Source organism: Anabaena sp. FACHB-1237, from assembly GCF_014696225.1.
GTDB lineage: Bacteria > Cyanobacteriota > Cyanobacteriia > Cyanobacteriales > Nostocaceae > FACHB-1237.
The window spans coordinates 1-115,343 of the sequence record NZ_JACJPV010000002.1 but is presented as its reverse complement, the minus strand read 5'-3'; the positions used below and the strand labels follow the sequence as shown (position 1 = coordinate 115,343).

Sequence of the window (115,343 nt, the reverse complement as noted above, 5' to 3'; positions counted from 1 at the left end):
GTAGTCGAAAAGTCATGTATTCAAAAGTCAAAATTCTTTATTAGACATCTCCAGTCATGGATGTAGGGATTTTGGATCCAAAATCTCTACATCCGTAAATCCTGAATTTAATTTTTCTCCACAGGAATATCCGATAATTGCAATTTTAAATTCTGAGCCGGATAATCAGTTAGAGCTAAAGATATTTGTTTAACATCATCCAGTAACGCTGTAGGAATACTAATTGTACCTTTGAATACAGAACTATTAGCAGGTAATTCTGCGGGTAATCCTTCTGTAATCGCGCTTAATGTTCTACCTTTATCGTCTGTAATATCTAAAAAACTATATAAAAATCTTACAGAGTCCTTGCCTTTATTTTGCATATTAACTTTAAGTAATAAATCACCAGAAGAATACTTCACAGATTGTACCGACATGGTGACACCTTCGCTTTCAGCAGTCACGGGAAATCCAGGTTCTAGCTTTTCTTGCTCAGTTTCTTGGAGTTTTGCGGTAGATTTAGGTTTGTTGACTTCAACTTCTTGTTCTTCTTCTACTTTTTCTATTTTATTACCAGTATTTTTGTTATTTATTCTTGATTTTACAGATTTAATAATATCTTCCTCTTTTAAGAAAGTGGGATTAGCTTGTTTGCTATCATTGTCTTTATTATTGTGTTGTGGGTTAGAACGTCCATCAGGTGTTGTTACTCCTTTAAGAGCTAAACTACCTAATTGAAATCCTAAAATACCACTGGCAGAACCTGCTCCGAGCATGAGTGTGAGTAAAATTATGGTAAGTAGTACAGTGGAGTTGATTTTCATAAGTTGGCTATGATGGAAATTATCTCTCAAGTGTAATATATCGTTGAGTAAGTGGCCAGTCCTTGTCTGAAAGACGATATCAGATACCTGCTGAAAATTCAATGTGTGTAACTCTAAACCGTTGTATGTATTAGACATCTCCAGAGAATAATCTAAAAACTAAAAACGTTCCATAAAACTTCTCTACAAGGGTTCTAGAAAACGCATATTTAATTTTTACCAGATGTCTATTTAGTCCAAAAATGCGGCGTTGCTGAATTGGGGTATGATATTTATTTCGCGCATCAGCAAAGCGAATCACTTGCGTTAGACGCAAAGTTTCAAATTTGGAATCTCTCAATTTCATACCTGAGTTCACCAAGGCTAAAAATCCAAGCAAGATGCTTGCACTACTATAATTTTTGTGGTTTGTGGTTTTACAAAAAGCCAAAAAATTGCAGTCCTTCGTCAATTCCTGCGGCACATTTACCTGTGGCTAAATAACGATTTACACTGTGATTATTATGATGCCATGCTAATAATTCTTTAGTGGCATTACCCACTATAATACCCTTTTCTTTTCTCCCCGCAAATAACGCTATATCATTACCAGAATCTCCACAAGCTACGGTTTTCTCTACTGCAATTTCTAGTGTTTCTCTTACAAATGTCATCGCCATACCTTTATTAGCATTGCGTGGTAAAATATCTAAATCTTTACTACCACTATAAATAACTTGAATATCTAATTGTGCTGCTTGTAATTGTTGTTCTAATTCTGGTACTATGGTAGTTGCTAATTTTTCTTTCAGATAATAACTGAGTTTAAAATCTCCTTGTTCACTGTTTGGTTGCGGTTCTAATTCGGGAAAAGATTTAGCGATTTTTTCTACTATATCTCTATGCCAATTAGGTGATAATTTTTTAGACCAATTTTGATTAATATGATTATTAGTATATATTTCTGTACCTACTGCACAAACTAAAATATCTGGTTCAGGGAGTTGTTTTTCCTCTTTTAATTCTTTATATAAAAAGAGCGATCGCCCCGTAGAATATATTATCTTTGTACCATATTTTTGACGATGTTCTACTAATCTTTCCATGAGTTTGACCATTGCTGCGTCATCACCAACTAAGGTATTATCTAAATCTGTAATAAAAAGGAACTGTTGCACAATATACTCCTGATATCAGTAACTTACTAATACATTTTACATTAAATCAGGACTTACGCAACTGGAACATTGGTAGGGTGTGGTTCGACAAGCTCACCAACCACGTCAGACAGTATAAATCATGTAAATAAGCTGTTGTGCCTTTAACTTGAATAATTAATACAAGCAAGATGCTTGTGCTACTGTAACTTCAGGTTTTTTAATTATACAGTGAGTGCTGCACATTAGCTTAGAAGTAATGCGAGACTGGAGATTCTGTCTACCATCGTTATATATATAGGATGCGTGAGGTAAAACTGTAACGCACTCTACAAGTCCTGATATCTGATTAGTAAAAGCTATAATACTACCAACCTAAACTAGTTGGTTGTTGATATATCTTTTTCAATGTATTTACATCTCGTACAGAAATAGACACTGGTTGACGAATTTGAGAAAAATATAAAACGTCCTTGGGTGATAAACTATGTCCCCAAATACCTAAAGTGTGGCCTATTTCATGACGTGCTGCTGATATTATATATTCTCCTGTTTGTGTGGGACTTAATAAAATAGTAAATTTGGGTAATAATATATTATTCTCTTGATATATTTGATAAGTGGTTAATGCTGAACGCGCACGGGTAATTTTACCTTTTTTATCAATCTCTAAAGGTGGTGTTTTTCGCAAAATGATAATATTAGCAAGTTCAGAATTTTCTACTATTTCTAATGGTAAATAAGCTTCCCAGTCTTGCACTGCTTGGGTAACACTATTTACCCAATTTTTATCTGGTTTATTTTGTTTATCTATAAATACTTTTACTGGAAATTTTGACCAAATTAAATATCCATATTTAGTAGGTTTAATTTGATCAAAATAGTCATCTTGGTTATTATTTTGCCATTTTTCTAAGGTTAATGGTAAGGGATGTATTTGTAATTTTGGTTGTTCTGCTTTGGTGGGAAAATGGTTGCAAATAATCAAAGTTACGGTACTTATAATTAATATTATAAATGTTAAAAATTGCTGTTTAATTTTATTTTTATTAAGCATTATTGTTGTATTTTTTTAATTTAAAATAGGTTGGGTTTCACTTCGTTCTACCCAACCTATTGTTAATGTTACCTATTTAGGCAACCAATTGGCACTTAACACTACTGTTAAACTGAGAAATAAAACTACTAATGCCCATGTAATTCTGTTTAAGGTATTTTCTGCACTTTTTGTACTGCTAAAAAGTTGTGCTTGTCCACCTATAGCACCTATACCATCACCTTTAGGACTGTGTAATAATACTAAAACGATTAAACCCAGGGCTGAAAATGCCCAAATGCCTTGTACTATGCTAGTAATTGTCATATCAAGAATGTTGTTTATTGGTATTTTGAGAGTATGGAAAGAAAACAGCTAACTATAAAAAGTTAACTGTTGACTTAATTCTAAGCTGTTGTGCCTTTAACTTGAATAATTAATACAAGCAAGATGCTTGTGCTACTGTAACTTCAGGTTTTTTAATTATACAGTGAGTGCTGCACATTAGCTTATCAGGTCTTACGTAACTGACATTGGTAGACATTGGTAGGGTGCGTCAGACTGTATGCCCGCAAATAAACAGATTGTTGATATCTGACGCACCTGACAACCATCTATTTTACAAACCTACTGACGCTGGTGTGCGAGAAAGTTGTAAATCATATTGGGCTTTTTCGATGAGCGATCGCCCAGTCATTTCCACTGGTTGGGGGATCTGTAAAATATTGAGAATGGTAGGTGCAATGTCGGCCAATTTACCATCATTCCGCAAAGTTACCTCTGCCCCATAACCAGGAATTTTGCGTTTTTCCCCTTCTACTAAAATCAAGGGTACAGGATTTGTGGTATGGGCTGTCCAAGGTTGACCATTTTCATCTAACATATATTCAGCATTGCCATGATCCGCAGTAATTAATACTGTACCGCCTGCTTTACCAATGGCATCCACAAGGCGGCCTAAACATTGATCTACTACTTCAATAGCTTTTATAGCTGCATCCATTTGTCCTGTATGCCCGACCATATCTGGGTTAGCATAGTTCATGACAATAAGAGAATATATACCCTTTTGAATAGCAGCGATCGCCACATCTGTAACAACACTTGCTGACATTGCTGGAGCTTGATCATAAGTTGCTACCATAGGACTATTGATCAACTGTCGCTCCTCTCCCTCGCAAGGTTCTTCCATTCCTCCGTTAAAGAAATAAGTGACATGAGCGTATTTTTCCGTTTCCGCAGTTCGTAATTGTTTTAAGCCTTGATTAGCAATTACTTCACCCAAAATATTGGTTAAGTTTTGCGGTTTAAAGGCTACAGATACGGGTATCTCTGGATCGTACTGAGTAAACGTCACGAAGGACAGAGGTTTAATCTGCTGACGTTTAAAACCATCAAAATTAGCACTGACAAAAGCCTGAGTTAATTGTCTAGCGCGATCGGGGCGGAAATTAAAGAATATGACCCCATCTCCAGGTTCAACAGCGCCAGGGGCTATTCTGACAGGGACTATAAACTCATCGTTTATACCTTCAGAATATGAAGCTGCTAACACCTCCAACGCTGTCAAGCCATTACCCGCGCCATCTTGAGTCATCACATCATAAGTACGCTGAACACGATCCCAACGGTGATCCCGATCCATGCCATAATAACGACCGCTTATAGTGACTATTTGTCCTATGCCTACGCGATCAATATAATCTTGCAATTGTTTGATTGGTTTCATACCATCCGTTGGTGGCGTATCTCGACCATCCATAATAGCATGAATACACACTTGAGAAATTCGCTGTTCCTTAGCTAAGTCAAGTAGTCCAAATAGATGGGTAATATGGGAATGTACCCCCCCATCAGAACAAAGCCCTACTAGGTGCAACTTGCCATTAGATGCACGAACTTCTTGGCAAATCTTGACAAGCGCTGGGTTTTGTGCTATGGAACCATCTTCAACAGCATCAGAGATGCGTACCAGTTCTTGGGGTACGACTCTACCAGCACCAATGTTCAAATGACCAACTTCAGAATTGCCCATTTGACCATCTGGCAACCCTACGGCTTTTCCTGATGTGCGGATGAGGGTGTGGGGATAGACCGCCCATAAACTGTCCATAATGGGAGTTTTAGCAGCAGCGATCGCATTTCCTCGCTGTTCCTCGCAGTAGCCCCATCCATCTAAAATGACTAGCACCACAGGAGCTACAGGTGCTTTGGTCATAGTAAAATTGCCCTTTACTTTTTGTAATAACCGAATTTTACCACTGCTGATGGTTAGTTGAATAAATTTAGTTAGGAGGTGATTTTAACTGCCGAAACACCACAAGCCACAGTGCAAAATTCTAGTTTAAATAATCCTGGTTGTGAGGTTTTTTCACAATAGTTCAGATCCCGGACTTCTTCAAGAAGTCCGGGATCTTTATTATATTGTATAATCTAATTTACAGTAAGGAACTTGAATAATAATTTATGAAAACTACAATATATAGATTAGCTTATAAAGCTAGTTTAGCATTCTTATTAGTAAGCAGAATTACCACAAGTAGTCAAAGCGTATTTGCGCAATTAATACCTGATAATACATTAGGTACAGAAAGTTCTAATATTAGTAACAATGGATTAAAGGATACAGTAACAGGTGGTGCTACTAGAGGTACTAATTTATTTCATAGCTTTGAACAATTTAATGTAGATGTTGGTAAAAGTGTTTACTTTGCTAACCCCGTGAATATTGAAAATATCTTAACTCGTGTTACAGGTGGAAATGTTTCTAATATTTTTGGAAAATTAGGAGTAGAAGGAAATGCAAATTTATTTTTAATTAATCCCAATGGGATATATTTTGGTAATGGTGCAAGTTTAGATATTAAAGGTTCATTTACAGCTAGTACCGCATCAGGAATAAAATTTGCAGATAATACAGTTTTTTCAGCAACAAATAGCAGTCAACCACCTTTGTTAACAATATCTATACCTGTGGGTTTGCAATGGGGAAATAATCAAAATGGTAATATTAATAATGCAGGTAATTTAACCACAGGAAAAGACTTAACATTATCAGGAGGAAATATAACAATACAAGAAGGAACTTTACAAACAGGAGGAAACTTAACATTAGCAAGTCAGGAAAAAGTTACTATTAATGATAGTATTACTAAACCTGTAATGATCCAATCAGCAGGAGATGTTACTATACAAGGTAATCAAAGTGTGCAAATTAACGCTTCTAATCATTCTGATAGTAATATTACAGCTAATAGAGATATTATCTTTAGATCACCTGTGAGATTATTAAGTAATGCCAATTATACAGTAGGCGGTTATTTTACTACAGAAGATTTAAACCAGAATGTGATAGATTTTCTGATACCTCATAATAATGTGATTAAAGTTAATGGAGATATTAATTTAGCAGATTATACAGGGTCATCTTTGTATGTATTGGCAAGTGGAAAAGTAACTTTAGGTAATGTGACTATTAATAATTCAGACAATAAACCAATAACTCAAATTATTGCTGATGGTAATGGGGGAAGTCAAACAGTTACAATGAATAGTAAGAATGATGTAGGAATTTTAGATGTAAGAGGAGGAATAGATGTTAATAAATTACCGAATATTTTGGAAAATAGTCCGACTTTACCATCAGGAGTGATGGCTACATTTAGTAATCTGACTAATGCAGATATTAACAGTAGTAATATTACTAATAACGGCGGAAATGTTTTATTAACAAATCAGTATAAATTGAATCCTCAGTTACCATCAGCTAATATTACAGTCGGTAATATTAATAGTTCTAATACAGGAAAAAATGGTGGTGCGATCGCCCTCAATGCCAACAATGGTAATATCACTACTCAAAACCTTAACTCCTTCTCTTATTCATTTTCCAGCCTGGGGGGAAATGGGGGAAATATTGCCTTAAATGCCAAAAATATTACCACTACCATGCTCATCTCAGCTTCTAATAATGGTAATGGCGGCGCAATCAATATTAATGCGGTTGATAATATCAAGGTTGGAACTATATATTCTGAAGCGGCTGGAATTGGCAATGGTGGCAATATAACTCTGATCAGTAACAATGGTAGTATTGACACTAGCGACGGAGTAGTGACATCACAAATCATAAATAATTCTGGAGGCAGTGGGAATGGTGGATCGATCTCCTTTTCTGCTAAAAATGATATTACAACCGGGACATTAAACTCAGGTGCAGAAACAGGTAATAGTGGATCTATTCAGTTAAACAGCACTGGTGGCAATATTAATATTAATAATATTTTATACTCTGATTCTCAACAAGGAAATGGGGGAAATATTGCCTTAAATGCCAAAAATATTACCACTACCATGCTCATCTCAGCTTCTAATAATGGTAATGGCGGCGCAATCAATATTAATGCGGTTGATAATATCAAGGTTGGAACTATATATTCTGAAGCGGCTGGAATTGGCAATGGTGGCAATATAACTCTGATCAGTAACAATGGTAGTATTGACACTAGCGACGGAGTAGTGACATCACAAATCATAAATAATTCTGGAGGCAGTGGGAATGGTGGATCGATCTCCTTTTCTGCTAAAAATGATATTACAACCGGGACATTAAACTCAGGTGCAGAAACAGGTAATAGTGGATCTATTCAGTTAAACAGCACTGGTGGCAATATTAATATTAATAATATTTTATACTCTGATTCTCAACAAGGAAATGGGGGAAATATTGCCTTAAATGCCAGTAATGGCAATATATCTACAGAAAGTCTATACTCCTACTCATATTCAGGAAATGGCAACAGTGGAAATATTCAATTCAACAGTGACAATGGTACAGTTGTTGCCACAAATAGCAGCATGGACAGCAGTAACTATGGTGGTGGAATAGGTAAAGCAGGAGATGTTAATATATTCGCTAAGTCTATATCATTTAATAATTCCTCAATTGATGCTTATACTTTAGGACAAGGAAATGGAGGCAATATTGATATCAAAACTGGATCAATGTCCTTGGGTAATGGTAGTTATATTTCTTCCTTGAGTTTTGGACAAGGAAATGGGGGAAATATATCTGTGCAAGCCACAGATGGGGTTTTAATGAGCGATTATAGTTATATTTCCACTTCTTTGTATGATGGTCAATTTAACATGATTGATGGCACTAGAAAGGCAGGCGATATTTACATCAAAGCCAAATCTCTATTTATCAGAAATTTCTCTGATTTAAACAGTAGTGTCTATTCATTAGGAGATGCTGGACAGATTAAATTAGAAATAGATGACTCTATAACACTACAAAATAACAGTGCAATTCTCAATTATGTATATGGGACAGCTAATGGCAATGGAAATAACATTAATATCAAAGCTCGTAATCTCTCTTTAACAAATGGCTCTCAAATTATGGCTATTGCTGTGGGAAATGGCAATGCTGGTAATATCAACATTGATACAGCTGAGTCTGTTAATATATCTGGAATCGCTTTATTAGAAGATGTTGTTGGCAATAGAATACAGCAAGGATCATCTAGTGGCTTATTTTCTAGTACCAGAAACATGGGACGCAAAGGTGGAAACATCGCAATTAACACAGGGATCTTTCAAATCTTGGATGGTGGTGTTTTAGATACCCGGACAGAAAACGGTAATCCTGGAGGAAATATCACAATTAATGCTAATTCTGTTGAGGTGACTAATGGCGGACAATTTCTAGCGAATACCTCTAGTAGTGGACAAGCAGGTAATATTACAGTGAATACAACCAACCTGTTAGTATCAGGTAGTGATTCAACTTACAATTCTCGTTTTTCTAGCATTGGTAATCAGCTAGATCCTTTTGGTAAAAAAATAGTACCTAATGTGAGCGGTACCAGTGGGTTTTTCACCAATACCAGTTCTTTAGGCAATAGTGGCAATATAAATATTGCTGTAAATGGAAATATATTCATTGAAAATGGTGGAGAACTATCTGCCAGCACTACTGCACAAGGAAAAGCCGGTAATATAAACCTCAATACTAATAATTTTAAATTAGAAAATGGTGGCTCAATTTATGCTTTTACTAATGGCAGTGGTCAAGGAGGTACTATTAATATTAATGCCAATAATTCGGTTCATTTAGGTAGAGGATCACAGAATCTTGCTCCCGTAATTTCTGTAGAAACTAGCGGTGCAGGAAAAGCTGGAGATATTATGATTAATACACCTAATTTTAATCTTTCTGAAGCCGCCCGCATTACGGCTACTGCTACTCAAAATGCTAGTAACACAGATCAAGGTGGTAGTATTACTTTAAACATATCTCAAATGAATTTGGCGGGGGTATTGGAAATTTTTGCTGAAACAAAAGGAAAAGCACCAGCAGGAACTTTAAAACTCAATCCATACAGCAATCAGAATACATTAAACCTCAATCTATATCCAGGTTCAATTATTTCTGGATCAACTTTAGGAAGTGGTAATGGAGGGGATTTTCAAATTAGTGCACCAGAAACTATTAATATTACTGGAAAAGGTAAATTAGCAGTAGAAAGTACAGGAAGTGGTAATGCAGGAAATATTTTCATTACTACCCAAAACTTAAATATTAATGATGGTGTAAAAATCTCTGCTTCCACTACAGGAAATGGTCAAGGTGGCAATATTAATATTAGTGCTAACAATTTAACAGTCAATAATGGTGGACAATTATTAACTACTACATCAGGTAATGCTAAAGCTGGCAATATCATCATCAAAGTAAGAGATAATATTACCTTAGATGGCATAAATACGGGACTATTTGCTACTACTGAAAAGGGTTCAATAGGTAATGGTGGTAGCATTGATATTGACCCAGAAATATTTATGATTAGAAATGGTGCAGGAATTGGCGTAAATAGTCAAGGAAATGGAAAAGGTGGTAATATTACACTACAAGCAGGTACATTAATATTAGATAATAAAGCCTTTATTACAGCAGAAACCATTAATAATGAAGGAGGAGAAATTACCCTAAATATTAATGATTTATTCTGGTTAAGAAATAATAGTAATATTACAGCTACCGCAGGTACAGCAGGAGCAGGAGGAAATGGTGGTAATATTAATATTAATGTGCCATTTATGATCAGTTTTGCTAGTGAAAATAATGATATTACAGCGAATGCTTTTAAAGGAAATGGCGGAAAGATAAATATTACAACTAACACAATCTTTGGGTTAAAGTTTCAGCCTCAACAAACAGATTTGAGTGATATTACGGCATCTTCTGAATTTGGATTAAGTGGACAGGTTACTATTAATCGTTTAGATGTTGATCCATCTAAAGGTTTATTAGCTTTACCCAGTAATTTTGTTGATGCTAGTAGTCAACTTGCTCAAGGTTGTAGTAGTAATAGTAAAGTAGCACGTCAAGAAAGTAGATTTAATATTATTGGTAAAGGAGGTTTACCATCTCATCCTGATGATTTATTTACTGGTAATTCTCCTGTAGTAGACTTAGTGGATATTCAAACCACAAAAACTAGTCAAGAGACGATTAAATCTGTGGTTATTGATCAAAATAATCAAAAAGTGAATCTGAAAAATCGAGTTATTCAGCAAGCACAGGGATGGATATTTACTAATGATGGTAAGGTGATTTTAACTGCCGAAACACCACAAGCCACAGTGCAAAATTCTAGTTTAAATAATCCTGGTTGTGAGGTTTTTTCACAATAGTTCATAAGCTGTTGTGCCTTTAACTTGAATAATTAATACAAGCAAGATGCTTGTGCTACTGTAACTTCAGGTTTTTTAATTATACAGTGAGTTACAGTGAGTGCTGCACATTAGCTTAGTTCAGATCCCGGACTTCTTGAAGAAGTCCGGGATCTTTATTGTAAAAAGATCATTAATTAACTTAAAACCCAATTAACTAATGTTCGTACACCAAAACCTGTAGCACCAGCATTGTTATAACTATTTTCCTTATCTGCCCACACGGGTCCAGCTACGTCCAAATGCGCCCAAGGTGTATTTTTGACAAACTGCTTCAGGAATAAAGCCGCAGTGATTGAACCTCCCCCACGTGGTCCAGTATTTTTCATGTCAGCAATACCAGACTTTAACCCTTCAAAATACTTTTCTTCCATTGGTAAACGCCAAATTTTCTCGCCCGCAGTTTCCGCAGATGTTTGTAATTGATGGGCTATATTGTCATCGGGTGTAAATAAACCCGCAATATCATCGCCCAAAGCAACTATACAAGCACCTGTGAGAGTTGCTAAATCAACGATCGCATCTACTCCCAATTTATCAGCATAAACTAAAGCATCTGCTAAGGTTAAGCGTCCCTCAGCATCGGTATTATTCACTTCGATAGTTTTGCCATTAGATGCGGTTAAGATATCTCCTGGGTGCATTGCCTTACCGCTAATCATGTTTTCAGTAACGGCTGAGATAAAATGAACTTCCACGTCTGGTTTTAATTGGCCAATGGCTTTAGCCGTACCTAAAATTGCTGCTGCGCCACCCATATCCATTTTCATTGTTTCAATACCACTACCTACACCTTTAATATTCAAACCACCAGAGTCAAAAGTTAAACCTTTGCCAATAATAGCCAGTTTGCGTTTTGGTGTAGTGCTAGGTTTATAGGTAAGATGAATAAACTTAGGTGGTAATTCTGATGCCTGGGCAACACCTAAAAATGCTCCCATGCCGAGTTTTTCGCAGTCTTCCCGTTCTAAAATTTGCAGTTCTAAACCATATTCTTGGGCAATGGTTTGGGCTGTTTCGGCCATAGTGATGGGTGTGACACTATTTGCTGGTGCTGCTACTAATTCCCTGGCTAAATTTACTCCTGACACAATTTGATTAGCGCGGATAATGGCCGCTTCTTGTCCAGCTAAACCTAATAATTCTATAGTTTCAATTTGAGGAGTTTTATTTTCTACTTCTGATTTAAAACGATTATCTTGGAACAATGCTAATAATATACCTTCTGCTAATGCTTGGGCAGTTGAGGCGGGATCATTATTGTAAGTTGGTACACTAATAGCGAGGGTTTTAGTCCTTTGCTTTTTGGCATTTCTGGCTACTGTAGCAGCTACACCACGTAAAGTATCTAGTTTTAGTGTCTCTACTTTACCTAAACCGACTAAGATCACTTTACGGACATTATTACCACTAGGTAGTCTGCTAAAGATGGTACTGTTAGCTTTACCTTTAAATTCTTCTTCTGTAATGAGTTCTGTTAAAATACCGCCCCATTGTTGATCTAAAGCAGCCAAATCTCCAGTTAATTGTACTGCATCTTCAAATAAACCAATGGCTAAAGTATCACCGGTCCAGGTTGATATTGTTGTATTACTAGTTTGAATTGTCATTTGTGTAATGTTCTGTAAACCTTCCTTACTTTGTACTAGTATTGCGTAAATTTTCAGGATTATGAGGAATTAAGGGAAGAAATTTTATGATAGGTAATTGGTGATGGGTGATTGCTAATGGGGTAAAATCTAATTTATACTCCGCATTTGACACCCTATCACCTGCTATTTTTTAATAATCTTTTTTTCTACCCCCGCCACCTCGTCGGTCATCTTCTCGTGGTTTCGCTTTGTTCACTTTTAGCTGACGACCCATCCATTCAGCACCGTCTAATTCTGTAATAGCAGCATCTTCTTGTGCATCTTCCATCATTTCTACAAAAGCAAAACCGCGCATTCTGCCAGTTTCACGGTCTGTAGGTAATACAACTCTTTTTACCTCTCCATAGTCAGCAAACACGGCTTTTAAGTCAGCTTCAGTGGCACGGTAAGAGAGATTTCCAACGTAAATAGTCATGTCAGTCACGTAATTTTCTATACAAGGCATTTACTTCAGATATCAAAAGATTTTTAGTAATATTATTTGGTAATACTACTAGATAGATTTGATGTGAAGGTTACTGAATTTGTGAGCTACAGGGTAAGTATATAATTCACTTAATTCAGCCTGTCTTCATTCTGAAGATTGATATAGTTGTAAAAAATACAGATAAATATCTTTTACTTTGAAAGTTTTACCTTTACTGGGGAAACTATAACCCCATTTATCCCACATAATAAAGCATTAGGGACTGCTTTGATTGTTTCTTGCTGTTTATCTTCCTTAAGTTGAGACAGAAGGAAAGAGATAATAGGCAATACTGTTAATATGATAACTGATTGTGAATTTTTTCAAAGTATGGTATCTTACAATCTTTTATTAACTGTTTTTATATATTGTGCAATTAATAACCAGTAAATGTTATAGGTGGTGTGGGGAGTTGGGGGTTGGGGACAGGGAGTTGCGTAAGTCCTGAGAAAATTTGAGAAAATTACTGTAACTAGAAAATTCTTTAAATTCTTTAGTTTACTTTAGTAAACTTGAGCTATGAGCCTGGAAATGAATTTCCAGGCGGGTGTGTCAGCCAAACAAATAAGCCATATATTCAAACCTACTGACTCCTTGATCTCCTAGTAGTCATTATTTTCTGGGTTCTTAGATTTATTTTTGGCTTTGTTTGCACTGCGTTTGAGTGCGGAAAGTCTGGCTTCGTATCGAGAACGTTGCCTTTTACTGGGGGTGTTGTCTACTAATGTCTTTAATGCACTAGCTAAACTTTTATAGGCGTTGGGAAGACTATAACCAAATCTTGTGGCTAGGGCGATCGCTTTTTCGTCAGCATCTATTAATTCTCTGAGTTGCTTTTCGCCGTTATTTTTTTGGTATAGTCTCCAACCTGATACTCCACATAAGGCTAATGCTAATACTAATAGTAATCCGTCCTGTACCCACAGTTCACCTACTGCACCTCCTAAACCTATGGCTAAGGCGGCCATTTCCCAACCGTCTTTGGGGATGGTATCGTTTTGGATGCGGCCTACTTCGTGCCAAAACAAGAGATTTCGCTGATCCATAGCCAGCGCATCCCATTTAATTAAATCAATTTGTATTTCTACCTGATCCTTACCAATTTCTTCAGATCGTATCAAGGCTGGATTAACTTCTGTTGTGCCTTCAACTGTCACCCAACTTTGTAATTCTGGTGGTAATAAGCTCTTTAAGCGTCGTAATTCACTCATTTCTGCTTTGGCGGAGGAAGCTGCATAAGATGTCATAAAAATCCAACCCTACAAAATTTTAGTATATAGTGACCCTTCACAACTTCATGAAGCAGAAGTTGAGCAATTTATTTTCGGGAATTTTCTTAACTTAGAACTCGTGAGAAGAACTACCTCGTTTTTTTCTGGCTTCCATAGCTTTTTCTAGCAGTTCTAGTAAGCCTGGTGCTTGTTCTTGGATACTCAATAATAATCTTTCTCCTAAGTCTAGGTTTCCTGGATCTTGTCCAGTTTCCATGACTTCTTGTAAACGTGGTAGAGCGATATTGTCTACAATTTGCACTAACCCACTTAAACAACGATTAAATTGTCGTTCTGTGAGTGTAGAGTCTTCCAAAGGAAACTCAATGATAGCGCGGATTTCGCCGTCGGAGGGATCATATTCCCATTGTAACATTTTGGTTTCCCAGGAAATAGCCAACATGGTTTGCAAGATGGCCTCTTTATGGGGATGATCTTTGACTTCTCCAAGGACTTGGGGGGCAAATAGGCGGAAAAATTTGCCGTCTTCATCTAATTGCACTACTATGAGGAAGTCTTCTAGGTTTTGCGCCTCCACTCCTGTAATAATGCGTTCTTCCTCTTCGTCAACGCGATATTCCCAACCAAGGTTATCTAGGTATTTAGCTATTTGTTTCAGATGTACTGCCATAAAAGCCTCATAAAGAATAGTGAAGAGGCTGTCACCAAATTTATTGTAACTTGCTGGGGCATTTACGGAATTGGTTTATCCTCCAAAGCCTAGACAAAAGCCTAGAATTTATCAAGATTTTACAACTTTATCAAGTAGGATGTGTCAAATGTTAAAATTCTGTGGTTAATGTTTGGGAAATTTACCTTGATTGTGAGTGATTGTGTTTGATTTACCATGATAATATGTAAAGTTTTTTTAAGAAAGTTGTTATAGCCTGGATCTGTCATAGATATTCATTTGTAGTTAACACTAAGTTGCTAGTTACAAATAATTAGGTTTATTCCTAGACTAGATATCCCTTTACCCTGGGTTCACAAAGGTTGTAAACCAATCAAAGTCCCCTTTTTAAGGGGGATTTAAGCGGATAAAAAGGTTTATAGTTATAACTAGTAACTTGGGGTTAATTGATGTGTTCATGGTTATTTCTATTTCATGTACTCGTTCAATGATACTGGCTAAAAATATATCATTTTGGGGATGTTGAGGATGAATCAATATGTATCTAAACTAGTCTGTGTGTTGGTACTGACTCCCTTAGCTTTAATATTGGCTGCTTGTGGTGCTAATTCTCATAATACTAGTAAACCTGTCACTCGTGATCTTTGGTCGAGAATTAAAGCTAGTAAACAATTAGTTTGTGGTATTAGTGGGGAATTACCAGGTTTTAGCTTTGTCGGTACTGATGGAGAATATAGTGGTATTGATGTAGATGTTTGTCGCGCTATAGCAGCAGGTATTTTTGATAACCCTAATGCGGTGGAATATCGTACTCTCAATTCTAAGGAAAGATTTACAGCTTTGCAAACTGGGGAGGTGGATATTCTCAGTCGTAATACTAGTTGGACTTTTGGCCGTGCTACGGCACAGGGTATGGATTTTGCACCAGTTATTTTTTATGATGGTCAAGGTTTAATGGTGCGGAAAAATAGCGGTATTCAGTCTCTTCAAGATTTAAAGGATAAGGCTATTTGTGTGCAAACTGGAACTACTACTGAACAAAATTTAGCTGATCAAATGCGAAAACGCAATATTCCTTATAAATCTGTGGTTTTTGAAGATGTAAATGTTACCTTTGCAACTTATAGTGAAGGACGTTGTGATGCTATTACTACAGATCGCTCTGCTTTGGTTTCTCGACGTTCTACTTTAGCAAAACCTGATGATCATATTATTTTAAATGATGTGCTTTCTTCTGAACCTCTGGCACCAGCGATCGCTAAAGGTGATACTCGTTGGAGTGATATTGTAAAATGGACTGTTTATACTCTAATTAAGGCTGAGGAATTAGGTATTAATTCCCAAAATGTTGCCCAATTAAAAAATAGTTCTGATCCAGAAATTAAACGTTTTTTAGGAGTAGAAGGAAGTTTAGGCGTTGGTTTAGGTTTAACTAATGATTTTGCTTTTAATATTATTAAGCACGTGGGTAATTATGGGGAAATATATGAGCGAAATTTGGGAAAAAAGAGTAGTTTTAATTTACCACGGGGACAAAATCAATTATGGAATGAGAATGGCTTGCTTTATGCTCCTCCTTTTCGATAATTGTAAGTTGTATTTATCATTGTGTGTATCATGAATAATTCTCAAGTTCCATTATGGCGTAGTCAACGCTTTTGGCAAAATTTTACTCAAGTAATTGTGGCTTTTTTGGTAGTTGCTATTTTCGTCATAGTTGTGATGAATATCAACCGGAATTTACAACAGTTAGGAATTAATTTCGGTTTTGATTTTTTACAACAACAAGCATCTTTTGATATTGGGGAAAAGATAGTTAATTATAAGCCCACAGATTCTTATTTGTTAGCTTTGTGGGTAGGGTTACTCAATTCTTTACGTATTGCAATTTTAGGAATTTTGTTCACTTCAATTATTGGTTTAACTGCGGGAATTACCAGATTATCAAATAATTGGTTAGTAAGGAATATCAGTTTATTATATGTAGAGATTTTCAGAAATACACCATTATTACTACAGTTGTTATTTTGGTATTTTGCGGTATTTTTGAGTTTTCCCAAAGCTGCAAATAAAATCAGTATTTTGGGTTTAATAAACTTGAGTAAAAGTGGAATAGAATTACCTTTTTTTACCTTAACTCCAGAATTTTCTACATTATTATTAGGGTTGACATTTTACACTGGAGCGTTTATTGCCGAAATTGTCAGAGGAGGAATTGAATCTGTAGCAAAGGGTCAATGGGAGGCTGCGCGATCGCTTGGCTTAAACCCTACTTTAACCATGAGATTTGTAATTTTACCCCAAGCATTAAGGGTAATTATTCCACCTTTAACTAGTCAGTATTTGAACTTAACAAAAAACTCCAGTTTAGCGATCGCTGTAGGATATCCAGATATTTATTTTGTGGCTTCTACCACATTTAACCAAACAGGAAAAGCGGTAGAAGTGATGATCTTAATTATGCTGACATATCTAACATTAAGTTTAACAATCTCATTAATAATGAACCAATTTAACAATGCTGTGCAAATTAAAGAAAGATAACTATAAGATCCCCGACTTCTTTGAGAAGTCGGGGATCTGGAGCAACTATTTACTTACAAAATAAAACTATGAATGAAAAAATTAATTGGTTAAGAACAAATCTGTTTAACAACTGGTACAATAGTCTATTATCAATTCTGTCAATAATATTGATTTTGTGGATATTTCAAGGATTTGCTAATTGGTTAATTACCCTATCAAAATGGGAAGTAATACAAGTTAATTTACATTTATTTTTAGTAGGAAGATTTCCCAAAAGTTTATATTGGCGTATTTGGCTTATTTTAGCCATAACCACAACTTTAACCAGTATGACAATGGGGATATTCAAACAACAACAAACATTCACAAAACGTGATTTTAGTATTGCTGCTTTTTGTGGAATTATTGTGTTATTAATTCTGCCATTACAGACAATTAATAAAATTCGGTTATTTGCTATCACAATTGCATCACTGGGAGGACTTTTCACAGGGAGAAAATTCTCTAATAAAATCAAACCTTGGATATCATTGATATGGTTATTATCCTTCCCGATAATTCTTTGGTTAATTGGAGGAGGTTTAGGTTTAAAACCCATTTCTACAAACTTCTGGAATGGTTTATTGCTAACATTATTAATGGCTATAGTCAGTATTGTACTTTCTTTTCCATTAGGAGTGTTACTGGCCTTAGGAAGAACTAGTACATTACCGATAATTCACTGGTTTTCAGTTTTATATATTGAAATTGTGCGAGGATTGCCATTAATTGGTATTCTATTTTTAGCCCAAGTTATGTTACCCTTATTCTTGCCGGAAAATTTACGGTTGGATCGTTTAGTTAGAGGTATTGCAGGGTTAACATTATTTAGTGCAGCGTATATGGCTGAAAATGTCAGAGGAGGTTTACAGTCAATTCCTAAAGGACAAATAGAAGCAGGCAAAGCATTAGGTTTAAATACTCCTTATGTGATATTATTAATTGTGTTACCCCAAGCATTAAAAGCTGTAATTCCAGCTATTGTGGGGCAATTTATCGGGTTATTTAAAGATACTTCATTACTGTCATTAGTGGGGTTAGTGGAATTAACAGGAATGGCCAGATCAATATTAGCACAACCGCAATTTTTAGGTAGATATGCAGAAGTTTATTTATTTATTGGAGTGGTTTATTGGGTATTTTGTTATGTAATGGCTATTACTGCTAGAAAATTAGAAAACCTAAACAACTAGATCAACAACTAGATCCCCGACTTCTTAAAGAAGTCGGGGATCTGAAGAACAAGGAGTAAAAAAAATGAGTATAACAACATCAAATTCTGAATCAATAATTATTGCCCAAGATGTACATAAATGGTATGGTAAATTTCATGTTCTCAAAGGTGTAAGTTTATCAGTAGCTAGGGGAGAAGTTGTAGTTTTAATGGGACCTTCTGGTTCAGGAAAATCAACTTTTATTAGAACATTTAACGCTTTAGAAGAATATCAACAGGGAAGTATTACTATTGATGGAATTAACCTAACTCATGATTTAAAAAATATTGAGGCCATTCGTCAAGAAGTGGGAATGGTATTTCAACAATTTAATTTATTTCCCCATTTAACAGTGTTAGAAAATATTACTTTAGCACCTATATGGGTGAGAAAAATATCTAAAAGTAAAGCTGAAGAAACAGCCATTCAATTATTAGAAAGAGTGGGAATTTTAGCCCAAGCGCAAAAATATCCAGGCCAGTTATCTGGAGGACAACAACAACGGGTCGCTATTGCCCGTGCTTTAGCTATGCAGCCGAAAATAATGTTATTTGATGAACCTACATCAGCATTAGATCCGGAAATGGTACGTGAAGTTTTAGATGTGATGCGAACCCTTGCTAATGATGGGATGACGATGGTAGTTGTGACTCATGAGGTGGGATTTGCGCGGGAAGTGGCTGATCGTGTTATTTTTATGGATAGTGGTGTAATTGTGGAAACTGCGACTCCTGATGGCTTTTTTAATAATCCCCAGGAAGAAAGAACTAAGAGGTTTTTATCGCAAATTATTTAAATATAGCAGCTATTAGCTTTTGGGAATCAGCCTTAGTCTATAGATATATAACAGCGAACTTTTGTATCGCGGGGATCTTACCCTAAGTGTGCTGTATATCTTTTAGATACCACATTTTTAGATCCCACATTTTGCACCCGTAACTGTCACGGAATTTTAAGTGTACCAATATCGTATATTCCCTTGGCATCAGATGGAATTGCAAATGGAATCACCATTGGAGGATTGGTAAATAAGCGGATTTCATAGCGTCCTGGTTTTAATCCCAAAGTAGCAAACTTACCTGCTCGATTGGTGAATATAGTAACTGGCTGCCAATTACGATCGCCCACAGAAACAATCTGTGCTGATTGTAAAGAAATTGGTTGGCCATCACTGTTCAATAATACTCCTCGTAAGAAAACTGTGGCATCTGTTCCCACTCGCACTAATGTACCACTGCTATAAGTGGGTAAAATTTTGATGGTACGATCGCCTAAATCTATTCCCACAGGTAAATTTGGCGCATCAATGATCACAGTGGAAGTATTATAAGGACTTAAATTTGGCACTACACCAAATCCTAAATTATCAATGCGGGTGGTATAGCCACCGGAACTAGGATTAATACCGATTTCTTGACCTCTCAAGCTATCTTTGGGAATCACTAAAGCGAAACTATTGTTAAGAGGACGTGACCAGCCAAAATGACCATCGGCAAATACCAAAGCAGTACCAAAACTGAGTTTAGTTGTATTAGCGATCGCCTGATCTCTATTCAGACCAAAAACTGTATCATGGGCTAAATTCCAAGTGAAGCGATAGCCAGTATAAGATGACCTTCCAGACAAATTATAACTTAGGTCATTTTGGTTGACACCCAGGGAAACTTGTGGTGCGCCAATGGTTTGCAATGGGGTATAATTCCAATTTAGGCGATTGGTAAGCTTGCCTTTATTATTAAAATCGGATGATGCTTGAATTGATTGACGACTTTGGGGTAAATTCAAAGAAAAATTAATATAAGCGCGTTGTTCATCAATACCATTTCTATCATGACTTTGAGTGAGATTTAAACTTAAATTTAAGCCATTGCGGAAACTTCTGGAAAGCACTAAATTGAATCTGTAAGCATTAGGAACGTCTCGCCCAAATTCATATCTCATGATCAGATTTCCTTTCATGTTCCAGAATAATTGTTGGCTATAATTAGCCGTAATATCATAAACAACAGCATTGCGCGGATTATCTTCTCCTACTCTAATAAAATTCCGGCCTTTGGATTCTACAGTTAATCGAAAAGAACGTTGAGATGGATTATTTGCGCCAATTTGTAAGTATTCATAACGCAACTTACCAGCATAATCAATTCCTAATTCCTGATCGTGACTGAAGGCGATATCCCAGCCAAAGTTACCATAATTGGTGGCGAAAATTCCTTGTAAACCAGCAAGTTGTTGTTGTAAATCTGCTTGTAAATAACTGCCTAAAGTGAACTGATTAGTTATACCTAAACGATGGGATAAAGTCAAAATTGGTTGAGTAAAATTGTATGTGCGATCGCCTGAACTATCAGCAGAAGGGACACCCAAACTATAGGCAAATTGCTGTACTCCAGGTGCTAATAAATCCCCTGCTACCGGGTTAGAAAAATTCAATTTTTGCACCCTACCCACATCATCTTTAATCACTAACTCTACATCATTAGTACCCCCGTTCAAAGGCAAATCCCGAATATCTTGTCGTCCTGCTGGTAACTGTAAAGTCCGTTGTAATGTACCATTAACTAATATATCAACTCTCGAATCAGTTTCTAAGAAAAACTCAAATTGGCTAATAGGTCGAGTAACTATATAAGGTTGTAAACTAAAGTTTTTAGCCACTGAAATTCCCAGTTGAGGTTTACTATTTTGATACCCTGTAATGGGAAGAGCAAGGTCGCCCAGTACGTAACGCAAAGCTTGTTTTGGTGCATCCCGGACTACTCGCAAATCTCCCCTAATCAAAGCAGGTTTTCTTGCTTCTGTAAAATTGCCGCGCCCCTCAAACACCCAGTTTTTATAATTCCATGCACCATCTACAGCTAAACGTAAAGGTTGCAGTCCTATATTTCTCTGTCCTGAACCAGACCAAATATAATCTTTATCGGCGCGAAAATTGACATAGCCGCTAAAAGTGCTCGGATCCAAGGCTTTTTCACTATCAGGGGGTAATCTGCCAGTATTCAAATTAGCCACATTGGTGCGACGTTGAGCAGGTGGAACTTGAATCTGTAGTTCTAATTTAGAGCGATCAAAAGTTGCTTGTAAGCCATTTTGTAGCAAAACTTCTAGGCTTAAATTACCTTGAGTATCAACCGCACTTGTGAGTTTTGCCTGGGTATCTGGACGAATAACTTTTTCTGTTTCTGCCAACAAAGGTGCTGCTTGAATACGAACGACAGGACTATTTTCCAAAGTCAGTAGTACCTGTCCTCTTTGTTGTCCATCAATAAAAAAGGGAACGATGACCCTCTGGTTTTCCTCACGGGGTTTCTTAAAAATTTCCTCAAATGTCGGGTCTTGATTTTGCTTTTCGGGAGGTAAACTGGGCGACGGAGAAGGTGAATCTTGCCCTAAACTGGGTGAAGAATTAAAGAGAATTGAACTGCAAGAAAAAAACAGGAATAATTGTAAATTATGTGGCTTTAATTTTAGTTTCATTCATGAGATAAATTTGTTTTTTAAGAGGATGTCTGAGAACTATTTTCTCAAATGCCAAAAGCCTTGATCTCTAACCCTCCTACCTCTCCCTAACCCTCTCCTAAGAAGAGAGGGAAGTAGGGACTTCAAAGCCTCTCTACCTGCAAAGCAGAGGTTTGGAGAGGGATTTATTTATACATTTAATGACCTTTCATACATCCTCTTCTGTTTCTGGCAATATCAAATTCGTAATTATTGAACATCTTTAAATGTAAATGTTCCTGTGACTTTGCCCACAGGTAATTGTTTAGGCCAAGGAATAGAAAACCGTCGCTGATTTCCTGCCAAAATCACCCCATTATTAACACCTTGTAAGTGTTCTGGTTTGAGAGTAAGTTGAGTGCCTTTTTCGCTAGTTAGGTTTAAATTTAATTCTGATAAAACTGCCCGGCGAGTACCCTGATTATCAAAGGTAATTACTAACAGATCATTTCCTTCTTTTCCTTTTTCGTGAGTAATGCCATTAAGTAGAACTTTAGACTGTGCATTTTTGGGGCGAATATAGACTGATCCCATATAACGAAACATTACTTTGATTCCCCCTGTTGTTGTTTCTAGTTGTGATTGTTTGGGATCTTTTAAGTTAACTGCTAACTGTTCAGCCACAAGACGATAAGTTAGTTCTTTTTCAGGGTTAGGATTACCTAACCAAGTAACGCGAACTGATTGTACACCTTGAGGTGGTAGGATTATTTGGGATGGATAAATTAAAAAATCACCATCAGCTTTTTCAGTGGTTTCTTGACCATCTATACTGATTTTTCGCTCTACCATTGAAACTTCAACGGCAATTTTTTCTGAGGTATCATTAATAATTTTATAAGACTGGGTAGCGCCTACTCCTGCTGGTTCAAATACCCTAGAAATTGGGTCTAACTTAAAGGCTAGTGCTGGTGAAATCCCACTTAATATTACAAAGAAAATAAAATTAAAAAAATGTCGAACTGAGAGTTTCATGATTTAATTGTTATCAAATAAAGTTAGTTTAATAAAACTGCTATAAGTTCCAGGGTATTGCATAAAAGCAGGGATATATGTAGCCGTCAGGGTTATGGTAAGCTGTTGTGCCTTTAACTTGAATAATTAATACAAGCAAGATGCTTGTGCTACTGTAACTTCAGGTTTTTTAATTTTTTTTAATTATACAGTGAGTGCTGCACATTAGCTTATCACTATAGTTTCAGTGTTTTGGTGTAGAATGATTAGTTATTTGAAACTGGTAGCTAATATAGCTAATTTTAGTCTATCGCGATACAAGAATCTATTGATTAACCGACCATAGGGGTAATAGTAATTCATCAATTACCCCTACTACCCTCAACCTAAAACTGCTATATAGATAAATTCTTAATTGTCAGCCACTGTCAGGGTTATGGTATCATTGTAGTTTCCCTGTTTTGGTATAGACAAGTTATTAAGCCTAAGGTATAAATCTAACTGCTTCTCACCTGTTTCAGAATTAAAACCCGTTGTTTTACTAATTGACACATCTTCTTCTAAGGTTTTAAAAGATCCGGAATCAGGCGTAGTAGAATCATCCGTTATTTGAATACCGTAGTTAATATAGTCATTAACATCGTTTAACAAAGTGCCGTTGTACAGTGATTTTACAGTTATTCTTACACCGGCAGGACTGTTAGTTGTAATTTTAAGGTCAGCAATTTTGACAATCTGTTCACCCGTTTGACTCAAAGGTAAATTAGAAGCATCAGAAGTTGGTGTTGCATTAATACTGATGATTGTGGCAACTGTGCCACCAATCTGAATATGGGTGTTGTCTGTGTCAGCAAAGGCTGCTGATTGAAAACCAATGGTAGTAAGGGGACTAAGGATTAAGCCGGAAGCAATTAAAAAACCACGTAAAGACATATTGGAGATTCCTAAATTAGTGAATAAGTAAATTTCTAGGTGATAGATAAATTATTAATTATCAACCACTGTCAGGGTGATGGTATCACTTTAGTTTCCCTGGTTTGGTAAGCTGTTGTGCCTTTAACTTGAATAATTAATACAAGCAAGATGCTTGTGCTACTGTAACTTAGTTTCCCTGGTTTGGTAAGCTGTTGTGCCTTTAACTTGAATAATTAATACAAGCAAGATGCTTGTGCTACTGTAACTTCAGGTTTCTTAATTATACAGTGAGTGCTGCACATTAGCTTATAAATGAGTTATTAAACTGAATGTGTAAATCTAAAGCCTTTTCACCCATATTATCAAAACCCGTTGTTTCACTCTTACTGAGAGAGTCTGAGGTATAAAAAGCAAGGCCTACTGATTGAAAACCAATGGTAGTAAGGGGACTAAGGATTCAGCCGGAAGCAATTAAAAAAGGATGTAAAGACATATAGTATGAAGTCCTGATTGGAAGATTGACAAACAGCGAGTTAATTTGTGACTTACGCAAGATTGGACTAAAAACTTTATTCTTGTGTAGGGGTAATTCACGAATTACCCCTAGCAAATATCTTTTTAACCTCCTTAAAAACGTTAGAAATCAATCAAGTTCTGCCTTTTTCATGGTGATATAGGGGTATAAAAAAGGCTTAGAATTATAACTAGTAAGTTGGGTTACTAGTTTCGTTATGTTTTGGGTAATTTTTTTACTCTTATTTATACTATTTATCACTTAATAAAGATTAACAATAGAAATAATACTGAATTATTTGTGTGTTTGTTTGCATCATTAGTATACTAGGGTGTATCAGTACACAAGACTTATCCAAAATAGGACTTATGTAAGTGTCGTAGTTAAGTTGTTGTGCTTTTAACTTGAATAATTAATACAAGCAAGATGCTTGTGCTACTGTAACTTCTGGTTTTTTTAATTAAGTTGTTGTGCTTTTAACTTGAATAATTAATACAAGCAAGATGCTTGTGCTACTGTAACTTCTGGTTTTTTAATTAAGTTGTTGTGCTTTTAACTTCAATAATTAATACAAGCAAGATGCTTGTGCTACTGTAACTTCTGGTTTTTTAATTAAGTTGTTGTGTCTTTAACTTGAATAATTAATACAAGCAAGATGCTTGTGCTACTGTAACTTCTGGTTTTTTAATTAAGTTGTTGTGCTTTTAACTTGAATAATTAATACAAGCAAGATGCTTGTGCTACTGTAACTTCTGGTTTTTTTAATTAAGTTGTTGTGTCTTTAACTTGAATAATTAATACAAGCAAGATGCTTGTGCTACTGTAACTTCTGGTTTTTTAATTATACAGTGGGTGCTGCACATTAGCTTACTAAAAAATCTGTTGAGTGGGTGCGTTAGATATCAACGGTTGGTTATTTATATAATTTATAATATCTGATGTGGTTGGTGAGCTTGTGGAACCACACCTTACCAATATGCTAGTTGCGTAAGTCTTGCAAAATACAAAGCGTTATAAATTTTCATGGAAAAGGGGTCTTCTATTAAGGTGTAAGAATAAACCATGTAAATAATTATCAGTTAGCAATCAAGAAAAAATGACTACTCTATATTTAACTGAACATGGAACTATTGTCCGTTATTGTAATGAGTCTTTAATAGTTGCTAAAGAACAGAAAACTGAAACCTGTCGCTTAGAAGATATTTCTTTAATTATTATTCTCCCTGGAGTACAGTTAACTGATGTTGCCATTTCTAAACTCTTAGATAAAGGTATAGAAACTATCTTTTTGCGCCAAGATGGACAGTTTCGCGGGAGGTTACAAAGTCAATTTCACGGTAATATTGCCATAAAATTAGCACAATATCGTACAGTGGAAACTACTTTCGGTATGGCTTTAGCACAAAAAATGATACTGGGTAAAATTCGGAATCAACGAGTAGTATTACAACGGCGTAACCGCGCCACTAATGGTAAAATTACGGAATTGGCAGAAGCTATAGATTTGATTAATTCCTATTGTTCCCGTTTGTTACATATCACAAACCCATTTAATCGTGATGAGTTGATGGGAATTGAGGGAATATGCGCACGTAATTATTATCAGGCTTTACGCCATTATTTTCCCCAAGAGTGGAATTTTCAAGGGCGCAACCGCAGACCACCTTTAGATCCCATAAACGCTTTGTTAAGTTGGGGATATGGTGTATTGTTAGCTAGAGTATTTTCTGCTACAGTACAAGCAGGTTTAGATCCCTATTTAGGATTTTTTCATGCTACGGAATCTTACAGACCTAATTTAGTATTAGATTTAATGGAGGAATTTCGGCCGATAGTGGTTGATCATGCGGTAATTTCTATGATTCAATCAGAGATAGTAGGTAAGGAAGATTTTCAACCATCTCCAGATGGGGAGGGAATTTGGTTAGGCTTACTTGCGAAAAAACTGTTGTTGGGGGAGTTGGAACGAAGGTTAAGAACGGCGTTTTTATATCCGCCACAAAATAGAAAGTTAATGTTGAGTCAGATATTAGTGGAACAAGCAAGATGGTTGGGAAGATGTTTGATACATTCTCAGTTAGACTATGAGGCGTTTGTAATTAAATAGTTGATTTGTCTGAATGAAGATACTCAGGATGTGAGGATTTTGAGGATTAATATGCATTATCAATTATTAATTATCAATTATCAATTATCAATTATCAATTATTAATTATCAATTATCAATTTTTAACCCTATTCCACCAGATACAAAATCAGCAACGGTGCGATTTGATAAATCATTATTAGCCATAGCTTGTAACATGGATAATGGTAAAGTTAAATGATCTGCACCAGCTTGAATAGACGCGGCTGCTTCCTCCGGTGATTTAATACTAGCTGCTAAAATTTGTACATCGCTACCTTGGAGAATATTGGCTATATCTCTGACTAATGCGATACCATCACCTAATAATCTTGTAGCACGATTAACATAGGCTATGGCAATTTTTGCTCCTGCTTCCTTGGCAACTGCGGCCTGTGCGGAACTATAAATAGCAGTGACAGAACAGGTAATTTGTGGAGAAAGTGCGGCTACGACTTCAAAACCTAGTGGTGTGGCTGGAATTTTTAGTATAGTCTGAGAACCAATAATTTCCGAGGCTTTGATACCTTCACGTATCATACTTTGTTTATCGGTAGCTTGGAGTTGATAATATACTGGTCCTGATGTTAAGGATACTAAGGTTTTTAGGGTAGTTTCTGGAGGTGTATTCGCTTGTGCTAATAAGGTAGGATTGGTGGTGATACCTTTTACCCATCCCCATTGTTTGACTATTTCGGCTTCGGATGCGATCGCTGAATCTAAATAAAGTGCCATATTCAATAACTGCTAATTCTCAATTATCTATTATCCATTGTTTTATGCCAAAATTGTGGTTGCTTTGCTATGACATACGCGATGATAAACGCCGCGCTAAATTGGTTAAGTTATTAGAACAGCGTTGTCAAAGAGTACAGTATTCTGTTTTTGAATGTCCTTTAGATGACAAGGATTTGAATTATCTTTTAGAAAAGCGTTGGTTGCCAGTTTTAAAGTTAAGTGAAGATAATTTGCGTATTTATCCCCTGGATGAAACCGCTAAGAAAAATACTAAGGTTTTTGGTGGGGAACCTCCCTATGAACCTCCTGATTATCTGATCTTGTAATGACTTTTTGTAACGAACTTTTGTAAACTTTTCGTTACTTTTTCTGCTGCTATTTGGAAGGGTATTTTTACTCCAAATACTCTCTATATCAGCATTTAGGGGACTGTTACAGATTGTAAGTAATTAAACTAAGTTCGGCGCAGGCAGTTAAAACTATTTAAATTTATTAATCTTTTGTAATTTTGAGAAAATTTTGGTTTTAGGGGTTGACTTCTTGGAGTTTTTGTTTTATATTATGTTTATTAGCTGAAAACGGCACTCAGAACCTTGAAAATTGAATACTTATTAAAAATATCACACTTTTGTTTCCGTGGCTCGGTGCAAATGCACTCTGAAAGCCAGTTGTGATAGCAGGTCAGTAGGTATAGGGTCTTTGATCACCTTTTCCCCGCAAGGGGATGGAAACTATCCTCTCTCATCCAAATAGTAAAAATCTGAAAGGTCTTTGATCACCTTTTCCCCGCAAGGGGATGGAAACACCTCCCTTTGTATCCTAGCCATTAGTTCTTCCGCATGACGGTCTTTGATCACCTTTTCCCCGCAAGGGGATGGAAACGCTACATACCCTTCAGAGCGGTAATGCTTCTCTGGTAGGTCTTTGATCACCTTTTCCCCGCAAGGGGATGGAAACAGGGTGGTTTTAAACTGGAGGGATTTTAGCCCTCCTTGTCTTTGATCACCTTTTCCCCGCAAGGGGATGGAAACGACATAATACAAGGCTCCTTACAGCCGTTGGTTCACAGTCTTTGATCACCTTTTCCCCGCAAGGGGATGGAAACGTCTGTAACAAGGGTCTGTAACACTCAACAAATTCCACGCAGGTCTTTGATCACCTTTTCCCCGCAAGGGGATGGAAACTTCACCAGACTTTATTTCTTCTAGAAGACCATCAAAGCGTCTTTGATCACCTTTTCCCCGCAAGGGGATGGAAACTCCGCTTGACGGAGCTTTTGTTTAGCTTCCGTTAAAGTCTTTGATCACCTTTTCCCCGCAAGGGGATGGAAACCTAACTTAGCGACCCAGGAGTCAGCATCAGGATTACAGGTCTTTGATCACCTTTTCCCCGCAAGGGGATGGAAACATAAGTTTGCTCCTGTAATAAATAATCCACCCACTTCTGTCTTTGATCACCTTTTCCCCGCAAGGGGATGGAAACTGTACCCAGCGGGCACGTTAGGTATCTTCCGACCTTTGGTGCGTCTTTGATCACCTTTTCCCCGCAAGGGGATGGAAACCCTGCTCCCATGATCCCTTGACAATTTACTTGATGAGTCTTTGATCACCTTTTCCCCGCAAGGGGATGGAAACACACCATCTTTTGTTTCAAAGATAGATGCTGCTTTGTACGCAGTCTTTGATCACCTTTTCCCCGCAAGGGGATGGAAACACATAAATATCCTTCCATCCAATTTCAGGCGAAAGTGTCTGTCTTTGATCACCTTTTCCCCGCAAGGGGATGGAAACGACTTGATGTGTAACAAGCCGGCGTAGTTGAAGACGACGTCTTTGATCACCTTTTCCCCGCAAGGGGATGGAAACTATTAAATCAGGGGCAGATTCCTCTGAATTAGGCTGTATGTCTTTGATCACCTTTTCCCCGCAAGGGGATGGAAACTTGCCTGCTTGGTGCAGACCTCCACAGCTTTTTCCGCGTGTCTTTGATCACCTTTTCCCCGCAAGGGGATGGAAACATTGTGTCACTGCTACGCTGTATCATCGGGTAGTAGAGTCTTTGATCACCTTTTCCCCGCAAGGGGATGGAAACAAGGTTTCTAATAGCAGCTTAGTCTTGTTTATGTCTTTGATCACCTTTTCCCCGCAAGGGGATGGAAACTCCCCTTCTCCCAAACTAGGAGGTATCAAACAGCAAGAGTCTTTGATCACCTTTTCCCCGCAAGGGGATGGAAACTTGTATCTTAAAGCTGCTAAGGTAACAGCACTTACGTCTTTGATCACCTTTTCCCCGCAAGGGGATGGAAACTTTTCTGCGGCTGTTTCCAGCCATTTCCATTGTTCTTTGCCGCGTCTTTGATCACCTTTTCCCCGCAAGGGGATGGAAACGGGTCCATCCCTTACGTCGCAAAATATTTTTACCTTGGTCTTTGATCACCTTTTCCCCGCAAGGGGATGGAAACTTGAGGAATCGTCCTCATCCATAAACAACCATAAAGGTCTTTGATCACCTTTTCCCCGCAAGGGGATGGAAACAACATCAGATAGGTAGGTATCAGCTAACTGTCGCTCCCGTCTTTGATCACCTTTTCCCCGCAAGGGGATGGAAACCTTCCGCTAGAGTGGGGGATAGATTTTGCTTAATAGGTCTTTGATCACCTTTTCCCCGCAAGGGGATGGAAACCTTCTGGAAAATCAACAGAACTCAATTCTACAATCTGTCTTTGATCACCTTTTCCCCGCAAGGGGATGGAAACTTGGGTAATAACTGGAGACCTGACTCATCGTCAATTGGTCTTTGATCACCTTTTCCCCGCAAGGGGATGGAAACTCTACAAATGACCGCACTCCTTTTTTGATAGCTTCCAGGTCTTTGATCACCTTTTCCCCGCAAGGGGATGGAAACACATAGAGATACCTTAACATCTGTACTTGTTGTGCTTATAGTGTGGAAAAACTAGAACTATGCAGACGTATCAACCCTGATACTATCCTGAGACTGGACAAAAATCGTCAATAATGATATGTGTGATATTATATTTGTAAAATCTGCGAATCAGATCCCCAAATTCTCTAAGAAGTCCGGGATATTGTTGTGGATATTGTAGTTCATCACCAAAATCCATTACAATAAACAAATAGAAACCATTAGAAAATGCTACAGTGAACTTCTTTTATCCAGCAACACCACAAATATTACATTGGTTAGCAGCCGGACAACTAGGCAACCGGTTACATCGTTCCGTGCGATTATGGGTAATACTGACCAAATTGTATGGAGAAGAAAACTGGATAGAAGAACTTCCGAGAAACTTTACCTACTCCCAATTGCGCGATCGCTTATTCAAATATAATCATCCTAAAATCGAAACTCTGACCATCCCCGACATAAACGCGCAATGTCCAGATAAAACCTGTATCTGTCATCAAACCACTGGACAAATATTCCCCATCACTCCACAATGGCAAGAAGAAATCATTAAACTTACAGGTATCACAGAGGAATATTTACAAGATTTGTTAAAACAACCTCCCTTTGCAACAGTTCATCGTTCCTTGCGAGATGACTTAAAACAACTTGCCCGTTTAGGATGGTTAGAAGTACCCCATAAAGGACAATATCAAGGTATATCAAAAAGCAAACTACCACAATTAAACCTTCCCACAGTCACACAACCGAGTTTTATCCAAATATCCCTAGCACAAACCTGGGAAATAATACACACATTAGAATCAATTGCCTTCATCAAACCCAACCTAGACATAATTGTACAAAACCTGTGGGAACAAATGTTTCATACATCCCCCACAGAAACATCGCAACAACCTGAAAAACGGATATTTATTCATCTTGACTATATTCTTTCCGATGAAAAACAGGATGAAGTGGACAACTATCAAGAACAAATAGAACAAATTTGGCGTAACCCTAGTTTGGGTGTGCTACGTTTTAAAGTGAACATACCCAGAACAGAAACCAAAGCAGAAGTAATAGTATATCCAGTTTGTATTCATTATTCCAGACGTGCAAAATACCTGAGTGCCTATGGTAGAGATCCTGATGGTAATATAGGGTGGCATAATTACCGCCTGGATCGCATTACATCGAAAAAGTTACAAATCTTATCTTGGGGAGATCCCGCAATTCCTCCAGAATTACAAAAAATGTGGTATAATGGTCAACTTCCCACACCTGGTCAAGTAGAAGCGGAATTAGAAACAGCATGGGGTTTTAATTTTTACCTGGAACGGGAATTGTTAATCATGCGCTTTCCTAAGCATTTTGCTCGCTGGTACGTAGATAATACTCGTCGTCATCAATCTTTTCAACCTATTCACTACACAAATATAACTAAGTTAATTACCGAACATATTCCCAAAACCCAACAACAGCAAATATTAGAGATTCTCAAGCAAAAGTCACCATCTGATGCTTATTATACAGCGTGGATACGTACAGAAGATATAAACGTTTTAATGAGATTAAGAGAATGGCGACCCAAAGGGGAAGTAATAGCACCATTATCAATTCGGGAAAAATTGAAACAAGAGTGTTTAGAAGAGTTAGGTAATTATGAATTGAATCAAAGTAGGTGATGTGGCTTGTTAATGATCAAACCCTTGTAACACAGGCATCTTGCCTGTTCATAGTAACACAGGCATCTTGCCTGTTCATAGTAACCCAGGCATCTTGCTGTGTTCATAAGCTGTTGTGCTTTTAACTTGAATAATTAATACAAGCAAGATGCTTGTGCTACTGTAACTTCAGGTTTTTTAATTATACAGTGAGTGCTGCACATTAGCTTATTAATCAATATTTGCATGAATCTATGACCATTAACCTAGCCAATATTAACTTATCTCACTGGCAAAACTTCACCCAAGAAATAAAGCAAAATATTGAGAACTTACAACATAACCTACAAAATACAACCACAGAAACAATAGATAAAAGTAAAGTATTTTTAGAAAATAAATGGCATATTAGTGAAACCATAGCTAATGATATACTTTCCACGATGATCACAAGTATGACTCACACATTTAATAACTTGTTATCAAACCATCCGCATATTGGCCAAATAGTTCACATTGTCACCTGGGGAATAAATCATCCTGTGCGGGGTATGATAATTTTATTATTAGTAATTGCCATCATTTTTAGCATTATTAAGGCAATTATGAGAGTAATAGAAACAGCTAGTTGGTCTATTTTAAAAGTACCATTTATCCTGTTGAAAGGTTCTATTTTAGGAAGTTTTAAACTTTGGAAAAAAACTCGTGCAGTGCAACAAACCAAAGAACAAAGGTTATTAGAAATTAATCGTAGGTTAGGAGAATTACACACAGAACAACAGCAACTGTTAGCAGAAGCATCGCAACTAATTTCTGGTTTACATACATCAGATAACCGAATTATTTAAACTTGTTAGTTAATTTGTTAGTTAATCTCAAAAAAAACTGAAATTATTTGGGCTTCAAACAAAGATCCCGGACTTCTTCAAGAAGTCCGGGATCTGATTTTTCAGTGGGTTACATTTTATCCTAACCTGCGTTTAATTTCTTCCCCTAATTCTTGTAAAGTAACCTCTATTTGTTCACCGGTTTGTAAGTCTTTTAAAGATGATTTTCCTAACACAACTTCATCAGCACCAATAATTACACAAAATCTAATACCCTGTTTATCTGCTGCTTGAAATTGCTTTCCTAAAGGACGTTTTTCAAAATTAGTCACTACCTTAATTCCTGCTTGTCTTAATTGTTGAGAAACTTGCAAATAAACCGGAATTAAATCTTCTTGCATATTTACCACTACCACTTGAGTGGGGGTAGGAGATAAAGTATTTAAAATACCTGCTTTTAACAACCGACTAATTAACCGAGTTAAACCAATAGAGATACCCACCCCAGGCATTTTTTCCCCTAAAAACACTCCCACTAATTCCTCATATCTACCACCAGAACAAATACTTCCCAATGCTTCATGGCCTATTAAACTAGTTTCATAAACCGTACCTGTATAATAATTTAAACCTCTAGCAATGGATAAATCAATACAAAAACGATTTTCAGGAACTTGTAAATTTTTCACTCCATTAATTACGGTTTTTAATTCAGTTACTCCTAAATTAAATTGTTCTGCATTAGTTAAATTACTGCCTAAAAACTCCAATTTTCCTAATACATCATCTACAGAACCATCAATTTTGATAAACTCAATAATTTTCTCAGTTTGTGCTGCTGTAATACCTTCCTTTTCTAATTGTTCTTTAACCTTAACTTCGCCAATTTTCTCCAAATTATCAATAATAGTAATACAGGTTTTAATATTTTCATCAGCAACCCCCACAGACTGAAAAAAACCTGTGAGAATTTTCCGATTATTAATGCGAATAACAAAATCACCAATATTAATCTTATCAAAAATTTCCGTGATAATTGCTGGCATTTGGGCATCATAAAGTAAACTTAATTTTTCCCTACCAACCACATCAATATCACATTGTCTAAACTGACGAAAACGGCCATCTTTTGCCCTTTCTCCGCGAAATACCATATCCATTTGATAACGGGCAAAGGGAAACTGTAATTCATTCAAATGACGGGCAATATAAGCCGCTAAAGGTACAGTTTGATCAAATTTTAAAGCCCTAGCTTCTGAACCAGTTTCTCCTGATTTATCTTTTTCTAATTGACGATTTGGGGGTAAAATTGGCTCAATACCATAAATAATATTATCACCTTGATTACCCTTAGCTTGTAATACTTCTAACCTTTCTACTGCGGGAGTTTCAATAGGAGTAAAACCATAACTTTCAAAAACTTGCCGAATAATATCTAATAAATATACTTCTAAGCGTTTTTCACTAGGGAGAAATTCAGGAAAACCGCTAGGAGTGGAAAAATTAATTTTGTTACTTTTGTCAATTTTATTCATGGAAATACCTTATGAAATGGAGAATTAAGTACAAACTTAAGTACGGACTTAATTACAGACTATAGCAATCCTAGCATAAAGATTCGTGACTTTTTTTGTCATCTTGTAAATAAATTTGTCAATAAAGTATGAGGAAATATAAGCAGTTAGAGATTTCAGTTTAATCTTATTATTGATAATTAAGCTGTTGTGCCCTACAATTGGAAGATTAATACGGTGCGTCAGATTTGATAAATTCTGGAAATAAACAGATTATATCTGACGCACCCTACAACAGATTTGTGGTGTGATACTTGCGTAAGTTCTATATAGTAAACTACATTAAATTTGGGCTTTGCTGAATTAGGATATGAAATTTAGAAATTACAAAAATGGAAATTACAAAAATGAAGCTCTTATTCTCTGTACCTCTGCGCCTCTGCGTGAAACAAAATCATACCTTGAATCAGCAACAAATAAATTTGATTCTTATTCTCCATCATTAAACCACCAAGAATTACGAGTAGAATTAGTTTTCATCAAAAAAGTTTTCTTCCTGAGAAATTTTTTTAATGCTGCAGGACCACTACGAGAACCTCCCATACCAGAAAAATTAAAAGGCGTTTTTTCTCCTTCATAAATTATAGAGGATAATCCGGCATCATTAATACTAATAACACCAGCATTAATTTCTTGGGCAACTTCTATAGCTGACTCTAAAGACTCTGCAAATACAGATGCACTTAGTCCATAAATGGAATCATTAGCTAATTCTATAGCTTCATCAATTTTATTAAAAGACATCACTGGCATAATTGGACCAAATGTTTCTTCTGTCATAATTTTCATGGTATGATTAACTTCAGTAATTACCGTAGGCCGACACCACCAACCTCCGCCAATTTCTTCCACTTTACCTCCACAATGAATTATTGCACCTTTGGAAATCGCATCTTGTAAATGTTCATTAATAATTGCTGCTTGTTTTTCAGAAATAATCGGACCAATTTGCCCACTTTCTGGAGTAGGATAAGCTAATTGTAAATGATGAGCTTTAGCAATTAATTGATGATAAAATTCTGAAAATATGGCATCAGCTACATAAATTCTCTCAATAGAATTACAAGACTGTCCAGTATTGAAAACTGCACTCCATAAAATTGCTGAAGTTGCTAAATTTATATCTGCTGATTCTAACACAATAGCCGGATCTTTTCCACCTAATTCTAAATAGGCAGGAATAAAGTTTTGTGCTGCTATTTCTGTTACTAGTCTTCCGGTATCTAAACTACCAGTAAAACAAATTAAATCCACATCTTCTATTAAATTTGTTCCCGTTTGTCCAGATCCCTCCACAAAAGTTAATACCTCTTTTAATTGGGGAATATTATTTACAGTATTCATTAATGGGGCAACAAATCTAGGGGTAACTTCACTAGGTTTAACTATTACCGCACAACCAGCTAATAAAGCAGGAATTACATCCATTGTAGATAATAATAAAGGAGAATTTGCAGGACTAATCACACCAACTAGTTGATAGGGAACGGCAGTTTGTTGTAAAGCAATAAATGGAATTGTGGTATTTTTTGCTGTATCTTGTAGTAAGGAAGGAGCAAGATTACACCATCTATCAATATTACTAATTAATGAATCTATTTCTCCTGCTGATGTTGATAAATTGCCAGTATCGCTAACTAATGCTTCTGTAATTTGTTCTCTTTCTAATAATATACTTTGTTTCCAATTTTTTAAAACAGAAATTCTTTCATCAACCTCTAATTTTTGCCAATTAATTTGTCCTCTTCTCAGTCTTTGACACTGTTGAAATAGTAATTTTGGAGGAGGAGGAACAATTACATAATCAAATTTTCCCGTGCGAGGGTTACGAACTTCAATCGGTTTAGTCATTGTTGATTTTCCTAATTTTTATGAACTAGATAATATAAGTACAATGAATAATTAAAAGAGTTTATCTCAGGTAGAGACACACAAGGTACACAGAGTAAAAGTTTCAGTGATGGAATTTGAAAATTTTTCTAAAAAATCACCAAGATAATAACATTTTTAGCACTAGATGAGGTAATACTAAAAATAGTATCCTATTTTTACTTATATGTCTCTGAGTCACAAATTACGCGAGTTACTCACTGGTCCTGAAATTATCATTATTCCTGGTGTTTATGACTGTTTGAGTGCAAAATTAGCCGAAAATGCAGGTTTTTCTGTGGCTGCTACTAGTGGTTTCGGTATTGCTGCTTCTACCTTGGGTTTACCTGACTATGGTTTTCTTACTGCCACGGAAATGTTTTATACTGTTGGCAGAATAGCTCAGTCAATTAATATACCTTTAATTGCCGATTGTGATACGGGTTATGGTAATGTTTTAAATGTGATGCGAACTGTTAAGAATGCGGTACAATTGGATTTAGCGGGTATTATTTTAGAAGATCAGGAATGGCCGAAGAAATGCGGACATTTTGAAGGTAAGCGAGTAATTTCTCTGAATGAACACGCTGCTAAAATTCGCGCTGCTGTAAAAGCTCGTGGCAATAGTGGTCTAGTGATTATCGCTCGCACTGATGCCCGCGCACCTCTGGGTTTAGAGGAAGCTATTACAAGAGGAAAGGCTTATATTGAAGCTGGAGCAGATATGTTATTTATAGAAGCTCCCCAATCTGTAGCAGAGTTAGAAACTATAGCTAGTAATTTTCCAGACGTACCACTAGTAGCTAATATCGTGGAAGGTGGTAAAACTCCCCATATTTCTCCTTCTCAATTACAAAAAATGGGTTTTAAAATAGTCTTTTTTCCTCTCACTGCTTTAATGGCTGTAACTCAAGTGATGAGTAATTGTTTCCATCATTTAAAAACACAAGAAAATACGGAAAATTTGCCTGGTTTGATGAGTTTTCAAGATTTTCAAGAGTTGATGAATGTACCAAAATTTTTAGCACTGGAACAAGAATCCATCTGATATTTAGCGCGTGAGTATATGATGATATAAATACTTGTTAAGTATTGTATCAAACGATAAATGCTATTATGCTATAATAACAGCGATCGCTATTGATAAATCTCACAAAGATAGAAACTATGAAGATAAATTCACATACTTTGTTAGCATTAGTACCCTTAATAACAGTTATGAACTTTAGTGAAATAGGAATCATTAAAACTAATGCACAAAAAATACCAGAGATTACACCTGTAAAAATTTCTCAGTCTACGAGTTTAACTCAATTTCGGCAAGAAGCACTTCAAGAACATAATCTTGTGAGTCTATGTTGTTTGTAACTATAATCCTCCTGGTAACTATACTGGCCAATTTGTCCAAAATGTACTACCACTTCGCAGATAATAAGCTGTTGTACTTTTAATTTGGAGGTGTTGCTGATTAAGGGTATGATGAAAGTTTGACGCTGAGACACTCCAGGTACACAAGAGTAAGATTTTCATTTTTGTAACTTTTCCATTTCATACTCTAATTCAGCAAGGCCAACTTGGATAATAGATGCAAGCAAGATGCTTTCGCTACAGTAATTTTGATGCAAGCAAGATGCTTGCGCTACAGTAATTTTGATGCAAGCAAGATGCTTGCGCTACAGTAATTTTGATGCAAGCAAGATGCTTTCGCTACAGTAATTTTGATGCAAGCAAGATGCTTGCGCTACAGTAATTTTGATGCAAGCAAGATGCTTTCGCTACAGTAATTTTGATGCAAGCAAGATGCTTGCGCTACAGTAATTTTAGGTTTTTCGGTTATACAGTTTAGCTGCACATCAGCTTATTAACTAAGAATAAATAGTATAATATTAGTTACTAGTAGAGCTTTAGCATAAATAATTTGAGCTAAAGCTCTACTAGGAAACGGAAAATATTCCTTGGCAAAATTCCTCCTAGCCATTACTCTGATATTGTAGTAGTGTTGTCAATTATAGCGATCGCCCATACTTCAAAACTTCTGCCACGTTCTCCCAAAATTTTTTCTGGCAAACATTCCTAATCTCACATTTTGCAGTTAAAATAGTATATCTGTTCTATTCAAATTTTCCAGATCACATTGTAAAAACCCTTATAAGTAGAGGCAGGAATGGCTACAAAAGAAGATAGCAAACAAACCGACGGCAAACAAAAAGCCTTAAATATTGTTTTAAACCAAATTGAACGCACATTTGGCAAAGGCGCGATTATGCGTCTTGGTGATGCTACCCGCATGAAGGTAGAAACCATTTCTACAGGTGCGCTTACTTTAGATTTAGCTTTAGGTGGTGGTTTACCTAAAGGCAGAGTAATAGAAATATACGGACCTGAAAGTTCAGGTAAAACAACTGTTGCCCTCCATGCCATTTCTGAGGTACAAAGACAAGGTGGTATTGCCGCCTTCGTAGATGCTGAACACGCCTTAGACCCCACTTATGCCGCCGCTTTGGGTGTGGATATTGAAAACCTGTTAGTATCCCAACCGGATACAGGAGAATCTGCTTTAGAAATCGTAGATCAACTTGTACGTTCTGCTGCTGTGGACATTGTGGTAATTGACTCTGTAGCAGCATTAGTACCACGTGCAGAAATTGAGGGGGATATGGGCGATGTCCATGTAGGCCTACAAGCGCGGTTAATGAGTCAAGCACTACGGAAAATTACTGGTAATATTGGTAAATCAGGATGTACAGTGATCTTTATTAACCAATTGCGACAAAAAATAGGCGTTACCTACGGTAGTCCAGAAACTACTACAGGTGGTAACGCTTTAAAATTCTATGCTTCTGTACGGTTAGATATTCGCAGAATTCAAACTTTGAAAAAAGGTACAGATGAATTTGGCAACCGCGTTAAAGTGAAAGTTGCTAAAAACAAAGTAGCACCACCTTTTAGAGTTGCAGAATTTGATATTATCTTTGGTAAGGGAGTTTCTACATTAGGATGTTTAGTAGATATCGCTGAAGAAACAGGAGTATTATTAAGAAAAGGAGCTTGGTATAGTTATAATGGTGACAACATTTCTCAAGGTAGAGATAACGCAATTAAATATTTAGACGAAAATCGAGAATTTGCTAAGAAAATTGAAGAACAGGTTAAAGTGAAATTAGATCAAGGTGCAATAGTTTCCGCTAATTCTGTGACTAAATCTCATGATGACGAAGAAGATGAAGATGTAGAATTGGAAGAAGATTAAACTTAAAATGTAGGGGTTTAGCAGTGCTAAACCCCTACAAAATTCAGCAGTCAGCGTATCAGCTAATATTGATTTTTATTAATTTGTAATTGGTAATTCAATAACTAATTACAAATTAACTCAAGAAATTAACGCTGATATTTTGATGGCTAAATATTTGTGTTCCACATAGTATAAAGAGTAAAGAGTGAGAAATATTATGGTAACAGTACCAGTTCGTAATTTAACTTTAGAGGAATTTTTAAAATTACCAGAAACTAAACCCGCAAGTGAATATATTAACGGAGAAATAATTCAAAAAGCTATGCCACAAGGTAAACATAGTACAATGCAAGGTGAATTTGTGACTACTATTAATAGTACAGTCAAACCTCAAAAGATCGCTCGTGCTTTTCCTGAATTACGCTGTACATTTGGTGGACGTTCGATAGTTCCAGATGTCGCTGTTTTTTCATGGAATAGAATACCTGTAGATGAACAAGGTAATATTGCTAATGTGTTTAATACCTATCCAGACTGGACTATAGAAATACTTTGTCATGAACAAAGTACAACTAGACCTACTAAAAATATTTTACATTGTTTAAATCATGGTACTAGTTTAGGATGGTTAATTGATCCTGAAGAATACAATGTTTTTATTTATCCTTCACATCAACAAACTATGTTTTTAGAAAACCCAGAGGATATTTTACCTGTTCCTAATTTAGTGGGTAATTTGCATTTAACCCTGGGCGAATTATTTAACTGGTTAAAATTATAAGTTTTTATAATAAGTTTTTATCTATTTTATTGTAAATTTAGCAATTACTAATTACCAAATAATGAATTTACCAAATACAATTACCTTTTCCCGACTGTTAGGAATACCTTTTTTATTGTATGGATTATATAATCCCACAATACAAGCAAAATGGATATGTTTAATAATATTTTTAATTGCAGCTTTAACAGACTGGTTAGATGGATATTTAGCCAGAAAATTGAATCAAATTACAGACTTAGGTAAATTTCTTGATCCTTTAGTAGATAAATTATTGGTATTAGCACCATTATTGGTATTAGTGGAAATAGGGAAAATTCCCGCTTGGGGAGTATTTATCATTTTAGCACGGGAGTTAGCGATCGCTGGTTGGCGAGTTAATCAAACCACCATCACAGGTGCAAACATTTGGGGTAAATTAAAAACCATTAGTCAAATTATCGCCATATCTTTACTGATTGTACCATTATCGGGAATTTGGACAACTGCGGCGGTCATTGCTTTTTGGATATCTGTGATTTTAACGATTGTTTCTGGTATTATTTATCTTATTCCTGTAAAAACAAGTATCGAGTAATTGCCGTTAATTAACCCTTTTCCAATCTATAATTTAACTTGGTTTTCACTCTTTAACCTCAATGCCATAATTAGCAAATAGTTCAGAAATAAATATATCTAGCGCTTTAGCTAGTTTCTCTATGTTCTCTAGTGAAGGGTTGCGTTTTCCCCTTTCAATACTGGAGATATAAGTACGATGAATTTCCGCCTTTTCTGCTAATTCTTCTTGTGAAAAATCCAGTTCGCGCCGTCTTCGTCTTATAGCTTTTCCAAAGCGTTGGTTAATATCTAAGTTATTTTTTTGCTCCACAAGATGAGATTTTGTCTGATTGTAGACAATAAATCTACATACAATAAGTCAATTTATGTAGATTATAAGTAACAAACACTGTGAATTATACAATCCTGCAATTTTTCTCTGATGTAAATAACTACTGATATCAGTTAGTATAAAAATATTACTAAAAATATTACTAAAAATATTACTAAATTATCATCCTTTTAACTTAGCTTCAAATTTGATGTTACATATCTGACAATGTTATTCATCCAGTCTCATGAAGAAATGATATCGGCGCTGACGATCGCAAAAAAGGTTGTATACTATCACAAATAATGATTTAAAATTGCAAAAAAAAGAGGAATTTAACAATGTTGGAATTATTGGGTTCAGGTTTGCTTTCCCTTTGCTTGGAAATGGCTGGGGTAAATCTTAAACCACTGGCAACTTTAAATACTTTAGCTTGGCAGAATAATCCTAGTTTGGTGATTTTACCCGATCCTAATCCTACTGGTGCTTTAAAAACTCAGGAATATTTACAACATTTAGTCACTTCTAAATTAATTGACCAAAATTTTATCCCATATCAAGGCATTTGGTTACAGTCTGGTCCAATGTTAATGGCTAATCATCAGGGTAATGTACCTTTACCTGCTGCTTCTTTAACTAAGGTGGCTACGTCTTTAGCTGCTTTAAAAACTTGGGGTCCAAGTTATCAATTTGATACTTTGATCAGTACCAATGGTTCTATTTCTAATGGTGTAGTTTATGGTGATTTAATTATTACTGCTAATGGTGATCCGATGTTTGTTTCAGAAGAAGCGATCGCTGTTGGTAATACTTTAAATAAAATGGGTATTAAGGAAGTTAAGGGTAATTTGGTCATTACTGGACTGTTTGCCATGAATTTTCAACGTCATCCTTTATTAGCTGGACAATTATTTAAACAAATATTAAATCGTCAAACTTGGAATCGTTCTATTACTTTTCAATATTCTAGTTTACCTAAAGGAACTGGTAAGCCGCAAATAATTATTAATGGCAATATTAAGGTAGAATATCAACCCAAAACTGGACAAACTATTTTAGTGCGTCATCGTTCTTTACCTTTACAACAAATTATTAAGGAAATGAATGTTTATAGTAATAATGATATTGCCGAAATGTTAGCAGAATCTTTAGGAGGTACAGAAGTGGTTCGTTCTGTAGCAGCAAAAACCGCTAATGTTTCTCCATCGGAAATTCTCTTAATTAATGGTTCAGGTTTAGGTAAGGAAAATAAAATTTCTCCTCGTGCTGTTGCTGCTATGTTCATCGCTTTACAACGAGAAGCTAATTTTAATAATCTTACTTTGGCTGATCTATTTCCTACTTCTGGTTTTGATAATCGTGGTACAATTCATTCTCGGAAAATGCCCACAGCAACGGTTATGAAAACAGGTACTTTAAATGAAGTCAGTGCTTTAGCTGGAGTTGTTCCTACACGCGATCGCGGTTTGGTTTGGTTTACTATTATTAATCGTGGTTCTAATATTTCGGCTTTTAGGAATGAACAAGATAAGTTTTTACAAACTTTAGAAAAAACCCTACAAGTATCTCAAGATATTCCCGCTTCTTTAACTCCCCATGTAGGTAAAAATTATGTACCACAATTGGGTGCTGCTAATCGTAATGAGATTATTTATGGGGGGTAAAAGGAGATCGAGGAGTCAGAATAAAGAATTTTCTCCCTGTTACCGATCACCAATTACCGATCACTTAATATCATTAGGAATAATTTCTGTAATTACTCTATTTCCTGAATTGCCACCTTTAACTGTAATATCTTCTGTTTGCAAATTACCAATGGCTGTTTGACCTTGAAAATTTAACTCAGGGTCATTTTGCTGATAAAATACATTTCCCTGGGCTTCTACGAGTTTTTTATCTAAATACCACGTTAATTTATTGGACTTTAAGGACTGTTTACGTTCTCCAATTGCTTGCACATCTCCTGTGATATCAACAATTTTATCAGCAATTTTCATTGTTCCTTGATTACCTGTAACTGTCACTTTTTCCACATTATGTACAACTTTAATTGCGGCATTACTTTGGACAGTTTGCTGGGGAATATTCCATGTTAATGAATTACTATTAACCTGCATGGAAGGATCTATTAAATTTAATTGTGCTTGGGGTTTAAGAGTAACAATTTGGGTTTTTAAGTTTATTTCTGCACCATTACCTTGACCATTGCCATTAAGTTTATTATTTTGATAACTTTCTATTTTAATTAAGCGATCGCCAATTAATTTATCTTGTTTTACTTGCCAAATTAAATGTTCAGTTTGTACTTTTAATTGTGGTTCTTTAGATGATGTAGCAATTACTCCTCCTAATAATTCTACCTTTTCTTCACGAGTTTTTGCCCTAGCTTCTTTGGCCACCGCTTGTAAATTTTTACGATTTCCTCTTAATTGATTTCTGATAATTAATAAATCCTCCTCTGGTCGCCATTCTAATTCATTACCCATTAACACTATCCCATTACGAGAATCAGTAGCGATAATTTCTCCTTTAAGAAACAGTTGCTTGCCATCTTGCAAAATATCCGCCTGATCTGCTTTAATGTAATAAACTATCTTCCCGTCCTGATAAAGTTGTCCCTGGGGATTTTTAGCTTCTCCTATTTTTTTATCTGTGGTATATTTTGCCTCCTTTGCTTGTACTTTCCAAAGTGGTTTACCCACTTGATCAAATTGTTCTAAAGCCACACCAAAAAAAGTGACTTTAGTATCTGTGTTTTCACTAGGTGTAACTTGAGGATTTGATTTAGTAGAAGATGGATTTCCGCAAGAAAATAACCCCATAATTAAGAACAATATTAAAGGCAGGTAACACCAAATTCTTAGCGAGGTTAAATGTACATTATCAACTAAAAAATGTTGACTTTTTAAGTTTTTCTTGAAGTTTTTCCTGCCTAATAAATATTGTATAATTTTTTGCATTATTCTATTTCTAAATGGGAATCACTATCTCTAGGATCATCTAAAAAACCCATGCTAGATAGGGGACGATAGGGATAACCAGGCCGAGGAGTTTTTTGAATATCTTCCTTGATAGCTTCTAAATCAATATAGCGATCGCTCACATTAATTAAACTATCGCTAGTCATAGATCGCAAACTGACTACCTCTACTCTCACACCTCGATAACTCACGGAATTAACAGCATAAGCTAAATCCCCATCACCACTGACTAAAACTGCGGTATCATAGGAATCTACTAAAGCCATCATATCCACAGCTATTTCCACATCTAGGTTAGCTTTTTTTGAACCATCTGGTAATTGTACCAAATCCTTAGCAATCACACGATAACCATTACGTCGCATCCACAATAAAAATCCCTGTTGTTTTTCATTGGTTCTATCTACCCCAGTATAGAAAAACGCCCGTAATAGTCTTGAACCTCCTGTTAAACGACATAACAATTTAGTGTAATCTATTTCAATTCCTAATTGTAATGCCGCATAAAACAGGTTTGAACCATCAATAAAAATTGCCACTCGACCCCGATTTTCCAACACTTGTTCTGGGGTAAAGATTGAGTCATTTTCTAAATTATTTAACATCGTTGTCATACCTTGTGTTGTTATCCTTCTTGTGATAGTAGTTTCTAACTTTTAGTTATTTGTTAGAATTGGATAAGTTAATTATTGACGGGTAAAATAGGAGAAAAAAGGTAATGGGAAACAAAATCAAAAATTTATTTTGTTCATCTATTAGCTTTCAGTAATCAGCTTTCAGCTATTAGTTAATAGCCAATATTAAGAATTACAATTATTTACAAATGTTATTTACATAAGTTGTTTGGAAAAATCAAAATCCTTGCTATTGACATTGATTAACTAATCAGTAAACTGACTGCTGATAGCTATTTTGTTATCTCTATCCTCTTAAAAATAGGTTTGGGAGATCCTAATTGCTGTTGATCGGATAATATTCCCCATTGACTATGGATATTAAAAGATGCTATAATGGAGCTTACCTTTTGATCATTAAAATCAATTTCCCAACCTAATTGTTGATAGATATCACTACTAATTTTGGGAATTATGGGAGACAAAAGATAAGCTGCTAATCGCACAGACTCTAAAACCGTATATAATACCGCTTCTACTTCCTGTTGCTTTCCTTGTTTATATAATGTCCAAGGTGCTTGTTCATCAATAAATTTATTACTAGCTTGTACTAGAGATAAAGTTTGTTGACAAACTTCATTAAAAGCTAAGTCTGTATAACATCGGGCAACTTTTTCTCCTAAATTTAAACCTATTGTTTTTAAAGGGTTATCTCCAGAAATTACTGAAGCAGTTAAAGAGGGAACTTTACCAGCACAGTATTTTTTCACCATGTTTAAAGTCCGATTTAATAAATTCCCTAAGTCATTTGCTAAATCTGCATTTAAAACATTAATGAACCTACTTTCATTAAAATCTCCATCTTTCCCAAACTCAATTTCCTTAAGGAAGTAATAACGAACTGCATCACTCCCATAACTTTGTACTAAACTTATAGGATCAAGTGTATTACCCAAGGTTTTACCCATTTTTTGCCCATTTTTGGTTAAAAAACCATGGCCAAATACCTTTTCTGGTAATGGTAGCCCTGCGGACATTAACATTGCTGGCCAATATACGGCATGAAAGCGTAAAATATCTTTACCAATTAGATGTAAATTAATCGGCCACCATTTTGGTAACGCATTAGCTAAATTTGCTTCTGCATCAGCTTCTAGTAATGCTGTAACATAGCCTAATAAAGCATCAAACCACACATATAATGTATGTTGAGAGTCCACAGGTACAGGAAAACCCCAATCCAGATTTACCCGGGAGATGGAAAAGTCTTGTAGGCCTTGATGGACAAAATTTAAAACTTCGTTACGACGGCTGACTGGTTGGATAAAATCAGGATGGGATTGATAAAATTCTTCTAATTGACTTTGATATTTAGATAAAGCAAAAAAGTAATTTTGCTCATCTCGCCATTCCACTTGTTTGCTAGTGTGTATAGGACAATATTTATCCGGCAATAAATCTCGTTCTTCTTTAAACTCTTCACAACTGACACAGTACCAACCCTGTTGTTGTCCTTGGTAAATGTCTCCTTTTTCCCACACTCGCTGAAAAAATTCTTTGACTATTTCATGATGACGTGGTGCTGTAGTGCGACTAAAGCGATCATATTGAATATCCAGTAATTTCCACAAGTCGAGAAAACTGGGGACTATTCCATCACAAAATTCTTGAGGATGTTTACCTAAACTTGCTGCGGATCTTTCAATTTTTTGACCATGTTCATCGGTTCCTGTAATTAGTAGTACCTCTTTTCCTAATAAGCGTTGAAATCGAGCGATCGCATCTGCTGCTATAGTTGTGTAAGCACTACCAATATGGGGAACGTCGTTAACATAGTACAGTGGTGTTGTGAGTACAAAAGTGTTTTGTGTTTTAGATACTAGATTCATAGATTATAAAAAAGGAATTATTAATCAGTTTTTTCAGTTTATTTTTTTGGTGAAAACCATGCAATTATATAGCACGGCTGTGTTTCTTTTCAAATCACGGCTTAATTCTAGCAAATTTCTTACCTCCTGGTTTCTCTTGTAATAACTAGAAATAGTAGACGATTTTTGTCAAATGTGAAGAATTAATAAATTAGCAGTCAGCAGTCAGCAATGAGAAGGTTTAAAAATGAGTATGATCAGATATTTACCTTAGCTGTAACTCAAGCTGACCAATAATTACTAATTACTAAATGGCAAAAGTCACTAAAAAGTAACTAAAAAGTAACTATGATTACTTTCTGTTAAATCAAGCTATTGCTAGGCTAATGACCTTTTTACCTGAAGATATTTCACTTGATAGTAAAGAAATGTAAAATTTATATCAAGATAAACTAAGATATTTTCAGATTTGTCAAGTAATATTAATTTATGATTTGAGATTCAACTTGATAGAACTGGAGATACCTGACTTTTAAGATCAATTCCTTACTAGATCAAAAAAATAAGTTAATCATCTTATTTGTCACGTTCTCAGAGAGGATTTTACGCTTTCTTATGCTTATATATGATGAATACAAATTAAAGTAAATTCTGTAATTTTGGTTTCAAAGTGTAAGTTTTTTATCTGGAAAAGATCATAATATCTTTTAATTAACCCTTACAAAAAGCTAATAAATAAGAGTTAGTTGTAGGGTGCGTCAGATATGAACAATTTGGTTATTTACATGATTTATACTGTCTGACGCACCCTACCAAGGCCTCAATGGGAATGATAGCGCAGCATAGTGTAAGCTATATTCTGTGTATCTCATAGCAAAAGTATTAGCCGTGAAATTTATTTCATGGCGGGTGGGGAACCTAAACAAATAAGTCGTGTTTAGAAATTGACACACTTGATCAGTACTAAACGCGTACAGGGAGTCAGAATAAACAATTTTCTCGCCAATCCCTGTTCCCTGGATCTACACAGCTTCTGATCTCGACATGATTCTGATCGCAGTTTCCACTTCTTTCCGATTTATTTCTAACCAATGAATCATATAATCTGGTAATTCTTCCTTACTTCTAGTTTCCACATCAATACAAGCGTGTCTAGTGATAGCTTTAGCCACTAAAATATCATTAATTTTCAATTCATAACTAATTTCAAACTTACCTACTCCTATTTTTTGTGGTGCTAAACTTACTATTAAATGATCACCACAATACATCGGACGGAAAAAATCTACACTACTATGAACAATAGGAAAAGCAATAGATGGGTTGGCAAAAAAAGACTTTAAATTAATATTAACCTCTGCTAAAGATGCTTCATAACTTTCATGACAAATTTTCAAAACGTTTGCAAAATAAACAACTCCTGCCGCATCTGTATCTTGAAAATGGATAGTGCGATGATAATTAAAAGACATGATCTTAATTTAATAAGTTATCTTTGTAATTCTAGATCATCTTGCCAATATTTTCATGCCATATAGAACAAGATACCCGACTTCTTTAAGAACTCTAGGATCTGATTTTTAGAACCCACACAAAAACAAGCTAGATGTTTTAAAATGAACAAACTACCATTAAACTAAAGATAGACGATTAAATTTATGAGTTTTGATTACGATCTGTTTGTAATTGGTGCGGGTTCTGGCGGTTTAGCAGCATCTAAACGCGCTGCTAGTTATGGCGCGAAAGTGGCGATCGCCGAAAATGACTTAGTAGGGGGTACTTGTGTAATTCGCGGTTGTGTACCCAAAAAACTGATGGTTTACGGTTCACATTTTCCTGCCCAATTTCAAGAAGCTGCCGGTTATGGTTGGACTGTGGGAGATGTAAAATTTGACTGGGAACATTTCATCACGTCCATAGATAAGGAAGTTAATAGACTGTCAAAACTACACATATCTTTCTTAGAAAAAGCGGGAGTGGAATTAATTTCTGGACGTGGTACGCTTTTAGACAATCATACTATAGAAGTTAATGGTAAACAATATACCAGCGATAAGATTTTAATAGCTGTGGGTGGTCGTCCTATTAAACCGGAAACACCGGGAATAGAACACGCTATTACTTCTGATGGTATGTTTCATCTGCAAAGTAAACCAAAACATATTGCTATTATTGGTTCTGGTTACATTGGTACAGAATTTGCTTGTATCATGAAAGGTTTAGGTTCTCAAGTGACACAAATTATCAGAAAAGACCACATCTTAAAAGGTTTTGATGAAGATATTTACACCACTGTTGAACAAGGAATGATTGAGCACGGTATTAATATTTGCAAAAATACTGTAGTAACTGCGGTGGAAAAATTGCCAGAGGGCTTGAAAATTAGTTTATCTGGTGATCCAGAACCCATTATAGCTGATACTTTATTGGTAGCTACGGGACGGATTCCTAATGTTGATAGTTTAGGTTTAGATAAAGCAGGAGTGGAAGTAACCAGTCCATTAAATGCTATCAAGGTAAATGAATACAGTCAAACTAGCCAAGCTAACATTTTTGCGGTGGGAGATGTGACTGATAGAATGAATTTAACACCTGTTGCTATTGGTGAAGGACGCGCATTTGCTGATAGTGAATTTGGTAATAACGTCCGTAAATTCAGTCATGAAGATATTGCTACTGCTGTATTTTCCCAACCAGAAGCAGCTACCGTAGGTCTTACAGAAGCGGCAGCACGGGAAAAATATGGTGATAGTATTAAAGTCTTCCGTACTAATTTCCGTCCTATGTATTATACCTTGGCGGGTAAGCAGGAAAAAACTATGATGAAATTAATCGTAGATACTAACACCGATAAGATTTTAGGTGCTCACATGGTGGGAGATAGTGCAGCAGAGATTATTCAAGGTGTGGCTATTGCGGTGAAAATGGGTGCAACTAAAGCGGATTTTGATGCGACTGTGGGTATTCATCCTTCTGCGGCGGAGGAGTTTGTGACAATGAGATAATTATTTATTGTTATGAATTAGTATTTGGTAGGGGTTTAGCAGCTACGCAACATACAGCAGTTTCCGTTATGATGAGGTACAGATGTTAATGATAAAACCCTTGTAAAACAGGCATATTGCTGTGTTCATAGTGTACCTCATGTAGATGGAATGTGCTGTAAGTTTCAACTTAACGTAAAAACCATAGCCCGACTGGGAATGAATTCCTTTGTCTAATAGCAAAAGTCATCGGAAGATGACTAAATAACCTCAAGATTGTTTCAATTGTTTAGTTTACTTTAGTAAACTTTGCCTATTAGCGTGGAAATTCATTTCTAGGCGGGACTGTCGACTAAACAGTAATTTATCTCAGCTTTTATCACAGGAATGAATAGGAATTAAGCTAATGTGCAGCACTCACTGTATAATTAAAAAACCTGAAGTTACAGTAGCACAAGCATCTTGCTTGTATTAATTATTCAAGTTAAAGGCACAACAGCTTACTACAGTACAAAAAACCTTGAATATACAGCAGATTACAGGTAAATGAGGTACAGATATTAATGATAATGATTCTTGTACTACCATTCCTACTCGCTATTGGTGTACACTATTTAGACGAAATTTGCTGTAATTATCGGGATAAATATGTAATAAATTACCTGTATCTTTTCTCAATTCCTCAAGATAACTTTTTAAAGATCCTATACTATTTTCTTCTGTAGTTAAAAAACTTGAAAAAGCAACTTTTAAAACTGCATCACAAATATTTACAGGAACAATATTAGTTTTCACATATTCAAATCCAAACGCCTCAATATTTTTTAAAATCAATTGTTCTAAACACCATACTTTACCCTCAAGAGGTTCAATAACACCAGTAAAACCAGAATTAATTAACGCTTTTAAACAGCGTTTATCACCTGTTAATAAATAACTATTATCACCCTGTTGATTAAGATAACAAACATGACTAATTAAAATTGCTTCTCCCTGATCAATAGTATTTTTTTTATCATTACTATTTTTGCTATAATTTACTAGTCTAGTATAAATCTCTATATCAATAGCATCACAATTACTTTCTGAAAGAGTTGCATAGTTTCGAGTAAATTTTAAAGCTTTTTCCACATTATATTTATCATAATCATTATTAGCTTTATTTCCTCTTTTCCGAGTAATTTTACTAGAAAATTTATATTGAAAACTATCTAGTATTTTTACTTGATTTACTTCAACATCAAAAGTTTTAAAAGTATCATCAAAAAGGTTACAAGTAGATAATTTAAGAATAATATCATTATCTAAACAGTAAAATGAACCCTGCAAAATTAAACTCCTAATTAAACTTCTAAGTTAAACCCCTAATACTTTCTCTAAATACTCATAGCTTTCATCATTAAACTTATCCCAGTCTAATCTATCAGCTAAATATTCATTAATAATCTGCCAACTATTGATATTACTATCTAATTGTAATTTATTTAAAGCAGCACTTACTAAAGGAAAATATTTTTTATTATGCCATCCATAGTTAAGAATTAATGCTTCAGCTTCAATTTCTGGATATTGAGGAATAATATTATTAATCACATAAGCACTAAAATTTTCAGCATCTTTAAATTTTCTATTTCCTAAACAATTATCACAATTACCTAATAATAATTGAGTAGCAAATTTATCAGCCTGACATTCATCATCATCATAGCAATCAGATTCAATTGTTTCATCAATTAACATACCTTCTTTTAAATGTCCTAATGCTAAATGACCTAATTCGTGTGCTAAGTCAAAAGCTAATCTAGCACAGTGTTTATGTTTTGAACTAAGAATAATTACAGGACGAGAAAATTGCCATTGAATTAACCCTGCAAACTTCTTGGTATTGTCAGGAAAATGATGAAAATGAGCAATAACAATTCCTTGACTCCAACAATATTCTAGTAAAGATATTAAATTAACTGTTGTATGACTTGTTAAAATTTCTCTTCTAATTTGATGAACATTGACAGGTAAAGGTGTAAAATAAACCTCTGTACCTAATGCAATTAGTTCAGCTACTCGACTAGCCAAAGCTTGAGCGATATAAGGATGATCTTTATTTTGGTTATTATGCTGTTTAAACTTAGTAGGAGGAGGAGAATTAAACCTAATTTCTTCTTCAGCAATCAACAACGATTTCAAGTCAAGATTAAGGTTATTGGCAATGTAACCAGCACCTTCTAATACAGCTAGGGGTTGATCATTAAGTTCATCATTCCACCAACTTGGTAAACCGTTTTTTCTTACATAGTCTTGGTTTAAACCTAAATGGGAGATTTTAGCATAGAGGGAAGACATGGTAAGAGTTGTTGTCATTGCCTTATCCTCCTGATTACATTACAAACAACAAAGCTTTTATTCAGGTAAACATATTTACTTAATCCAATTTTACCATAGAATCATTCTATATCCCCAACTTCTTACAAAAATTGAATCAAATGGTACAGGGTGCATTACAGCCCAAGCCATAACACACCCTCATCAGTAATAATCAGTTATAAGTGGTAATTAGAACATACCCATACCGCCCATACCACCCATACCCATACCACCCATACCCATACCGCCCATACCGCCCATACCGCCCATACCGGCATCAGGTGCGGGAGCTTTCTTTTCGGGCTTTTCGGCAATAATAGCTTCAGTGGTTAACACCATACCAGCAATAGAAGCAGCATTTTGTAAAGCTGAACGCACTACCTTCGCGGGATCAATAATACCTGCGGCAATAAGATCCTCAAACTTTCCTGTGGCTGCGTTATAACCAATATTACCTTGACTTTCTCCCACTTTAGACACAATTACAGAACCTTCTGCACCTGCGTTATCTGCTATTTGGCGTAAAGGTGCTTCTAATGCTTTTTGGACAATATCTGCACCGATCCGTTCTTCTCCCTTGAGGGTGTTTTTAATCTCTTCTACCTTAGCCGCTAGTTTGATTAAAGTTGTTGCACCACCAGGAACTATACCTTCTTCCACAGCAGCTTTAGTAGCATTTAGCGCGTCCTCAATTCTTAATTTACGCTCCTTGAGTTCAGTTTCTGTCGCAGCACCAACTTTAATTACTGCCACACCACCTGCTAACTTAGCAATACGTTCTTGTAGTTTTTCTTTATCGTAGTCTGAATCAGTGGCTTGTAATTGCTTGCGAATTTGGGCAATACGTTGTTGAACTTCGGGTTTGCCAGAACTACCAGCTACAATTGTGGTATTTTCTTTGTCAATGGTGATTTTTTGGGCTGTTCCCAACATTTCTAAGGTAGCAGTGTCTAGGTTTAAACCAATTTCTTCATCAATTAGTTGTCCATCTGTCAAAATAGCAATGTCTTCTAACATTGCTTTACGACGTTCACCAAAACCAGGAGCTTTGATAGCTGCTACGGCTAATACTCCACGCGCTTTGTTAACTACTAAAGTTGCTAAAGCATCACCTTCGAGATCTTCGGCAATTATCAATAAAGGCTGACCTAAACGAGCAACTTTTTCTAAGACGGGTACTAACTCTTGAATGGCACTAATTTTTTTGTTAACGATGAGGATGCGAGCATTTTCAAATTCTACTGTCATCCGATCATTATTGGTGATGAAGTAAGGAGAAATGTAACCACGATCAATTTGCATCCCTTCCACTACTTCTAATTCAGTTGTGAGAGATTTTGATTCATCTACGGTAATAACACCATCTTTGGTAACTTTTTCCATAGCTTCGGCCAACATATTGCCAACTTCTATGTCATTACCAGCAGATACTGTAGCAACTTGAGCGATCGCTGCACCTTCTACTGGTTTAGCTAATTTCGCAATTTCTGCTACCAAAAATTCTACGGTTTTGTCAATTCCCCGTTTCACAGCAATAGGGTTACTACCTGCTGCCACATTTTTTAATCCTTCCTTGACCAAAGCCTGTGCTAAAACTGTAGCAGTAGTAGTACCATCACCAGCTACATCTTTGGTTTTGGATGCCACTTCCTGAATTAGTCTAGCCCCAGTATTTTCCAAAGGATCTTCTAATTCAATTTCTTTAGCCACCGTGATCCCATCATTAACAATTTGGGGAATACCAAACTTTTTCTCTAACAGAACATTACGTCCTTTAGGTCCTAAAGTAATCTTTACTGCGTCCGCTAAAGCGTTAATGCCTTTCTCTAAGGAACGGCGTGAATCTTCATCAAAGGCAATTATTTTGCTCATATTTGCTCTCTCTCTGATTTACATTACATAATTTAGCACTCACTAGCCAAGAGTGCTAAGAGTATTTCCAATATAAGATTAGCAAATAGAATGTCAAATTTATTAAGATTACACTTGAGACTTATGTTTTTTCAATTCAAACAATTCAAAATTCATCATGGTGGTGGGAGATGAACTTAGAAAACTCCCTTAAGTCCCTTGGTATCGCTGATCCTGGCGGTACGGGCTGGTTAGCGGTAGTATTTACATTTTTTCTAGCGTGGGTTGTCACTTGGCGCTTAATTCCCACCATTCGCAAATTCGCGTTAAAAGTGGGATGGGCTGATCAACCTAACGCTCGGAGACTGAACAAAGAACCTTTACCTAATGCTGGAGGTTTAGCCATTTATGCCGGAGTTATTGCCGCTATGGTTTTTGCTTGTCTCCTGCGTCCTATTGAAATTCAAAGTGTTTTAGCTCAAGTCTTAGCTATTTTACTTGGCGGTTCAATATTGGTTTTAGTAGGTTTTATTGATGATCAATTTGGTCTACCTCCTTCTGTAAGATTATGTAGTCAGGTAACAACTGCTTTATTGTTAGTAGGCAGTGGTATTAGTATTAAATTTGTCTTTGGCACACCTATAGATTCTTTTTTATCTATGGCCATAACGGTATTATGGGTAGTAGGTATTACCAATGCTATTAATTTGATGGATGGCATGGATGGGTTAGCAGGTGGGATCAGTTTCATTACTGCTATTAGTTTATTGGGAGTATCTGCCCAATTTGATAACCGTGCTGCTGCTACCTTAGTATTAGCTGCTTTAGGAGGGGCTGCATTAGGGTTTTTGCGCCATAATTTTCACCCTTCACGTATTATTATGGGTGATGCTGGTGCATACTTTTTAGGATACGTTTTAGCAGCTACTAGTATTTTAGGTAAATTACAACAAAATACTGTTTACTCGCTTATACCTACCGTTTTATTTCTGCTTTTACCAGTATTAGATACCACTCAAGTATTTATTCGTCGTTTGCTGGCAGGTAAAAACCCATTGAGTACACCAGGAAAAGACCATTTGCATCATCGTTTATTGGCTTGGGGTTTTTCTCAACGTCGTGCGGCTTTTACATTATGGTTTATTACTTTGATTTGTAATCTTTTAGCAATGAAAGTTCAAGGTATGACATTTTCTGTGATGTTGGGATCTGCCAGTAGTATTATTTTACTGTTGGGCTTTACGGTATGGCATAAACATAGGACTCATAAAGCGGAAGTCAGCAGTTAAGATATCCAGGAGTCAGGATATCCAGGAGTCAGAACAAAGAGCAAAGAATAAAGCATTTGCACTCTGTACCCAACTCCCAACTCCCGACTCCCTACATCACCATCCCCCCATCTACATTAAAAACTTGTCCGGTAATATAAGATGCTGCTGGATCGGCTGCTAGAAAGCGCACCATGCCCGCTATTTCTTCTGGCCGACCAAAACGCCCCAAGGGAATAAATTGTAATATGCCCTCGGCTTTTATATCGCTGGTCATGTCTGTAGTAATAAAACCTGGTGCAACAGCATTCACTGTTATTCCCCGTGATGATAGTTCCTTGGCTACGGTTTTGGTAAAACCTATTACCCCTGCTTTGGCTGCACTGTAGTTTGCTTGTCCTGGGTTGCCCATCTGTCCTGCTACAGAGGCTATATTGATGATTCTCCCAGATTTTTGTTTCAACATGATTTTACTGACGGCTTTTGTACATAAAAATACACCTGTTAAGTTTAGGTCTATTACTGCTTGCCATTCTTCTAATTTCATTCTCAACAATAATGTGTCACGAGTGATACCAGCATTATTAACTAATATATCAATCCGTTTAAACTTATCCATTGTTCCACTAATCAATGTATCTACTTGATCCGGTTGAGAAACATCTGCTTGAATAGCGATCGCTTCTCCACCATTTTCTGTAATATTAGCTACTACTTGATCTGCGGATGTACTGGAACTGGCATAGTTAACCACTACTTTTGCCCCTTGTTCAGCAAGTTGTAGGGCGATCGCTCTACCAATACCTCTGGATGCTCCGGTGACAATTGCTACTTGATCTTTTAATAAACTCATGGAATTTTTCTCACTCTAAAACTGGTGTAGATGTAGATCCCCGACTTCTTGAAGAAGTCGGGTTATCTCTCAAATATAAAATAATATAAAGTTACACGAGTTTTAAATTTTAAGAACTACCATAACAATAAACCGTAAAAAACAGGGGTTTAACCTATGACAGTCAAAAAACAATTTAACAGCTTTGAAGAAATGCTATCTGGTGCCGATGTACCAGTATTAGTAGATTTTTATGCAGAATGGTGTGGTCCTTGTCAAATGATGACTCCCATTTTAGAACAGGTGAATTTACAATTGAAAGACCGTTTACGCATTGTTAAAATTGACACAGAAAAATACTCTCAATTAGCTAGTCAGTATGAAATTACAGCTTTACCAACTTTAGTATTATTTAAAAAAGGTGAACCTGTAGATAAAATTGAAGGTGTGATGCAAGCACCACAATTAATTCAACATCTCCAAAAATTTTTGTAAATATAGGACCTACGCAAGTGTCACAGCAAAAATCTGTTATGGGGAGCGTCAGATATTAAGAATCTGTTTATTGACATGATTTATGCTATCTGAAGTACCTGACTAATGTGTCAGTTGCGTAAGTCCTGAAATATTAGAAAATAGGAAATATGGAATAGACAATTATAAATTACAAATTGCAAGCGACAACTGACAAATTACAGGAGTATGTGTTAAGATGAAAGGCAAGAAAGTTTTATTAACAGGTGGAACTGGTGGATTAGGTTTAGGAGTAACACCTGTGGTTGTTGCACAAGGTGCAGATGTAACTATTCCTTACCGTCAACCTCAAGATGTGGAAAAGTTAAAAGGAATTATTGTACCTGCTGATTTTGCTAGAATACATTTTGTTCCTGCTAATTTAGAAGATGAAAAATCAGTGGAAGAATTAATTAGCAGTATGGGAAAAGTAGATATACTAATTCATTTAGTCGGTGGTTTTGATATGGGAAAAACTCATGAATATAGTTTTGAAAGTTGGCAAAAACAATTTAACTTAAACTTAAATACTACTTTTTTAACTTGTAAATATAGTCTGAGAAAAATGTTAGAAGATGGCTATGGTAGAATTATCACTATTGGATCTCGTGCTGGTCTTGAACCCTCAGGAAATTTAGCCGCTTATTCCGCAGCTAAAGCTGGTGTTATTGCTTTAACAAAAGCGATCGCTAATGAAACTAAAGGCAGAAATATCACTGCTAATACTATTATTCCTAGCATCATTGATACTCCCACTAACCGACAAGGAATGGGATCAGAAAACGCTGATAAATGGGTAAAACCTGAGTCTATCGGCCAAGTTATTTGTTTTTTAGTTTCTGACGCTGGTAAGGATATTAGTGGTGCGGTAGTTCCGGTCTATGGCAATGCTTAAAATGTTTAAATAGTATTACAAAAATAAATTGAGATCCCCGACTTCTTTAAGAAGTTAGGGATCTGAGTAATGCAAGACTTAAGCAACTGGTACATTGGTAGGGTGTGGTTCCACAAGCTCACCAACCACGTCAGACAGTATAAATTATAAATCATGTAAATAACCAAATTGTTGATATCTGATGCACCTTACAACAGATTTTTTAGTGTGACATTTGCGTAAGTCCTATAATACAGCAGTTTCCGTTATTATGAGGTACAGATGTTAATGATAAAACCCTTGTAACACAGGCATCTTGCTATGTTCATAGTGTACCTAATGTAGATGGAATGTCCTGTAGTTGTTAGTATTAATTTAGCATTAAGATGATCAAATATGACAATTTAAAAGAAAAATTAAGGTAAACTTAAGAAATATTCAATCAGTAATAAACACAAAAATCAAAAAAATTCTACAATTAGCAATTGTCTGAATATGGAAAAAAACACCGAAATACAATTAAATTCTGATCAAGAAATTACCAAATTAATTGATCAAGTCATGGCATCATCTCTTAATGATGAACAATATCAAAAAAAAATGCAGCGTCGCAAAGAAATACAAGATAAACGCATCGCTGCTGCTATACCAGAAAAAGGTTTAATTATTGTGAATACTGGTAACGGCAAAGGTAAAACCACTGCTGCATTAGGAATGGTATTAAGATCATTAGGACATGGTTATAAAGTTGCTATTATACAATTTATTAAAGGTGCATGGGAACCTTCAGAAAAACTGGCTTTTAGTCATTGGCAAGATCAAATAGAATTTCACGCTATGGGAGAAGGTTTTACTTGGGAAACTCAAGACAGAGATCGAGATTTAGATAAAGCCGCGATCGCTTGGGCAAAATCTTTAGAATATATTCAAAATCCAGATTTTAAACTTGTGCTACTAGATGAAATTAATATTGCTTTAAAATTGGGTTATTTACAAATAGAAGACGTATTATCAGGTTTAGAGAAAAAAACACTAGATCAACATATTATTTTAACAGGAAGAGGCGCACCACCAGCATTAATTGAAAAAGCAGATTTAGTTACAGAAATGACTTTAGTTAAGCATCCTTTTCGGGATCAAGGAGTAAAAGCACAAGCAGGAATTGAATATTAATGTAGGGTGCGTGAGCTTGATTAAATCAAGCAAATAGACTAATCTTCACTATCTGACGCACCCTACCAATATGATTAGTTATATAATGTTAAACTAGCCAAAATCAGGCTAAGATGCAAAATAGACTAAAAATCTTTCTTAATGATTATGCCTTCAGCAATTACTTCTGAACCTCACGCAATGGAAAATACTAAACAAGGATTACCAGTAACGATTATTACAGGTTTTCTTGGCAGTGGTAAAACTACTTTACTTAATCATATTCTCACCAATCAACAAGGTGTGAAAACTGCTGTTTTAGTTAATGAGTTTGGGGAAATTGGTATTGATAATGAATTGGTTGTGTCCACTGAAGATAATATGGTGGAACTTAGCAATGGTTGTATTTGTTGCACCATTAATAATGATTTAGTTGATGCAGTTTATCAAGTTTTAGATAGGGAAGAAAAACTAGATTACTTAGTAGTAGAAACTACAGGTTTAGCAGATCCTTTACCTGTAGCTATGACATTTTTAGGATCGGAATTGAGAGATCTAACTCGATTGGATTCAATTATTACTGTGGTTGATGCTGCCAATTATAGCCTAGATTTATTCAATTCCCAAGCTGCTTTAAGTCAAATTACTTATGGTGATGTGATTCTTCTCAATAAAACTGATTTAGTGACTGAACCAACTTTACAGGAATTAGAAAAAAAGATTAATACTGTTAAAGAAGGTGCCAGAATTATTAGAACTAAAAATTCTCAAGTTCCCCTGGCTTTAATTCTTAGTGTGGGTTTGTTTGAATCTGATAAGTATTTTGATACTGAATCAGAAGAACATCATGATCATGATCATGATCATGATCATTCTCATTGTGAACATGATCACCATGAGCACGATCATTCTACCTGTGGACATGATCACCATGAACATCATCATCATCATCATTCGGATCATTTAGAAAATGATGGTTTTATGTCTATTTCTTTTCAAAGTGATAAGCCTTTATCCATTCGGAAATTTCAATATTTCTTAGATAACCAACTCCCTACAAATGTGTTTCGTGCTAAGGGTATTATGTGGTTTGAGGAAAGTCCTAAACGTCATATTTTCCACCTTTGTGGCAAAAGATTTACTATTGATGATGATGAATGGAAAGGCCAGAAAAAAAATCAATTGGTATTAATTGGACAAAATTTGGATGAGGAAATTTTACTTCAACAAATAGAAAGCTGTCTTTGTATTCATTCTCCCGCTAAAGGTAAAGGCTTCGGTAAATAGACCAGTTATTAACCAACAGTAAATATAGTTTTTCTGTTGGTTTTCACAGTTTTTTGGTACTAAAGCACAACTCCTTATTAAGTAACTAATAATATGCGGGTAATTGTACAAAGAGTCAGGTCTTCTCAGGTGATTGTTGATGGCGAAATTGTTGGTAAAATTAATCAAGGTTTAAATTTACTCGTTGCTATTGCCGATTATGATACAGACAAAGAAGTTAATTGGATGGTTAAAAAATGTTTGGAATTACGATTATTTCCTGATGTGGAAACTGGTAAACTTTGGCAAAAATCTATTCAAGAAGTTAGGGGCGAATTATTAGTAATTAGTCAGTTTACTCTTTATGGAGATTGTCGTAAAGGCCGTCGTCCATCTTTTGATAGATCCGCATCCCCTACATTAGCTATAGATTTATATCATTCTTTTGTAAATAAGTTACGAGATAGTGGTTTAAAGGTGGAAACGGGTGAGTTTGGGGCAATGATGACCGTGGAAATTGTCAATGATGGTCCTGTAACTTTAATTTTAGAACAAGATGCTGTTATCTAAAGGAGTAATTTTTGCTGATTTTTGTTCAATAAATACCATATCTGTTCTATGATGAGAGGATATTAGATAAACTTCACAAAATTTAACATCGGTTCATCATGGCAAAAATCCAATTTGCAAGGAATATAGACGAAGAAGTAGTTCCTGAGGTGCGACTCACTAAAGCACGTAGTGGTAATAGTTCTACTGCTACTTTTGTTTTTACAAATCCTCGAATTTTAGATCAGACGGGTAATGACGATATTACAGGTATGTATTTAATAGATGACGAGGGGGAGATTGTCATTAAAGAAGTAAAGGCAATATTTATCAATGGTAAACCAGAAAGATTAGAAGCTGTTTATGTGATGAATTCTCAAGAAGAATGGGATCGTTTTATGCGCTTTATGGAAAGATATGCTGATGAAAATGGTTTAGGATTTAGTAAGTCTTAGTTATTATCCCTCAGTACTATTTGTCGGAGGGTGTGTCAGATTTAATATTGCTATTTGACGCACCCTACACAAGAGTATAGAATATAATATATCAATTGAATTAATTTGCCCCAGTAATAGCTTTATTCAGTTGAGCTAAATCATACAATCCTGATACAAATTCTGGTTCATTTTCCAGGACTTTTCTACTGGCAAATTGATGGGGACGAAGGTAAAATTTAACTTGATTAAATGCTTCCGCTTGTTCAACATTTAAGTCAGCTAAGGTTTTATCTTCTTGAAGACTACTCTTTTTAGTATGATTTAAAGGTACTCCCATAGATTTCCAATAGAGTAAATTCTGGACAATTTCTTTAACAGTCATGGGAAACAGAAATGATAAGGATAAGTTTACTCCTGGAGGAGAAACTACACCATGTAACCAATTAGTAGGTAAATAAAATATTTCTCCTTCCTGAATCTCAAAATCATAGTATTCCAAATCATCAAAACTAGGATCACTCAAATTTAGTTTAGTTAAATCACTTTGAAATACAGATTCTAATAATTCTTTGCTTTGAAAATGAGAAGCTATCCACCATCTTTTTTTTCCTGATAACTGGATAAAAAAGTTGCATAACCCATGATCTGCATGAATGAAGGTATTAGTATTACCTTGACTATACCAGATATTACCATTAACTATAGTTGACAAATTAGATAGATTGAATTTGCCAAAAATTCCTTTTCTTAAACTTAAAAAGATGATTAATTTTTGTATCAGAGAATAATCTACAAGTTTTTCTTGAAAAAATTCTGTGCTAAAAAAGAATTGTATGATATTTTCTAATTGGTAATTATACCTTTCTTGTCTAAATCCAATAGGACTAAGAATTTTATCTTTTGTGAAAAAAAATAGAGATGTTGAATACATTTTACTAGCACGAGAATCTTCTCCTCTGGAGTATTGTATAACATCATTGAGGTTGTTTAAATCATTATTTGTCCTAAAAATTGACTGTTTATAGTTTTCTTCAAAATCTACAATGATTTTTTTTAATTCCTCAGCCCTTAATTTATTTTCTTGATTTAAACTATATATGATTGGCTTTTGAAAGTTCTCTGTTACTTGTTTAAGACTGCTGTAATTACAATCTTTAACTCTTTTAATTTCTAAACACTTTGCCATATTTAACTTTCCTTGATTTAATGGTTAATATTCAACACAGTAATATTACTTGTTTAGTTTTTGACTTGAATATTTGTGATTAAGATCACTATGCACTCTAGCATAAAACCTGAAGATTGTCTAATAATTTGCTCATATAAGTACAGAATATGGTTTTAATGTCAAAAAAAATACTGAACATTTCTGTTGTCAAGAAATATAATTAATGTGATTATCTTAGTGGCAAATAAAGACAGTAATCTTTACTATTGACAAAATTCTATAGTTATGTTATTTAGTAATAGTAATTTTATATACAAATAAACTGAGTAGTATAACTTAATCTTTTCGGGTAATTTATACATTATTCTCAGGAAGTTGATAAATTTATTGGTAGAGAGGATAAATGACTACTACTCTAGTAAACCCAGTTAAAATTGATACTTTAGTCGGAGTACTGCAACAACAGGCATTATATAAACCAGATGTTACAGCTTATACGTACTTAGAAAATGGAGAAACAGAAACAGATAGTTTAACTTATCAGGAGTTAGATAAAAAAGCACGGGCGATCGCTGCCCATTTACAGTCATTTTTGTCACCTGAAGATAGGGTATTATTACTATACCCATCGGGTTTGGACTTTATTACAGCTTTTTTTGGTTGTTTGTATGCGGGTATGATAGCTATCCCCGCGTACCCACCTAGACGAAACCAGAATACGTCTAGGTTAGAGTCAATTATTATTGATGCTCAAGCAAAAGCAGTATTAACAACATCAGACTTATTAGAAAACATCAAATCAAGACTGAGTGAAAATCCAGACTTTGCAGAATTGGAGTGTTTATCTACAGATGATATTGATAGCGATAGATATGTAAAATGGCAAAAACCCGCCATTAATGGTGATACTCTGGCTTTTTTACAATATACATCAGGTTCAACAGGTAAACCAAAGGGCGTAATGGTGACACATCGCAACCTGTTATATAACGAGGAAATGATTAAGGTAACATTTCAGCACAGCGAAAAAACGGTTTTCGTGGGTTGGTTGCCTCTATTTCATGATATGGGATTAATAGGAAACGTATTACAACCCATATATTTAGGTATTCCTTGTTACTTGATGTCCCCAGTGGATTTTATTCAAAAACCCTATCGCTGGTTACAAGCAATATCTCGTTACAAAGCAACTACTTCTGGTGGTCCTAACTTTGCCTATGATTTATGTATTAAAAAAATCACACCAGAACAAATTGCCAGTTTAGATTTAAGTAGTTGGCAAGTAGCATTTAATGGTGCAGAACCTGTGCGGTATCAGACCTTAAAACAGTTTAGTGATACCTTTGCATCCTGTGGTTTTCGTCCTGAAACCTTTTATCCATGCTATGGTATGGCAGAAACTACACTATTAGTATCTGGAGGTGTACCCGCAGAATTACCAGTTATTTGCAGTATTGATGAAACAGCTTTAGAAGAAAATCGGGTAGTTGTTAGCACTGAGGAGAATAGTAAAAAAATTGTCGGTTGTGGTAAAACATCCTTAGAGCAGAAAATTATCATTGTTAATCCTGATACCTTTACTGAATGTTTACCAGAGGAAGTGGGGGAAATTTGGGTTGCGGGTGATAATGTAGCTATAGGCTATTGGCAAAGACCAGAACAGACTAAAACGGATTTTAATGCGTATCTAGCTGATTTTAAAACAGGTGCTTTTCTGCGGACAGGGGACTTAGGATTTTTGCAAAATGGAGAATTATTTGTTACCGGACGGATGAAAGATGTTATTATCATTCGCGGGCAAAATCATTATCCGCAAGATATTGAATTTACCGTGGAAAATAGTCATCCAGCGTTAAAACCTGCTTCTGGTGCGGCTTTTACGGTGGAAGTCAATGGTTTAGACAGATTAGTTATTGTTCAGGAGGTAGAACGGACTTATATACGCAAACTAGATGTTAAAGAAGTTATAGGTAATATTTCTCAAGCTGTAACTGCTGAACACGGGCTACAAGTGTATAAAACTATCTTAGTGAAAACTGGTAGTATTCCCAAAACTTCTAGTGGAAAAATTCAACGTTATGCTTGCAAAAACGGCTTTTTAAATAATACTTTAAACGTGATTGGAGATGAATAAAATTTCTAATCAGTTCTGATAAATTTTTCAAATTAAATTGAGAAAAAATCAACTCAAAACCACAAAAATAACAATAGAGATATAGAAAAATGACTGTTATCCAGAATGCAAAAAAATTACCAAGTATATCAGAAGTTGAAGAATGGATAGTTAAGTATATAGCTGAACTATTAGAAATTGAAGAGGATGAAGTTGATACCACAATACCCTTTGATCGTTATGGTTTAGATTCTTCAGTATCCGTTGGTTTAATGGGAGATTTGGCAACTTGGTTAGAACGGGATCTTGAACCTACATTAATGTATGATTATCCCAATATTGATACTCTTGTTAACTACATTAATGTAGAAATTTTGTCCCCAAATAGTCTTTAGTTTTTAGTTTTGTTTGCATTGGTCAATATTTTAATAAATTTCTAGGAGGAAAAAATGGTAACTACGACAGCAACAACAAATACAGATGATATTAACCTATTAGAAGAAAAAGGGAAAAAACATAACCAAATAATTCAAAAAACCTATCAAAATAATACTGATTCTGATTACACCGAAAAAATAGCATCTTTAACAAAGAAATTTAATTATGCTGACAACAGCAATTATTATTGGGGTAAACCGGAACTTTCAGTATTTTATGGTACACCAATATACGAGTATGCTTCTGATAGTCAAAAACTAGCTCTTAACCATTTATATTGGGTAACACAATATACTCAAACTGCCGCCACTGAAGCTAATACAATACTTTATAATCAAATAACTACTGGGGTTTTGACTAAAGTGGGAGGTTATCAAACTCTCTGTCAAGAATTGGATTTAGAAACTTATCAAGAAAGATTTCATATCAATGCTTTTCAACAAATAGGTTATAAAACCAAGATAAGTTTACTAGGTAAAAAGTTTTTAGGTAATCCACTGTATAAAAACCATCAGCAAGAAATTAACTCTGATAACAAGCTATTTAATTTACAAAACTGGCTGAATAAATTAGGATTCTCTAAGACCCAAGAATCATTTTCAGACTCCTTACTACGTTCAATTGTGAGGTTGATGAATGGAAATAATGTCAAGTATTATTCTTCTTACTTGGAAGAAAAATATAGTGAAAATATTCCCATTACTAGGGGAGGTTTAGTCGCTTACGCTGCTTCTCAATCTTTTATCAAATTTCTGACTTTGAATTGGGGAACTTCTCCTTTTTTAGCCAGTCAATATTATGCGTTAAGAATGATAGGAAATATGTCCTTGAAAGCTTATGAATATAGTTATTATAAGCTGTTTAAGCATCTGGAAAAAAACAATGAATTTATCCCTGATCCTACAGCTGTATCCTACTATCATTTATTAGATGAATCTTTCCATACAACTATGTCCCAAACAATCTCTCAAGATTTATATAAAGATTTGCCCAAACCTACAGAATATGAAAAACTTATAGCGAATATAGTGATATATTTGGCACAAAAGAACATTGTTGGAGGATTTTCCGCAGCATTACCCCATGTTTTTCGCAATGATGTTTCTGCTATGTCCACCTTTTATCGTTTCTTAACTTCTCCAGTATTTAATATGTCAAAAGAAGATGCTTTAAACTGGATGGAAAGAAGTCTATGTAATGAGAATGAAGGGATTCATCTAAACTTTAAACATCATCAAGATATGATACCAGCTATGTGCCGATTTGTTGAGCCGATGGATTTTCTATGGCCAGTTAATCGTGAGATGAAAATTATGTCTAAGAATAGTTCAATAGAGAAAGTTCTTCACAGTAATACTGCTGCTTTTCAAAACTTTTCACAATCTTTAATTTAGGGAATATTTGAAAGTGTTTCCTTAATTAATCCCTAGATACTGAACATTGTACGCCCTCTTGGAACTACAATGTTTCTGTCAATATTTATTTGTAACATTAGTTATCTCATAGGACTTAAATTGTGGAATCCATAGCAATTATCGGTATAGGTTGTCGTTTCCCTGGTGCTGAAAATCCTCAACAATTTTGGCAACTTTTATCCAATGGGATTAATGCTATTTCGGAAGTTCCTCCAGAACGTTGGAATGTTGATCAATTTTACAGTCCTGAACCTGGTACTCCAGGAAAAATGAGTAGTCGTTATGGTGGTTTTTTAGACAATGTAGATCAGTTTGATGCGGGTTTTTTCGGTATTTCTCAGGAGGAAGCAGAGCGCATTGATCCGCAACAAAGGTTAGTTTTGGAGGTTGCTTGGGAAGCATTAGAAAATGCTGGTATTGCTCCTCACAATATTACTGATACGCAAACAGGTGTAATGATTGGTATTGGTAATTATGACTATGGGATGTTACAGTTTCAGGATATTGATAGTATTAATGCTCACAATGGTGCAGGTAGTACATTAAGTATTGCAGCGAATCGGTTATCATACTTATTAAACTTAAAAGGTCCAAGTTTAGTAGTTGAAACAGCCTGTTCTTCTTCTTTAGTAGCTATACATTTGGCTTGTAAAAGTCTGGTGACAAAGGAATGCGATTTGTGTATAGTAGGGGCAGTTAGTTTGATGTTATCGCCTGTACCTAGTGTGATTTGGTCACAGGCGGGAGTAATATCTGCTGATGGACGTTGCAAAACTTTTGATGCTAGTGCGGATGGGTATGTGAGAGGGGAAGGTTGCGGGGTTGTAATTTTAAAAAGATTGACTGATGCAATTAAAGATAATGATAATATTCAAGCAGTAATTCGCGGTACGGCAATTAATCAAGATGGTTTAAGTAACGGATTGACATCACCCAATGGACCATCACAGCAAGAGGTAATTCGTCAGGCTTTGAAAAATGCTAATGTTGAACCTGCACAAATTAGTTATGTGGAAGTTCATGGTACAGGAACATCTTTAGGGGATACTATAGAATTTAAGGCTTTAAAAAATGTTTTGATGGAGTCGAGAAAACCAGATGAAAAATGTTTTTTAGGAGCGGTAAAAACGAATATTGGCCATTTAGAACTTGCTTCAGGAATGGCAAGTTTATTAAAGGTTATTGTATCATTACAACATCAACAAATTCCGCCACATTTGCATTTACAAAAGTTAAACCCTTATATTTCTTTAGATAAAACTTGTTTTGCAATTCCCACAAAGTTAGAAAACTGGGATAATTTTACAGGTTCACGGTTAGCTGGTATTAGTACCTTCGGCATTGGGGGAACTAATGCCCATATAATAGTAGAAGAAGCGAATTATCAACAACTTAGCCAAAAAAAATTATCAGCATATCTGTTAACAATTTCTGCTAAGACTGAAACAGCTTTACGGGAATTAGCAAAACGTTATGAGAAGTTTATTTTAGAAGATGAGGAAATAGATTTAGGAGATATATGTTATACTGCTCATTTTGGGCGATCGCATTTTGATCATAGGTTAGCAATTATAGGAACATCTCATCAAGATTTTCACCAACAATTAAATAATTTTTTAACCAATAAACCAGGAAATTATTTAGCAGGTAAACTCACAGGAAAGAAAAAACGTAAAGCTGCGGTAATTACCAGCGAGGAGCATCTGCAAATTTTACAAGAATTACAACAATATTATATCGAAGGATTAACCATAGATTGGCAGGATTTTTATTCAAGTTTTCATCAAAATAGTAACTACAATAAAGTCATTTTACCTAATTATCCTTGGCAGCGATCGCCCTATTGGTTTAAAAAATCTAATATTTCCACAAATACTGAAAAAAGTCAACAATATTCAGCCCCAAAAGCAACCCTAAACCCTCAAAAAACGAGTCATAAAAAAGCTGATGAACTCATTAGTTGGTTAAGAGACTATGCTAGTAAAAGAATCAATTCCCGTCTCATAGATGAACGTCGTAGTATACCTCCTTACATAATATTAGACTTTGGTAACAAAGGACTTTTAGGAATGCAAGTCCCCGAAGAATATGGCGGTTTAGAACTAAATTATTATGATACATTTCGGGTATTTGAACAACTAGCGGCTATAGATATGACATTAGCTGCTTTTGTCGGAGTGCATTATGTTTTAGGAACTCGGCCAATATTAAATTATGCTAATGAAAAAACCAAATCATATATATTACCATTAATAGCACAAGGTCGAGAATTAATCTCATTTGCTATCACAGAACCAGGTGCTGGTTCAAACCCCAGGGCAATTTCTACCACAGCAAAACCCACTAAAAATGGTTGGGTATTAAATGGACAAAAAGAGTGGATAGGAACAGGTTCTTGGTCAGGCTTTATTAACGTTTTCGCGCAAATGTTAGATGAAAATAACCACCCTATTGGTATTAGTAGTTTTGTCATTTCTCAAAATAGTCCAGGTTTAGAACAAGGACCAGAAGCATTAACTATGGGAATGCGAGGAATGGTACAAAATAGTATTTATTTTCATGATGTTCCTGTTACCCAAGAACAATTATTAGGGAAAATTGGTTTTGGAATGGATGTTGCACAGGATGCGATGTTTGTCGGCCGTTTAGGTTTAGGGGCAATTAGTTTAGGAGGCATGAAAAGATGCGCTCAATTAATGTTAAGATATAGTAGCCGTCGTCATGTTTCCACGGGTAGGTTATTGGATAACCCTATCACATTAGTAAAATTGAGTGATTTAACGGCTGCAATTACTACATTAGAAACCTTAGTTTTCAAAATTGCCAAACTTTTAGATATTCAATTTCCTGTGCCTGAAGCAGCTTATATAGCTTGTAAAACCTCTGGTCCTGAATTTTTATGGCAAGCCGCAGACCAACTGGTACAATTATTAGGAGGAAGGGGTTATATTGAAAGTAACATTGCACCGCAAATTTTACGAGATGCAAGGTTATTACGCATTTTTGAAGGACCAACGGAAACTTTAAATATGTTTCTGGGTTCAAGGGTAATGAATAATTTTGCAGAGTTGGATAAGTTCCTCTGTGATGGTTTAGAAAGTCCTGAAACTTCCCAGGAATTAGAATATATCGTTAGCAAAATTAAAAAACATTTTAGTAGAAAAAATACATCTTTTAATGATCAGCAAACCGCGTTAAAATATGCCCATATTAGAACAGGAGAAATTGTCACTTGGGGAATATTATTAGCAGCAGTAGAATCAGCTTATGCTAATAGTAATACAGAAACATTAAAAAGGGCATTTAATTGGGCAAAATTACAATTTGAACAAAAAGCCCAACAAATTTTACATGGTATTCCTGGAGAATTAATAGTTAGTAATTCTGCAAGTATTACCCAACAAATATCAGATTATATAGCCACAATTGGTGATATTGAACAAACTCTAGCAGGAGAAAATCATCAACTGGATAAATTCTTAAAACAGGAATTTATTCAAGATAACCAAATATCCATAACTCCAATAGTTGAGGAAGTAAAACAACCATTAATAGTCATTAATTCTATTAAGTCAGAAACATCTGCATCTATTGAAAATTGGATTGAAAATTGGTTAGTTAAGAAGTTAAAAATAGATGCGGATACGATAGATATTGATACATCTTTTGCTGATTATGGCATAGATTCAGTGACAGCAGTGGAATTAGCCCAAGATTTAGAAGAATGGTTACAATCTAGTTTAAAATCTAGTTTGGAAGTAACTATACTCTGGAATTTTCCCACAATTAGATCCTTAGCTAATTACTTAAATAAGGAAATTGGTAATGATCTACCAATAACAACTAAAATGGAGGATGAAAGAGTATTACCAATTCCTAAATTATCTCAACCTGAAAATGATGAAAGTAAACATCATGAAAATATTGATGATGCTATTGCTTCTGAATTAGCAGCATTAGAAAAATTATTAACCAATTTTTAACTTTAAAAAACTATGCTTAACAATAATCTACAAAATACCACAGACTCACAAAGAATACTCAAAGCACTCCAACAAGCACGCACTCAAGTAGAAAACGCAGAACGTCAAAAAAGCGAACCGATAGCAATTGTCGGCATGGGTTTCCGCTTTCCTGGAGGTGCTAAAGATGCTGATTCATTTTGGCATTTATTAGAAAATGGTATAGACGCAATTACGGAAATTCCTCCGCAACGTTGGGATGTGGACGCTTATTATGATCCTAACCCGGACGCACCGGGAAAGATGTACACTCGTTATGGTGGGTTTATAGATGCAGTAGAGCAATTTGACCCGCAATTTTTCGGTATTGCTCCCCGTGAAGCAATGGAAATGGATCCTCAACAGCGTTTATTATTGGAAGTTACTTGGGAAGCGATAGAAAATGCCGGGTTTTCTGCTGATAAACTCAAAGGTACTTCCACTGGGGTATTTATTGGGATGAGTGCGGATGATTATGCACATCTTTGTATTAATTTTGATACTTTAGAACAGGTAGATGCTTATACTGGATTTGGCAATGCTCGCAGTATTGGGGTGGGTAGGTTAGCTTATACCTTGGGACTACAGGGAGTAACGGTACAATTAGATACATCTTGTTCATCTTCACTTCTGGGTATTCACTTGGCTTGTCAAAGTTTGAGATCCCGTGAATGTAACCTAGCACTAGCAGGAGGCGTAAATTTGATGTTGTCTCCTATTGGTACTATTTTATTCTCTAAAAGTAAGGCTTTATCTCCTGATGGACGTTGTAAAACTTTTGATGCATCTGCGGATGGTTATGCGAGGGGAGAAGGTTGTGGGATAGTAGTTTTAAAAAGATTATCAGATGCGATCGCTGACAATGATCATATTCTGGCAGTTATTCGCGGAAGTGCAGCTAACCATGATGGTAAAAGCAATGGATTAACAGCACCTAACGGTTCAGCACAGGAAGCTGTAATTAGACAAGCGGTGATAAATGCCAAATTAAAACCGGAACAAATTCAATATGTAGAAGCTCATGGTACAGGAACACCATTAGGAGATCCCATAGAAGTATCTGCATTAGGACGGGTATTGGGAGAAAATCGTCACAACGAAACACCTTTAATCGTTGGTTCTTTAAAAACAAATTTTGGACATTTGGAAGCAGCAGTGGGAGTAGCGAGTTTAATTAAAGTTGTATTGGCGATGCAGCATGAACAAATTCCACCCCATTTACATTTTAAAACACCTAACCCTTATATAGCTTGGGATAAATTAGCTGTAAAAGTTCCCACTGAATTAACACCTTGGCCAGAAAAAGATGGACAAAAGTTGGCGGGTATTAGTTGTTTTGGGATGAGTGGAACTAATGTACATTTAATTTTAGAATCAGCACCATCTGTTGAAAAGTATATTAATTCAGAAATTTCCCAAACATCTGGACATCTTTTAGCACTGTCAGGAAAAACAGAACAGGCTTTACAGGATGTAGCCAAAAGATATATTCAGTTGTTGGAGAAACAGCCAGAAATATCTGTGAGTAAGTTATGTTTTACAGCAAATAGTGGGCGATCGCATTTTGATCACCGTTTAGCTATAATTACAGAATCTTGTAAAAATCTTCATCAACAATTACAGAATTTTTTAGATAAAAACACAGATACAAATATAGTATCCAATCAACTTACCAGTAAAAAAGCCCCCAAAATATCGTACTTATGTAGTGGACAAGGATCACAATACATAGGAATGGGTAGAGAACTATATAATACAGAACCAATATTCAAACAAAACCTAGATAAATGCAGAGAGATACTTTTTGAGTATATAGAAACAGACATAATCGAAATAATCCACACAGAAAACGACCTATTAGACCAAACAGCATACACCCAACCAGCCCTATTTGCCATAGAATATAGCCTATATAAAACCTGGGAACACTACGGCATCAAACCAGATATAGTATTAGGACATAGTATAGGAGAATATCCTGCTGCTTGTATAGCAGGAATATTCAGCCTAGAGGACGGGTTAAAACTCATAGCACATCGTGGAAAACTCATGCAAAAGCTACCAAAAAATGGCAAAATGGTAGCAGTACAAACCACAGCCGAAAAAATAGAACCATTAATTAATCAACATTCAGAACAAGAAATAGCCATAGCTGCATACAACGGAACAAATAGCATAGTAATATCAGGAAATAGCACCATAGTAGATAAAATAGTCAAACAACTAGAAAAACAAAACATTAAAACCAAACAATTACAAGTATCACACGCATTTCATTCACCATTAATGCAACCAATACTTGACGAGTACCGTCAAATAGCAAATCAAGTAAATTACAACAGTCCCAAAATACCCATCATCTCCAACCTCACAGGAGAAATAGCAGAAAACAACATTACCACAGCTGAATATTGGGTAAACCACATCATCAAACCAGTAAAATTTGCCCAAAGTATTCAAACCCTACAAAAACTAGGATATACAACCCACCTAGAAATAGGACCAAAACCAGTATTACTAGGAATGGCCAGTCAAATTATAGAAGATAATAACGACAACCATACATGGCTACCATCATTAAGACCAGGAACAACAGAAAGAAAACAAATATTACAGAATTTAGCATCCTTATATACTCAAGGGGCAGATATAAAATGGGAAAACATATACTCACAACCGCAGCATAAGATCCAACTACCAACTTACCCCTTCCAAAGACAATCCTATTGGGTAGAAACCAAAACCAACAAAACAAACATCAACACAACCAACAAAAACCAGCATCCCCTACTAGGAAACCAACTCAACCTCCCCTTCAGCAGTCAAACAAGATACGAAAACCAACTTACAACCAATAACCCTCCCCATCAAGAACATCATCGCATCTTCAACATCAACATCCTCGCCGCAGCATCCCATGTTTCTCTCACCTTACAAGCAGTAAAACACACATTTAAAACCACAAAATGTACCTTAGAACAGGTATTTTTCCAAAAACCATTAATTATTGCTGAAGACAAACATAAAACCATCCAAATAATCATAGAACCAGAAAACAACCATCAACACAAATTTCAAATTATCAGTCCAGAAACCACAAACCACTGGATACAACACGTCAACGGAAAAATTACCCTAGACAACAGCAAACAAATAGAAAAAATAGACAAACAACAAATTATCAACATCCAAAAAAGATGTGCACAACAAATTAAAGGAAAAGAACACTATCAACAATTTACTGACGCAGGATATACATTAGGAACAGCATTCCAATGGATAGAAACAGCATGGAGTAATACCCAAGAAGCATTAGGAAAACTATCATTACCAGAATTACCAGATAGTCCCCAACAATATCAATTATATCCTGGATTAATAGACTCCTGCTTTCAAGTATTAGGAATGTGTCAAGCCACATCCAACCAAAAAGATAAACTAGACAAAGACAACTATATATATATACCCTTCCACATCGAAAAATTCAGCTTTTATCAAACACCAAACCTCACAAACAATTATGAAATATGGTGTCATGCAGAAATAATTAACTCAGCACAAGAAAATAACGAAAATAGTAGCATTAGTGGAAATATCACCATCTTTGATAACCAAGGAGAAATAATTGCTAAAATAACCAACTTCCAAGCAAGAAAAGCATCTAAAGAAGCACTGAAAACGATTTTACAAGGAACTCTCAGAGATTGGTATTATCAAATAGAATGGCAAAAATCGGATGTTGTTAATAAAAGACAACTGTCAGAAAAACAAACATTACTCATATTTGCATCAGCAAATAAAGCAGATAAAGAAATTATCACAGCTTTAGAAAATGCTGGATATCATACCATCATAATTCAGCCAGGAACAAAATACAAAAAAGTAGATAGTCAACATTATCAAATAGCTGTGAATAAACCAGAAGAATATGGAAAAGTTTTCACAGAAATAACAGCTAATAATACCATTAATGACATTATTCATTTATGGAGTTTAAACACCAAAATATCAGATGTAATAACATCTCAAGAAATGACTTGTGGTACGGTATTAAACTTACTGCAAACCTTGATAAAAATAGGAAATAAGAAAAAACAACCTCAATTATATTTGGTGACAGAAAATGCCCAGAAAATAGGGGATGAGAAAATAGAAATACAGGTACAACAAGCACCATTATGGAATTTAGGCAAAGTTATTGCTTTAGAACATCCAGAATATCAATGTCGTTGTGTAGATATCACATCAGAAATGACAGCAGTAGAGAAGGGTAATGTATTATTGGAAGTATTGTTATCTAATGATAAGGAAAATTTAATTGCTTATCGTCAAAATGAACGTTATGTGATGAGGTTAACTACGGCTAAGTTAGCAGAAAATACCAAGACAATAAAAATAAATGCAGAAGGAAGTTATTTAATTACGGGTGGCTTAGGTGCGTTAGGGTTAGAAATAGCGCGATGGTTAGTTAGTAAGGGTGCCAGAAATATAGTTTTGATGGGTAGAAATGCACCTCAAGCCAAAGCACAAAGGGTAATTACTGAATTGGAAGGGTCTGGAGTTAATGTGTCTGTGTATTTAGGAGATGTGGGAATACGGGAAGATGTGGAAAATGTGATAAACCAGATAGAAACAGATGTGCCTTTACGGGGTGTGATTCATGCTGCTGGGGTATTGGATGATGGAATGTTGTCTGATATGAGTTGGGATAGGTTTAGTAAGGTATTGCAGCCAAAAGTGGATGGAACATGGTATTTACATGATTGTACACGGCATTTAGATGTAGAGTTGTTTGTGTGTTTTTCGTCTATAGCGTCGTTGTTGGGTTCTGCGGGTCAAGGAAATTATGCGGTTGCGAATGGTTTTATGGATGCTTTGATGAGTTATCGTGAGAGTCAGGGTTTACCGGGTTTAAGTGTTAGTTGGGGACCTTGGGCAGAAGGTGGTATGGCTGCTAGTTTAGGGGAACAGTATTTAACTCGTTTACAAGCTCAAGGTCTTGCTTCTATTCCTGTGAATTTGGGATTTAGGGCTTTAGATGAGCTTATGAATACTAATCATCATCAAATAGGCGTTTTCTCTCTTGACTGGGAAAGGTTTTCCCAACAATTATCTCCAGATGCGACAATGGGATTATTAGATAATTTTATATCTGCTATATCTTCCCAAAATGTAGTAGAATCTCAGCAATCTTCTTTATTTATCAAAAAATTGGAGGACGCGCCTATTCGTGCCAGAAAAGATTTACTATTGTCTCATATTCGTGGTCATATCGCCAAAATTTTAGGAATGAAGATACCAGAACAAATAAGTTTAAGAGAACGACTATTTGATTTAGGTATTGATTCACTTATGGCGGTAGAATTAAAAAATATCCTTCAATCTAGTTTAGGCTGTTCTGTGCGTTCTACAATGTTATTTGACTATCCTACTTTAGAAGCGTTGGTTAATTATTTAATTGAGGATGTATTAGAAATTGATTTTTATGAAACTGTCATAGAAGAAATTTCTGAAGTTCCAGCAACAGATGATTTAGATGATATGACAGATGATGAATTGGCCATGTTATTATCATCAAAGTTGACGAGTTTCAATAATTAGCTTTCAGCTAAAAAACAACAATAATATAACAATTTAAAACAAGTTAAGTATAAAATATGAAAAACCAAAATAACCCAAACATTGACTACAGAAACTTAATGCAAAATGCGATTAAACAAATAGACATTTTGCAGGAAAAATTAGATAGATTAGAAAATGAGAAAAAAGAACCCATAGCAATTATTGGGATGGGATGTCGTCTACCAGGAAATGCAAATTCTCCTGATGCTTTTTGGCAACTATTAGAAAAGGGAATAGATGGAATTTCTCCTGTACCTAACCATAGATGGAATAATGAAGATTATTATCATGATGATGTGAATAAAGCTGGTAAAATAATCACTCGTGATGGTGGTTTTATTAACCATCCTGTAGATAAATTTGACACCGACTTTTTTAGTATTTCTCCGAGAGAAGCCCAAAGCTTAGACCCCCAACAAAGATTATTATTAGAAGTATGTTGGGAAGCATTAGAAAATAGCCATCAAGTATCCCAAAAATTATTTAATAGTTTAACTGGCGTATTTATTGGTATTAGTAGTAGTGATTATTCTCAAAGATTTATTGGAACTGATAATATAGATGCTTATTTTGGAACTGGTAATGCTTTTAGTGCTGCCGTAGGCAGACTATCATATTTCTTAGGATTAACAGGACCTAGTTTAGCAGTAGATACCGCTTGTTCATCCTCTCTAGTTGCTGTACATATTGCTTGTCAAAGTTTAAGGTTAAAAGAATGTAATTTAGCCTTGGCTGGTGGTGTAAATTTAATGTTAACACCAGATGTCACCATTACCTTCTCTCAAGCAGGAATGTTAGCACCAGATGGACGTTGTAAAACATTTGATGCTAGTGCAAATGGTTATGTTAGAGGAGAAGGTTGTGGAGTTATTATCTTAAAAAGATTGTCAGATGCGATCGCTGACAATGATAATATTTTAGCAGTAATTCGTGGTAGTGCTGTCAACCAAGATGGACCAAGTGGGGGTTTAACAGTACCCAATGGACCATCCCAAGAAGCAGTTATTCATCAAGCATTAAATAATGGTAATCTCAAACCAGCAGATATTAGTTATATAGAAGCCCATGGTACAGGAACATCATTAGGAGATCCTATAGAAATTGGTGCTTTAGGTGCAGTTTTTGCCAAAAATCATAATTCTGAAAACCCCTTAATTGTTGGTTCAGCAAAAACCAATATTGGACATTTAGAAGCTGCTGCGGGTATTGCAGGTTTAATAAAACTTGTCTTGCAATTACAACATCAAAAAATCGCTCCCCATCTACATTTTACCACACCAAATCCTTACATCAATTGGTCAGATTTACCTGTAGTTATTCCCACAAAATTAACCCCTTGGGAAGTAACGGAAAAATCCCGTATTGGTGCTGTAAGTTCTTTCGGTTTTAGTGGTACAAATTCCCATATTATCGTGGAAGAATATCCCCAAATTAAGCAAGTAGTAAATACTGAAAATCGGGAAAATACTTTAACATTATCTGCAAAAACAGAAGATGCTTTAAAAGAATTAGTCAAGAGTTATCATGACTATTTAATAAGTAATTCTCAGTTAAATATTACCGATATTTGTTATACATCTAATGTGGGAAGATCTCATTTTCAATATAGACTAGGAATAGTAACATCTGACAAACAAGAATTAATTAGTCAACTGGAAAATATTGATCATCTTAATATTGGATATTCTCGCAAAACCCCCAAAATATCGTACTTATGTAGTGGACAAGGATCACAATACATAGGAATGGGTAGAGAACTATATAATACAGAACCAATATTCAAACAAAACCTAGATAAATGCAGAGAGATACTTTTTGAGTATATAGAAACAGACATAATCGAAATAATCCACACAGAAAACGACCTATTAGACCAAACAGCATACACCCAACCAGCCCTATTTGCCATAGAATATAGCCTATATAAAACCTGGGAACACTACGGCATCAAACCAGATATAGTATTAGGACATAGCATAGGAGAATATCCTGCTGCTTGTATAGCAGGAATATTCAGCCTAGAGGACGGGTTAAAACTCATAGCACATCGTGGAAAACTCATGCAAAAGCTACCAAAAAATGGCAAAATGGTAGCAGTACAAACCACAGCCGAAAAAATAGAACCATTAATTAATCAACATTCAGAACAAGAAATAGCCATAGCTGCATACAACGGAACAAATAGCATAGTAATATCAGGAAATAGCACCATAGTAGATAAAATAGTCAAACAACTAGAAAAACAAAACATTAAAACCAAACAATTACAAGTATCACACGCATTTCATTCACCATTAATGCAACCAATACTTGACGAGTACCGTCAAATAGCAAATCAAGTAAATTACAACAGTCCCAAAATACCCATCATCTCCAACCTCACAGGAGAAATAGCAGAAAACAACATTACCACAGCTGAATATTGGGTAAACCACATCATCAAACCAGTAAAATTTGCCCAAAGTATTCAAACCCTACAAAAACTAGGATATACAACCCACCTAGAAATAGGACCAAAACCAGTATTACTAGGAATGGCCAGTCAAATTATAGAAGATAATAACGACAACCATACATGGCTACCATCATTAAGACCAGGAACAACAGAAAGAAAACAAATATTACAGAATTTAGCATCCTTATATACTCAAGGGGCAGATATAAAATGGGAAAACATATACTCACAACCGCAGCATAAGATCCAACTACCAACTTACCCCTTCCAAAGACAATCCTATTGGGTAGAATCAGCAAATATCACGTTAATATCTAAACCAAAAATTGCTGGTAAGATTCATCCCTTATTGGGGCAAAAAATGCAATTACCAGGATCATCACAAATTAGATTTGAGTCTAAAATAACTAAAGATTGTCCTGTATATTTGAATGATCATCGCATCTATGGTTCAGTAGTATTTCTAGGTGCTGGATATTTAGAAATGGCCTTAGCAGCAGGTAAAGAAATCTTCAAAACCACTGATTTAGTATTAGAAGAAGTGAGTTTTATAAGTGCTTTAATTCTCCCAGAAAAAGGCGAGACTACCTTACATTTTGTTTTCAATATGTCAGGAAATAAAGATGATAAAATAGCTAATTGGGAAATTTATAGTTTTACCACAGAAACAGAAGAAAATCCTTGGAAAATTCACGCCAAAGGTAAAATTAAACCAGCATCAAAACAATTATCAACTGTTAAAATTAATGATTTATTAGCAGAATTTGAAAATGAAGGTACTCAAGAATTTTACAATCAAATAATTGATTTAGCTTATGGTCCATTATTAAGAAATATGGAACAAGTTTGGCAGTCTTCAGGAAAAACATTAAGTAAAATTAACTTACAACCAGCAATAGCAAAGGAAACAAAAGATTATATCATACATCCAGCATTGCTAGATAGTTGTTTCCAAACAATGTTTACTTTATTTAGTGAAGTAAAAGTTAGTTATGATGCTCCCTATATTCCCATAGGTTGTCAAAGTTTTCAACTGTATCAACAACCAGAAAATCAATTATGGACCTATGCACAACTTCATCCTATTGATACTCCTAACCCCCAAACTTTATCCACAGATGTTTACCTTTATAATTTAGATGGTAAATTAGTAGCATTTATTAAAGGACTACAAGGCAAGAAAACCACATCAAAAGCGTTATTTGGTAGTCAAAAAACAACCTTAACAAATTTACTCTATGATATAGAATGGAGAGAGAAAGTAAGATTTGGTAAACATATTTCTAGTCCTTTATTATCAGTAATAGATATTAACAAAAAAATAGATAATACCAAATATTTAACCGCACGTAATGAACTAAATAATTATCGGGAAGTTCATGAAAAATTAGAACAATTAAGTTTAGATTATGTAATTCAAGCATTATTAGAAATTGGTTGGAATTACAAAATTGGTGATACTTTTACTAGTAGTTCTGCTAACCATAAATTTGGTGTGATACCTCTTTACGAACGACTATTACATAGAATGTTGCAAATATTAGCTGAAGCAGGAATTATTAAAGAACTGAAAACTAAATGGCAAATTATTAAAGATTTACCCATAGTTACACCAGAAAAACAACAGAAAAACCTCCTCTCCAAATTTCCCCAAGCAACAGCAGAATTAACATTATTACATCGTTGTGCTTCTCAACTTAGTGGGGTATTAATAGGAAAAATTGACCCTGTAGAACTAGTATTTCCCCAAGGAGATTTAACTGTAGCTACCCAATTATATCAAAATTCACCAGTTGCCCAAGTCATGAATAAATTAGTGGCTGAAACTATCACTATTAGTTTACAAAATATTCCTTCAGATAGAGGTATTAAACTATTAGAAATTGGTGCGGGTACAGGAGGAACTACTAGTTATATTCTCCCCCATCTTAACAGTGAAAAAACTGAATATGTATTTAGTGATATTGGTTCTTTATTTACTAGTAAAGCACAGGCAAAATTTGCAGATTATCCCTTTATTAGTTATAAAACATTAGACATTGAAAAAGATCCAATTTCTCAAGGTTTTCAACCCCATAGTTTTGATATTATCATCGCAGCTAATGTTATTCATGCCACTCAATCTATTGCCGAAACTTTAACCAATGTACAAAAATTATTAGTACCAGGAGGAATGTTAGTTTTATTAGAAGTAACCACTCGTCAAAGATGGTTAGATTTAATCTTTGGCTTATTAGATGGTTGGTGGAGATTTACAGATACAGATTTACGTGCAGATTATCCTTTATTAAGTCCATCTCAATGGCAAAATTTATTGAATAAAACTCAATTTAAACAAGTAGTAAATCTTCCTCAAGGTGAAAATTTACCCATTGCATTATCTCAACAATCTGTAATTATTGCTAATTCAGATATCACTATTAAATCTACATCTGCTAGAAATTGGTTAATTTTAGCTGATGATGATGGAGTAGGGGAAAAATTAGCCGAAGAATTATCTCAACAAGGAGAAACTTGCTATCTAGCTTTTGCTGGTAGTAAATATCAAAAACATCAATTAAATGGTAAGAATAAGTTTCATAAATTTACCATTAACCCCAGAAACCCCGATGATTTTGCTGAGTTAATTAATACAGTAACTACTTCAGGAAATTTATATGGTGTGGTGCAATGTTGGAGTTTAAATAATGGCAATGATGCAATTAGTAGCGCGGAATTAGCAAATTTAACTGCCCTTGGTTGCGGAAGTACATTATTTTTAGTCCAAGCAATAGTTAATAGTAGTAAATTATCTAGCACTCCTCGCTTATGGTTAGTCACGCAGGGAGTACAACCAGCACCTACTAGAAACCCCATAGTTTCTGGAGTATCTCAATCTGCATTATGGGGGATGGGAAAAGTAATTTCCTTAGAACATCCTGAGTTAAAATGTGTGAGAATTGATTTAGATCCTCATGCCAAAATTACAGAAAAAGCTGCTAGTTTAGCCTTAGAAATTTGGTCAGAAGATACTGAAGATCAGATTGCTTTAAGATATGATCAAGATCATAGCGATCGCTATGTTGCTAGATTAATCCGTAGTCCCCAAACTCACACAGAAACAGCTATCACTTGCGATGAAAATGGCACATATTTAATTACTGGAGGTTGGGGGGGTTTAGGTTTATTAGTTGCCCGTTGGTTAATCGAAAAAGGCGCGAAAAATTTAGTATTAGTTGGTAGAAATAAACCTCAAGAAACTGCCCAGATTCAAATACGTGAATTAGAACAAGCTGGGGCTAAAATTACTCTGTCTCAAGGTGATGTTACTGATTTTACATCTATGGAAAAAGTGATCACGAATATTGAGAAAAATCTCCCCCCATTAAAAGGTGTTATTCATTCAGTAGGAGTCTTAGCAGATGGCATTTTAAGACAACAAAAATGGGCAAACTTTGAGACAGTAATGTACCCCAAAGTTCAAGGATCATGGCATTTGCATAAATTGACTCAGAACCAGCCTTTAGACTTTTTTGTTCTGTTTTCCTCTGTAGCGTCATTACTAGGCTCTCCTGGTCAATCTAACCACTCCTCTGCCAACGCTTTCTTAGATGGTTTAGCCCATTATCGTCGCCAAATGGGATTACCTGGATTAAGTATTAATTTAAGTGCCGTTTCGCAAATTGGTTCAGCAGCAGAAATTAAAGCAGATGTCTCAGTACAGAAAAAAGGTGTAGACTCCATTAACCCACAACAAGTATTAGATGCAATGGAATTATTAATGAGTAATTCTAGCGTACAAACTGGAGTTGTACCTATTGAATGGTCAACCGCATTACTACAATATAATAATTCACCATTTTTGGCAGATTGGCAACAGGAAAAACAGGAAATATCAACATCAAAATCGGAGTTTTTACAAGAATTATTAGCTGCCATTCCTAGTGAGCGCAAGTCCATGTTAGAATCTCATGTTAGCGCCATAGTAGGTCAAGTTTTAGGTTTTAAATCTTCGCGTAAAATCGGTTTAGATGAAGGATTTTTTGAATTAGGAATGGATTCCTTGACTTCTGTAGATTTAAGAAATAAATTACAATCTAGTTTAGGCTGTTCTATTCCCATGACGGGAGCATTTGATTATCCCACAATTAACGATATGGTTAATTATTTAATCACGGATGCTTTAAATATAGATTTTGTAGAAACTCAAGAGGGGGAAACATCAACTATTACCAATTCAACAATTATCCAAGATAAAAATGAAGATTTAGATAGCTTATCAGAAGATGAAATTGCTTTACTGTTAGCAGCAGAATTAAATAATTAGCAATTAGAAAAAAGCGATTATAAATCGCATCTACACTTTTATCCACCAAATTACATCTAAAAAACCATGAATCAACCAAAATTAGATAACACGGCATTAATGAAAAAGGCTTTAGTAGAATTACGCGAAACTAAAGCCAAATTACAATTATTAGAAAAAGCCAAAAATGAACCTATTGCTATTATTGGGATGGGTTGTAGATTTCCTGGCGCTGATAACCCCGATGCTTTTTGGCAACTTTTAAAAAATGGTATTGATGCTATTACAGAAATTCCTCAAGATAGATGGAATGTTGATGATTATTATGATGCAAATAAAGAAGTCCCCGGTAAAATTTACACCCGTTATGGTGGTTTTGTAGATAAACTAAAAGAATTTGAACCTAGTTTTTTTTCGATATCTCCTAAAGAAGCTAAAGCATTAGATCCTCAACATCGCTTACTTTTAGAAATTACTTGGGAAGCATTAGAAAACGCCGCAATTAATCCCCAACAACTAGCTAAAACTCAAACAGGTGTATTTATAGGAATTGCTAGTAATGATTACTCTCAACTTTTATTAAATCAAGATACTAGCGAAATAAATTCCCATTTTGGTACAGGAAATTCTCATAGTAGTGCTGTGGGAAGAATCTCTTATATTTTAGGTTTACAAGGTCCTAGTTTAGCGGTAGATACTGCTTGTTCTTCTTCTTTAGTTACGGTACACCTAGCTTGTTTAAGTTTGCGAAATGGTGAAAGTGATATTGCGTTAGCTGGGGGAGTAAATCGCATTATTACACCAGAAGTAACAGTGAATTTCGCCAAAGCTAAAATGCTTGCTCCCGATGGAAGATGTAAAACATTCGATAATAGCGCTGATGGTTTTGTGAGAAGTGAAGGTTGCGGAATTATTGTTCTTAAAAGACTCTCTGATGCTATTAGAAATAATGACAATATTCTCGCAGTAATTCGCGGAAGTGCAGTCAACCAAGATGGTCATACCAGTGGTTTAACAGTTCCCAGTGGACCATCTCAACAAGCCGTAATTCGTAAAGCATTAGAAAGTGGTGGAATTAGTCCCGAAAATGTTAGTTATATCGAAGCACATGGTACGGGAACTGCTTTAGGTGATCCCATTGAAGTTAATTCTTTAGGTACGGTTTTTGGTAAAAGTCACACTTTAGAAAATCCTCTAAAATTGGGTTCAGTAAAAAGTAATATTGGCCATTTAGAAGCTGGTGCGGGAATTGCTGGTTTAATTAAAGTTGTTTTACAATTAAAACATCAACAAATTGCCCCTTCTTTACATTTTCATAATCCTAGTTCTTTCATTAATTGGCAGAATTTACCAGTGCAAGTTAATACTAAATTTGTTCCTTGGGAAATTAATCCAGATGTGCAAAAAACCCGCGTTGCTGGTGTTAGTTCCTTTAGTTTTAGTGGTACAAATGCCCATATAATTTTAGAAGAATTTACTCCAGAAACTCCAGCGCAAAATTCTATTCAACGTCCTTTTCATGTATTCACAATTTCTGCAAAAACTGAAAATTCTTTACAAGATTTAATTACCAGTTACCAAAATCATTTATTAGCAAATCCTCAATTAAACCTAGCAGATATTTGTTTTACTGCTAATACTGGACGGGCTCATTTTAATCATAGAATATCCATAGTTGCTGATAGTAATGATGACTTAATTACTAAATTAAAACAGTTAGAAAATAATCGAGAAATTGAAACACCGAATATTTTTTATGATCAAATTCCTACCAATGGTACTACTCCTAAAATAGCATTTTTATTTACTGGCCAAGGTTCCCAATATGTGGGGATGGCTAAACAATTATATGAAACAAATGCTGTTTTTCGTGAATCTTTGGAACAATGCAAAGAGATATTAAAACAGTATTTAGAAATACCTTTGTTAGATATTATCTATTCTCCATCCTCAACCACAAATAACTTAATTGATGAAACAGTATATACTCAACCTGCGTTATTTGCCATTGAATATTCTTTAGCACAATTATGGAAGTCCTGGGGTATTAAACCCGATGTGGTTATGGGTCATAGTGTGGGAGAATATGTAGCAGCTTGTATAGCAGGTATTTTCAGTTTGGAAGATGGTTTAAAATTAATTGCCCATCGCGGAAAGTTAATGCAAAATTTACCACCAACAGGTGAAATGGTATCATTAATGGCAGCAGAAAATCAAATTAAACCACTTTTAGCAAAGTATGATGATCAAGTGAGTATTGCGGCTTTTAATGCTCCTGAAAGTGTAGTAATTTCTGGTGATAATGCTGCTATTTATGATATTTGTGAAACTTTAACAAAACAAGGAATTAAAAGCACTAAATTACAAGTTTCCCATGCTTTCCATTCTCCTTTAATGCAGCCTATTTTAAATGATTTTAGAAAAATAGCTGCGGAGATTACTTATCATAAAGCTAAAATTCCTGTTATTTCTAATGTCACAGGAAAACGCGCTGATGATAATATTACCAATGCTGAATATTGGGTAAATCATATCATTGCCCCAGTGAGATTTTGTCAAAGTATGCAAAGTCTTTTTAATGAGGAATATGAGGTATTTTTAGAAATAGGTGCTAAACCAATTTTATTAGGTTTAGGAAAGCAATGTTTACCTGCTTCTTTACCCGAAAATTATGGTTTATGGTTGCCTTCTTTACGTCCTCAAAATGCAGATTGGCAACAATTATTACAAAGTCTTAGTAAGTTATATCTACAAGGCGTTACTATTGACTGGTTAGGTTTTGATGCTGGTTATTCTCGTTGTAAGTTGGAATTACCAACTTATGCTTTTTATAGAAAATCTTTTTGGGTAGATATCGCTGAGAAAAAACCACAAATACCATTAATATCTACTACAAATGGTAATGGTATGAAATCTAATCATCCTGTACAACCATTAGTTACTGCCAATAATACCACCAATACACCAGTAAATATACCAGTCAATACACCACAAGTAACACCTAAAGTAAATAGAAAGATTCCTGAGAATTTATTACAGCAACAATTAGCTATTATGTCTCAACAGTTAGAAACTTTGAGAATTAATAGGTTGAGAAATAAAGGACAACAACCAATTCAACAAACAATAAATCCTCCTATTCCAAAAGTTCCAAAAGTAGAAATCCCTAATTTAATTGCCTATTATAAACCTAAAAATGCGGCAAAATTGAGGTTATTCTGTTTTCATGAATTGGGAGGTTCTGCTTATGTATTCCGTGACTGGTCAGATAATTTACCCCTAGAAATTGAAGTAATTCCCATTGAATTACCAGGAAGAGAAGGAGAAATTAAAACTACTGTTTTTACCAATTTTATAGATGTTGTGGAATCTTTAGAATCAGTAATTTGTGGTTATTTAGATAAACCTTTTGCTTTTTGGGGAACAAGTTTAGGGGCGTTTATTGGTTTTGAACTAGCACATTTATTAAAACAAAAATATGGTGTACAACCTGTAAGTTTTTATGTGGGAGGTGCTTTAACTCCTGGTGCTTTAATGGCAAAAATGCCTGAGTTATCAAAACTTTCGGAAGATGAAATTCTCAGACAATTTTTATCTGTTTCTGGTGTTCCTGATGCTTTAAAATCTGATGAATATGTGATGAATATTATTTCTAGTAGGTTAAGGGCAGATATTAAGATTTTGTTGAGTTATAATCAAAAATATTCTCAAAATCGGCCTCTAAATTGTCCTATGTTTGCTATTGGAGGTTTAGAAGATACGGAAATTACTCCTGAAGAAATGGCTAAATGGAGTGCATATACTACTAATAATTCTCAATCTTATATGGTTAGTGGTAATCACGGTTCTTTTTTGAGTAATAATTTACAATTTGTTTGGGAAAAGATTGCTTTGGGTTTAAAATGATTTATCAGTAATTTATCAGATACCCGACTTTTTCAAAAACAGATCTTTATTTATTCGTCCTGATGGTACTGTTGGTTTATTATCAATCTTGATAAATCTTGGAGAATTTCAGATACCGGACTTCTTAAAGAAGTCCGGTATCTAATCAATTATATTCCTAATTACCTAATATGTTAAATGAATCTCTGGAAACATCCCCTCGGTTGCAACGCCGTTTACCTAATCAACGTTGGCAAATTTATCCTTCTTATCCCCAATTATCCCAGGAATTAGCTACTTTAAATAATATCTCTCCCATTATTGCCCAATTATTAATTAATCGCGGTTTAGAAACTCCTGAAAATGCCCAAATATTTTTAAATCCTGATAGTTTAAATTTACCTTCTCCTTTTGACGATTTCCCTGATTTAGCTATCAGTGTGGAATTATTAGAAAATGCGATCGCTAATAATTCTAAAATTGCTATCTGTGGAGATTATGATGCAGATGGTATGACTAGTACGGCTTTATTATTACGCAGTCTTCGCGCTTTAGGCGCTAATGTAGATTATGCTATTCCCAGTCGGATGAAGGATGGTTATGGCATTAATAACCGCATTGTTCAAGAATTTTATGATGAAAATGTCCAGTTAATTCTCACTGTTGATAATGGTATTTCTGCTTTTGAACCTATTAATAAAGCTAAGGAATTAGGCTTAAAAATTATTATTACTGATCATCATGATATCCCGCCAAAATTACCTCCTGCTGATGCTATTCTTAACCCTAAATTAATTAATGAATCTTCTCCCTATCGTGGTATTGCGGGCGTGGGAGTTGCCTATATTTTAGCTGTTTCTATCGCTCAACAATTAGGGGAAATTAAGGGTTTAGTCGCTCCTTTATTGTCTTTATTCACCTTAGGTACGATCGCTGATTTAGCCCCTTTAACTGGTGTTAATCGTCGTTGGGTAAAACGTGGTCTAAAATATTTACCAAAGTGCAGTTTACCAGGCATTCAAGCCTTAATTCAAGTGGCTGGAGTCCAAAGTAGTGATACGGGAGAAACAAATTTAACCACTCCAAATAATCAACATAATAATCAAACATTAAAACCGGAAGATATCGGTTTTAAATTAGGTCCAAGAATTAACGCTATTGGTAGAATTGGAGATCCCCAAATTGTTATAGATTTATTAACTACTGATGATCTGGGTATTGCTTTAACAAAAGCTATGCAATGTGAACAAACTAACTCGGAAAGACAGCGTTTATGTGAAGAAATTGAACAGGAAGCGATCGCTATTGTAGAGGAATTATATGTTAAATCATTACCACAGGATCGCGTGTTATTAATAATTAAAGAAAATTGGCATCATGGAGTAATTGGAATTGTCGCTTCTCGGTTATTAGAACGTTATGGAGTTCCGGTTTTCATTGCTACTTATGAACATGATCATATTATTCGCGGTTCTGCTAGAGGAATACCAGAATTTCATGTTTTTCAGGCTTTACAATTTTGTGATGACTTGTTAGGTAAATATGGTGGTCATCAAGCCGCAGGAGGTTTTTCTTTACCTGCTAATAATTTAGATGATTTTCGGTTAAGATTATCAAAATTTGCTAATCAATGTTTAGAAATTCACCATCTAAAACCACTTTTAAAAATAGATACCCAAATTAATTTACATGATATTAATTATCAATTATATCAAGAGTTAAATGTTCTCCATCCCTGTGGAATAGATAACCCTGATCCCATATTTTCGACAAATAATGTTCATGTATTAGAACAGCAATTAGTGGGAAAAGGTCATATTAAAGCTCATATTAAATTTACTGTAGTTCAAGAAAATAAAGACCAACCAATTCAGGGAATATTTTGGCGATCGCGTGACTATTTTCCTTTACCTCCACGTATAGATATCGCCTATAAACTACGAGAAAATAATTATAATGGTAAAATTTCTGTTGAATTAGAATTAATAGGATTTAAGTTACCAGATTATATCATCCAACTTTTTAGTCATCCCAGCAAATTACCAAACGTAAAATTTGAACATCACCAAACTCAATATAGTTGTGGTATTTATAATAATGGAGTTACTAACGAGTTAAGAATTAAAAATAGTCAAGGCAAAGTATTAGTTATGCAACCAGGAGAAAAAACAGGTTTATTGGGTTTAAGTCGAGAAAATGCTAAACAAGTCAACTTATCTCAACCTCAGTATGATGCAATTATTCAAGCTGCTTTACAAGCCTTATTAACAGCAGGTAATGAATAGTAATTGGAAAACAGGACATACCCATCACCAATTACCCATTACCAATCACCTAATTATAGGTTGCCGTTGCGAAATGCCAACAAAAAGATTACCACAGGTCCAGCAATGACAATTAATGCTAAACAGGTCAATTGAAAAATTACTTGAAAGTCAATGTTACCTAAGATACCGGTTATTGCGTCCATTTTTACTTTGATCCTCCCAGGATTAAAAAAAATTGCTAAAAAATTGGTAAAAATTTAATAGCTAGTTGTTAGGCTAATTACAGAAAAATCTATCATATCTGGCCACAACTTCTCAAATTTAATTTACTTCAATTTACTTCATTTACTTCAATTTACTTTACAAAAGTATAGGAATCTTAAACAAATGGCAACTTGGCAATGTGTAAAGAATTGTGGAGCTTGTTGTAACTTGACTCCCAGCGATCGCCCGGAATTAGAGTATTATCTTACACCGCCCGACTTAGAAAAATATTTAAGCATGGTAGGAAAAGATGGATGGTGTATTAACTTTAATCATGAAACGAGAGAATGTCGCATATACGATGATCGTCCCTTATTCTGTCGTGTTGAAGAAGAAACATTTATGGATATGTTTGGGATCGAACCAGAAGAGTTAAATGATTTTGCCATAGATTGTTGTCGTCAGCAAATAGAGTCAAATTATGGCGATCGCAGTTTAGAAATGATTAGATTTAATCTAGCTGTGGGAATATAGGTTAACAGTTAACTATTAAATCTACTATATATCAAATATCAGTAAAGATGCAAAAGTGTTTTTACTGATAACTTTTAATTAATTGATAACCCTCAAACAAGATGATCTGGTTCTAAAACACAAGGATACTGAGAATCACCAGTTTCCACCTGAATAGTACAATGTTTAATACCAAAATGGTGATCAAGTTCTTGAGAAACTTGCCATAAAAAAGCATCTCCCAGATAACCTTGAGGTATTACCAAATGCACCGTTAAAGCAGTTTCAGTGGTACTCATTGCCCAAATATGCAGATCATGAATTTTCACAACTCCAGGACGCTCCATTAAATAACTTTTAACAGCACGGGGATCAATTCCCTCTGGGACTCCATCTAATGCCAAATTTACAGAATCTTTCAGTAAATCCCATGTACCAATTACTACAACTACCACCAAAATTAAACTTACCAAAGGATCAAGCCATAACCATTGAGTCATTAAAATAGCAATACCCGCTATAACAACACCTAAAGATACTAGCGCATCACCAGCCATGTGTAAAAATGCTCCACGAATGTTTAAATCATGATTTCGTCCAGAAGCGAACATAATAGCAGTTATTCCATTAATTATAATTCCTATGCAAGCCACACCAATCATAGTTATACCAGATACAGGATCAGAATCATTAAAGCGATAAATAGCTTCCCAAGCAATAGCGCCCATAGATAAAAGTAGAATAATGGCATTAACTAAAGCAGCTAAGATTGAAGAAGCGCGTAAACCATAGGTATAACGATGACTAGGAGGACGATGGGCAAGGGTACTAGCGCCCCAGGCCAGGATCAGTCCCAAAACATCACCCAAATTGTGGCCAGCATCAGCAAATAAAGCCAAAGAATGTGCTAAATAACCATAAAGTGCCTCAACAATTACAAAGCATATATTAAGTATTCCACCAATAGCAAAAGCCCGATTAAATTTTGTAGATTCGTGTCCATGACTGTGGTGATTATGGTGATGTCCATGTTTATGGATATGATGTTCGTGATCGTGTTTTTGTTTCATACAATGAAAATTAAAAAATATCAAAACTCAACAATTATTCTGGATCAAGTCACAGGAAAAATTTAGTCTAGGGTGCATCAGATAGGATAAATAATGTAAATAACATATTATTGATATCTGACGCACCCTACTATAAATTTATGTGATATTGGTAAATTATCACAAATTTTACAGTTATTTTTCATCTACCAAAAATCAGTAACTTCATATCCTAATTCAGCTAACATTTGTCGAAATAATGGCAAACTTAAACCAATCACATTACTATGACAACCCTCGATCTTTTCTATAAATAAACTACCAAAACCTTCCAGTGCAAAAGCTCCTGCACATTTGAGAGGTTCACCAGTATTAATATAAGCAGAAATAGCGCGATCGCTCATTTTGCCAAAATAAACCCTAGTAACTTGACATTTAATAACCTGGGAAATTTCGTGATTACTAGTATTATCAATTAAACAATGTCCCGTATACAAATCACCAAAATTACCCTGCATAAACTTCCAACGATTGATAGCATCCTCCGCATTTTCTGGTTTACCATAAATTTTACCATCAAAAGACAAAACCGAATCACAACCCATAATTAAACATGATGGAAATTGAGAAACCACAGTTTGTGCTTTACATTGAGCTAGAGTATTAACTAACTCCTGTGGAGCAGTAATATTAATTTGAGATTCATCAAAATCACTAGCACAAATAATAGGTTTAATACCCACAGTTTCCAATAACTTTTTACGTGCTGGGGAAGCAGAAGCCAGGACAAAATTAGGAATTTTCATCATGATAAACAACCTTAAACAATCGTAGTATAGGCATCTTGCCTGTTATTAATACAGATATTTTACCTGTTATTTTATGATCATATTTGATCAATAATGTAGCATAACAGGACTTACACACAACAGAAAGAAAGTAGGGGTAATTCATGAATTAACCCTACTTTTGTTGCCTTTTACGTAAGTCTTGATCATACATCAAGCTATTCCTCACAAGCATAAATCAAAGGTGATAAAGGACCTATTTGTTCTTGTCCATTAACCGCCAATTCACTATGGCACAAAAACAACTTTTCATCAACACGAGATAACAAATCATGAATAATTCTTTCTATTCTGTGTGTTTGGGCTAATTCTTCATTTTCAGCCGTCCAAGGTACACCTAACCTATGTCTTAAAAAGAAATTTGCACCGTATAAAGTAGCTGATCCTCCCTGACCCCAAAGAGGAGAACCAATATCTAGCCAAAAATGCCAGCGATGTTGTTTTTTATTAGCACGATATTGAAAAATTGTCGCTAGAGTTATGGCTTTTCTACCATTACCAATAGGGCGTAATGGATAGGGATTAGCGGTAATAGTTCCTTGTTGTAAAAGTTGAATAAATTCGCCAATTGTTTTGCTAATTGTTTGAGGTGTATGTAAAGAGATTAACTGATGATCTGTTTGTTTTAATCTAGTATCTATTTCCCAATAATGCTGGGAACTTTCTAATAGTTCTCGCAAAACAGAAAGAGTTTGATAAGAAGGATTTTTATCCTCACAGAAAAACTTCTGCATCCCTTCATATATTAGGAATACAGGTGTTAATAAAAGTCTTTTTTGATCAGGAGATTTGTGCTTTTCTATCCATCCTAAAATATCTTGATAAGCCTTACTAGCAGCATAACCAATTCTATCCCATCTTTCAAAAGTTTTTAAAGGTAATAAATGGGGATTTTCGGGATGGGGAATAAAACAATGATCAGCTATTAAACCAGCGCGTACTGGATCAATACTTGATGCAGAAAATTCTTGTTCATCTTCATCTTGTATTTTTTCCTGACTTAATATGACTAACATTTGGGCAACATCATCTCGATTTACTAATCTTCCTAATCCCGGATAAATTAAGGTTAATAATGTTAGTAATCCCCTAACTACCGGAGAACTAATTAATGGTAATTGTTCATTTAAAGAGTGCACATCAATCTTTTGTTTACCGAGAATTTCCAGGAAAGTATAACGAGCGATCGCATCTAGACCAGGGGCAATAATCGCTATTTCTTCTGGAGAGACTTGACCAGATTTCACACCATCAATAATAATATCAGTCGTCTTTCTTAATAACTGCGATCGGGAAATAGTTTGAATAGATTTTACACAAGATGGTAAACTAGCAAGGACATTATTATTAATTACTAAATCTATCATTGGTCGAGTTAATTCTAACCTTAAACTTTCCCTAGATGGAATCATTAAATGTTCAATTTGACAACCTTCATATTCAGATAATGTTTGTAAATATTCAGGATCAGCACCTAAACCCAAACGTACCGCACCATGACAATTATAGCTAAACGCCCCTACTGCATCATTATTTAGCAAAAAATCGAATAAATCCTTAGTAATAGCGGGATAATCATCTACATCATCTGCTACTATTGCCCAATAACGATTTTTTAAACGTTCCTGATAACCACCATTAGGTAATAAATACTGATCATAAAGTTCAGTAATCAAAGAATAGGTTAATAAACCCTTGCCTAAACACCAATTTCGCCAACTTAGTAACAAACTTCCCACAAATTGAGGATCTATATTAAAGGAATAATCTACTAAAGCATTGGCTAAAACACCGCTAATTTCTGTACAAGGAGTACCACTATAAGCTGCTAATTGCCATAAATCTAACATCCTTCTTACTAAACGGTATTCACTCATACTCACACACCGTAAAATTTCCGTATCTAAACGAGAACGCCAGAATTTTGTAGCTAATTCCTGTTCTGTTTCCGGACGTAATCTTACTGGAAATTGTGCTTTTAATCCTAATGATTCCACTAATAATGGCCAAAACAAAATTACCTCATCCTGAAAAAAACCTAAAGGCGTTTTACCACGAATGGGATATTTTCCTGCTGTTTTGTAGAGAATTTTATCAACCAATTCTCGACGATTATCGTCATTAGCTGCTAATAGTAAAATACCAGATTCTCCATAGTGTAAACGAGAAGTTTTAACAGAACTTTTCACATTGGCAAAATTTTGTTGATTATGATACCTTTTAGGATAAGATAAATCAGCATTTTCCACCCAATGACAAAATTGATCTACTAAACGCGAAGTTTTTCCACTTCCACTAGTACCAAAAATCCAAAAACAATCCTTAACCATACGTTTTGCGTTAAATTAAGTTAAATTAAGTTGAATAATCAGAGAATAGTCTTCCATGCTGAAAAATACATTCTTCAGTCAGAAAATATACCCTTTCCTGCTGTCTGCTTACAGATGGTATTTACTAACACCAGAACGAGCTTTAATAGAAGCATATCAAGCAGCTATTAAAATCAAAGAGATAGAAGATCAGCATTTTAATGGTAATAAAATAGACTCTCAATCAACTAACTATAGTCCTAGTGTACTAGAATATTTTCAAGGAGACTTAAGAACATTATTGAAAACCATAGAAATGCGATTAACAGAGTTTAAAGCGAGTCGTTGGTTTGCCAATGAGTCTAAACAAAAAGCAGCAATAAAAGCAAATATAACCTATTCCAGTGCAGAAATAATTTTAGAAAAATTACAGTTCATAGATGAAATTACGGCTAAATACACAAATAAATACATAGGGCAAAATGAGCAGAATGTCAATTCTCAAGTTGTAATTATTCCTAAAGATTTCATTGAAAATACCCAAACTACACGGAAAAAAACTATTACTAATTCCCCTAATAAACCTAAAGGGAAAGCTGACAGTACAGGAATTTTACCCCGTTCAATTTTAAGTACAATTAGCAGATTACAAGTAGAACTAGATCCGGAATCTGAAGAAGATGTAGTTAAGAATTTTCGTCAATCTCAAAAACGTAGTGTATTAGCAGTAAGATTTATTTTACTGTTAATTATTGTGCCGCTATTAACACATCAATTATCAAAATTAGTGATAGTTGGACCTTTAGTAGATCATTTTAGAAAACCAGCAGCAGACCAAATTTTTCTCCATGAAGAAATGGAAGAAGAAGCATTAATGGAATTACAAAGATTTGAAGAAAAAATTAAATTTCAAAATTTAATTATAGATGCACCTCCTTTAGAAGAAAAAGATATAGAACATCAATTAGTAGAAAAAGCCGAGGAATTAGCCGAAAAATTCAAATGGGAAAGTGCTAATGCTGTAAAAAATGTATTTGCGGATATGTTTGCTGTTTCTGCTTTTACCTGGTTATTATTAGTTAGTAAGTCATCTATTGCTGTTCTTAAAGAGTTTTTTGATCATGTGGTCTATGGTTTAAGTGATAGTGCCAAAGCATTTATTATCATTTTATTTACTGATATATTTGTAGGTTTTCACTCTCCTCATGGTTGGGAAGTAATTTTAGAAGGGATATCAAGACATTTAGGTTTACCAGCAAATCGTGATTTTATTTTCCTATTTATTGCCACATTTCCCGTGATTTTAGATACCATCTTCAAATATTGGATTTTCCGCTATTTAAACCGTATTTCTCCCTCGGCTGTGGCAACTTATCATAACATGAATGAGTAATAAATAAAGATCCCCGACTTCTTCAAGAAGTCGGGGATCTGAACATCTTTTTAAATTAGTTTTAAATTACAACTTTTAATTACCATGAATAAGCAAAAATTTACTTTTCAATTTACTCAGTTTACTATAGGCTTACCTGTATTTTTATCTAGTTGGTTAAGTTGGGTAACTCCTCTAAATTATCAAATTCAAATTCTGAATGAAATTACTAAGATGATTCCTCCAGAATGTCAATTAAGTAAATGGAATTTACCAATTTTACCTAATGAGAAACAAGAAAAACCAAAACCAGAAAAACCTCCTATATTGATTTCCAGATTACCAGTTACCTGTTGTGAATATGATAGTTCTTGTTTGGATAATGCCATTTATGAAAAAGATCGGCAACAATTATTAACGGCAATTGATTATAGTTTAAAATATCTCCAAACTGGCCGGGCTGTCAAGGCTTATAAAAGATACAATGGTACAGAAATTAGTCAAGAAAGAGTAATTAAAAGTTTGTTGAGATTTCGGGAGATTGTATTAACTACAAAATCACCTTTAGAATTACAGCAAATGATCGACAAAGAGTTTGTTTATTATCAATCTGTGGGTAGAGATAATCAAGGAACTGTGTTATTTACAGCTTATTATGAACCAGTTTATGTAGCCAGTCGTCAACGGACAAAAGAATTTATTTATCCTGCTTATCGCGCACCAAATGATTTAGGTTCTTGGGCTAAACCTCATCCTACCAGATTAGAATTAGAAGGGGCAGATGGTTTACAAGGTAGTAAGGGAAAATTAAAGGGATTAGAGTTATTTTGGTTTAGAGATAGACTTGAACCTTATATGATTCAAATTCAAGGATCGGGAAGATTAAAATTAACAGATGGTACAGAAACAACTATTGGTTATGCAGGGAATACAGCCTATAGTTATACTAGTTTAGGTAGGTCATTAGTAGAAGATGGAAAATTTGCGTTAGAGGGGTTAAATATGCCTAAAATTTTGGATTATTTTCGGAAATATCCCCAAGATTTGAATGTTTATATTCCCCGCGATCGCAGTTTTGTCTTCTTTCATGAAACTCATGGTAGACCAGCCCAAGGTTCTATTAGTGTACCTGTGACTCCAGAACGTTCTATAGCTACGGATAAATCTTTAATGCCTCCCGGTGCATTAGCATTAATTCGCGCTCCTTTTCCCTATATTAATAATAGTAAAAAGGTGGAATATCGCCTGGTTAGTCGTTACGTTTTAGATCAAGATACGGGAGGGGCAATTAAAGGACCAGGGAGGGTAGATTACTTTTTAGGAACCGGTAAAGATGCGGGAGAAAGGGCAGGTTTAACTGTGAGTAATGGGCAATTATTTTATTTATTGTTGAAAGGTAAATAGCTATGATTTAGGGTGAGCGATCGCGTAATGTACCTTAATCAGATTAAGATTCTGGGGTGAGGTTTAGACCTCGATAAACTTGTTCAATGGGGAAGCTGAGATTGATACTTTTTAGTTCAATAGTGTCACCTTCTCCATAATTAATAATCATCCATTGTCCCACATCATTTTTGTGATATAAATCTATTTCCATCGCAGTGGAACTAACCAATAAATAATCTTTTAAGACGGGATTATTTTGATACATTCTGAATTTGCCGCCTCTGTCATAGGCTTCAGTAGTTTTTGAGAGAACTTCAACAATTAAGCATGGGTAGGTAATATGTTCGGTTGTGGTTTTATCCCGATCATCGCAGGTAACGCTGACATCTGGATAGGTGTAGTTATTTGTGCCAGCAATATTAACTCTTAGGTCTGAAGTCGCGGTGTCGCAGCCACTCCCTTCTAAATGACTAGTAAATAATGTGATGAATCTAGCACTAAGTAAGCTATGATTTTTGCTACCGCCGCTCATGGCGTAAATTTGACCGTCAATCAGTTCGTGTTTTTCTAGTTGCTGTTCTTCCCAAATGAAATATTCTTCGGGGGTTAGGGTGGCGAAATTTTCTTTGGCTGCGATCATGGTTCCTTACCTCCTAAAGAGCTTTCCTTTTTTTCTTGTTCGGCTAAAGAATTACAGATTAAAATCAGAACTTCTTTGAAATAAAATATCACCATACTGAATATTGTTTTAAAAATCGGGAGATGGTACAGAAACAACCATTGGTTATGCTGGTAATAGTCAACACTAAGGACGTTTGAGTTAATTTTTCAATCACAATTGATTGACAAAGTGCTTGAATTTTGTTTTTTCCACCAATATCAAAAAATAGGTGTAGCCATTCATCCGAGTCAAGAGAAAGGTTTTCTATCCAAGGGGAGGGACTGACTTTACCCCAGCCAATAATTGTATCAAGATTAATGGGCATTTTCTCTAATTCATTAGGCATAGAATTGAGTTGTATATCAAGCCGAATACAGGATTTTAGAATGAGTTTTAAAGGTTGTTCAGTGGTAGCAATTTCAGAAGTTGTGTTACTTGAATTGAGTTCCCAATAATAGTTGACATTGAGGATATGATTGTATGGAAATTGCCATCCCATTGATAGCAATTCTGCTTCAGTAAAGTCGTACTCTTGCCAGATTTCTTCAAACTTCATAATGTTCGAGTTATATTATAGCTCAGTGAGGTACAATTCGTCAGAATCAAACGCAGATAAACGCAGATAAACGCAGATATTTTTGTACCTCATTAGACTAAATACTTAGTGTGCTAAAACAGACATTTTAATTCTTAAAGTCTTGCCGTATAAGGACTATATCTCAATCTATCTGCTGATTCGACATAAATTTGATATTTCTTCTTTGTTACAAATTCTGTAACAAGAATCCAATTTAGATCACACTAGTATAAATTATTAAAAATGCCAAAAACCTCCGAGTCATCTGTGTATGTTATTTAAAGATGTGCGAGATTATCAAATACTATTTTTGAGCTTGTTTCTATTTTTGGGAATTGGTACAAGAGATTGGACATTACATTTAGAATTAATTGTAATTGCGATCGCCACTTGTATAATTACTCAACTGCTATTTTCTATCATTCCTAACCACAATAAACCACTATCAATTAATATTCGTAGTCCCTTAATTACATCCTTGGGATTAAGTTTATTATTACGTGCCGATCATTGGACAACAATGGTATTAGCTGGATTTATAGCGATCGCTAGTAAATTTATTTTCCAAATAGGCGAAAAACATTTTTTTAACCCAGCCAATATTGGTATTATTGCCGCATTAACTTTCACCTCCGATGCCTGGGTTTCTCCTGGACAATGGGGGGAAGATTGGTGGTATGTACTATTATTTTTAGGTACAGGAGGAATCATTTTACAAAAAGTTGGTAGATGGGACACAACCTTCGCATTTTTGGGAACTTATGCCCTATTAAATGCTATCCGTAATTTGTATTTAGGATGGACATGGGACGTTTATTTTCATCAATTAATGAATGGATCTTTACTATTATTTGCCTTCTTCATGGTGACAGATCCCCGATCAATTCCTAACGCCCCCGTATCCCGCATAATTTGGTCTGTATCCATAGCCATGTTAACCTTCATTTTACGCACCTATTTCTATATTCCCACCGCCGTATTTTGGGCATTATTTAGCCTATCACCATTAACGATTATTCTCGATTATTTTTGGTTACAAAAACAATTTTCTTGGACAGAAAAAATTAAAAATACCTAAAGGAATTATCATGAAAATCCGCCTATTTATCCCTCTCATTGCCATAGTTTTATCATTACTTTGTTTCACACCAACAGCCTGGGCATTTTGTGGATTTTATGTAGCCAAAGCTGACGCAAAATTATATAATAAAGCCTCTCAAGTAATTATTGCTAGAGATGGCGATCGCACAATATTAACCATGGCCAATGACTTCCAAGGGGATGTTAAAGATTTTGCTTTAGTTGTTCCCGTTCCCACAGTTTTAAAAAAGGAACAAGTCAAAGTAGCAGTGCCAAAAATCATCGAAAGATTAGACGCATTTAGTGCGCCCAGATTAGTAGAATACTTTGATCCTGATCCCTGTGCCCCAGACATTTATGATAGAATGACACCTTCTGTTGGTGCATTACAAGAAAGAAGCAATGAAATAGGAGAAGAAAAAGCCGGAGATCGGAATTTAGGAGTAACAATAGAAGCTAAATTTAACGTCGGAGAATATGATATTTTAATCCTCAGTGCTAAAGAATCAGGAGGATTACAAATATGGTTAAACCGCAACGGTTATAAAATACCAAAAGGCGCAAGTGAACTATTAAAACCCTACATTCGTTCCTCTATGAAATTCTTTGTAGCTAAAGTCAATCTGAATCAATTTAACGCATCAGGATATCAAAATCTTCGTCCTTTACAAATCTCCTATCAATCGCCTAAATTTATCTTACCCATTCGTTTAGGCATGATCAATTCTACCTCGGAACAAGATTTAATAGTTTATATTTTGTCACCTAAAGGACAAGCAGAAATTACCAATTATCGCACTGTAAAAGTTCCTTCTAATGTGAATATTCCTGTGTATATTAAAAACGAATTTGGGGACTTTTATAAATCCATGTTTCAAACTTCTTACAATAAAGAAGATAAAAAAGTAGGATTTTTAGAATATGCATGGGATATGGGTAGTTGTGATCCTTGTTCTGCTGAACCATTAAATAATCAAGAATTAGAACAAGCAGGAGTATTTTGGTTAAAAAATAACAGCAGTAATCAACCAGTTTCTCCTCAATTTCGTTCGCGTTTTCCTAGTAGCAATAACGTTTTTATTACCCGGTTACACGTGCGTTATAGTCGTAACAAATTCCCTGAAGATTTAATTTTTCAAGAAACATCAAATCAAGAATCATTTCAAGGACGTTATATATTACAACATCCTTTTACTGGTAATCTTCAATGTAGTGCAGGTAAAAAATATCAACGTTCATTAAGAACAAGATTTGAAAAAGAAGCCCAAACTTTAGCTAATCTTACTAATTGGAATATTCAAAAAATACGCCAAAAAATGAAAACTACTATGAATATTCCTGATCTAGATGTTGTGAATGTAGCTAAAAATCTATTATGGTGGTATAGATTTTTAGGCTGGTTAGGAATAGCAAGTTAGCAAAACAAAGGAGTGCAAGCATCTTGCTTGCATTCTTCATATCCTAATTCTTGCACAACGGTTTTTCGCTAGTAGTAACCTTAATATTAGACTCCAAATAATCATGTAACAAATCACAATTATGTTGTAACAGACGATCCAACTTAATATCAGATAAACTGCGTAAAATTAAATTTCCTGTACCACTACCAGCAGCAATGATTTTACCATCAGGACTAAAACTCACACCAGTAATATTTTCTGCATCACCTTTTAAAGAAATTAATAAAATGCCATCTTTATTCCATAATCTGACTTGATCATCATTACTAGCAGCAATAGTTTTACCATTAGGACTAAAACTCACACTAATAAAACCATCACCATCACCTCGTAAAGTTTTTTGTAATTCCCCATCACGACTCCAAATCTTTACCGTACTATCGAAACTTGCAGAAGCTAAAATTTTACCATCACTAGACCAAGCCACACCATTAACAACACGAGTATGACCAGTTAAACTTTTAACTAATTTCCCATTTCTTGACCATAAATTGACAGATTTATCATCACTAGCTGATGCTAATAATTTACCATCTGGGCTAAAACTAAGCCAATTTATAGTTTTACTATGACCTTTTAATGTACTAATTAAAATTCCTTCCTTAGTCCACAATTTAATGGTGGTATCCTTACCAGCAGAAGCTAATACTTGGCCATCGGGAGACCAGGCTACAGTTAATACTCGATCATGATGTCCAGACAAAGTTTTTAATAAAGTACCCTCTTTACTCCATAATTTGACAGTTTTATCATGACTAGCAGAAGCAATCATATTACTATCAGCAGACCAAGCTACACCCCAAACTTGATCTTTATGTCCTTTTAATATCTTAATTAATTTACCTTCTCTATTCCATAATTTCACAGTTTTATCTCTACTACTAGTAACTATCATTTTACTATCAGGACTAAAATCAAGACTAGTAATCCAATCAAAATTAATTTTAGGATCACGTAAAATGATATCATCCACACGCCAAAGTTTAATAGTTTTATCACGACTAGCAGAAGCTAATGTTAAACCATCAGGACTAAAGCTCACAGCATTTACCCAATTACTATGTCCTTTTAAAGTTCTCACAACACTGCCATTCACAGTCCATAGTTTCACCGTTTGATCAGCGCTACCTGAAGCAATTATCCGCCCATTACCAGAAAAACTTACACTAATAATACCTTCACTATGTCCAGATAAAGTATTAATTAAATCTCCTTGACGACTCCATAATTTAATCTTTTTATCTAAGCTACCAGAAGCTATAAGTTTACTATTAGGCGACCAAGCTAAACTTAAAACGCTGTCTTGATGTCCCTGTAAAATATTGAGTAATTTCCCTGTTTTACTCCAAAGTTTAATAGTATTATCAGCTTGACTAGAAGCAATAACTTCTCCATCTCCAGACCAAGATACACATAATACTTCATGTTGTAGATTGATAGTTTTAATTAATTGACCTTCTCTACTCCAAAATTTGATGGTTTTATCATTACTAGCAGAAACAATGGTATGACCATCAGGACTAAAACTCACACTATTTACTTCTGCTTTATGACCATAAATAGTTTTAATTAATTTCCCTTTTCGTGTCCATAATTTAATAGTTTTGTCCGTACTAGCCGAAACTATCATTTGACTATCTGGACTAAAAATTACACTGTTTACTATTCCTTCATGTCCTAATAAAGTCTTTTGTAAATTACCATGAACATCCCAAATATTAATATTCATATCATTACTAGCTGATGCTATTAAGGATTTATCGGGACTAAAATTGATCATATTTACCCCTGATACATGACCTTCTAAACGGTTACGTTCTTTAACTCCATAAACGGCTTGATATAATGCGGTAAGTACATTTTCTTTGGTACTGTTATTTACCCATAGAGTTTTTTTTAGTTTTCTACCAGCTTTTAAACTGTCTGCAAGGGCATCAATTCCTTTTTGGGAAGCAAATAAAGCATCACTAGAAGCACTTAATGTTTTCATTTCACTATCATTAGTCATTAATATGGAAATACTTAATCCAAATATAGCTATTAAACAAGCCGTCAATGCTAATTTTAAGGACATATTTAATCTAGCATCACTTATTCTTTGTCTTTTTTGACTATCTGCTAATTGTGCTGTTAATTCTTTCTCTTTCAGTTCTCTTCGTAGATTTTCAATTTCTCTTTGACTTTGTTCTTCTCGTTTGCGTAATTCTCTTAATTCTGTCAATAAGTCTACTCCTTCTTGATAATCATAAGTTTGTGATGTAGTGTAATTTTTGGTTGTTCTCAACTCAATTTTTAAACGTTTAATTTCCTCTTCACTGTTTTTAACTTGATCTCGTAATTTATTAATTTGTTTTTGTAGTCCTGATTCTTGCTGTTGTAAATAACGAATTAAATGTACTAAATAATCATGAATTAGTTGATAACGTTCAGGAGTAGTAGGAAATACCACTACTAACCCAGAACGGACTAATATTTCTAAAACTAATTCCAGATTACCACTATTTTCTAATTCGGTTAATTGGGTAGCTAATTCTTCTAAAGTTTTATAGGGTCTTTTGTTACTTTCGTCAGTTAATAAATATAGTACTAACAATGCGGTGGCTTGATTTTCTACTCCACATTGTTTAATTAATTGTTTGATGTATCTTTCAATGAGTTTATTTGGCCGGTAGGGTTCATATTCTGCTAAAGTTGTGATATTTTCATTTTGTAATTGTGCGCCAGCTAATTGTAATTCAATGGGACGGATTTCCCCCAATTCCCCAGCTAGATCTGTGACTAAAGCATCAATTAAGTCTGGTTCTAATTGTAGTTTTGATTTGGGAAAATTTTGGGAGCGTTGGGTAAGTTCTTGAATAAGTTTTCTGGCGTTTTCTGGAGAAAAGTTATTCAGTTCATAACGAATATTTTTGTCTAAAATATTGTTATTAATTGCTTCTAACTGTGAGAGATGTTGAAATTCTAATAATCTATGTAAATAGTCTTGTCGTAAGGTAAGAATTACTTTAACAAAGGAGATATCTAAACAATTACAGATGAATTTATCAAAGGTTTTTTTTTCGTTGATGTCTGTACAACCAAAGAAAAATTCTTCAAATTGATCGAAAATTAAGACCGTAATTAAATGATTATCAGCATTTTCCCGCAGTTGTTGTAAAATCATTTCTCTAGTTGCTGCTGTGGAAATTTTAGCTAAAGATTCTGAGGTAATCTTGATAGTATTTTGTAAGGGTAATAGGGCTTTAACCAATACTTTTCCTAGTTCTTTGATCCAATCTGTATACACTTGTAATACTATGGGGACGGCAATTTGATCGCCTATGGCACGGTTTTGTAATGCAGGTACTAAACCGGCGGTAACTATGGAACTTTTACCTACTCCAGATGGACCATGAATTATTGTTAATTTTTGATCACTACGACTAATTCTCGCTATTAATTTATTTACGTCATTTTCCCGCCCTGAAGCTGTTATTTCTAAGGCTATACTATTGTTACTAGATGAGTTAATTAAGGTGGGGTTGCTGGTGTGTCTTTGAGGTTGTAAACGCCCTGCACCAATGAAGGCACGAAAGCCATATTGTTGTTCTACAGAATAGCGTTTTTGTTTAATAATATAGGCTTCTAAATAGTGATGTGAGTAAAAATATAGCGATCGCAAAATATGTAAGGTGCGAATATAACGATGGGCATCATATTGATGATCACTATTTTCTAAGGCTATGGGCAATTTTTCTCTTGCCATCAGCAAATATTCTGCTGCTACTTGATTATGTCCAATATTTTCTAAAGATTTAGCTAATGTTAATAAATAAATTTGTTCTAGTAGCAAAGGAAATAAATAGTTACAAAAATCATCAGTATTTGCCGCTTCTTCTAACTGTAAAATTGCTATATGTGCCAAAATACTAGCTTGCATCCAGCGTAAATTTTGGGCAGCTATTTGAGCTAAAATACCATAGTCATAAGCTATTTCAATTTTACTACCATAATCTTGATGCAGTTCTAAGGATTTTTGGGTAACAATGCGTAATTCTACCCAAGATTTTAAATTATATAAAACTTCAATTAATTGACCTATAAATTTAGATACTAAATCTCTTCTGCCGGCAACTTCAAAACTTTGTAAACATTGCTCAAAATAGGTTTTAGCTGATTGCCAATATCTAACTTTCTCTATAGGTTCTCTTTCTGATAAACGACAACAACATAAACCAACATATAACAGTAAAACTGCTTTTCTTAACTCATAAAAATGTGAATCTTTAAGTTCTAATTTTCCTTTTTCTCTATCCCAAAATTGTAAACTTTCCTGAAAATTAGCTAAGGCGGTTTTGATTTGATCATTGACATAATTATCTATACCAAAAATAAATTGCACCTTAGCATTTAATTCTGGATTGATACTCACACCAATAATCTCTAATTCTTTCAGGGCATAATGCACTTCATAGCTATTTACCCATTCCTGTTTTAAAGTGGCATAATTTCCTGGCATATAATGATTATTTAAAAATTTAGGAAATAAATTTTCTGTTTCTTGATTCAGAAAATGTAATAATCCTAAGCCTGTCATTTCAAATCTAATTGGTGTGGCTGCCCAGCTTGCAAAATCTGGCGCAAACCGCAACAATTTTTGCAACATTTCATCATTTAGCCATAAAATTAAGGGTATTTTAAACTGCTTGCGAAATTCATCTCTTAATTGATTTATAGAACGCAATAAATCATCAATTCCCTGGACAGATTCAAAACCTAAAATCATTAATGTTTCAGGTTGTTCTACTGTCATTTGGGATTGAATTGCAGTATATATACTTTTAGTGTCTTGCTGTAAATTAATGATTTGGGTTTTGTCTTTTTTCCAGCCCACTTCTACTAGTTGTTGTAATACTAATTCTCGTAATAAACTATAATTACAGCATAATAAAATGAGTGAAAATTCATGATTAGAAAAACGAATTGCTCTTTCTAAACTGCGTAAAGACCTACTATTAGCAGAAATTATATCCCTTATTGCGTTGTTTTCATCCATGATTTAAACTTTTGTGTTTCTGCTAGAACTGGATTAATGGCAAACCAAACTCCCTGGTTATCTCGATATTCAAACACAAATAAACTGCGTAATAAAACGTCATATTCTACATTGCCTTTGATTCGTTGATCCTTAATTACTTGTAACAGTAATTCACTTTCTTCTAAATCAAGGGCATTAGCCCGATAATCTCTTTGTCTTTGAATTACTAACTCTACACATTGACGATCAAAGGGAGGATCTTGTTCTCGCAAACAATCAAATAATAGTCCTAATAAATCACGGACGTGGCCACCACTAATTAAACACAATCTATCTAAGGTTTCTAAATGATCAAATATTGCTGTGGTTAAACTTAAGCGTTCATTAGGTAAAAGTGCAGGAAAAGCCCTTGCTAATACCATTTGTCGCATTAATTCTAATCCTTGGGGATCAATTTCTCCTGATCTTTTGCGAACAGGAATCATCGGTAGTACTTTTGGTGCTACACCTCCTCCTAAACGATGTTGTAGTTCGGCGCTATCATTAGAAAATGTTAATGCTAAGGGAATGGTATAAACAACGTGACAATTGAGTTTACGTAATTGTTCTCCGCGATCAATAAACAAGTATTCAGGCAATGATCGTCCAGATGGTAACGGACGAGTTGTGACACGATCTAGGTTATCAACAATTACTACTAATCCTTTTTTACCTTGGGCCTTAAGTTCTAAGTTAGCACGATCTAGTAATTCTGTGTTAATTGATTGTAAAATATTTTCTGTCCGGGGTTCTAAATAATCCCTTAATCTTCTTCTGAGTTGGGGACTTTCTTTTGTTTTGGCGGTAATTTTGGCAATACCTACGGATAATTCTGCTTCTACTCCTAAGTCTATTGGTGTTTGTAAAAAATCCATTACTTCACTAAATAATTTACTAAAGTAAGTCGGTTTAACACGCAATTTCATCGTTTCTAAATTTTCACTGACTAAGCCAGCGATCGCCAATAAAATATCTGTCACATCCACATCAGCCATTTCTAACACATGACTAGATTCAAAATAGACAACATGGAAATTTTGTGCTTCTAATTCGGCTTTCAATCTTAATAACTCTGTAGATTTTCCACAACCTAAATGTCCAGTAAATAATTGACAAGTGGGACTATTAGGAGAAATTCTACTGATAGTTCGCAATAATGCTTCAATAATTTTACCACCGCGAACTGATGCAAAATCAATGTAATATAACCGATCATCATGATTTTCGATCATTAATGGCCGCGAGGGGTTACAGGCCTGATAAAATCTTTCTAAATCAAAAGTCATAAGTATTTAATGAACAAAATTATCTGTCTAATCTATGACTTACACAACTGCCACATTGGTAAGGTTTATCAGATATCAAACATTTATTTATTTGCTTGATTTAAGATTCTGATAGACGCTACAATAGATTTATGATGACACTTATCTAAGTCCTGTAATTTACTCTTTACAGGCAAAAATCAGAATTATCCGCATAAGTATTAGAAAAATATAAAAAAATCACCGACAATAGCTCAACAAAAGCAAAGTTACCTAATTATCAAGTTTTGATAATTTGATCATGTAGAAATTACTATGGTCTATCAGATATGAATAATCTGCTCATTTTTGCCATTTTAATCAATTCTGATACAGTTTATCAAAGATATTCAAGATAACTGAATTTGTATTTTATTTGACAATATTAAACAAGATACCCCACTTCTTGAAGGAGAGGGGTATCTGACTTTGGTAGACCTAATTTACTCTAATTAGGATTTACGCAAGTGTCACACCAAAAATCTTTGGCATAGTGCGTCTACTTGCCCGTAAATAAACATATTAGTGATATCTGATGTACCCTATCAATGTTGCAGTTGCGTAAGTCCTGCTAGTTTACCACTTGACTACCATGACTACGGGGGTCATCTTGCGGAGTTTGTTTAGCTACTGGTGCGGAAAATTGCGAGGTTTTACCATTGGTTTGGATGTTGGGGAGGGGAGAACCTGCTATTAATGCTTCTAAGTTGCTGGCCATAATGCTGCGCGGTATATCTCCTATGGTTTGGCCGATAGTTTCCCCTGCTGTACCTAAAAAGATAAAATGAGGAATACCATCAACTCGGTATTTAAGCATTTCTGGAAGCCATTTAGTATTATCTACATTCAACATCACGAAGTTGAGCTTTTTACCATACTCTTGTCTGAGTTTAGCCATGTCCGGGGTCATTTTTTGACAGACTGTACACCAGTTAGCATAAAATTCTACTAGGGATGGTTTACCATTGCTAACTGCTGTTTCTAAGGGGGTGGCAGTTTTCGCTAGTTCTGTGAGAGAGACGGTATTAGTATCCGTTTTTAGTCCCAGAAATAACGCAACTCCTAAAGCGATCGCTACAATGGCAATGAGGAAGTTTCTGACTCGCTGACTAGAATTTTCTGATGTTGTTGCACTCATAATATCTATTTCTGTATGGGAGCAACACCGAAAAGTTTCACTGAATCTGTCCATTAATCAAGACAAATATAGTAAAATGTTGGCGCTGCTAAATTTAGGTATGCAATTCAATTATGCAATAGCTGACTCTTTTTAGGCTAATGTGGTGATTGAATCCAATCTGACTTCTTAGTTTAAAAGTTCTATCAGGTAAAGGTTACAAGGTGTGAATTATAAATACTTAGCTAAAATTTTCGTTACTCTTCGTCCTTCAGTATTAGATCCTGCTGGTGTCGCTGTGCAATCTGGACTTAAACAAATGGGTTATGATACTGTAGATCAAGTCAGAATTGGCAAATATATTGAGCTAACTATTGTTGCACCGGATGAAAACAAGGCGCGTGAAGACATTAATAAAATGTGTCATGAAATGTTAGCTAATCCTGTAATTGAAAACTATCGGTTTGAACTCATTAACATTGAGTCCTAGGTACAGGGAGTCGGGAAAAAATTGTTTATTCTGACTCCTTGTAAGGGTTTAGTACTGCTAAACCCCTACTGACTCCTTTAAATTAACAATTCTTCATAATTCATCACCAATGAAATTCGGTATTCTAGTTTTTCCAGGTTCTAATTGCGATCGCGATGTAGCATACATCACTAGAGATATCCTCAAACAACCTACTCGCATGGTTTGGCATCAAGATACAGATATTGATGATATAGATGTTGTTGTTGTTCCCGGTGGCTTTAGCTATGGGGACTATTTGCGTTGTGGTGCCATCGCTCGTTTTTCTCCTGTGATGCAGCAGGTAATTGAACACTCACAAAAAGGTAAATTTGTCATCGGTATTTGTAATGGTTTTCAGGTATTAACTGAGGTAGGGTTATTACCAGGAGCATTAGCTAGAAATGAAAATTTGCATTTTATCTGCGATCGCTCGCCTCTATCTGTAGAATCTCACCATCTCCCCTGGACACAAGGTTACAAGCCTGGAGAAATTATTAATTTACCCATTGCTCACGGGGAAGGGCGATTTTATGCTGATGCTGACACTTTGGCAGCAATTGAAAACAATGGTCAAGTGGTTTTTCGCTACCATGGAGAAAACCCCAATGGTTCATTAAATAACATTGCGGGTATTTGTAATGTAGCAGGAAATGTACTAGGAATGATGCCCCATCCTGAAAGAGCAGGAGATAAAATTGTTGGTAATACAGACGGTTTAAAATTGTTTCAAGGACTATTACAGACTGTTGCTTTGGTTTAACCTGACCGAAAATAATGGGATAAGCTGTTGTGCCTTTAACTTGAATAATTAATACAAGCAAGATGCTTGTGCTACTGTAACTTCAGGTTTTTTAATTATACAGTGAATGCTGCACATTAGCTTACAAGCCCCGTCCTTCTAGGACGGCTTTTCTTGATTTTTGATATACTCCTTTAATATCTCTAGCGGCGCACCTCCTACAGAGATAGCAAAATAACTGGGACTCCATAATGCTTCTTTATGGGGTTTTTTATTGGTATGTATATATGTTTTAGCCTTGTTTAAATATTTGCTATTATGCTATTATGCTATTATGTTTGCCATATTCCTAAAAAAATGCTTTCTACAGCCCCAGAAATACGTAATAAATCTTCATTTAATAATGGTGGCCAGTCTACTCCAGCTTTACGTCCTATGATAAATAATTTTTGGGGTTTAATGGCTAATTGATATAAACTAGAAGCCAGTTCTTTATCTATGGTATTTTCTGTTTTTAAGGTTTCAAAAATGATTTTTAGTGATAATAAAATTGAGGTAATTTGTCCAGGGATGGGAGCTTTTCCCTGTTGTAAACGATTTAAAAGTGTATCAGGATTATCGCTTTTAGTGGTATGATCGATGATTAATTTTCGTGCGATTTCGTAGTTCATGTTATTAATCTTATCAGAGGTTGTTTTAATTGTAGTTAATTGTAGTTCTGAGTAATTACCAGTTTAGTGGAATAGGTTACACAATTTTTCCTAAACCTAGATTAGCATTAAATTTGTAATTTTGGAAAATGATATCAAAATATTTTTACAAGGTCAAATATCCCCGACTTCTTATAGAAGTCGGGGATATTGTTATTCAATATGGAAAAATTATGTCTAAAAATCATCAAGTATTGGTAAACTTTTTAAAAAAATCTCAATAAATTGCCAATAATAAAATCATTTCTTACCGATAAAATTGATAAATTAGTTATAACAAAAACAAGGATGAATCTTACTCCAGTTTTATTAAATAGGCAAATTAGAAATTACCAACTATGAAATTTTCTCTAGCAGCGAACCCTGTACAAGCACGTCAAACAAAAACTACATTTTCTCATCCAGAGGAACAATTATCCTATGAATTAGGCCAAGCGGTTCAAGAATTACCACCAATTTATACGAGATTATTAGCAGGAACGCTGAGTTTTATTGTATTTGGTAGTATTGGTTGGGCGCATTTTTCCCAAATTGATGAAGTGGCAACTGCATCAGGGGAGTTAATTCCCGTGACTCAAGTTAGACCAGTGACGGCTTTAAGTAGTGGTTTTATTATAGCAGTAAAAGTCAAAGAAGGCGATCGCGTGACAAAAGATCAAATTCTCATTCAAAGAGACAGTAAATTCCCACAAAATGATGTTAATAGATTGGCTAAAAATAGTCAATTAATAGAAGATGATTTACAACGTCTTCAAGCTGAAAGAACTGGTCAAAAAACCGCAGGAACAAAATTACAAAATGAACTGTTAAACTCGCGTTTATTAGATTATCAATCTCAACAAATAGCGGCTAAAGCTGAAAGTGAAAGGCAAAAATCAATTATTAATCAATCTCAAATAAAATTGAGTAGATTACAAGCTAGTTTAGTCAGTTCTAAAACTAATGTAATTAATGCTAAAACCAATTTACAGAACTCACAAGAATTTCTATCTTTCCTCAATAAAAACTTAGAAGTTGCCCAAGAAAGAGAGAAAAATTTACAAACTTTGTTACAACCTGGGGCTTTGCCAAGAATTGATTATATGGAAGCACAGGAAAGATTAACTCGTGCAAATACAGATATAATTCGGGCTAAAGATGAAATTACTAAAAATCAAAATACCCTCATGGAAGCAGAAGATAGGGTATTATCTGTAGAAAAAGAAATTGCTGTACAAATACAACAAATTCAACAAGCAAAAGAGGCTTATCAAGCTGCTATTAATCAAGAAATTAGATTATCCTCAGCCCGAAAAAGTGAAATTCTCACGCAAATTAACAAACGTAAGGAGGAATTAACAAATGTTGCTGGACAATTAGCACAAGCGAAACAACAAAAAGATGCAGAAACTATTAAAGCACCTGTTACTGGTACTATTTATAAAGTCAAGGCTACTAAAGGTCCGGTACAATCTGGAGAGGAATTACTTTCTATTTTACCAGAAGGGGAAGAAATTGTTTTAGAAGTGAAAGTTCTTAACCGTGATATTGGTTTTATTCAACCAGGAATGACAGCAAAAGTTAAATTAGCAACTTTCCCTTTTCAAGAATTTGGTGTTATTAATGGTCAGGTTTCCCAAATTAGTCCTAATGCAGTTATTGATAAAGAACTGGGTTTAGTCTTTCCCACAAGAATTAAGTTAAGTAAACATTTTGTCAATGTGCGCGGACAAGATGTAGAATTTACTCCAGGTATGGTGGCTAATGCAGAAATTGTTACTCGGAAAAAGTCAATTTTAACTTTTATGGTTGAACCAATTACTAAAAGATTTAGTGAGGCTTTTTCTGTGAGATAATTAGATCCCCGACTTCTTAAATAAGTCGGGGATCCGGGGATCTAAACATCAGGGAAATGTTTACTAATCTTGATAAGATTCAAAAAATTAAATCTCCATTTGTAGTGATACATGGTAAGGTTGATCAACTGATTCATTTTGATCATTCACAAAAATTATTTGCGGCTAATCTGTTGTGCCTTTAAATTGAATAATTAATACAAGCAAGATGCTTGTGCTACTGTAACTTCAGGTTTTTTAATTATACAGTGAGTGCTGCACATTAGCTTATTTCTACTCCTAAATTATCTCTTTCAGTAAATAATGCTAATCATCGTGATCTGGCTGGCAGGAAAAAGTTATGATTAAATGATGATTAAATATTGTTACAATTTGCTGATTTAGGATCTAAGTCTAGTAATTAGCAAAGATTAATTGTATGTAGGTTGGGTAGAACGAAGTGAAACCCAAAATGCAAAAAGTTTAATTTCGGGTTTCTTTTTTTCTGATTATATGCCATAATTGTATTTAGAGAGATATAAGGGTGTCACTAAAAATGTCTAATATTAATATTGATAATATTCCTAATTTTGATTTTTCCGATGCCATGATGATCCCAGAAGCACCTGCTGGTTTTAAGTCTGGTTTTGTGGGTATTATCGGCCGTCCTAATGTTGGTAAATCAACTTTAATGAATCAATTAGTGGGGCAAAAAATCGCTATTACTTCGCCAATTTCTCAAACTACTCGTAATCGTTTACGCGGTATTTTTACAACGGAATTAGCACAGATAATTTTTGTGGATACTCCAGGGATTCATAAACCTCATCATCAATTAGGTCAAGTGTTAGTCAAAAATGCTAAACTGGCTATTGATTCCGTTGATTTGTTATTATTTGTGGTAGATGGTTCTGTAAGTTGTGGTGGTGGCGATCGCTATATTGCTGATTTATTAACTAATAGTAAAACTCCAGTAATTTTAGGGATTAATAAAATAGACGAACAACCCAAAAAATCTGAAGAAATTAATCAAAGTTATATCCAATTAGCTAACAATTATCACTGGACATATACCAAATTTTCTGCTAAAACTGGTGCGGAAATTCCCCAACTTCAAGAATTACTCATTAACCAATTAGAACCAGGTCCATTATATTATCCACCTGATTTAGTCACTGATCAACCAGAACGATTTATTATGGGGGAATTAATTAGAGAACAAATCCTTTTATTAACTCGTGAAGAAGTTCCCCATTCTGTAGCTATAGCTATTGACTTAGTAGAAGAAACTGCTAAAATTACCCGCATTTTAGCAACTATTCATGTGGAAAGAGACTCTCAAAAAGGAATTTTAATCGGTAAAAGTGGCACAATGTTAAGGGCTATTGGGAGTGCCGCTAGGGAACAAATTCAAAAGCTCATTTCTGGTAAAGTATATTTAGAATTATTTGTTAAAGTACAACCAAAATGGCGACAATCAAGACTACATTTATCAGAGTTGGGATATCGTGTGGAAGAATAAGGTGTATGGTGCGTCAGATACCAAAAATCTATTTACTTACATTATTTATCATGTCTGACGCACCCTACTAATGTGCTACTAATTTGCCAGTAATCAGTTACAATTACAAATGTTTGTTTTATCTGCTGGTATGGTGCGTCAGATATCAAAAATCTATTTATTTACATTATTTATCATGTCTGACGCACCCTACAATTCTACAATTCTGTTGTTTATTCCCTATTCCTTTATGATTAAATCTTGGATGGTTATTGGATGTGTCTCTTTTATTATTGCTGTTTTGGGTAATTTAATTACACCTAGTCAAAATCACTGGTTTAAACGTTTAAAAAGACCTCAATGGTTGTTTTTTGAAGCTGCTATTCCCCTAATTTGGACTATTATCATTATTTGTGGAACATGGTCAGCTTATATTATCTGGACACATAACCCTAATACTAACAGCACTTGGTTAATGATGGGTTTGTATCTGCTACTGGAAATATTTACCCTTGCTTATTCTCCTGTGATGTTTCGTAGCCGTAGCCTAATTGTTGGTACTATGCTTGGAGGTACAGGTTTGTTACTTTGTATCTTAATTATGCTCGCTGTGTTATCTGTTTCCGTACACGCCGGATTACTATTGTTACCTTATTTACTTTGGAGTCCTATTGGTACTTATACCACTTGGGAAATGAGTCGTTTAAACCCTCAAGATGCTTAATTAAGGTATCAGATTTAGATAGACATATTAAATGTGTATTTTTTGTGTATTTTTTCTAAATTCTGCCATAATGTGCATGAGGATGATTAGATAACCAAGCCCACATTTGATCACCGTATGAAAAGTGCCACCACTCTCTAGGGTTACGCTTAAAACCTGATTTTAACATTATATTGTGTAGTAATTCTCGATAATGATGATATTCTGAGTTAGTGTGAGCATAATATTCAGGGTGCGATCGCTCAGACATTTCATCAATCATTGAACCCATATCTATTATTGTACCAATGTCATCTACCAAAGTAATATCTACCGCAGATCCCGTACTATGGGGGGGAGGAGTATTTTCATCTAAACTGGGTACAGCCCAAATACCATATACTGCTAACCATATTTTTTCCTCTTCTTCTGGAGATAAATCAGCTTTTTTGAGACCTAATTTTTTTAAAGCCTCTGTAAAGGTGTAGTTCACCATAAACTGTTGTACAGATACGGGACGATAAGCGTCAAATATCAAAATGTGCCAATTTGGATGTATTAGCTGTAAATGTTTTTGTGCCGTTAATAAATTAACTAATACAGTCTGACGCAAATAGTAAGGAGAATATTGATCATAATTTGCACCTAACTTTATATAAGCATGGGGTGTTTCTACCACAAACTTCTCTGTAGGAATTTCTACTAAAGGTTCATGACATTCAATAATGGGGATTTGGTGATATTCTCGCATCATATAATTAATCCATCTTTATACAACCAAGCCCAATTTACTAAACCCCAATATAGGCAAACCTGGCTATAGCAGCGTGTTTAGCCATTAATATTTCTTGGGTTTTATTTAACTTGAGTTTTGTTTTCAGGGATAAAAGCATTGTCATAACCGGAATAGGCTCATTTTTTCCTTGCGTAATTTTATCAGAAAAGGATGTACGGATACAATGGTTTTTGCGACTATTTTTCGGTAAATATGCTAATAAGCTGATGTGCTGCACATTAGCTTATTAAGAAAATAAATTAAAGATTGTTTCAAGAAACCATGAGATTTACATAAAGAGACTGATGACGAAACAGAAGATATCACTCTACAATAAGAGTGGGTGATTGTTTAATACAATGATACAATCAGCATTTACAAACCTAGAGTTAAACCTAGTAACAACCAAGACAGCAACAATACAAAAACTATTGCATTAAAGAGTAGGTTAGATATATGAATGAACAAACTAGAAATAAAAATATTTCCTTTGGTATTATTGCTGGTATTTCCGCAACTGTAGTAATTGCTAGTGGTACTTTAGCTTGGTTTATGACACAAACCCCTAATACTTCCACCACAAATACTACATCTTCACAAACCATTAAAAATCCTACACAACAATTAAATAGTCAAGCACAACAAGAACAAACTGCAAATATATACTGGTTAAGAACAAAAGATCAAGGTTTAGATTTAGTTTCTCAACCGTTAAAAATTGCTGCTACTCAACCAGATAAAGTATTAGAAAAAGCTTTTACAACTCTATTCGCAGGACCCACACAAGGAACAGATTCCACAACTATTCCTCCCGGAACTAAATTATTAGGAATAATAGTTAAAAATAACAACATTGAGGTAAATTTATCAGAACAATTTACCTCTGGAGGAGGAAGCACGTCCATGATTGGCCGTTTAGGACAAATAGTATATACCGCAACTACTTTAAATCCCCAAGGAGAAGTATATATTCAAGTTAATGGTAAACCTTTAGAGGTTTTAGGCGGTGAAGGTGTGGAAATAGAACAACCTTTAACGCGTAAAAAATTTAACAAGAATTATCCTCTTTAAGCGCACAGGGTGTTTTCATTCTCCAAATTTGTGATGTCTACTGCGATCGCTTTACCTGCCTGAAGCTTTTGACCGAAAATAATGGGATACAAGCCCCGTCCTTTTAGGACGGCTTTTCTTGATTTTTGATATACTCCTTTAATATCTCTAGCGGCGCACCTCCTACAGAGATAGCAAAATAACTGGGACTCCACAATGCTTCTTTATGGGGTTTTTTATAGCCGCCCATACCTACGACTAGATACGCCTTTTAAAGCATTTACTATCTGGCAGATAGATAGTTTGGGCGGATACTCAATAAGTGCATGAACGTGATTATCTTCACCATTAAACTCAAGCACTTGAAAATTCATTTTTTCAGCGACTTCTCGAAATGATTTTTCAATTAAATTAATACT

General features: G+C 35.0%; 80 protein-coding genes, 2 pseudogenes and 1 CRISPR repeat array. Of the genes and pseudogenes, 42 read left to right on the top strand and 40 right to left on the bottom strand.

Annotation, left to right across the window (positions count from 1 at the left end):
- Positions 1-107 precede the first annotated feature (107 nt).
- From H6F32_RS01405 to gpmI, 6 genes are all read right to left on the bottom strand, one after another.
- Complete coding sequence (locus tag H6F32_RS01405; protein ID WP_190367548.1) at positions 108-806, bottom strand: hypothetical protein; 699 nt, start codon at positions 804-806, stop codon at positions 108-110.
- 130 nt (positions 807-936) lie between these two features.
- Positions 937-1,236: a hypothetical protein gene (locus H6F32_RS01400; RefSeq protein ID WP_190367547.1), complete on the bottom strand. Its 300-nt coding sequence runs from the start codon at positions 1,234-1,236 to the stop codon at positions 937-939.
- Positions 1,223-1,963, bottom strand: a complete 741-nt coding sequence (locus H6F32_RS01395; protein ID WP_190367546.1) for a sucrose-phosphate phosphatase — start codon at positions 1,961-1,963, stop codon at positions 1,223-1,225. Before H6F32_RS01395 ends, H6F32_RS01400 begins: the two co-directional genes overlap by 14 nt.
- Positions 1,964-2,309: 346 nt before the next feature.
- Positions 2,310-2,999, bottom strand: a complete 690-nt coding sequence (locus tag H6F32_RS01390) for a peptidase (RefSeq protein WP_190367545.1) — start codon at positions 2,997-2,999, stop codon at positions 2,310-2,312.
- Between the two features lie 72 nt (positions 3,000-3,071).
- Positions 3,072-3,305, bottom strand: a complete 234-nt coding sequence (gene secG / locus H6F32_RS01385; RefSeq protein ID WP_190367544.1) for a preprotein translocase subunit SecG — start codon at positions 3,303-3,305, stop codon at positions 3,072-3,074.
- 292 nt (positions 3,306-3,597) lie between these two features.
- Positions 3,598-5,196: a 2,3-bisphosphoglycerate-independent phosphoglycerate mutase gene (gene gpmI, locus H6F32_RS01380; RefSeq protein ID WP_190367543.1), complete on the bottom strand. Its 1,599-nt coding sequence runs from the start codon at positions 5,194-5,196 to the stop codon at positions 3,598-3,600.
- A 248-nt stretch (positions 5,197-5,444) separates the two neighbouring features.
- Between gpmI and H6F32_RS01375 the strand changes: the two genes are divergently transcribed.
- Positions 5,445-10,679 carry a hypothetical protein gene (locus tag H6F32_RS01375; RefSeq protein ID WP_190367542.1) on the top strand — a complete coding sequence of 1,745 codons (5,235 nt, stop codon included), beginning with the start codon at positions 5,445-5,447 and terminating at the stop codon, positions 10,677-10,679.
- Between the two features lie 176 nt (positions 10,680-10,855).
- Here the strand turns inward: H6F32_RS01375 and H6F32_RS01370 are convergent, their stop codons facing one another.
- The 4 genes from H6F32_RS01370 to H6F32_RS01355 form a co-directional block, all read right to left on the bottom strand.
- Positions 10,856-12,328, bottom strand: a complete 1,473-nt coding sequence (locus H6F32_RS01370; RefSeq protein ID WP_190367541.1) for a leucyl aminopeptidase — start codon at positions 12,326-12,328, stop codon at positions 10,856-10,858.
- 172 nt (positions 12,329-12,500) lie between these two features.
- Entirely contained in the window at positions 12,501-12,785 is a 285-nt protein-coding gene (locus H6F32_RS01365) for an RNA-binding protein (RefSeq protein ID WP_190367540.1), read from the bottom strand.
- A 653-nt stretch (positions 12,786-13,438) separates the two neighbouring features.
- Entirely contained in the window at positions 13,439-14,083 is a 645-nt protein-coding gene (locus H6F32_RS01360; RefSeq protein ID WP_190367539.1) for a DUF3318 domain-containing protein, read from the bottom strand.
- 94 nt (positions 14,084-14,177) lie between these two features.
- Complete coding sequence (locus H6F32_RS01355) at positions 14,178-14,738, bottom strand: hypothetical protein (protein WP_190367538.1); 561 nt, start codon at positions 14,736-14,738, stop codon at positions 14,178-14,180.
- 528 nt (positions 14,739-15,266) lie between these two features.
- Here H6F32_RS01355 and H6F32_RS01350 point away from each other — a divergent pair.
- From H6F32_RS01350 to H6F32_RS01335, 4 genes are all read left to right on the top strand, one after another.
- Complete coding sequence (locus tag H6F32_RS01350) at positions 15,267-16,325, top strand: amino acid ABC transporter substrate-binding protein (RefSeq protein WP_242031013.1); 1,059 nt, start codon at positions 15,267-15,269, stop codon at positions 16,323-16,325.
- Between the two features lie 30 nt (positions 16,326-16,355).
- Entirely contained in the window at positions 16,356-17,282 is a 927-nt protein-coding gene (locus H6F32_RS01345) for an amino acid ABC transporter permease (protein ID WP_190367536.1), read from the top strand.
- Between the two features lie 68 nt (positions 17,283-17,350).
- Positions 17,351-18,496, top strand: a complete 1,146-nt coding sequence (locus H6F32_RS01340; protein ID WP_190367535.1) for an amino acid ABC transporter permease — start codon at positions 17,351-17,353, stop codon at positions 18,494-18,496.
- Positions 18,497-18,560: 64 nt separating this feature from the next.
- On the top strand, positions 18,561-19,313 hold the full coding sequence (locus H6F32_RS01335) for an amino acid ABC transporter ATP-binding protein (protein ID WP_199294435.1): 753 nt from the start codon (positions 18,561-18,563) through the stop codon (positions 19,311-19,313).
- A gap of 146 nt (positions 19,314-19,459) precedes the next feature.
- Here H6F32_RS01335 and H6F32_RS01330 read toward each other — a convergent pair whose 3' ends face one another.
- The 3 genes from H6F32_RS01330 to H6F32_RS01320 form a co-directional block, all read right to left on the bottom strand.
- Positions 19,460-21,994: a fimbria/pilus outer membrane usher protein gene (locus H6F32_RS01330; RefSeq protein WP_190367534.1), complete on the bottom strand. Its 2,535-nt coding sequence runs from the start codon at positions 21,992-21,994 to the stop codon at positions 19,460-19,462.
- Between the two features lie 231 nt (positions 21,995-22,225).
- Complete coding sequence (locus H6F32_RS01325; protein WP_190367533.1) at positions 22,226-22,990, bottom strand: molecular chaperone; 765 nt, start codon at positions 22,988-22,990, stop codon at positions 22,226-22,228.
- A 390-nt stretch (positions 22,991-23,380) separates the two neighbouring features.
- Positions 23,381-23,902: a hypothetical protein gene (locus H6F32_RS01320; RefSeq protein WP_190367532.1), complete on the bottom strand. Its 522-nt coding sequence runs from the start codon at positions 23,900-23,902 to the stop codon at positions 23,381-23,383.
- Between the two features lie 1,592 nt (positions 23,903-25,494).
- Between H6F32_RS01320 and cas1 the strand changes: the two genes are divergently transcribed.
- Positions 25,495-26,505 carry a CRISPR-associated endonuclease Cas1 gene (gene cas1 / locus H6F32_RS01315; RefSeq protein WP_190367531.1) on the top strand — a complete coding sequence of 337 codons (1,011 nt, stop codon included), beginning with the start codon at positions 25,495-25,497 and terminating at the stop codon, positions 26,503-26,505.
- Positions 26,506-26,613: 108 nt separating this feature from the next.
- Here the strand turns inward: cas1 and H6F32_RS01310 are convergent, their stop codons facing one another.
- Positions 26,614-27,258 (bottom strand): transaldolase family protein, encoded by a 645-nt coding sequence (locus tag H6F32_RS01310; RefSeq protein WP_190367530.1) that lies wholly within the window; start codon positions 27,256-27,258, stop codon positions 26,614-26,616.
- Here H6F32_RS01310 and cas2 point away from each other — a divergent pair.
- The 3 genes from cas2 to H6F32_RS01295 all read left to right on the top strand — a co-directional run bounded on the left by cas2 (position 27,252) and on the right by H6F32_RS01295 (position 32,683).
- Positions 27,252-27,587 (top strand): CRISPR-associated endonuclease Cas2, encoded by a 336-nt coding sequence (gene cas2, locus H6F32_RS01305; RefSeq protein WP_313926151.1) that lies wholly within the window; start codon positions 27,252-27,254, stop codon positions 27,585-27,587. The two genes, H6F32_RS01310 and cas2, sit on opposite strands and share 7 nt — an antisense overlap.
- A gap of 369 nt (positions 27,588-27,956) precedes the next feature.
- Positions 27,957-30,165: a CRISPR direct-repeat array (repeat unit 37 nt; unit sequence GTCTTTGATCACCTTTTCCCCGCAAGGGGATGGAAAC).
- 257 nt (positions 30,166-30,422) lie between these two features.
- On the top strand, positions 30,423-31,856 hold the full coding sequence (locus H6F32_RS21050) for a TIGR03985 family CRISPR-associated protein (protein WP_190367529.1): 1,434 nt from the start codon (positions 30,423-30,425) through the stop codon (positions 31,854-31,856).
- Positions 31,857-32,089: 233 nt separating this feature from the next.
- The gene (locus H6F32_RS01295; protein WP_190367528.1) at positions 32,090-32,683 is read left to right on the top strand and encodes a hypothetical protein; all 594 of its coding nucleotides are present in this window, start codon (positions 32,090-32,092) and stop codon (positions 32,681-32,683) included.
- A gap of 116 nt (positions 32,684-32,799) precedes the next feature.
- Here the strand turns inward: H6F32_RS01295 and hisS are convergent, their stop codons facing one another.
- Positions 32,800-34,188 (bottom strand): histidine--tRNA ligase, encoded by a 1,389-nt coding sequence (gene hisS / locus H6F32_RS01290; RefSeq protein ID WP_190367639.1) that lies wholly within the window; start codon positions 34,186-34,188, stop codon positions 32,800-32,802.
- Between the two features lie 477 nt (positions 34,189-34,665).
- Positions 34,666-36,087, bottom strand: coding sequence for an aldehyde dehydrogenase family protein (locus H6F32_RS01285; RefSeq protein ID WP_190367527.1), 1,422 nt, complete (start codon positions 36,085-36,087; stop codon positions 34,666-34,668).
- A gap of 205 nt (positions 36,088-36,292) precedes the next feature.
- On the opposite strand from H6F32_RS01285, the gene H6F32_RS01280 reads away from it, so the two are divergent.
- From H6F32_RS01280 to pgsA, 5 genes are all read left to right on the top strand, one after another.
- A complete protein-coding gene (locus H6F32_RS01280) occupies positions 36,293-37,153 on the top strand; it encodes an oxaloacetate decarboxylase (protein ID WP_190367526.1) in 861 nt (286 codons plus the stop codon).
- A gap of 119 nt (positions 37,154-37,272) precedes the next feature.
- Positions 37,273-37,473 (top strand): hypothetical protein, encoded by a 201-nt coding sequence (locus tag H6F32_RS01275; RefSeq protein ID WP_190367525.1) that lies wholly within the window; start codon positions 37,273-37,275, stop codon positions 37,471-37,473.
- Between the two features lie 796 nt (positions 37,474-38,269).
- Positions 38,270-39,355, top strand: a complete 1,086-nt coding sequence (recA, locus tag H6F32_RS01270; RefSeq protein ID WP_190367524.1) for a recombinase RecA — start codon at positions 38,270-38,272, stop codon at positions 39,353-39,355.
- Positions 39,356-39,554: 199 nt separating this feature from the next.
- Positions 39,555-40,118 carry a Uma2 family endonuclease gene (locus H6F32_RS01265; RefSeq protein WP_190367523.1) on the top strand — a complete coding sequence of 188 codons (564 nt, stop codon included), beginning with the start codon at positions 39,555-39,557 and terminating at the stop codon, positions 40,116-40,118.
- Between the two features lie 61 nt (positions 40,119-40,179).
- Positions 40,180-40,695: a CDP-diacylglycerol--glycerol-3-phosphate 3-phosphatidyltransferase gene (gene pgsA / locus H6F32_RS01260; RefSeq protein WP_190367522.1), complete on the top strand. Its 516-nt coding sequence runs from the start codon at positions 40,180-40,182 to the stop codon at positions 40,693-40,695.
- A gap of 45 nt (positions 40,696-40,740) precedes the next feature.
- On the opposite strand, the gene H6F32_RS01255 is transcribed toward pgsA, so the two are convergent.
- Complete coding sequence (locus H6F32_RS01255; RefSeq protein ID WP_190367521.1) at positions 40,741-40,986, bottom strand: helix-turn-helix domain-containing protein; 246 nt, start codon at positions 40,984-40,986, stop codon at positions 40,741-40,743.
- A 341-nt stretch (positions 40,987-41,327) separates the two neighbouring features.
- On the opposite strand from H6F32_RS01255, the gene H6F32_RS01250 reads away from it, so the two are divergent.
- The gene (locus H6F32_RS01250) at positions 41,328-42,650 is read left to right on the top strand and encodes a D-alanyl-D-alanine carboxypeptidase (protein ID WP_190367520.1); all 1,323 of its coding nucleotides are present in this window, start codon (positions 41,328-41,330) and stop codon (positions 42,648-42,650) included.
- A 60-nt stretch (positions 42,651-42,710) separates the two neighbouring features.
- Here the strand turns inward: H6F32_RS01250 and lptC are convergent, their stop codons facing one another.
- The 4 genes from lptC to H6F32_RS01230 all read right to left on the bottom strand — a co-directional run bounded on the left by lptC (position 42,711) and on the right by H6F32_RS01230 (position 47,921).
- Positions 42,711-43,946 carry an LPS export ABC transporter periplasmic protein LptC gene (lptC, locus tag H6F32_RS01245; protein ID WP_190367519.1) on the bottom strand — a complete coding sequence of 412 codons (1,236 nt, stop codon included), beginning with the start codon at positions 43,944-43,946 and terminating at the stop codon, positions 42,711-42,713.
- Positions 43,946-44,572 carry an NYN domain-containing protein gene (locus H6F32_RS01240; RefSeq protein ID WP_190367638.1) on the bottom strand — a complete coding sequence of 209 codons (627 nt, stop codon included), beginning with the start codon at positions 44,570-44,572 and terminating at the stop codon, positions 43,946-43,948. Before H6F32_RS01240 ends, lptC begins: the two co-directional genes overlap by 1 nt.
- Positions 44,573-44,874: 302 nt before the next feature.
- A complete protein-coding gene (metG, locus tag H6F32_RS01235; protein WP_190367518.1) occupies positions 44,875-46,470 on the bottom strand; it encodes a methionine--tRNA ligase in 1,596 nt (531 codons plus the stop codon).
- A gap of 1,001 nt (positions 46,471-47,471) precedes the next feature.
- Entirely contained in the window at positions 47,472-47,921 is a 450-nt protein-coding gene (locus H6F32_RS01230; protein ID WP_190367517.1) for a thioesterase family protein, read from the bottom strand.
- 186 nt (positions 47,922-48,107) lie between these two features.
- Here H6F32_RS01230 and gor point away from each other — a divergent pair, with 186 nt between their 5' ends.
- Positions 48,108-49,454, top strand: coding sequence for a glutathione-disulfide reductase (gor, locus tag H6F32_RS01225; protein WP_190367516.1), 1,347 nt, complete (start codon positions 48,108-48,110; stop codon positions 49,452-49,454).
- A 576-nt stretch (positions 49,455-50,030) separates the two neighbouring features.
- Here the strand turns inward: gor and H6F32_RS01220 are convergent.
- The 3 genes from H6F32_RS01220 to groL all read right to left on the bottom strand — a co-directional run bounded on the left by H6F32_RS01220 (position 50,031) and on the right by groL (position 53,666).
- On the bottom strand, positions 50,031-50,762 hold the full coding sequence (locus H6F32_RS01220; protein ID WP_190367515.1) for a hypothetical protein: 732 nt from the start codon (positions 50,760-50,762) through the stop codon (positions 50,031-50,033).
- A 27-nt stretch (positions 50,763-50,789) separates the two neighbouring features.
- Entirely contained in the window at positions 50,790-51,791 is a 1,002-nt protein-coding gene (locus tag H6F32_RS01215; RefSeq protein WP_190367514.1) for an ImmA/IrrE family metallo-endopeptidase, read from the bottom strand.
- 192 nt (positions 51,792-51,983) lie between these two features.
- A complete protein-coding gene (groL, locus tag H6F32_RS01210; protein WP_190367513.1) occupies positions 51,984-53,666 on the bottom strand; it encodes a chaperonin GroEL in 1,683 nt (560 codons plus the stop codon).
- A 170-nt stretch (positions 53,667-53,836) separates the two neighbouring features.
- Here groL and H6F32_RS01205 point away from each other — a divergent pair, with 170 nt between their 5' ends.
- The gene (locus H6F32_RS01205; protein WP_190367512.1) at positions 53,837-54,934 is read left to right on the top strand and encodes an MraY family glycosyltransferase; all 1,098 of its coding nucleotides are present in this window, start codon (positions 53,837-53,839) and stop codon (positions 54,932-54,934) included.
- Between the two features lie 91 nt (positions 54,935-55,025).
- On the opposite strand, the gene fabG (H6F32_RS01200) is transcribed toward H6F32_RS01205, so the two are convergent.
- Positions 55,026-55,766 (bottom strand): 3-oxoacyl-[acyl-carrier-protein] reductase, encoded by a 741-nt coding sequence (fabG, locus tag H6F32_RS01200; RefSeq protein WP_190367511.1) that lies wholly within the window; start codon positions 55,764-55,766, stop codon positions 55,026-55,028.
- Positions 55,767-55,922: 156 nt separating this feature from the next.
- Here fabG (H6F32_RS01200) and trxA point away from each other — a divergent pair, with 156 nt between their 5' ends.
- The 6 genes from trxA to psb28 all read left to right on the top strand — a co-directional run bounded on the left by trxA (position 55,923) and on the right by psb28 (position 60,554).
- Positions 55,923-56,240, top strand: coding sequence for a thioredoxin (trxA, locus tag H6F32_RS01195; RefSeq protein WP_190367510.1), 318 nt, complete (start codon positions 55,923-55,925; stop codon positions 56,238-56,240).
- 217 nt (positions 56,241-56,457) lie between these two features.
- A complete protein-coding gene (gene fabG / locus H6F32_RS01190) occupies positions 56,458-57,153 on the top strand; it encodes a 3-oxoacyl-ACP reductase FabG (RefSeq protein WP_190367509.1) in 696 nt (231 codons plus the stop codon).
- Positions 57,154-57,627: 474 nt separating this feature from the next.
- Complete coding sequence (cobO, locus tag H6F32_RS01185) at positions 57,628-58,305, top strand: cob(I)yrinic acid a,c-diamide adenosyltransferase (RefSeq protein WP_190367508.1); 678 nt, start codon at positions 57,628-57,630, stop codon at positions 58,303-58,305.
- 147 nt (positions 58,306-58,452) lie between these two features.
- Positions 58,453-59,571, top strand: a complete 1,119-nt coding sequence (locus H6F32_RS01180; protein WP_242031012.1) for a GTP-binding protein — start codon at positions 58,453-58,455, stop codon at positions 59,569-59,571.
- 93 nt (positions 59,572-59,664) lie between these two features.
- A complete protein-coding gene (dtd, locus tag H6F32_RS01175) occupies positions 59,665-60,120 on the top strand; it encodes a D-aminoacyl-tRNA deacylase (RefSeq protein ID WP_190367506.1) in 456 nt (151 codons plus the stop codon).
- A gap of 98 nt (positions 60,121-60,218) precedes the next feature.
- Positions 60,219-60,554, top strand: coding sequence for a photosystem II reaction center protein Psb28 (gene psb28 / locus H6F32_RS01170; protein ID WP_190367505.1), 336 nt, complete (start codon positions 60,219-60,221; stop codon positions 60,552-60,554).
- Positions 60,555-60,654: 100 nt separating this feature from the next.
- Here psb28 and H6F32_RS01165 read toward each other — a convergent pair whose 3' ends face one another.
- Positions 60,655-61,722: a cupin-like domain-containing protein gene (locus H6F32_RS01165; protein WP_190367504.1), complete on the bottom strand. Its 1,068-nt coding sequence runs from the start codon at positions 61,720-61,722 to the stop codon at positions 60,655-60,657.
- A 385-nt stretch (positions 61,723-62,107) separates the two neighbouring features.
- Here H6F32_RS01165 and H6F32_RS01160 point away from each other — a divergent pair, with 385 nt between their 5' ends.
- The 8 genes from H6F32_RS01160 (at position 62,108) to recJ (ending at position 88,203) form a co-directional block, all read left to right on the top strand.
- Positions 62,108-63,838, top strand: a complete 1,731-nt coding sequence (locus H6F32_RS01160) for a fatty acyl-AMP ligase (RefSeq protein ID WP_190367503.1) — start codon at positions 62,108-62,110, stop codon at positions 63,836-63,838.
- Between the two features lie 89 nt (positions 63,839-63,927).
- Positions 63,928-64,212: an acyl carrier protein gene (locus tag H6F32_RS01155; protein ID WP_190367502.1), complete on the top strand. Its 285-nt coding sequence runs from the start codon at positions 63,928-63,930 to the stop codon at positions 64,210-64,212.
- Positions 64,213-64,266: 54 nt separating this feature from the next.
- Positions 64,267-65,649, top strand: a complete 1,383-nt coding sequence (locus H6F32_RS01150) for a hypothetical protein (RefSeq protein ID WP_190367501.1) — start codon at positions 64,267-64,269, stop codon at positions 65,647-65,649.
- Positions 65,650-65,771: 122 nt separating this feature from the next.
- Positions 65,772-69,653, top strand: coding sequence for a beta-ketoacyl synthase N-terminal-like domain-containing protein (locus H6F32_RS21045; RefSeq protein ID WP_190367500.1), 3,882 nt, complete (start codon positions 65,772-65,774; stop codon positions 69,651-69,653).
- A 12-nt stretch (positions 69,654-69,665) separates the two neighbouring features.
- Positions 69,666-75,272, top strand: a complete 5,607-nt coding sequence (locus H6F32_RS01140; protein WP_190367499.1) for a type I polyketide synthase — start codon at positions 69,666-69,668, stop codon at positions 75,270-75,272.
- Positions 75,273-75,328: 56 nt separating this feature from the next.
- Complete coding sequence (locus tag H6F32_RS01135) at positions 75,329-82,054, top strand: type I polyketide synthase (RefSeq protein WP_190367498.1); 6,726 nt, start codon at positions 75,329-75,331, stop codon at positions 82,052-82,054.
- 66 nt (positions 82,055-82,120) lie between these two features.
- The gene (locus tag H6F32_RS01130) at positions 82,121-85,939 is read left to right on the top strand and encodes a type I polyketide synthase (RefSeq protein ID WP_190367497.1); all 3,819 of its coding nucleotides are present in this window, start codon (positions 82,121-82,123) and stop codon (positions 85,937-85,939) included.
- A gap of 170 nt (positions 85,940-86,109) precedes the next feature.
- Positions 86,110-88,203: a single-stranded-DNA-specific exonuclease RecJ gene (gene recJ, locus H6F32_RS01125; RefSeq protein WP_190367496.1), complete on the top strand. Its 2,094-nt coding sequence runs from the start codon at positions 86,110-86,112 to the stop codon at positions 88,201-88,203.
- Positions 88,204-88,256: 53 nt separating this feature from the next.
- On the opposite strand, the gene psb30 is transcribed toward recJ, so the two are convergent.
- Positions 88,257-88,388 carry a photosystem II reaction center protein Ycf12/Psb30 gene (gene psb30 / locus H6F32_RS01120; RefSeq protein WP_190367495.1) on the bottom strand — a complete coding sequence of 44 codons (132 nt, stop codon included), beginning with the start codon at positions 88,386-88,388 and terminating at the stop codon, positions 88,257-88,259.
- A 184-nt stretch (positions 88,389-88,572) separates the two neighbouring features.
- On the opposite strand from psb30, the gene H6F32_RS01115 reads away from it, so the two are divergent.
- Entirely contained in the window at positions 88,573-88,923 is a 351-nt protein-coding gene (locus H6F32_RS01115) for a YkgJ family cysteine cluster protein (RefSeq protein ID WP_190367494.1), read from the top strand.
- A gap of 92 nt (positions 88,924-89,015) precedes the next feature.
- Here H6F32_RS01115 and H6F32_RS01110 read toward each other — a convergent pair whose 3' ends face one another.
- From H6F32_RS01110 to H6F32_RS01100, 3 genes are all read right to left on the bottom strand, one after another.
- Entirely contained in the window at positions 89,016-89,972 is a 957-nt protein-coding gene (locus tag H6F32_RS01110; RefSeq protein WP_190367493.1) for a cation diffusion facilitator family transporter, read from the bottom strand.
- A gap of 185 nt (positions 89,973-90,157) precedes the next feature.
- Entirely contained in the window at positions 90,158-90,757 is a 600-nt protein-coding gene (locus H6F32_RS01105; protein ID WP_190367637.1) for a nucleoside triphosphate pyrophosphatase, read from the bottom strand.
- Positions 90,758-90,957: 200 nt separating this feature from the next.
- Positions 90,958-93,129, bottom strand: coding sequence for a recombinase family protein (locus tag H6F32_RS01100; RefSeq protein WP_190367492.1), 2,172 nt, complete (start codon positions 93,127-93,129; stop codon positions 90,958-90,960).
- 55 nt (positions 93,130-93,184) lie between these two features.
- On the opposite strand from H6F32_RS01100, the gene H6F32_RS01095 reads away from it, so the two are divergent.
- A complete protein-coding gene (locus tag H6F32_RS01095; RefSeq protein WP_190367491.1) occupies positions 93,185-94,501 on the top strand; it encodes a proton extrusion protein PcxA in 1,317 nt (438 codons plus the stop codon).
- 84 nt (positions 94,502-94,585) lie between these two features.
- Positions 94,586-95,884 (top strand): murein transglycosylase A, encoded by a 1,299-nt coding sequence (locus H6F32_RS01090; protein ID WP_190367490.1) that lies wholly within the window; start codon positions 94,586-94,588, stop codon positions 95,882-95,884.
- A gap of 43 nt (positions 95,885-95,927) precedes the next feature.
- Here H6F32_RS01090 and H6F32_RS01085 read toward each other — a convergent pair whose 3' ends face one another.
- Together H6F32_RS01085 and H6F32_RS01080 are read right to left on the bottom strand one after the other, a co-directional pair.
- Positions 95,928-96,506: a Uma2 family endonuclease gene (locus tag H6F32_RS01085; protein WP_190367489.1), complete on the bottom strand. Its 579-nt coding sequence runs from the start codon at positions 96,504-96,506 to the stop codon at positions 95,928-95,930.
- Between the two features lie 88 nt (positions 96,507-96,594).
- Positions 96,595-97,083 carry a hypothetical protein gene (locus H6F32_RS01080; protein WP_199294433.1) on the bottom strand — a complete coding sequence of 163 codons (489 nt, stop codon included), beginning with the start codon at positions 97,081-97,083 and terminating at the stop codon, positions 96,595-96,597.
- A 292-nt stretch (positions 97,084-97,375) separates the two neighbouring features.
- Here H6F32_RS01080 and H6F32_RS01075 point away from each other — a divergent pair, with 292 nt between their 5' ends.
- Entirely contained in the window at positions 97,376-98,182 is an 807-nt protein-coding gene (locus H6F32_RS01075; protein WP_190367488.1) for an RnfABCDGE type electron transport complex subunit D, read from the top strand.
- A gap of 10 nt (positions 98,183-98,192) precedes the next feature.
- A complete protein-coding gene (locus tag H6F32_RS01070) occupies positions 98,193-99,602 on the top strand; it encodes a DUF2330 domain-containing protein (RefSeq protein WP_190367487.1) in 1,410 nt (469 codons plus the stop codon).
- Positions 99,603-99,645: 43 nt separating this feature from the next.
- Here the strand turns inward: H6F32_RS01070 and H6F32_RS01065 are convergent, their stop codons facing one another.
- From H6F32_RS01065 to H6F32_RS01055, 3 genes are all read right to left on the bottom strand, one after another.
- Positions 99,646-104,679 carry an eIF2A-related protein gene (locus H6F32_RS01065; protein WP_190367486.1) on the bottom strand — a complete coding sequence of 1,678 codons (5,034 nt, stop codon included), beginning with the start codon at positions 104,677-104,679 and terminating at the stop codon, positions 99,646-99,648.
- On the bottom strand, positions 104,658-105,986 hold the full coding sequence (locus H6F32_RS01060) for a P-loop NTPase fold protein (protein ID WP_190367485.1): 1,329 nt from the start codon (positions 105,984-105,986) through the stop codon (positions 104,658-104,660). The genes H6F32_RS01065 and H6F32_RS01060 overlap by 22 nt, the downstream gene beginning before the upstream one ends.
- Before the next feature lie 589 nt (positions 105,987-106,575).
- Complete coding sequence (locus H6F32_RS01055; protein WP_190367484.1) at positions 106,576-107,142, bottom strand: thioredoxin family protein; 567 nt, start codon at positions 107,140-107,142, stop codon at positions 106,576-106,578.
- A 205-nt stretch (positions 107,143-107,347) separates the two neighbouring features.
- Between H6F32_RS01055 and purS the strand changes: the two genes are divergently transcribed.
- Entirely contained in the window at positions 107,348-107,611 is a 264-nt protein-coding gene (purS, locus tag H6F32_RS01050) for a phosphoribosylformylglycinamidine synthase subunit PurS (RefSeq protein ID WP_190367483.1), read from the top strand.
- Between the two features lie 109 nt (positions 107,612-107,720).
- On the top strand, positions 107,721-108,392 hold the full coding sequence (gene purQ / locus H6F32_RS01045) for a phosphoribosylformylglycinamidine synthase subunit PurQ (RefSeq protein ID WP_190367482.1): 672 nt from the start codon (positions 107,721-107,723) through the stop codon (positions 108,390-108,392).
- 138 nt (positions 108,393-108,530) lie between these two features.
- Here the strand turns inward: purQ and H6F32_RS01040 are convergent.
- Both H6F32_RS01040 and H6F32_RS01035 read right to left on the bottom strand, forming a co-directional pair.
- Positions 108,531-108,668, bottom strand: a pseudogene (locus tag H6F32_RS01040) (transposase); the annotation flags it as partial.
- Between the two features lie 35 nt (positions 108,669-108,703).
- Positions 108,704-109,042, bottom strand: a complete 339-nt coding sequence (locus H6F32_RS01035; protein ID WP_190367481.1) for a Dethiobiotin synthetase — start codon at positions 109,040-109,042, stop codon at positions 108,704-108,706.
- A gap of 377 nt (positions 109,043-109,419) precedes the next feature.
- Between H6F32_RS01035 and H6F32_RS01030 the strand changes: the two genes are divergently transcribed.
- From H6F32_RS01030 to H6F32_RS01020, 3 genes are all read left to right on the top strand, one after another.
- Entirely contained in the window at positions 109,420-110,916 is a 1,497-nt protein-coding gene (locus tag H6F32_RS01030; RefSeq protein WP_190367480.1) for an HlyD family efflux transporter periplasmic adaptor subunit, read from the top strand.
- A gap of 535 nt (positions 110,917-111,451) precedes the next feature.
- Complete coding sequence (gene era, locus H6F32_RS01025) at positions 111,452-112,417, top strand: GTPase Era (protein ID WP_190367479.1); 966 nt, start codon at positions 111,452-111,454, stop codon at positions 112,415-112,417.
- 229 nt (positions 112,418-112,646) lie between these two features.
- Positions 112,647-113,120, top strand: a complete 474-nt coding sequence (locus H6F32_RS01020) for a TspO/MBR family protein (protein ID WP_190367636.1) — start codon at positions 112,647-112,649, stop codon at positions 113,118-113,120.
- Positions 113,121-113,175: 55 nt separating this feature from the next.
- On the opposite strand, the gene H6F32_RS01015 is transcribed toward H6F32_RS01020, so the two are convergent.
- Positions 113,176-113,850 (bottom strand): M15 family metallopeptidase, encoded by a 675-nt coding sequence (locus tag H6F32_RS01015; RefSeq protein WP_190367635.1) that lies wholly within the window; start codon positions 113,848-113,850, stop codon positions 113,176-113,178.
- 40 nt (positions 113,851-113,890) lie between these two features.
- A complete protein-coding gene (locus H6F32_RS21040; protein ID WP_313926150.1) occupies positions 113,891-114,112 on the bottom strand; it encodes a helix-turn-helix domain-containing protein in 222 nt (73 codons plus the stop codon).
- Between the two features lie 218 nt (positions 114,113-114,330).
- On the opposite strand from H6F32_RS21040, the gene H6F32_RS01005 reads away from it, so the two are divergent.
- Positions 114,331-114,945, top strand: a complete 615-nt coding sequence (locus H6F32_RS01005; RefSeq protein ID WP_190367478.1) for a GerMN domain-containing protein — start codon at positions 114,331-114,333, stop codon at positions 114,943-114,945.
- A 103-nt stretch (positions 114,946-115,048) separates the two neighbouring features.
- On the opposite strand, the pseudogene tnpA reads toward H6F32_RS01005, so the two are convergent.
- A pseudogene (gene tnpA, locus H6F32_RS01000) lies at positions 115,049-115,343 on the bottom strand (IS200/IS605 family transposase); the annotation flags it as partial.

Coding starts and splice junctions, on each gene's coding strand:
- H6F32_RS01405 (WP_190367548.1), bottom strand. CDS start 806: ATGAAAATCAACTCCACTGTACTACTTACCATAATTTTACTCACACTC.
- H6F32_RS01390 (WP_190367545.1), bottom strand. CDS start 2,999: ATGCTTAATAAAAATAAAATTAAACAGCAATTTTTAACATTTATAATA.
- secG (WP_190367544.1), bottom strand. CDS start 3,305: ATGACAATTACTAGCATAGTACAAGGCATTTGGGCATTTTCAGCCCTG.
- gpmI (WP_190367543.1), bottom strand. CDS start 5,196: ATGACCAAAGCACCTGTAGCTCCTGTGGTGCTAGTCATTTTAGATGGA.
- H6F32_RS01375 (WP_190367542.1), top strand. CDS start 5,445: ATGAAAACTACAATATATAGATTAGCTTATAAAGCTAGTTTAGCATTC.
- H6F32_RS01370 (WP_190367541.1), bottom strand. CDS start 12,328: ATGACAATTCAAACTAGTAATACAACAATATCAACCTGGACCGGTGAT.
- H6F32_RS01365 (WP_190367540.1), bottom strand. CDS start 12,785: ATGACTATTTACGTTGGAAATCTCTCTTACCGTGCCACTGAAGCTGAC.
- H6F32_RS01360 (WP_190367539.1), bottom strand. CDS start 14,083: ATGACATCTTATGCAGCTTCCTCCGCCAAAGCAGAAATGAGTGAATTA.
- H6F32_RS01355 (WP_190367538.1), bottom strand. CDS start 14,738: ATGGCAGTACATCTGAAACAAATAGCTAAATACCTAGATAACCTTGGT.
- H6F32_RS01350 (WP_242031013.1), top strand. CDS start 15,267: ATGAATCAATATGTATCTAAACTAGTCTGTGTGTTGGTACTGACTCCC.
- H6F32_RS01345 (WP_190367536.1), top strand. CDS start 16,356: ATGAATAATTCTCAAGTTCCATTATGGCGTAGTCAACGCTTTTGGCAA.
- H6F32_RS01340 (WP_190367535.1), top strand. CDS start 17,351: ATGAATGAAAAAATTAATTGGTTAAGAACAAATCTGTTTAACAACTGG.
- H6F32_RS01335 (WP_199294435.1), top strand. CDS start 18,561: ATGAGTATAACAACATCAAATTCTGAATCAATAATTATTGCCCAAGAT.
- H6F32_RS01330 (WP_190367534.1), bottom strand. CDS start 21,994: ATGAAACTAAAATTAAAGCCACATAATTTACAATTATTCCTGTTTTTT.
- H6F32_RS01325 (WP_190367533.1), bottom strand. CDS start 22,990: ATGAAACTCTCAGTTCGACATTTTTTTAATTTTATTTTCTTTGTAATA.
- H6F32_RS01320 (WP_190367532.1), bottom strand. CDS start 23,902: ATGTCTTTACGTGGTTTTTTAATTGCTTCCGGCTTAATCCTTAGTCCC.
- cas1 (WP_190367531.1), top strand. CDS start 25,495: ATGACTACTCTATATTTAACTGAACATGGAACTATTGTCCGTTATTGT.
- H6F32_RS01310 (WP_190367530.1), bottom strand. CDS start 27,258: ATGGCACTTTATTTAGATTCAGCGATCGCATCCGAAGCCGAAATAGTC.
- H6F32_RS01295 (WP_190367528.1), top strand. CDS start 32,090: ATGACCATTAACCTAGCCAATATTAACTTATCTCACTGGCAAAACTTC.
- H6F32_RS01285 (WP_190367527.1), bottom strand. CDS start 36,087: ATGACTAAACCGATTGAAGTTCGTAACCCTCGCACGGGAAAATTTGAT.
- H6F32_RS01280 (WP_190367526.1), top strand. CDS start 36,293: ATGTCTCTGAGTCACAAATTACGCGAGTTACTCACTGGTCCTGAAATT.
- H6F32_RS01275 (WP_190367525.1), top strand. CDS start 37,273: ATGAAGATAAATTCACATACTTTGTTAGCATTAGTACCCTTAATAACA.
- recA (WP_190367524.1), top strand. CDS start 38,270: ATGGCTACAAAAGAAGATAGCAAACAAACCGACGGCAAACAAAAAGCC.
- H6F32_RS01265 (WP_190367523.1), top strand. CDS start 39,555: ATGGTAACAGTACCAGTTCGTAATTTAACTTTAGAGGAATTTTTAAAA.
- pgsA (WP_190367522.1), top strand. CDS start 40,180: ATGAATTTACCAAATACAATTACCTTTTCCCGACTGTTAGGAATACCT.
- H6F32_RS01250 (WP_190367520.1), top strand. CDS start 41,328: ATGTTGGAATTATTGGGTTCAGGTTTGCTTTCCCTTTGCTTGGAAATG.
- lptC (WP_190367519.1), bottom strand. CDS start 43,946: ATGCAAAAAATTATACAATATTTATTAGGCAGGAAAAACTTCAAGAAA.
- H6F32_RS01240 (WP_190367638.1), bottom strand. CDS start 44,572: ATGTTAAATAATTTAGAAAATGACTCAATCTTTACCCCAGAACAAGTG.
- metG (WP_190367518.1), bottom strand. CDS start 46,470: ATGAATCTAGTATCTAAAACACAAAACACTTTTGTACTCACAACACCA.
- H6F32_RS01230 (WP_190367517.1), bottom strand. CDS start 47,921: ATGTCTTTTAATTATCATCGCACTATCCATTTTCAAGATACAGATGCG.
- gor (WP_190367516.1), top strand. CDS start 48,108: ATGAGTTTTGATTACGATCTGTTTGTAATTGGTGCGGGTTCTGGCGGT.
- H6F32_RS01215 (WP_190367514.1), bottom strand. CDS start 51,791: ATGACAACAACTCTTACCATGTCTTCCCTCTATGCTAAAATCTCCCAT.
- groL (WP_190367513.1), bottom strand. CDS start 53,666: ATGAGCAAAATAATTGCCTTTGATGAAGATTCACGCCGTTCCTTAGAG.
- H6F32_RS01205 (WP_190367512.1), top strand. CDS start 53,837: ATGAACTTAGAAAACTCCCTTAAGTCCCTTGGTATCGCTGATCCTGGC.
- fabG (WP_190367511.1), bottom strand. CDS start 55,766: ATGAGTTTATTAAAAGATCAAGTAGCAATTGTCACCGGAGCATCCAGA.
- trxA (WP_190367510.1), top strand. CDS start 55,923: ATGACAGTCAAAAAACAATTTAACAGCTTTGAAGAAATGCTATCTGGT.
- fabG (WP_190367509.1), top strand. CDS start 56,458: ATGAAAGGCAAGAAAGTTTTATTAACAGGTGGAACTGGTGGATTAGGT.
- cobO (WP_190367508.1), top strand. CDS start 57,628: ATGGAAAAAAACACCGAAATACAATTAAATTCTGATCAAGAAATTACC.
- H6F32_RS01180 (WP_242031012.1), top strand. CDS start 58,453: ATGCCTTCAGCAATTACTTCTGAACCTCACGCAATGGAAAATACTAAA.
- dtd (WP_190367506.1), top strand. CDS start 59,665: ATGCGGGTAATTGTACAAAGAGTCAGGTCTTCTCAGGTGATTGTTGAT.
- psb28 (WP_190367505.1), top strand. CDS start 60,219: ATGGCAAAAATCCAATTTGCAAGGAATATAGACGAAGAAGTAGTTCCT.
- H6F32_RS01165 (WP_190367504.1), bottom strand. CDS start 61,722: ATGGCAAAGTGTTTAGAAATTAAAAGAGTTAAAGATTGTAATTACAGC.
- H6F32_RS01160 (WP_190367503.1), top strand. CDS start 62,108: ATGACTACTACTCTAGTAAACCCAGTTAAAATTGATACTTTAGTCGGA.
- H6F32_RS01155 (WP_190367502.1), top strand. CDS start 63,928: ATGACTGTTATCCAGAATGCAAAAAAATTACCAAGTATATCAGAAGTT.
- H6F32_RS01150 (WP_190367501.1), top strand. CDS start 64,267: ATGGTAACTACGACAGCAACAACAAATACAGATGATATTAACCTATTA.
- H6F32_RS01140 (WP_190367499.1), top strand. CDS start 69,666: ATGCTTAACAATAATCTACAAAATACCACAGACTCACAAAGAATACTC.
- H6F32_RS01135 (WP_190367498.1), top strand. CDS start 75,329: ATGAAAAACCAAAATAACCCAAACATTGACTACAGAAACTTAATGCAA.
- H6F32_RS01130 (WP_190367497.1), top strand. CDS start 82,121: ATGAATCAACCAAAATTAGATAACACGGCATTAATGAAAAAGGCTTTA.
- recJ (WP_190367496.1), top strand. CDS start 86,110: ATGTTAAATGAATCTCTGGAAACATCCCCTCGGTTGCAACGCCGTTTA.
- psb30 (WP_190367495.1), bottom strand. CDS start 88,388: ATGGACGCAATAACCGGTATCTTAGGTAACATTGACTTTCAAGTAATT.
- H6F32_RS01115 (WP_190367494.1), top strand. CDS start 88,573: ATGGCAACTTGGCAATGTGTAAAGAATTGTGGAGCTTGTTGTAACTTG.
- H6F32_RS01110 (WP_190367493.1), bottom strand. CDS start 89,972: ATGAAACAAAAACACGATCACGAACATCATATCCATAAACATGGACAT.
- H6F32_RS01105 (WP_190367637.1), bottom strand. CDS start 90,757: ATGAAAATTCCTAATTTTGTCCTGGCTTCTGCTTCCCCAGCACGTAAA.
- H6F32_RS01100 (WP_190367492.1), bottom strand. CDS start 93,129: ATGGTTAAGGATTGTTTTTGGATTTTTGGTACTAGTGGAAGTGGAAAA.
- H6F32_RS01095 (WP_190367491.1), top strand. CDS start 93,185: ATGCTGAAAAATACATTCTTCAGTCAGAAAATATACCCTTTCCTGCTG.
- H6F32_RS01090 (WP_190367490.1), top strand. CDS start 94,586: ATGAATAAGCAAAAATTTACTTTTCAATTTACTCAGTTTACTATAGGC.
- H6F32_RS01085 (WP_190367489.1), bottom strand. CDS start 96,506: ATGATCGCAGCCAAAGAAAATTTCGCCACCCTAACCCCCGAAGAATAT.
- H6F32_RS01080 (WP_199294433.1), bottom strand. CDS start 97,083: ATGAAGTTTGAAGAAATCTGGCAAGAGTACGACTTTACTGAAGCAGAA.
- H6F32_RS01075 (WP_190367488.1), top strand. CDS start 97,376: ATGTTATTTAAAGATGTGCGAGATTATCAAATACTATTTTTGAGCTTG.
- H6F32_RS01070 (WP_190367487.1), top strand. CDS start 98,193: ATGAAAATCCGCCTATTTATCCCTCTCATTGCCATAGTTTTATCATTA.
- H6F32_RS01065 (WP_190367486.1), bottom strand. CDS start 104,679: ATGGATGAAAACAACGCAATAAGGGATATAATTTCTGCTAATAGTAGG.
- H6F32_RS01060 (WP_190367485.1), bottom strand. CDS start 105,986: ATGACTTTTGATTTAGAAAGATTTTATCAGGCCTGTAACCCCTCGCGG.
- H6F32_RS01055 (WP_190367484.1), bottom strand. CDS start 107,142: ATGAGTGCAACAACATCAGAAAATTCTAGTCAGCGAGTCAGAAACTTC.
- purQ (WP_190367482.1), top strand. CDS start 107,721: ATGAAATTCGGTATTCTAGTTTTTCCAGGTTCTAATTGCGATCGCGAT.
- H6F32_RS01035 (WP_190367481.1), bottom strand. CDS start 109,042: ATGAACTACGAAATCGCACGAAAATTAATCATCGATCATACCACTAAA.
- H6F32_RS01030 (WP_190367480.1), top strand. CDS start 109,420: ATGAAATTTTCTCTAGCAGCGAACCCTGTACAAGCACGTCAAACAAAA.
- era (WP_190367479.1), top strand. CDS start 111,452: ATGTCTAATATTAATATTGATAATATTCCTAATTTTGATTTTTCCGAT.
- H6F32_RS01020 (WP_190367636.1), top strand. CDS start 112,647: ATGATTAAATCTTGGATGGTTATTGGATGTGTCTCTTTTATTATTGCT.
- H6F32_RS01015 (WP_190367635.1), bottom strand. CDS start 113,850: ATGCGAGAATATCACCAAATCCCCATTATTGAATGTCATGAACCTTTA.
- H6F32_RS01005 (WP_190367478.1), top strand. CDS start 114,331: ATGAATGAACAAACTAGAAATAAAAATATTTCCTTTGGTATTATTGCT.